This is a genomic window from Streptomyces sp. NBC_01352 (genome assembly GCF_036237295.1).
In the GTDB taxonomy this organism is placed as follows: Bacteria; Actinomycetota; Actinomycetes; order Streptomycetales; family Streptomycetaceae; genus Streptomyces; species Streptomyces plumbiresistens.
Genome location: NZ_CP108354.1, coordinates 1,023,980 through 1,137,576, shown reverse-complemented (window position 1 = coordinate 1,137,576; position 113,597 = coordinate 1,023,980). Strand labels below are relative to the sequence as shown.

The 113,597-nt window shown below is 70.8% G+C and carries 105 protein-coding genes and 1 pseudogene (2 of these 106 running past the window's edge); 64 read left to right on the top strand and 42 right to left on the bottom strand.

Annotation, left to right across the window (positions count from 1 at the left end; translation table 11 throughout):
• Positions 1-610: the 5' portion of a protein kinase gene (locus OG252_RS05545; RefSeq protein WP_329334181.1), read on the bottom strand. 3,023 nt of this gene lie to the left of the window's left edge; 610 of the gene's 3,633 nt are visible here — the first part of the coding sequence; it begins with the start codon at positions 608-610; the stop codon falls past the left edge of the window.
• A 244-nt stretch (positions 611-854) separates the two neighbouring features.
• Between OG252_RS05545 and OG252_RS05540 the strand changes: the two genes are divergently transcribed.
• Both OG252_RS05540 and OG252_RS05535 read left to right on the top strand, forming a co-directional pair.
• On the top strand, positions 855-1,481 hold the full coding sequence (locus tag OG252_RS05540) for a glyoxalase (RefSeq protein ID WP_329334179.1): 627 nt from the start codon (positions 855-857) through the stop codon (positions 1,479-1,481).
• A gap of 66 nt (positions 1,482-1,547) precedes the next feature.
• A complete protein-coding gene (locus OG252_RS05535; protein WP_266453146.1) occupies positions 1,548-2,003 on the top strand; it encodes a pyridoxamine 5'-phosphate oxidase family protein in 456 nt (151 codons plus the stop codon).
• Positions 2,004-2,059: 56 nt separating this feature from the next.
• Here the strand turns inward: OG252_RS05535 and ppk2 are convergent, their stop codons facing one another.
• On the bottom strand, positions 2,060-2,950 hold the full coding sequence (gene ppk2, locus OG252_RS05530) for a polyphosphate kinase 2 (RefSeq protein ID WP_329334177.1): 891 nt from the start codon (positions 2,948-2,950) through the stop codon (positions 2,060-2,062).
• A 201-nt stretch (positions 2,951-3,151) separates the two neighbouring features.
• Here ppk2 and OG252_RS05525 point away from each other — a divergent pair, with 201 nt between their 5' ends.
• Positions 3,152-3,682: a transcriptional regulator gene (locus OG252_RS05525; RefSeq protein WP_329345079.1), complete on the top strand. Its 531-nt coding sequence runs from the start codon at positions 3,152-3,154 to the stop codon at positions 3,680-3,682.
• 106 nt (positions 3,683-3,788) lie between these two features.
• Here OG252_RS05525 and OG252_RS05520 read toward each other — a convergent pair whose 3' ends face one another.
• Entirely contained in the window at positions 3,789-4,730 is a 942-nt protein-coding gene (locus OG252_RS05520) for a hypothetical protein (RefSeq protein WP_329334175.1), read from the bottom strand.
• A gap of 234 nt (positions 4,731-4,964) precedes the next feature.
• Here OG252_RS05520 and OG252_RS05515 point away from each other — a divergent pair, with 234 nt between their 5' ends.
• Both OG252_RS05515 and cpt read left to right on the top strand, forming a co-directional pair.
• Positions 4,965-5,552 carry a carboxymuconolactone decarboxylase family protein gene (locus tag OG252_RS05515; RefSeq protein ID WP_329334173.1) on the top strand — a complete coding sequence of 196 codons (588 nt, stop codon included), beginning with the start codon at positions 4,965-4,967 and terminating at the stop codon, positions 5,550-5,552.
• A gap of 64 nt (positions 5,553-5,616) precedes the next feature.
• Positions 5,617-6,150, top strand: a complete 534-nt coding sequence (gene cpt, locus OG252_RS05510) for a chloramphenicol phosphotransferase CPT (protein WP_329334172.1) — start codon at positions 5,617-5,619, stop codon at positions 6,148-6,150.
• Positions 6,151-6,228: 78 nt separating this feature from the next.
• On the opposite strand, the gene OG252_RS05505 is transcribed toward cpt, so the two are convergent.
• The 3 genes from OG252_RS05505 to OG252_RS05495 form a co-directional block, all read right to left on the bottom strand.
• Positions 6,229-6,987, bottom strand: a complete 759-nt coding sequence (locus OG252_RS05505) for an SDR family NAD(P)-dependent oxidoreductase (protein ID WP_329334170.1) — start codon at positions 6,985-6,987, stop codon at positions 6,229-6,231.
• A gap of 70 nt (positions 6,988-7,057) precedes the next feature.
• Positions 7,058-8,026, bottom strand: a complete 969-nt coding sequence (locus OG252_RS05500) for an alpha/beta hydrolase (protein WP_329334168.1) — start codon at positions 8,024-8,026, stop codon at positions 7,058-7,060.
• A gap of 106 nt (positions 8,027-8,132) precedes the next feature.
• Positions 8,133-8,450 (bottom strand): putative quinol monooxygenase, encoded by a 318-nt coding sequence (locus OG252_RS05495; protein WP_266451592.1) that lies wholly within the window; start codon positions 8,448-8,450, stop codon positions 8,133-8,135.
• Positions 8,451-8,594: 144 nt separating this feature from the next.
• Here OG252_RS05495 and OG252_RS05490 point away from each other — a divergent pair, with 144 nt between their 5' ends.
• Positions 8,595-9,500, top strand: a complete 906-nt coding sequence (locus OG252_RS05490; protein ID WP_329334166.1) for an AraC family transcriptional regulator — start codon at positions 8,595-8,597, stop codon at positions 9,498-9,500.
• Positions 9,501-9,602: 102 nt separating this feature from the next.
• Positions 9,603-9,944, top strand: a complete 342-nt coding sequence (locus OG252_RS05485; protein WP_329334164.1) for a VOC family protein — start codon at positions 9,603-9,605, stop codon at positions 9,942-9,944.
• Between the two features lie 8 nt (positions 9,945-9,952).
• Here the strand turns inward: OG252_RS05485 and OG252_RS05480 are convergent, their stop codons facing one another.
• The 7 genes from OG252_RS05480 to OG252_RS05450 form a co-directional block, all read right to left on the bottom strand.
• Complete coding sequence (locus OG252_RS05480; RefSeq protein WP_329334161.1) at positions 9,953-10,987, bottom strand: 2-hydroxyacid dehydrogenase; 1,035 nt, start codon at positions 10,985-10,987, stop codon at positions 9,953-9,955.
• Complete coding sequence (locus OG252_RS05475; RefSeq protein ID WP_266451595.1) at positions 10,984-11,616, bottom strand: histidine phosphatase family protein; 633 nt, start codon at positions 11,614-11,616, stop codon at positions 10,984-10,986. Before OG252_RS05475 ends, OG252_RS05480 begins: the two co-directional genes overlap by 4 nt.
• On the bottom strand, positions 11,613-13,100 hold the full coding sequence (locus tag OG252_RS05470; protein ID WP_329334158.1) for an FGGY-family carbohydrate kinase: 1,488 nt from the start codon (positions 13,098-13,100) through the stop codon (positions 11,613-11,615). Before OG252_RS05470 ends, OG252_RS05475 begins: the two co-directional genes overlap by 4 nt.
• On the bottom strand, positions 13,097-14,590 hold the full coding sequence (locus OG252_RS05465) for an FGGY-family carbohydrate kinase (RefSeq protein ID WP_329334156.1): 1,494 nt from the start codon (positions 14,588-14,590) through the stop codon (positions 13,097-13,099). Before OG252_RS05465 ends, OG252_RS05470 begins: the two co-directional genes overlap by 4 nt.
• Positions 14,591-14,595: 5 nt before the next feature.
• Positions 14,596-15,720, bottom strand: coding sequence for a sugar ABC transporter permease (locus OG252_RS05460; RefSeq protein ID WP_443068482.1), 1,125 nt, complete (start codon positions 15,718-15,720; stop codon positions 14,596-14,598).
• A gap of 122 nt (positions 15,721-15,842) precedes the next feature.
• Entirely contained in the window at positions 15,843-16,661 is an 819-nt protein-coding gene (locus OG252_RS05455; protein WP_329334151.1) for an ATP-binding cassette domain-containing protein, read from the bottom strand.
• Positions 16,662-16,705: 44 nt separating this feature from the next.
• Positions 16,706-17,773: an ABC transporter substrate-binding protein gene (locus tag OG252_RS05450; protein WP_266451600.1), complete on the bottom strand. Its 1,068-nt coding sequence runs from the start codon at positions 17,771-17,773 to the stop codon at positions 16,706-16,708.
• Positions 17,774-18,079: 306 nt separating this feature from the next.
• Between OG252_RS05450 and OG252_RS05445 the strand changes: the two genes are divergently transcribed.
• Together OG252_RS05445 and OG252_RS05440 are read left to right on the top strand one after the other, a co-directional pair.
• A complete protein-coding gene (locus OG252_RS05445; protein WP_266451601.1) occupies positions 18,080-18,886 on the top strand; it encodes a DeoR/GlpR family DNA-binding transcription regulator in 807 nt (268 codons plus the stop codon).
• Between the two features lie 210 nt (positions 18,887-19,096).
• Complete coding sequence (locus OG252_RS05440) at positions 19,097-20,845, top strand: VanW family protein (protein WP_443068385.1); 1,749 nt, start codon at positions 19,097-19,099, stop codon at positions 20,843-20,845.
• Positions 20,846-20,958: 113 nt separating this feature from the next.
• Here OG252_RS05440 and OG252_RS05435 read toward each other — a convergent pair whose 3' ends face one another.
• Positions 20,959-21,594: a YitT family protein gene (locus tag OG252_RS05435; protein ID WP_266451602.1), complete on the bottom strand. Its 636-nt coding sequence runs from the start codon at positions 21,592-21,594 to the stop codon at positions 20,959-20,961.
• Entirely contained in the window at positions 21,591-22,697 is a 1,107-nt protein-coding gene (locus OG252_RS05430) for a histidinol-phosphate transaminase (protein WP_329334147.1), read from the bottom strand. The genes OG252_RS05435 and OG252_RS05430 overlap by 4 nt, the downstream gene beginning before the upstream one ends.
• Before the next feature lie 98 nt (positions 22,698-22,795).
• Between OG252_RS05430 and OG252_RS05425 the strand changes: the two genes are divergently transcribed.
• Positions 22,796-23,257: an Lrp/AsnC family transcriptional regulator gene (locus OG252_RS05425; RefSeq protein ID WP_329334145.1), complete on the top strand. Its 462-nt coding sequence runs from the start codon at positions 22,796-22,798 to the stop codon at positions 23,255-23,257.
• A gap of 20 nt (positions 23,258-23,277) precedes the next feature.
• Here the strand turns inward: OG252_RS05425 and OG252_RS05420 are convergent, their stop codons facing one another.
• A complete protein-coding gene (locus OG252_RS05420; protein WP_329334143.1) occupies positions 23,278-23,676 on the bottom strand; it encodes a DUF302 domain-containing protein in 399 nt (132 codons plus the stop codon).
• A gap of 105 nt (positions 23,677-23,781) precedes the next feature.
• On the opposite strand from OG252_RS05420, the gene OG252_RS05415 reads away from it, so the two are divergent.
• A complete protein-coding gene (locus tag OG252_RS05415; protein WP_329334141.1) occupies positions 23,782-25,947 on the top strand; it encodes an MMPL family transporter in 2,166 nt (721 codons plus the stop codon).
• A gap of 56 nt (positions 25,948-26,003) precedes the next feature.
• Here OG252_RS05415 and OG252_RS05410 read toward each other — a convergent pair whose 3' ends face one another.
• The gene (locus tag OG252_RS05410) at positions 26,004-26,291 is read right to left on the bottom strand and encodes a metal-sensitive transcriptional regulator (protein WP_266453152.1); all 288 of its coding nucleotides are present in this window, start codon (positions 26,289-26,291) and stop codon (positions 26,004-26,006) included.
• 81 nt (positions 26,292-26,372) lie between these two features.
• Entirely contained in the window at positions 26,373-27,734 is a 1,362-nt protein-coding gene (locus tag OG252_RS05405) for a hypothetical protein (protein WP_329334139.1), read from the bottom strand.
• A 110-nt stretch (positions 27,735-27,844) separates the two neighbouring features.
• On the opposite strand from OG252_RS05405, the gene OG252_RS05400 reads away from it, so the two are divergent.
• The 3 genes from OG252_RS05400 (at position 27,845) to OG252_RS05390 (ending at position 29,495) form a co-directional block, all read left to right on the top strand.
• Positions 27,845-28,273, top strand: a complete 429-nt coding sequence (locus tag OG252_RS05400; protein ID WP_266451609.1) for a hypothetical protein — start codon at positions 27,845-27,847, stop codon at positions 28,271-28,273.
• Positions 28,274-28,344: 71 nt separating this feature from the next.
• Positions 28,345-28,518, top strand: coding sequence for a helix-turn-helix transcriptional regulator (locus OG252_RS05395; RefSeq protein ID WP_443068384.1), 174 nt, complete (start codon positions 28,345-28,347; stop codon positions 28,516-28,518).
• On the top strand, positions 28,515-29,495 hold the full coding sequence (locus OG252_RS05390; RefSeq protein ID WP_329334136.1) for an NAD(P)-dependent alcohol dehydrogenase: 981 nt from the start codon (positions 28,515-28,517) through the stop codon (positions 29,493-29,495). The genes OG252_RS05395 and OG252_RS05390 overlap by 4 nt, the downstream gene beginning before the upstream one ends.
• A 95-nt stretch (positions 29,496-29,590) precedes the next feature.
• On the opposite strand, the gene OG252_RS05385 is transcribed toward OG252_RS05390, so the two are convergent.
• Positions 29,591-30,013, bottom strand: coding sequence for an arsenate reductase ArsC (locus tag OG252_RS05385; protein WP_266451612.1), 423 nt, complete (start codon positions 30,011-30,013; stop codon positions 29,591-29,593).
• A gap of 126 nt (positions 30,014-30,139) precedes the next feature.
• Between OG252_RS05385 and OG252_RS05380 the strand changes: the two genes are divergently transcribed.
• Together OG252_RS05380 and OG252_RS05375 are read left to right on the top strand one after the other, a co-directional pair.
• Entirely contained in the window at positions 30,140-30,454 is a 315-nt protein-coding gene (locus OG252_RS05380; protein WP_266451613.1) for an ArsR/SmtB family transcription factor, read from the top strand.
• A gap of 40 nt (positions 30,455-30,494) precedes the next feature.
• Positions 30,495-31,286 carry an aquaporin gene (locus OG252_RS05375; protein ID WP_266451614.1) on the top strand — a complete coding sequence of 264 codons (792 nt, stop codon included), beginning with the start codon at positions 30,495-30,497 and terminating at the stop codon, positions 31,284-31,286.
• Positions 31,287-31,435: 149 nt separating this feature from the next.
• Here OG252_RS05375 and OG252_RS05370 read toward each other — a convergent pair whose 3' ends face one another.
• From OG252_RS05370 to OG252_RS05355, 4 genes are all read right to left on the bottom strand, one after another.
• On the bottom strand, positions 31,436-32,623 hold the full coding sequence (locus OG252_RS05370; RefSeq protein ID WP_329334132.1) for a DSD1 family PLP-dependent enzyme: 1,188 nt from the start codon (positions 32,621-32,623) through the stop codon (positions 31,436-31,438).
• Positions 32,620-33,624 carry an ornithine cyclodeaminase family protein gene (locus OG252_RS05365; RefSeq protein ID WP_329334130.1) on the bottom strand — a complete coding sequence of 335 codons (1,005 nt, stop codon included), beginning with the start codon at positions 33,622-33,624 and terminating at the stop codon, positions 32,620-32,622. The genes OG252_RS05370 and OG252_RS05365 overlap by 4 nt, the downstream gene beginning before the upstream one ends.
• A gap of 10 nt (positions 33,625-33,634) precedes the next feature.
• On the bottom strand, positions 33,635-34,324 hold the full coding sequence (locus OG252_RS05360) for a helix-turn-helix transcriptional regulator (protein ID WP_329334127.1): 690 nt from the start codon (positions 34,322-34,324) through the stop codon (positions 33,635-33,637).
• A 122-nt stretch (positions 34,325-34,446) separates the two neighbouring features.
• Entirely contained in the window at positions 34,447-38,109 is a 3,663-nt protein-coding gene (locus OG252_RS05355; protein ID WP_329334125.1) for a LamG-like jellyroll fold domain-containing protein, read from the bottom strand.
• A gap of 490 nt (positions 38,110-38,599) precedes the next feature.
• Here OG252_RS05355 and OG252_RS05350 point away from each other — a divergent pair, with 490 nt between their 5' ends.
• The 12 genes from OG252_RS05350 (at position 38,600) to OG252_RS05295 (ending at position 51,810) form a co-directional block, all read left to right on the top strand.
• Positions 38,600-39,646, top strand: coding sequence for a LacI family DNA-binding transcriptional regulator (locus OG252_RS05350; protein ID WP_266451619.1), 1,047 nt, complete (start codon positions 38,600-38,602; stop codon positions 39,644-39,646).
• A 138-nt stretch (positions 39,647-39,784) separates the two neighbouring features.
• The gene (locus OG252_RS05345; protein ID WP_329334122.1) at positions 39,785-41,032 is read left to right on the top strand and encodes a sugar ABC transporter substrate-binding protein; all 1,248 of its coding nucleotides are present in this window, start codon (positions 39,785-39,787) and stop codon (positions 41,030-41,032) included.
• Positions 41,033-41,052: 20 nt separating this feature from the next.
• On the top strand, positions 41,053-42,024 hold the full coding sequence (locus OG252_RS05340) for a carbohydrate ABC transporter permease (RefSeq protein WP_329334121.1): 972 nt from the start codon (positions 41,053-41,055) through the stop codon (positions 42,022-42,024).
• Positions 42,021-42,845: a carbohydrate ABC transporter permease gene (locus OG252_RS05335; protein WP_329334119.1), complete on the top strand. Its 825-nt coding sequence runs from the start codon at positions 42,021-42,023 to the stop codon at positions 42,843-42,845. The genes OG252_RS05340 and OG252_RS05335 overlap by 4 nt, the downstream gene beginning before the upstream one ends.
• A gap of 77 nt (positions 42,846-42,922) precedes the next feature.
• Complete coding sequence (locus OG252_RS05330) at positions 42,923-44,659, top strand: amylo-alpha-1,6-glucosidase (protein WP_329334117.1); 1,737 nt, start codon at positions 42,923-42,925, stop codon at positions 44,657-44,659.
• A 695-nt stretch (positions 44,660-45,354) separates the two neighbouring features.
• Complete coding sequence (locus tag OG252_RS05325; RefSeq protein WP_266453154.1) at positions 45,355-46,518, top strand: ATP-binding protein; 1,164 nt, start codon at positions 45,355-45,357, stop codon at positions 46,516-46,518.
• Positions 46,515-47,360 (top strand): roadblock/LC7 domain-containing protein, encoded by an 846-nt coding sequence (locus tag OG252_RS05320; RefSeq protein WP_266451624.1) that lies wholly within the window; start codon positions 46,515-46,517, stop codon positions 47,358-47,360. The genes OG252_RS05325 and OG252_RS05320 overlap by 4 nt, the downstream gene beginning before the upstream one ends.
• Positions 47,353-47,739, top strand: coding sequence for a DUF742 domain-containing protein (locus tag OG252_RS05315; RefSeq protein WP_266451625.1), 387 nt, complete (start codon positions 47,353-47,355; stop codon positions 47,737-47,739). Before OG252_RS05320 ends, OG252_RS05315 begins: the two co-directional genes overlap by 8 nt.
• Positions 47,740-47,742: 3 nt before the next feature.
• Positions 47,743-48,303, top strand: a complete 561-nt coding sequence (locus OG252_RS05310; RefSeq protein ID WP_266451626.1) for a GTP-binding protein — start codon at positions 47,743-47,745, stop codon at positions 48,301-48,303.
• Between the two features lie 10 nt (positions 48,304-48,313).
• Complete coding sequence (locus tag OG252_RS05305; RefSeq protein ID WP_266451627.1) at positions 48,314-49,693, top strand: cytochrome P450; 1,380 nt, start codon at positions 48,314-48,316, stop codon at positions 49,691-49,693.
• A gap of 93 nt (positions 49,694-49,786) precedes the next feature.
• A complete protein-coding gene (locus tag OG252_RS05300) occupies positions 49,787-51,034 on the top strand; it encodes a cytochrome P450 (protein ID WP_266451628.1) in 1,248 nt (415 codons plus the stop codon).
• Entirely contained in the window at positions 51,031-51,810 is a 780-nt protein-coding gene (locus OG252_RS05295; RefSeq protein ID WP_266451629.1) for an enoyl-CoA hydratase/isomerase family protein, read from the top strand. Before OG252_RS05300 ends, OG252_RS05295 begins: the two co-directional genes overlap by 4 nt.
• Positions 51,811-51,952: 142 nt before the next feature.
• Here OG252_RS05295 and OG252_RS05290 read toward each other — a convergent pair whose 3' ends face one another.
• Positions 51,953-53,095, bottom strand: a complete 1,143-nt coding sequence (locus OG252_RS05290; RefSeq protein ID WP_329334111.1) for an acetamidase/formamidase family protein — start codon at positions 53,093-53,095, stop codon at positions 51,953-51,955.
• Positions 53,096-53,238: 143 nt separating this feature from the next.
• Here OG252_RS05290 and OG252_RS05285 point away from each other — a divergent pair, with 143 nt between their 5' ends.
• The gene (locus OG252_RS05285) at positions 53,239-53,985 is read left to right on the top strand and encodes a sulfite exporter TauE/SafE family protein (RefSeq protein ID WP_266451631.1); all 747 of its coding nucleotides are present in this window, start codon (positions 53,239-53,241) and stop codon (positions 53,983-53,985) included.
• Positions 53,986-54,097: 112 nt separating this feature from the next.
• Here the strand turns inward: OG252_RS05285 and OG252_RS05280 are convergent, their stop codons facing one another.
• Together OG252_RS05280 and OG252_RS05275 are read right to left on the bottom strand one after the other, a co-directional pair.
• On the bottom strand, positions 54,098-56,299 hold the full coding sequence (locus OG252_RS05280) for a cytochrome P450/oxidoreductase (RefSeq protein ID WP_329334108.1): 2,202 nt from the start codon (positions 56,297-56,299) through the stop codon (positions 54,098-54,100).
• Between the two features lie 132 nt (positions 56,300-56,431).
• Positions 56,432-57,514: an NAD(P)-dependent alcohol dehydrogenase gene (locus tag OG252_RS05275; RefSeq protein WP_266451633.1), complete on the bottom strand. Its 1,083-nt coding sequence runs from the start codon at positions 57,512-57,514 to the stop codon at positions 56,432-56,434.
• 72 nt (positions 57,515-57,586) lie between these two features.
• Between OG252_RS05275 and OG252_RS05270 the strand changes: the two genes are divergently transcribed.
• The 9 genes from OG252_RS05270 to OG252_RS05230 all read left to right on the top strand — a co-directional run bounded on the left by OG252_RS05270 (position 57,587) and on the right by OG252_RS05230 (position 68,390).
• Positions 57,587-59,032 (top strand): aldehyde dehydrogenase family protein, encoded by a 1,446-nt coding sequence (locus OG252_RS05270; RefSeq protein WP_329334105.1) that lies wholly within the window; start codon positions 57,587-57,589, stop codon positions 59,030-59,032.
• Positions 59,033-59,043: 11 nt separating this feature from the next.
• Positions 59,044-60,246, top strand: a complete 1,203-nt coding sequence (locus OG252_RS05265) for a PucR family transcriptional regulator (RefSeq protein WP_266451635.1) — start codon at positions 59,044-59,046, stop codon at positions 60,244-60,246.
• A gap of 227 nt (positions 60,247-60,473) precedes the next feature.
• The gene (locus OG252_RS05260) at positions 60,474-61,496 is read left to right on the top strand and encodes an alcohol dehydrogenase catalytic domain-containing protein (protein ID WP_266453156.1); all 1,023 of its coding nucleotides are present in this window, start codon (positions 60,474-60,476) and stop codon (positions 61,494-61,496) included.
• Positions 61,493-62,872 (top strand): amidohydrolase family protein, encoded by a 1,380-nt coding sequence (locus OG252_RS05255; RefSeq protein ID WP_266451636.1) that lies wholly within the window; start codon positions 61,493-61,495, stop codon positions 62,870-62,872. Before OG252_RS05260 ends, OG252_RS05255 begins: the two co-directional genes overlap by 4 nt.
• Positions 62,873-62,885: 13 nt before the next feature.
• Positions 62,886-63,554: a flavin reductase family protein gene (locus tag OG252_RS05250; protein ID WP_329334102.1), complete on the top strand. Its 669-nt coding sequence runs from the start codon at positions 62,886-62,888 to the stop codon at positions 63,552-63,554.
• 64 nt (positions 63,555-63,618) lie between these two features.
• Positions 63,619-64,713, top strand: coding sequence for a BMP family ABC transporter substrate-binding protein (locus OG252_RS05245; RefSeq protein WP_329334100.1), 1,095 nt, complete (start codon positions 63,619-63,621; stop codon positions 64,711-64,713).
• A 34-nt stretch (positions 64,714-64,747) separates the two neighbouring features.
• Positions 64,748-66,304, top strand: a complete 1,557-nt coding sequence (locus tag OG252_RS05240; RefSeq protein WP_329334097.1) for an ABC transporter ATP-binding protein — start codon at positions 64,748-64,750, stop codon at positions 66,302-66,304.
• Positions 66,301-67,479 carry an ABC transporter permease gene (locus tag OG252_RS05235; RefSeq protein WP_266451640.1) on the top strand — a complete coding sequence of 393 codons (1,179 nt, stop codon included), beginning with the start codon at positions 66,301-66,303 and terminating at the stop codon, positions 67,477-67,479. Before OG252_RS05240 ends, OG252_RS05235 begins: the two co-directional genes overlap by 4 nt.
• Positions 67,476-68,390: an ABC transporter permease gene (locus OG252_RS05230; protein ID WP_266451641.1), complete on the top strand. Its 915-nt coding sequence runs from the start codon at positions 67,476-67,478 to the stop codon at positions 68,388-68,390. Before OG252_RS05235 ends, OG252_RS05230 begins: the two co-directional genes overlap by 4 nt.
• Before the next feature lie 557 nt (positions 68,391-68,947).
• Here OG252_RS05230 and OG252_RS05225 read toward each other — a convergent pair.
• Positions 68,948-69,982 carry an aldo/keto reductase gene (locus OG252_RS05225; RefSeq protein ID WP_329334094.1) on the bottom strand — a complete coding sequence of 345 codons (1,035 nt, stop codon included), beginning with the start codon at positions 69,980-69,982 and terminating at the stop codon, positions 68,948-68,950.
• A 189-nt stretch (positions 69,983-70,171) separates the two neighbouring features.
• Between OG252_RS05225 and OG252_RS05220 the strand changes: the two genes are divergently transcribed.
• From OG252_RS05220 to OG252_RS05180, 9 genes are all read left to right on the top strand, one after another.
• Entirely contained in the window at positions 70,172-70,624 is a 453-nt protein-coding gene (locus OG252_RS05220; protein ID WP_266451644.1) for a VOC family protein, read from the top strand.
• The gene (locus tag OG252_RS05215) at positions 70,609-71,004 is read left to right on the top strand and encodes a nuclear transport factor 2 family protein (protein ID WP_266451645.1); all 396 of its coding nucleotides are present in this window, start codon (positions 70,609-70,611) and stop codon (positions 71,002-71,004) included. The genes OG252_RS05220 and OG252_RS05215 overlap by 16 nt, the downstream gene beginning before the upstream one ends.
• 164 nt (positions 71,005-71,168) lie before the next feature.
• Positions 71,169-72,023, top strand: coding sequence for a fumarylacetoacetate hydrolase family protein (locus OG252_RS05210; protein WP_329334088.1), 855 nt, complete (start codon positions 71,169-71,171; stop codon positions 72,021-72,023).
• A 26-nt stretch (positions 72,024-72,049) separates the two neighbouring features.
• Entirely contained in the window at positions 72,050-73,213 is a 1,164-nt protein-coding gene (locus tag OG252_RS05205; RefSeq protein ID WP_329334087.1) for an amidohydrolase family protein, read from the top strand.
• A 28-nt stretch (positions 73,214-73,241) separates the two neighbouring features.
• On the top strand, positions 73,242-74,015 hold the full coding sequence (locus OG252_RS05200) for an HpcH/HpaI aldolase family protein (protein WP_266451648.1): 774 nt from the start codon (positions 73,242-73,244) through the stop codon (positions 74,013-74,015).
• Positions 74,012-74,368, top strand: coding sequence for a cupin domain-containing protein (locus OG252_RS05195; RefSeq protein ID WP_124442829.1), 357 nt, complete (start codon positions 74,012-74,014; stop codon positions 74,366-74,368). Before OG252_RS05200 ends, OG252_RS05195 begins: the two co-directional genes overlap by 4 nt.
• 16 nt (positions 74,369-74,384) lie before the next feature.
• Positions 74,385-74,933, top strand: a complete 549-nt coding sequence (locus OG252_RS05190; RefSeq protein WP_329334081.1) for a (2Fe-2S)-binding protein — start codon at positions 74,385-74,387, stop codon at positions 74,931-74,933.
• Positions 74,930-75,925 carry an FAD binding domain-containing protein gene (locus tag OG252_RS05185; protein ID WP_329334079.1) on the top strand — a complete coding sequence of 332 codons (996 nt, stop codon included), beginning with the start codon at positions 74,930-74,932 and terminating at the stop codon, positions 75,923-75,925. Before OG252_RS05190 ends, OG252_RS05185 begins: the two co-directional genes overlap by 4 nt.
• Positions 75,922-78,057 carry a xanthine dehydrogenase family protein molybdopterin-binding subunit gene (locus OG252_RS05180; RefSeq protein WP_329334077.1) on the top strand — a complete coding sequence of 712 codons (2,136 nt, stop codon included), beginning with the start codon at positions 75,922-75,924 and terminating at the stop codon, positions 78,055-78,057. Before OG252_RS05185 ends, OG252_RS05180 begins: the two co-directional genes overlap by 4 nt.
• Positions 78,058-78,210: 153 nt before the next feature.
• Here OG252_RS05180 and OG252_RS05175 read toward each other — a convergent pair whose 3' ends face one another.
• The 3 genes from OG252_RS05175 to fdxA form a co-directional block, all read right to left on the bottom strand.
• Positions 78,211-79,008 carry an IclR family transcriptional regulator gene (locus OG252_RS05175; protein WP_266451652.1) on the bottom strand — a complete coding sequence of 266 codons (798 nt, stop codon included), beginning with the start codon at positions 79,006-79,008 and terminating at the stop codon, positions 78,211-78,213.
• Between the two features lie 126 nt (positions 79,009-79,134).
• On the bottom strand, positions 79,135-80,148 hold the full coding sequence (locus OG252_RS05170; RefSeq protein ID WP_329334074.1) for an NAD(P)/FAD-dependent oxidoreductase: 1,014 nt from the start codon (positions 80,146-80,148) through the stop codon (positions 79,135-79,137).
• A complete protein-coding gene (gene fdxA / locus OG252_RS05165; protein ID WP_406497720.1) occupies positions 80,145-80,486 on the bottom strand; it encodes a ferredoxin in 342 nt (113 codons plus the stop codon). Before fdxA ends, OG252_RS05170 begins: the two co-directional genes overlap by 4 nt.
• 228 nt (positions 80,487-80,714) lie before the next feature.
• On the opposite strand from fdxA, the gene OG252_RS05160 reads away from it, so the two are divergent.
• The 6 genes from OG252_RS05160 to OG252_RS05135 all read left to right on the top strand — a co-directional run bounded on the left by OG252_RS05160 (position 80,715) and on the right by OG252_RS05135 (position 86,496).
• Positions 80,715-82,034: an aromatic ring-hydroxylating oxygenase subunit alpha gene (locus OG252_RS05160; protein ID WP_329334072.1), complete on the top strand. Its 1,320-nt coding sequence runs from the start codon at positions 80,715-80,717 to the stop codon at positions 82,032-82,034.
• Positions 82,031-82,555: an aromatic-ring-hydroxylating dioxygenase subunit beta gene (locus OG252_RS05155; protein WP_266451655.1), complete on the top strand. Its 525-nt coding sequence runs from the start codon at positions 82,031-82,033 to the stop codon at positions 82,553-82,555. The genes OG252_RS05160 and OG252_RS05155 overlap by 4 nt, the downstream gene beginning before the upstream one ends.
• A 21-nt stretch (positions 82,556-82,576) precedes the next feature.
• Entirely contained in the window at positions 82,577-83,788 is a 1,212-nt protein-coding gene (locus OG252_RS05150) for a Dabb family protein (protein WP_266451656.1), read from the top strand.
• Positions 83,789-83,802: 14 nt separating this feature from the next.
• A complete protein-coding gene (locus OG252_RS05145) occupies positions 83,803-84,966 on the top strand; it encodes a hypothetical protein (protein WP_329334069.1) in 1,164 nt (387 codons plus the stop codon).
• A gap of 127 nt (positions 84,967-85,093) precedes the next feature.
• Positions 85,094-85,864: a CoA transferase subunit A gene (locus OG252_RS05140; RefSeq protein WP_329334066.1), complete on the top strand. Its 771-nt coding sequence runs from the start codon at positions 85,094-85,096 to the stop codon at positions 85,862-85,864.
• Positions 85,864-86,496, top strand: a complete 633-nt coding sequence (locus OG252_RS05135) for a CoA transferase subunit B (protein WP_329334065.1) — start codon at positions 85,864-85,866, stop codon at positions 86,494-86,496. Before OG252_RS05140 ends, OG252_RS05135 begins: the two co-directional genes overlap by 1 nt.
• A gap of 394 nt (positions 86,497-86,890) precedes the next feature.
• Here OG252_RS05135 and OG252_RS05130 read toward each other — a convergent pair whose 3' ends face one another.
• The 3 genes from OG252_RS05130 to OG252_RS05120 form a co-directional block, all read right to left on the bottom strand.
• On the bottom strand, positions 86,891-87,964 hold the full coding sequence (locus tag OG252_RS05130; protein WP_329334063.1) for a TauD/TfdA family dioxygenase: 1,074 nt from the start codon (positions 87,962-87,964) through the stop codon (positions 86,891-86,893).
• A gap of 123 nt (positions 87,965-88,087) precedes the next feature.
• The gene (locus tag OG252_RS05125) at positions 88,088-88,228 is read right to left on the bottom strand and encodes a hypothetical protein (protein WP_157857388.1); all 141 of its coding nucleotides are present in this window, start codon (positions 88,226-88,228) and stop codon (positions 88,088-88,090) included.
• Positions 88,229-88,336: 108 nt separating this feature from the next.
• The gene (locus OG252_RS05120) at positions 88,337-88,954 is read right to left on the bottom strand and encodes a TetR/AcrR family transcriptional regulator (protein WP_266451661.1); all 618 of its coding nucleotides are present in this window, start codon (positions 88,952-88,954) and stop codon (positions 88,337-88,339) included.
• Positions 88,955-89,064: 110 nt separating this feature from the next.
• Here OG252_RS05120 and OG252_RS05115 point away from each other — a divergent pair, with 110 nt between their 5' ends.
• The 5 genes from OG252_RS05115 to OG252_RS05095 are packed head-to-tail and all read left to right on the top strand — an operon-like array spanning position 89,065 to position 95,772.
• Positions 89,065-90,267, top strand: coding sequence for an alpha/beta fold hydrolase (locus OG252_RS05115; protein WP_329334057.1), 1,203 nt, complete (start codon positions 89,065-89,067; stop codon positions 90,265-90,267).
• Entirely contained in the window at positions 90,264-91,685 is a 1,422-nt protein-coding gene (locus tag OG252_RS05110; protein WP_329334055.1) for an MFS transporter, read from the top strand. The genes OG252_RS05115 and OG252_RS05110 overlap by 4 nt, the downstream gene beginning before the upstream one ends.
• 6 nt (positions 91,686-91,691) lie before the next feature.
• The gene (locus OG252_RS05105; protein ID WP_329334053.1) at positions 91,692-92,867 is read left to right on the top strand and encodes a thiolase family protein; all 1,176 of its coding nucleotides are present in this window, start codon (positions 91,692-91,694) and stop codon (positions 92,865-92,867) included.
• Positions 92,864-94,858 (top strand): AMP-binding protein, encoded by a 1,995-nt coding sequence (locus tag OG252_RS05100; protein WP_329334051.1) that lies wholly within the window; start codon positions 92,864-92,866, stop codon positions 94,856-94,858. Before OG252_RS05105 ends, OG252_RS05100 begins: the two co-directional genes overlap by 4 nt.
• 35 nt (positions 94,859-94,893) lie before the next feature.
• Positions 94,894-95,772 carry an MBL fold metallo-hydrolase gene (locus OG252_RS05095; protein WP_329334049.1) on the top strand — a complete coding sequence of 293 codons (879 nt, stop codon included), beginning with the start codon at positions 94,894-94,896 and terminating at the stop codon, positions 95,770-95,772.
• Here the strand turns inward: OG252_RS05095 and OG252_RS05090 are convergent.
• From OG252_RS05090 to OG252_RS05050, 9 genes are read right to left on the bottom strand one after another with little or no spacing between them, the layout of a single operon-like run.
• The gene (locus tag OG252_RS05090) at positions 95,711-96,517 is read right to left on the bottom strand and encodes a thioesterase II family protein (protein ID WP_329334048.1); all 807 of its coding nucleotides are present in this window, start codon (positions 96,515-96,517) and stop codon (positions 95,711-95,713) included. The genes OG252_RS05095 and OG252_RS05090 overlap by 62 nt on opposite strands.
• A complete protein-coding gene (locus OG252_RS05085; protein WP_329334046.1) occupies positions 96,514-97,623 on the bottom strand; it encodes an alpha/beta fold hydrolase in 1,110 nt (369 codons plus the stop codon). Before OG252_RS05085 ends, OG252_RS05090 begins: the two co-directional genes overlap by 4 nt.
• A complete protein-coding gene (locus tag OG252_RS05080; protein WP_329334044.1) occupies positions 97,620-97,859 on the bottom strand; it encodes a hypothetical protein in 240 nt (79 codons plus the stop codon). The genes OG252_RS05085 and OG252_RS05080 overlap by 4 nt, the downstream gene beginning before the upstream one ends.
• Positions 97,856-98,095: a phosphopantetheine-binding protein gene (locus OG252_RS05075; protein WP_266451670.1), complete on the bottom strand. Its 240-nt coding sequence runs from the start codon at positions 98,093-98,095 to the stop codon at positions 97,856-97,858. The genes OG252_RS05080 and OG252_RS05075 overlap by 4 nt, the downstream gene beginning before the upstream one ends.
• The gene (locus OG252_RS05070) at positions 98,092-100,026 is read right to left on the bottom strand and encodes an HAD-IIIC family phosphatase (RefSeq protein ID WP_329334042.1); all 1,935 of its coding nucleotides are present in this window, start codon (positions 100,024-100,026) and stop codon (positions 98,092-98,094) included. Before OG252_RS05070 ends, OG252_RS05075 begins: the two co-directional genes overlap by 4 nt.
• Positions 100,023-101,045 (bottom strand): 3-oxoacyl-ACP synthase III family protein, encoded by a 1,023-nt coding sequence (locus tag OG252_RS05065; RefSeq protein ID WP_329334040.1) that lies wholly within the window; start codon positions 101,043-101,045, stop codon positions 100,023-100,025. Before OG252_RS05065 ends, OG252_RS05070 begins: the two co-directional genes overlap by 4 nt.
• The gene (locus OG252_RS05060) at positions 101,045-104,092 is read right to left on the bottom strand and encodes a type I polyketide synthase (RefSeq protein ID WP_329334039.1); all 3,048 of its coding nucleotides are present in this window, start codon (positions 104,090-104,092) and stop codon (positions 101,045-101,047) included. Before OG252_RS05060 ends, OG252_RS05065 begins: the two co-directional genes overlap by 1 nt.
• On the bottom strand, positions 104,089-104,424 hold the full coding sequence (locus OG252_RS05055) for an acyl carrier protein (RefSeq protein ID WP_266451674.1): 336 nt from the start codon (positions 104,422-104,424) through the stop codon (positions 104,089-104,091). The genes OG252_RS05060 and OG252_RS05055 overlap by 4 nt, the downstream gene beginning before the upstream one ends.
• 47 nt (positions 104,425-104,471) lie before the next feature.
• Positions 104,472-106,304: a fatty acyl-AMP ligase gene (locus OG252_RS05050; protein ID WP_329334036.1), complete on the bottom strand. Its 1,833-nt coding sequence runs from the start codon at positions 106,302-106,304 to the stop codon at positions 104,472-104,474.
• Positions 106,305-106,547: 243 nt separating this feature from the next.
• On the opposite strand from OG252_RS05050, the gene OG252_RS05045 reads away from it, so the two are divergent.
• The 6 genes and pseudogenes from OG252_RS05045 to OG252_RS05020 form a co-directional block, all read left to right on the top strand.
• Positions 106,548-107,324 (top strand): 4'-phosphopantetheinyl transferase family protein, encoded by a 777-nt coding sequence (locus OG252_RS05045; RefSeq protein WP_329334033.1) that lies wholly within the window; start codon positions 106,548-106,550, stop codon positions 107,322-107,324.
• Positions 107,325-107,896: 572 nt separating this feature from the next.
• Positions 107,897-109,504 (top strand): DHA2 family efflux MFS transporter permease subunit, encoded by a 1,608-nt coding sequence (locus OG252_RS05040; RefSeq protein ID WP_329334031.1) that lies wholly within the window; start codon positions 107,897-107,899, stop codon positions 109,502-109,504.
• A gap of 5 nt (positions 109,505-109,509) precedes the next feature.
• Entirely contained in the window at positions 109,510-110,196 is a 687-nt protein-coding gene (locus tag OG252_RS05035; protein WP_329334029.1) for a TetR/AcrR family transcriptional regulator, read from the top strand.
• Positions 110,193-111,407: an alpha/beta hydrolase family protein gene (locus tag OG252_RS05030; protein ID WP_266451679.1), complete on the top strand. Its 1,215-nt coding sequence runs from the start codon at positions 110,193-110,195 to the stop codon at positions 111,405-111,407. Before OG252_RS05035 ends, OG252_RS05030 begins: the two co-directional genes overlap by 4 nt.
• Positions 111,408-111,744: 337 nt before the next feature.
• On the top strand, positions 111,745-112,560 hold the full coding sequence (locus OG252_RS05025; RefSeq protein ID WP_329334026.1) for an AfsR/SARP family transcriptional regulator: 816 nt from the start codon (positions 111,745-111,747) through the stop codon (positions 112,558-112,560).
• A 487-nt stretch (positions 112,561-113,047) separates the two neighbouring features.
• Positions 113,048-113,597 (top strand): annotated as a pseudogene (locus OG252_RS05020) (amidinotransferase); it runs 585 nt beyond the window's last position.

Sequence of the window (113,597 nt, the reverse complement as noted above, 5' to 3'; positions counted from 1 at the left end):
CCGGCGAGGCGTAGGCCGGTGTCATGCCCCCGGCGGAGACCAGGATGCTCGCCGCGCCGGGCACCTCCGACGCCTGCGACAGGGTCGCTGCGCGCGCCCGGGCCAGGCCGAAGTCGGACACTTTGGCGGTCCAGTCGGGCTCGAGAAGGATGTTGCCGGGCTTCATGTCCTGGTGCACGACGCCGTGGGTGTGCGCGTGGTTGAGGCCCCAGGCGACCTGGATGGCGATGTCGAGGATGCGGGCCAGGGCCGGAGCGTGGCCGCCGCGGTAGAGCGACCGGTCGTCGATCCGGTCGCGGAGGCTGCCCCCCGCCACGTACTCGGCGAACACCCGCGGGACCCCGCCCAAGGTGCGCACGTAGTGACAGGCGCACACATGCGGGTGCAGGCCGAGCGACACCCAGACCTCGGCCTCTTCGACGAACCGCCGCCTGGCCGCCTCGGTGACGAACATCTCCGGACGGGGGCTCTTCACCGCCAGGTCGGTCCTCCAGCCTTGGTGCCGGACCCGGTACACCAGCCCCATCCCGCCCTGCGCGTGCACGTCGACGACCTCGTACAGGCCGGCGACGACCTCACCCACGGCCCACACAGAGCTCGCGTCGGACATCCAGGGCCTCCATCGGGTCGCAACGAACGAACTGTCAGACGAACGAAGTGCCAAGAGTCGCCACAAGATTCGAATTCGTCAACGATCCGCCGGTTACGGACATGTGAGGTTCGTTCATCGGTTTCGGCAAGGACGGTTCTCTCCGCGGCCGGCCTACGGCGTCACCGTCTGTGGCACAACGGGTGACAAGACCGGTCAGGAATCAAGAAGCGCCGGCCGCCGAGCCGTAGCTAGCGTTCTGGTCATGGCATCCATCGAATTCGTCACCCTCGACGCGGCCGACCCCACGGCCGCCAAGCACTTCTACACCACCGCCTTCGGCCTGGGCAGTCAGGTACGCCTTCGGGCCTCGGAGGCACCGACGACCGGCTTCCGCGGGTTCACGCTGTCGCTCGTGGTCTCCCAGCCGGCCGACGTCAACGCCCTCATCGACGCCGCCGTGGACGCCGGCGCCGCGACGCTCAAGCCCGCTGCCAAGTCGCTGTGGGGCTACGGGGGCGTCGTACAGGCCCCGGACGGGACGATCTGGCAGGTCGCGTCTTCGTCGAAGAAGGACACCGGCCCGGCCACCCGGCAGATCGACGAGATCGTGCTTCTGCTGGGAGTCGCGGACATGGCCGAGAGCAAGCGGTTCTACGTGGACCGCGGCCTCGCCGTGGCGAAGAGCTTCGGCAGCAAGTACGTCGAGTTCGCCACCGGGACGGGTCCCGTCAAGCTGGCGCTGTACAAGCGTCGCGGCCTGGCCAAGGTCGTCGGCGTCTCTCCCGACGGCACCGGATCGCACCGGATCATGATCGGCGGCGATGTCGGGGCTTTCACCGACCCTGACGGGTTCGCATGGGAGGCCGCGGCACTGACGCCGACGTCATGATGTGCCACCGTTGTTCCGCCCTGACTGGCCGCCGGAAAGGATCTCCACGAAGTGACTGAAGGAAGCATGACGGGCGCGCCGCCGCGGGGACTTGAGGAGAGGCTGCGGGACACTCGCGCGAGACTGGAGGGCGACGTCGATCTCTGGGTCGCGACGGCGGGCTCCCCGGGCGGCGTCCACCTCATCCCGCTCTCCTACCTCTGGGACGGGACCGCGTTCATCATCTCGACCCCGCGCGCCTCGGTCACCGGCCGCAACCTGCTGGCGGACGGCCGGGTGCGGCTCAGCCTCGGGCCCACGCGCGACGTCGTTGTCGTCGAGGGCACTGCCGAGCCGGTGGACATCGCCGACCTCGGCCCGAAGGCGGGCGACGCGTTCGCGACCAAGACCGGGTTCGACCCGCGCGAGCTCGACGAGCCCTACCAGTACTTCCTGATCCGGCCGCGGCGCATCCAGGCCTGGCGAGAGGCGAACGAGCTGCGGGGACGTGACCTCATGCGCGACGGCCACTGGCTCGGCTGACCGGCGCACGCAGGTCCACAGGCCGCCTTGGCGGCGGTCAGTGTCCCGGGGCCGGTCTAGTCCTCGCCCGCTTCCAGCAGGGTGGCTGCCGCGCCGACGATCCGTGGGTCGGGCTCGGCGACGACCTCCTCGTCCTTGTCCGCGTAGTCGAACCGGGCCAACACGCTGCGCATGGCCTCCACCCGGGCCCGCTTCTTGTCGTTGCTCTTCACCACGGTCCAGGGCGCCTGCTCGGTATCCGTCTCGCGGAACATGGCGACCTTGGCGGCGGTGTAGTCGTCCCAGAGGTCCAGTGATGCCAGGTCCATGGGGCTCAGCTTCCACTGCCGGACGGGGTCGACCTGGCGGATCGTGAAGCGGGTGCGCTGTTCGCTCTGGGAGACCGAGAACCAGAACTTGATCAGGTCCACGCCGTCGTCGACGAGCATCCGTTCGAAGGCGGGTGCCTGGCGCATGAAGCGCCGGTACTCGTCGTCCGTACAGAAGCCCATCACTCGTTCCACGCCGACCCGGTTGTACCAGGACCGGTCGAACAGCACGATCTCGCCGGCGGTCGGCAGATGTTCGACGTACCGCTGGAAGTACCACTGGCCGCGTTCACGTTCGGTCGGCTTCTCCAGGGCCACCACGCGGGCGCCGCGCGGATTGAGATGCTCGGTGAACCGCTTGATGGTTCCGCCCTTGCCGGCCGCGTCGCGTCCTTCGAAGACGATGACGAGGCGGCGGCCGGTCTCCTTGATCCAGCTCTGCAGCTTCAGCAGTTCGATCTGCTGGAGCCGCTTGTGCAGGTCGTACTCCCTGCGCTCCATGCGCTGGTCGTACGGATAGTTCTCCCGCCAGGTGTCGATGGGGGTGCCGTCCGGCCGGATCAGCACCGGGTCGTCGTGATCGGTGTAGTCGACTCGCAGCTCTGACGTCAGATCGGTCGTCTCGCCCTCGTGATGCATCCTCCGATGCAAGCAAGTGCGGCCGTACGCAGGGCGAACCCCGGGCAAAGTCCGTGTGCGGAGGCTGCCTCGGATCAAGGGCAGTCCGGTGATCTTGACCCGCCCAGAGGTACAGGTGCTGAGGTCCGTCACTCACGGGCCGGCTGAGGAGACGAAGCGCCGGAGAGGAATCTCGAATTCGGCAAGTACGGGGCTCGCGGCATCAAGGGCCACGAAGCCGTCGCTCGCCGGCTCGACGCACTCGCCAACTTCATCGCCACCCCGGTCACCACTCGGCGTGGCCTGCTCGCCCGGCTGCACTACCTCACGCGTTCCGACCACGCCCGCCGGGCGGCCCGCGAGGCGGGACTGACCGTCACCGACCGCACCCTCAAGGCATGGCTCGACGGCAGGCGCAGTCCCTCGCGGCGGAACCTGGAGAGGGTCGAGGCCGCTTATCGCACGGTGCGCCGGCAGAACGTGGTCCGCTACTTGCTGGCCCGTCTCAACCGCGAAGGCCGCGGCACCCGGGTGGAGTTCCATCCGCTCAACCAGTCCCAGGTCGACCGGCCCCGACAGCGCGCGGTGCAGTACCGAACGCTCCATGTCCGGCGCTGGGATCGCATCGTCGACGCGTGGGCCAATGACGACGCGGAGGCTCTGGACGACGCCTGGGTCACTGACCTGGTGGTGGACCTCGGTTCCGAGTGGGGCCAGTACGAGTACGTGACCAACGTGGGGTTCGCGGCCTGACGGTCCCGGGCCGCCGCATGCCGTCTCGTCAGCAGTTCGGGTCGGTTGTGTGCCGATGTCGGTGACAGCCGTGCATGGGGGCGGCGTCGGGCAGCCGCATCCCTGGTCATGACGGCCCTTGTCTGCCGGGTGCGGCCAGGCGATCCACTTCGTGGGCGGCCTCGCGAGCCGCCTGCTCAGCGCGTGCCAGGGCGTCGGCGGCAGCCTGGCGCCGTTCCTGAGCCTCCTGCTGGGCCTGGTCGGCCTGCCGGAGTTCTTCGCGTGCCTGCTCAAGGTGCTGTTCGGCAGCGGATACCTGCTGGCGGGCCTGGTCGTGCCGGTCGCGTGCCCGCTGCCACAAGGCGTCGGCGTCCGCTTGGGCCGCACGCTCGGCGCGGAGGCGCTGCTCGGCCGCCTTGGCTGCCTTTCTGGCTCGGGTGAGTTCCTCCTGCCGTCGGCGGCGCCGGTCGGCGAGTTCGTCCTTCGCTCGGGTTCGCGCCGGCGGCGGCGCTGTCGTACGCGAGGGCGGCCTGCGCGATGGCTTGGCTGTGGGCGTAGTGCCGGAGGGCAACGTCGACGGTGGGGTGAGGGCGGATGTCAGGTGGCCGGTGGCCCACTGGTCGGCCGCGTCCTGGTCGGCGAGCACGGCGAGCAGAGTGGATTCGACGTCCTGCTGTGCGCTGTCCGACAGCCCGTGCCCTGCGTCACGGGCCAGCTGGGCGGCCTGCCGGGACAGGGCGGCGACGACGCGGCGGCGCTGCGCGGAAAGCTCTTTGACGCCCTCGGCGTCCAGGGTCTGGTAGGCCTCCCGCAGAGCACGCCCCAACTCCAGAAAACGCCGGCTCTCCTCGGGCTGGGAGCGCAGCAGCAGGTTGGCTGCCCATGCAGCGAGGGTGGGACGACGGGCCGCATGGATCAGGCGAGCGTCCTCGGCATGTCCGGCTGTCCTGGCCGCGGAGGCCAGTTCCTCCCGGCGGCCCACGAAGCCGGGCGGCGGTGTGGCGTAGAGCTCGTCGAGAACGGCTTCCACGTCGTGACCCGCGTCGCTCCGGCCGCTCTTTCGCTGCATGATCCTCAGGTTCCACCGAGCCCGGCCACCGTGCACCTCGGCCCGCCGTCCCGCCCCGCGGAGTGGCCGGTTCGGCGTACGGAGCGGTGCACTACCGTCTGGGCGACTCGGCTGCGGGCCGGGGGCCGGGGGCCGAGCGCCGTGAGCGGGCGTCCTCGTACGGGGTTCCTGGCTGCGCACACATGGCTGGTCGTCGGCGTTTCCTCCGGCCTGCGCGTGGCGTAGCGTGGCCGCGTGCCAGAGCCGCCGCTGCCGCCCGCCGCGCCCCGCATTCCTCCGCAGCCCGCGGAGGAATGGGCTGAGTCCGTGCGGGAGACGCTGTCCGCCGACATCAGCTCACTCGGGCTCGGTGTGTCTTCGCTCGGCGAGGCACATGTCTTCGCCACGCTGGCCCGTCATCCGGAGTTGTTCGCCGCCTGGCTTCCGTTCAGCAGCCAACTGCTGCTCGCGGGCGAGCTTCCCTTCGCCGACCGTGAGCTGGTGATCCTCAGGGTGGCGCGCACCTGCGATTCGCCCTACGAGTGGGGCCAGCACGTGGGGATCGCAGCGAAGGCCGGGTTGTCACCGGACGACATGAATCGGGTGGCGGAGGGTCCCGACGCGCCGGGTTGGACGGAACGCCAGTCCCTGCTGCTGCGGGCGACGGACGAGCTGCGCTCGGCCGCACGGATCAGCGGGCCCACGTGGGAAGGGCTGACCAGGCACCTGACGGAGCGCCAGCTGATCGAGCTGCCGATGCTGGTGGGCCACTACCACCTGCTGGCCTTCACCCTGAACTCCCTGCAGGTGCCGCCGGAGCCCGGACTCCCTCCGATGCGCTGACGGCATCCTCCGTGTCGGCAGAAATTCGTTGTGTGTCTTGGGCAGGCGCCCCTACTGTGACGCGGTGACGACTCAGATGATCATCCTCAACGGTGGTTCCAGCTCGGGGAAGTCCGGCATCGTGCGGTGCCTGCAGGCCGTACTGCCGGATCCCTGGCTGGCGTTCGGGGTCGATTCGCTCGTCGACGCGATGCCCGCGAGGATGCAAACGTCGGACGAGGGAATCAACTTCTCCGCGGACGGCCGAGTGATCGTCGGACCGGGCTTCCGGGCGCTGGACGCGGCCTGGATCGAGGGCATCGTGGCCATGGCCCGTGCCGGCGCCGGGGTCATCGTCGATGACGTCTTCCTCGGCGGAGCGGCGTCCCAGCAGCGGTGGCAGAAGGCTCTCGGCGGACTGGATGTGCTGTGGGTCGGCGTCAGGTGTGAGAGTGCGGTGGCCGCGGGCCGCGAGATCGCACGAGGAGACCGGATCCGGGGTATGGCCGCGGCGCAGGCGGATGTGGTTCACCAAGGGGTGATCTACGACCTGGAGGTCGACACCACGCACACCGAGTCGATGGTCTGCGCGCGGACCGTCGCCGCCCACGTGAGCTGATCGACGGACCGTTGCGGACCCTGTCCGCGGCCACCCGCCGCGCGGTACCGGCACCGTGTACTCCCTGGAACGGATCACCTAGAGGTTGTAGCCGCCGGACACTTCGATGTTCTGGGCGGTGACCCAGCGGCTGTCCTCGGAGACGAGTGTGGCGATCATCGCGCCGATGTCGTCGGGTTCGCCGATCCGGCCGAGCGCGGTCCTCGCGGCGAGGGCGGGGACGACCTCGGGGAACCGGGCGAAGGCGTCGTCGGCGATCCGGGTGCGGGTCGATCCCGGTGAGACGGCGTTGACGCGGATGCGCCGGGTGCTGAACTCCTTGGCCATGTACCGGGTCAGCACGTTGAGGCCGCCCTTCATCGACGCGTAGGCCGAGTAGCCGGGTTCGAGGCCGGCCGTGGCGGCGGAGTTGCTGCTGGTGTTGACGATGGCTCCGCCGTCTGTCATCAGGGGCAGGAGCTTCTGCGTCAGGAAGTACGGTCCCTTGAGCAGGACCCGCATGAGTGAGTCGAACGTTTCCTCGGTGGTGTCCTCGATCAGCGACGTGTGTGCGAAACCGGCGTTGTTGACCAGGTAGTCGAAGGTGTCGCGTTGCCAGGTGTCACGCAGCACACCGGCCACTGTGTCGCGGAAGGCGGCGAAGGTGCCGCTCGCGCCGACGTCCAGGGGCAGTGCGACGGCGGTGCCGCCGTTCTCCTCGATGGCGGCGGCCGTCTCCAGTCCTCCTTGCGCGTTGTCGCCGTAGGTCAGGATGACCCCGGTTGTCCGCTTGGCGATCTCGATGGCGGCGCTGCGTCCGATGCCGGAGCTGGCGCCTGTGACGACGGCGATCTTCATGGTGTTCCTCCTGGGTGCAGTCGTGGTCGTGTGTCTGTGCGCGTGTGCGTGCGTGGGTGAGCCTGCGGCGCTATGCGGCGGAGTGCGGGGGCAGGACTCGGGCGAGCCAGTCGGTGCGGGTACGGCGGGCCGTGGCCGAGATGTGCGCCTGGGGGTAGAGCGCGTCGAAGCCGTGGAAGCCGCCCGCCCAGACGTGGAGTTCGGCCTGGCCGCCGGCTGACCAGATGCGGGTGGCGTAGTCGGCGTCCTCGTCGCGGAACACTTCGGCGGAGCCGGTGTCGATGTAGGTGGTCGGCAGGCCCGAGAGGTCGTCGGCCAGCGCGGGGGAGACGTACGGGGGTATCTCCTCGCCGGTGAGGTCGCCGAGGACACTGCGCCATCCGAACTCGTTCATCCCGCCGGTCCAGACGCCGGGCCCGTCCGCGTACTGGCGGCTGGAGGTGCTGGTGTTGCGGTGGTCGAGCATGGGGCAGATCAGCATCTGCGCGGCGATCGCCGGGGTGCCGAGGTCGCGGGCCAGCAGGGTGACACCGGCGGCGAGGCCGCCGCCCGCGCTGGCGCCCGCGACGACGATCCGGGCGGGATCGATGCCCAGTTCCGCGGCGTGTTCGGCGACCCAGAGCAGTCCCCGGTAGCAGTCGTCGACCAGGGTGGTGCCGGTGGCCTCCGGTGCGAGCCGGTAGTCCACCGAGACCACGACCGCGCCGAACCGGTCGAGCCACTCCAGCGGGATGTCGAGCTGCGAGAAGCGGTCGCCCATGACCATGCCGCCGCCGTGCATCCAGTACACGCAGGGTGCGGCGGTGGCTCGATCGGTGTTCGCGGGACTGAAGACCGACAGGGGGATCGGGACACCGTCCGTGGCGGGCACGGTGACCTCGCGCCGGTCGACCTGACGGTGGGCGAGCAGGGACTCGACGGGCGTCGAAGGGAGCCGGCGCAGCTGCGCGAGCTCCTCCGGGCCGAGCCGGGACATCAGGGGCATGCCGGCCAGCAGCTCACGCAGTTCGGGGTCCAGATCAGGGCGTGCGGTGGTCATGGTCGCTGCCTTTCGCGGGGTGGGTGCCGGACGGTCCGGCGAGGAGAGGGCCGCTCGGCAGGCACCGAGGCGGCAGGAGGGAAGGACCGGGGGACCGATCGGCGGATCAGAAGGCGGCCTTGCCGCACACCGGCACGTAGTCGGTGTACTCGGACTCCCTGGCCAGCAGTCCGCCGATCTGCGCCACGATGGCCTGGGCCGCCTCACCGGCGAAGATCCGGTGGTGGTCCTCCTCGCTGGTCCAGCCCTCGGTGACGTGGATGACGTCGGGGTCGGACGCGGAACGGGAGACCAGATAGACGACGCAGTGCTCGTCGGCGCCGGGGCTGCCCTCGTTCAGGCCGGTCAGCAGCAGGTCGACGAGCCGGTCGCCCATTCCGGGCCGGGCGGTCAGTGTGGCGTTGAAGCCAAAGGTGGCGATCATGGATGCCTGCTTCCGCGGTGATGGAGTGAAGTGATTCCATTCAACCGGCGTGACCTGCGCAAACGTTAGAACGATGCTCGCTCGTACGTGCACGATCCTCTCGTTCGCGGGAGCAGCGGTGCCCAGCGGTGCTGCAATGGCCGTATGGACCTCGAAGAGCTCCGCACCCTGCTGGCCCGGCACGCCCGGCCCGACTGGACCACCGCCGTCGACGGCGTCCTCATCTCGAAGGTCGACCGGTCGGATCCGCCGGCGCCCTCGATGTCCGGCACGGTGCTGGCGGTCATCGCCCAGGGCGCCAAACGACTCGCCCTGGGCGACCGCGTGTACGAGTACGGCGCCGGCCAGTACCTCGTCGCATCCGTCGACCTGCCCGTCACCGGACACTTCACCCAGGCCGACCCCGAGCGGCCGGCGCTGGGCTTCGGCCTGATGCTGGAGCCGTCCGCCGTCGCCGAGTTGCTGCTGCAGGCCGGGCCCGGAGACACCCCACGCGCCGGGGCAGGCGCGCCGTCGGGCATCGCCGTGAGCGACGCTCCCGCCACGCTGCTCGACGCGGTGGTCCGGCTGCTGCGTCTGCTCGACGAACCTCGCGACCGGGCCGTACTGGCCCCGCTGGTCAAACGCGAGATCCTGTGGCGCCTCATCACCGGCGAGCAAGGCGCGACGATTCGCCAGCTCGGCCTGGCCGACAGCAGCCTCAGCCACGTCTCCCGGGCCGTGCGCTGGATCCGCGAGCACTACGCCCAGCCCTTCCGGGTCGAGGACGTGGCACGGCTGTCCGGCATGAGCGTCTCCGCCTTCTACCGCAACTTCCAGGCGGTGACGGCGATGAGCCCCATCCAGTTCCAGAAGCAGATCCGGCTCCAGGAGGCACGGCTGCTGCTCGCCACCCACCCGGGCGACGTCACCGGAGTCGGCCAACGTGTCGGCTATGACAACCCGTCACAGTTCAGCCGGGAATACCGCCGCCAGTTCGGCGCGCCCCCCAGTCAGGATGCCGCCCGTCTGCGTCACAGCGTGCGCCCCCCGGCGGGTGTCCTGACCTGAGCAGCCTGAACGGCGGTGAAGAGTGGTCCCGTGGGCCACCGGGAGACGGGGACACGGGATCAGGCCATGCCTGCGCGGAGGCGCCCGGCCTACCATGGCGGCATGGCCGTCGACCTCTTCGCAGGCATCCCCGTCAATGACTACGCAGCGGCCCTCGCCTGGTACGAACAGCTGCTGGGTTGCCCGCCGACGTTCGTCGCGAGCGACACGGAGGCCGTATGGGAACTCGCGGAACATCGGTCGGTGGCCATCGAACAGCGGCCCGAGCACGCCGGCCACGCCCTGCACACCATCTTCGTCGACGACCTCGACACCCTCGTGGCCGGGATCACCGATCGGGGACTGGAGCCCACGAAGCGGGAGACCTACGCCAACGGCGTGCGCAAGGTGACGTACCACGATCCGGAAGGGAACGAGATCGGGTTCGGCGGCGCCCCACTCTGAGCCGGGTCTCAGAGAAGTCGGGCAAGAACCTCCGGATTCGCGCAGTGCGCGAGTGGCCGGCCCTCCAGGAATCGGGCTACTTCGGAGGCCACGATGGAGGCGGCGTTGTAGGCGGTCTGTTTGCTGGCGCCGGCCAGATGGGGCGTCATGACGATGTTGGGCGTCGTCAGCAGGCGTGAGTTGGCGGGGATCGGTTCACGGGGGAAGACGTCGAAGGCCGCGCCGAAGAGCTTTCCGGCGTCCAGGGCGTCGCACACGGCGTCGTAGTCGACGAGGGACCCGCGGGCACAGTTGACCAGCACGCCGCCCTCGGGCATCAGGTCGATCAGCTGCCTGGAGATCAGGCGCTCGGTTTCCGGAGTCGCGCGGGCATGGACGGTGACGAACGTGGAGCGCCGCATGAGGTCCGCCAGGTCGGTGACCTCGGCCGGTGCCACGTCGTCCGCACGGACATAGGGGTCGGCGACGAGCACATGGGCTCCGAAGCCGCGCAGGATCCGGGCGACTCGGGAGCCGATGGCGCCGTATCCGACGATGCCGACGGTGCTGCCCTCGAGCTCCGGCCCGACCTTGTCGAACATGTAGTAGTCGCCTCGCCAGGTGCCTGCGGCGAGGTCCGCGTGGGTGGCGGGCACGCGTCGGGCCGCGGCCGTCATGAGGGCGACCGTGTGCTCGGCGGTGGCGGTGGCGTTGCGCCCGGGGGCGAAGCAGACCGCGACGCCGTGCCGGGTGGCTGCTTCGAGGTTGGCGTTGACGGGGCCGCCGCGGCTGACGCAGAACAGACGCAGATCGGGGCTGGCCTTCAGGATCCGTTCGGTGAGCGGGGCCATCTGGGTGACGCAGATGTCCACTCCGTCGAGGGCCTCGATGAGCTGCTCCTCGGTGCCGGACGCCTCCCGTACCTCGGCCACCTCCCCGAAGGGCTCGACCGGCCAGGGCAGGGTGAGTTCGCGGAAGGTCGCGGTGGGTGCGGCGGGCCGGAGCCTGTCGATGAGCAGGGAGTTGAGGACGAAGTGGTCACCGGCGGCGAGGATGGTGGTCACGTGAGTGCTCCTGGGGTCACGGGGCGGTTCAGACTCAGCAGCGACGGCACGCCGTCGTTGAACACGACTTCGTTGAGTGCGCAGTTGGCCAGGAACGGGAAGGTCCGGCGGTACGCGCGCAGCGGCAGGCCGAGCAGGCGGCACAGCGCGAGCCGGATCGCGGTGGAGTGGCCCACGACCAGGACGCGGCCGTCGCGGTGATCGGCCTGGAGGTCCTGGAGGTCGGTGAGGAACGCCAGATAGCGGTCGGCGGCGTCGACGGGGTTCTCCCCCTTGGGGAAGTGGTTCGTCACCGGGTCGGTCGTGAAGGCCGCGAGATGGTCGGAAAACCGCTGTTGCATCTCCGCACGCGTCAGGCCCTCGGCGATGCCGAAGTCGAGTTCGCGCAGCCGTTCGTCCACGCTCACCGGCAGCCCGGTGCGCAACGCGCTCTCGCGCGCGGTCTCTTGGGAGCGCGTCAGCGTGGAGGCCCAGATGGCGGTGAGGTCCGCCTGCTCGGCCCAGTCCGCGAGCGCGCGTGACTGTGCGTGGCCGCGCTCGGTGAGCACGATGTCGGTGCTGCCGGCATACCGGTTCTCGGCGTGCCACACGGTCTCCCCGTGCCGGACGAAGATGACATGGAGGCTCAAAGCGCCGTCCTCTCTCGGGCGTGGGTCGCGACGACGCCGGGGAGCCAGCCGCGTTGGACAAGCAGATCGAGTAGCCGGAGGTAGCCCTCTTCGTGACGGTGCTTCTCCGAACGGCGCGGTTCGAGGGTCCGGTCGGGTCGCACCATCGCGGCGGCGACGCTGTCCAGCGGGGCACGGCTCGATGCGGCCAGCACCGCCATGCCGAGCGCCGGTTGCGCGTTGCGCGGGAGGGTCACCGGGCGTCGCAGCACATCGGCGCGCAACTGGTTCCACAGGGGGTTGCGGGTGGCCCCGCCGGTGAGGACGATCGCTCCGTCGGTCGGGGCGCCGAGCAGGTCCACGTAGTCGAAGCAGAGCCGTTCGACGTACGCGGCGCCCTGCAGCAGTGCGGCGAAGGACTCGGCGCGGGTGGCCGGTTCGCGGCTGCCGAACGCGCGGGCGTCCGGGGTGACGAAGGGGAACCGTTCGCCCGGGGAGACCAGCGGGTAGCGCAGCAGGTCGGTGGGCAGCAGTGCCGCGGCCTCGCGGGTGAGCCGGTCCAGGTCGGCGTCCGCGAATTCGCGTGCGACCAGGCCGGCTCCGACACTGGAGGCTCCGCCGGGCAGCCAGTGACCCGAGGGCGATCGGTGGGAGTAGACGACCCCGTGCGGATCACGGACGAGGTCTTTGGTGACGCCTTTGAGTACGAGGGTGGTGCCCATGACCGAGTTCCAGCTTCCTACGGCGGTCGCGCCGGAGCCCAGTTGTGCCGCGCAGCCGTCGGTCATCCCGGCGACGACGGCGGTGCCTTCGGCCAGCCCGGTCTCGGCGGCGGCCGCGGCGCAGACCTGACCGATGACCGTGCCGGGCAGTACCAGGTCGGGCAGCATCGCGCGGGGAATCTCCAACGCGGCGAGAACCGCCTCGGGCCAGGTCACCTGTGCGGCGTCGGCGCCGGTCTTGAGCGCGTTGCTGGTGTCGGTCGGTACCTCGTGCCCGACGAGCTTGCCGTTGATGACGTCGTTCTGATGCGCCAGCCGCCAGCCGTCCTCAGCGGCGTGGGGATAGTGGTCGAGCAGCCATCGGAGCTTGGGCAGAGCCCAGGATCGCTGCATCCGCTGGTAGCCGGCCTTGGCCCACTGCTGCTCCCCGGCGGCGTTGACCTGGTCCGTCTCCGCCGTGGCGCGCCCGTCGTCGTACATCAACGCCGGTGTCACACTCAGGCCCCGGCGGTCGAGCATGGTGATGGTGCCGGAGGTCGCGTCCACGGCCACCCCCTGGACACGGCGCAGGTCGGCACCGGCGGTGCGGGCCCGGCCGATAGCCGTGCGGACCGCGCGCCACCACTGCTCGGGGTGCTGTTCATGGCGATCGCCCTCCCGGTGGCTGGTGAGTGGGCACGAGCCCTCGCCCAGCAGACTGCCGTCGGACGCGGCGACGACCACACGGACGCCCTGAGTCCCCAGGTCGATGCCCAGCCACGCATCGCCTCCACCGGCGGTCATGCGCCGACTCCGCTCGTCGAGGACGCGTCGCCTGTCCACAGCGGCCGGTTCAGCTCCCGCAGCCGCAGGAAGCCGGCGTACCGGTCGCTGAAGTCGTCGAAGGCCTGCGGATCGGGCTGGTAGGTGGCGGCGACCTGCACGTGCCGGGCGGCGGCGGTCGGGAAGTCCGGCTCACGGCCGGTGGCGACCAGACCGGTCAGCCAGGCGCCGCGGGCCCCGACCTCCGCGGAGGCGGGAATGGTCACGGGAAGGCCGGTCACATCGGCGATCATCCGCATCCAGAAGTCGCTTCTGGTGCCGCCGCCGCAGAGCGCCAGCCTGTCCGGGGAACCCGGGGCCGCGGCCAGACAGTCGCGGATGGTCATGGTGACCCCCTCCACCAGCGCACGGGCCACCTCCTCGCGGCCGGCTTCCAGGGACAGGCCGGACAGGGAACCGCGGGCGGTGGTGTCGAAGAACGGGGCCCGCTCCCCGGCAGGCGAGAGGTAGGGGATGAACCGCACCCCGGCTGTATGGCGTCGGCCCCGCGCCGCCAGCTCCATCAGGTCGGTGACCGAGGTCAGTCCGAGCAGCCCCGCCCCCCAGTCCAGGACGTCGCCGCCGCTCATGGTGGGGAAGGCACGAAGGTAGCGACCCGGGACTCCGAGCGTCACGGTGATGCCCACCGGCTCGTCGGTGACCACCGTGTCCGTGATGACCTCCGTGGCCAGGGTGGTGCCGAGGATGCAGCACGCCTGGCCGGCGGTCACCGCGCTGGCGCCGATGGCGGTGGCGCAGATGTCGTACGGCGCCATCACCACCGGGATGCCTGCCGGCAGGCCGGTCTCTTCGGCCGCGGAGGTGCTGATCGTGGTGACGCGGTGGTCGTCGTCGCGAAGCTCGGGCAGGAGTCGCCGTGCCCACTGAAGGCCGTAGAGCTCGAACAGCCGGTCGGACCAGTCGCGCCGCCTGATGTCCATGAACGGCGCCGAGGCGTCCGACTCGTCGACGGCGGGCTCCCCCGTCAGCTTCAGGTGAAGCCAGCCGCCGCAGGTCAGCAGGTGGCTCGATCGGGCCACCCGGTCGGGGTCGTTCTCGTGCAGCCAGGCCAGCACGGCGTTGGGCATCCCGGTGGACACCCGGGATCCGCAGATCCGGAACGCCTCCTGCGCCACCCCGTCACGCTCCCACGCCGTGATCTGCTCCGTGGCTCGTCCGTCGTTCCACAGTACGGCGGGTCCGGTGGGGCGCCCCTGGCCGTCGACCAGCCAGGCTCCGTCGCCCTGTGCGGTGACGGCGACCAGGTCGGGTACGTCGGGGAGCGCGGCGACGACTTCCCGGACGGCGGCGGCGACCGCGGCCCAGACCTCGGACATGTCCTGCTCGGCCCACCCCGGACGGGGCCGCATCACCTGGGTCGGCCGACGGCTCACCGCCAGCTCCTTCCCGTCGTCGGCGTATCCGACCACCTTGATGGTGGTGGTACCCGCGTCGATGGCGATCGCAGTCACTCGCTTCACCCCCGACCGTGTGCCTGGCGCGAACGCCCGGCGACGGAGTCCAGGCCGACGGCGATGAGCAGGACCACGCCGGTGATGATGAACCGGTAGGAGGAGTCGAGGTTCAGCAGAGTGAGACCGCTGGAGATCGACTGGATGACCAGGACTCCCAGCAGGGCGGCGATGGCCGAGCCGCGGCCGCCGAACAGGCTGGTCCCACCGATCACCGCCGCGGCGATGGCGTTGAGGTTGACGTCTCCGGAACCGCTGCTCTGGTTCGCCGCGGCCAGTCGCGAAGCGGCCAGGATGCCGCCGACCGCGGCCAGCGCGGAACACATGACGAACGCCGAGGTGTAGACGCGGCGCACGTTGATGCCGGCCCTGCGGGACGCCTCGGCATTGCCGCCGACCGCGTAGAGCGACCGTCCGAACTTGGTGCGGGTCAGGACGTAGTTCATCACCAGCACCAGCGCGACGAAGAAGACGAACATCCAGGCGACACCGCGCGTGCGGTTCAGGTAGAAGACCACGAGCAGCAGCCCGGCCAGCAGCGGAAGGGACTGCATGACAAGCCACTGCGGCGACGAGGACGACAGCCCGGCGTTGCGACGCGTCCGGGCACGCACCCACCCGGAGGCCAGGAACCCGCCCGCGGCCGCCACCGCCAGCGCGTAGGCCAGCCAGGCGGGGACGAACCACAGTTGCGCGAACTTCACCAGGGTGGAGTCGTAGGGCAGGTTGATCGCGTTCTGGCCTCGCAGCAGCCAAAGCTGGACGCCGAGGAAGGCCAGCAGCCCGCCCAGGGTGACCACGAAGCTGGGCACGCCCACGCGGTTGAGTACCTGGCCGTAGAGCCATCCGATCAGGCAGCCGCCGGCCACGGCCGCGAGGACCGCCAGCCACATCGGCTGCTCGTTCTTGACCATGACGACGGCCGTGATCGCGGCCGACACGCCGCTCACCGATCCCACGGAGAGGTCGATCTGGCCGACCAGCAGGACGCACACGATGCCCAGCGCGAGGACGCCCACCGGGACCATGTCGAAGGACAGGTTCACCAGGTTGGTGCTGGACAGGAAGGTCGGATTGAGCAGCTGGAAGATCGTCCAGATCACCACGATGCCGCCGACGACAGGCAGCATGCCCAGGTCTCCGCCCCGGACGCGGCGGATCGTGGCCCTGATGCTGTCGGCGATGCCCTGCGGCGTCACGAGACGCTCGTCCTGCCGGTCGGTGGCCGTTGCCACCGAGGTGTCGATGATGGTCACAGCTCTCCCTTCTCTTCCTTCGGGGAAGTCGCCCGGCCCGCGGCTCGCCGCGAGACCACGTTGTCGCTCGCGCCGGTGATCGCGGCGACGATCTCTTCGGAGGAGACGTCCTTGGCGTCGTACACACCGTTGTTGCGGCCCAGTCTCAGCACCGCGACGCGGTCGGCGACCGCCCGGACGTCCTCCATGTTGTGGCTGATCATCACCACGCCGAGTCCGTTGTGCTTGAGCCGCTCGACCAGGTTGAGGACCTCGGCCGTCTGCGCGACGCCCAGGGCGGCCGTCGGCTCGTCGAGCAGGACGATCTTCGGATTGCTCAGCAGGGACCGTGCGATCGCGACCGTCTGCCGCTGGCCGCCCGAGAGGGCGGCCACCGGGACGCTGAGCGTGGGGATCTTCGCCGACAGCTGTCGCAGCAACTCCCAGGAGCGCTTCTCCATCGCGACGTCGTCCAGCATCCAGGGCCGGAGTTCCTGGCCCAGGAACAGGTTCGCCTTGACGTCGAGGTTCTCGCACAGGGCGAGGTCCTGGAAAACGGTGGCTATGCCCATCGAGTGGGCAAGGGCCGGTGAGCCGAGAGACACCTTCTTGCCGTGAAAGTAGATCTCTCCCGCGTCCGGGGTGTACACCCCGGACAGGATCTTCACCAGGGTGGACTTGCCGGCGCCGTTGTCCCCGACGATGGCGACCACCTCACCGGCCGCGACGTCGAGCTCTATGTCGGTCAGCGCGGCGACCGCGCCGAAGTTCTTGCAGATTCCGCTCAGCGACAACACGGTGTCCGTGCCCGCACCGGTGACCGCGGTGCCTGTCATCGTGACCCTCTTTCCTCAGGGACTTCCTCAGGGACTTCGGACCGCTACTGGATGCCCAGTCGCCGGCAGTCGGCGGCGTACTGCGCGGTGCACACGTCCTTGGCCTTGAGCACTCCTTCGGGACCGAAGGTGACCTCCTTGAGGTTCTTCTGTGTCACGACGGTCGGCTTGAACAGCTGCGACGGGGTGCTGAAGAGCGTGGTGCCTGCCTTGGGCTTCTCTCCCTGCAGCAACTTGTAGGCAACGTCCGCGGCCGCCTCGGCGACGATCTTGATCGGCTTCGAGATGGTGTTGTACTGATCGCCCGCGATGATGCGCTGGATCGCTGCCAGTTCCGCGTCGTTGCCGGTGACCGGCGGGACTTTCACATCCGCGGCCTTGAACGCTGCGATCGCTCCGCCGCCGGTGCCGTCGTTGGCCGCCACCACCCCGGCGATCCTGCCGCGGTACTGGGAGATCTGACCGCTCGCCCACTGCTGGGCCTTCTCCGGAGCCCACCCCGGCGTGTCGTACTCGGCGAGCAGCTTGAACCCGCTGCCGTCGAGTCCGTTGTGGATGCCCTTCTTGATCAGTCCGGCGGCAGCGTCGGTGGGAGACCCGTTGATCTGGAGCACACCGCCCGTGGCCTTGGTCTCCTTCAGGTGATCGACCAGCGACTGGGCGATGGCCTCACCGATGGCCTCGTTGTCGAAGGACACGTAGAAGTCCGCGGGCTTGTCGGGGATGGGGCGGTCGTAGGCGACCACCTTGACGCCCTGGGACTGCGCCGTCTGCACGATCGTGGCCGCCGCGGCCGAGTCCACCGGGTCGAGCACGATGACCTTGGCGCCCTGGGTCATCGCGGAGTTCGCCTGCTGCTGCTGAAGCGAGGCGTCGGCGTTGGCGTTCTGGTAGAGCACCTCGCAGTCCGGGCAGAGCCTGGCCATACGCTCCTTGAACAGCGGAGCGTCGTACTGCTCGTAGCGGGTGGAGGCCAGGTCCGGCATGAGGAACGCGACCTTGCCCGACCCTCCGTCCGCCTTGGCGGAACCAGCACTCGGTTCCTGGGCGCAGGCGGTGAGAGCGCCCAGGGCGAGGATGCCGGTGAGAGCACCACTGGCCAGTTTCCTCATGTTCCACTCCTTGATCCGGACCGTGTAGCCGCCGGTCGGCCGCTATGACGTAACGCACAAGAAACTCGCGGCCCTTGGGAGTGTCAACAGATCCTGAGAACTGAACACCGAAGTCTGATCGTTTGATCATTCATGCTGTTCGTTCTACTGGCAGGGGTGAACATCGGTGTGTCATGCTCCTTCGGCGGGCGCGTCACAAACCGAGCTGTAACACGCTCGTTGCAGGGAAGGGCCTGCAGCGGGCGGGATGAGAACCCGGTACGGCCCGTATGTGTTCTGTTAACAGAAAGGGAACAGGGGGACTCCATGGGGGAAGGCAGGGATCCAGCCACCGATGAGGGCGGGCGAGGGCCGCGCGAGAGGCGGGAGCAGATCAAGAGCCGCGTCGTCGACGAAGGCTTCGTCCGCATCGAGCGGCTCGCCGACGAGCTCGGCGTGACACCGATGACCATCCGTCGCGATCTCGACTACCTGCAGGGCAAGGGGTGGCTGAGAAAGGTCCGCGGCGGCGCGACCGCACAACCGTCGACGGCGTTCCACGGCGACATCAGGCACCGCAACCAGGCCATGGCGGCGGCGAAGAGCGCGCTCGCCCGTGCCGCACTTCCCCTCGTCAAGCCCGGGCAGTCCCTCATCGTCGACGACAGCACCACTGCCCTCGCGCTCGCCGGACTGCTCTCGCAGCGCGCGCCGCTCACGGTCATCACCAACTTCGTGCCCGTGATCCAGGTTCTGGCCGGGAGCCCGGGGATCGACCTCATCTCCCTTGGCGGCGCCTACTACCCGGCCTACGACGCGTTCCTCGGCATCCGGACCATCGACGCGGTCAACAGCCTGCGTGCCGACACGCTGTTCGCCTCGACGACGGCCATCACCCGTGGCCACTGCTACCACCAGTCCCAGGAGACCGTGGGAGTGAAACGAGCGCTGATGGAGGCCTGCGACCGCAAGATCCTTCTGGTCGACCACACCAAGTTCCAACGCCGCGGCCTCTACCAGCTGGCATCCGTCACCGCGTTCGACCTCGTCATCGTCGACGCCGGCATCTCGGCGCCGGAGCTCGACGCGCTGCAGGCCAGCGGCGTGGAAGTGCTCGTTGCCGACGCGGAGTGAAGCCGGTTCGCGGCCGACGGTGGGACTGTGGGAAGCGCCACAACCGACAAATCCGGCCGATTGCTACTGGTACAACTAAGAGTCTTAGTTAACTGGGGGATGCGCGCCGACCGGCCGAGTAGCACTGGTCCGGTGGGGAAATGCCGGTGCCATGGACATCCCGACAGCACCACCGGTTACAGCACCACCGGTTACAGACGAGGAGAACCAGTGCTCCGCTCATCCCTTCTCGGCCCACCCGCCGACACCGCCGACGCCACGCCGGGCGGCCGTCGCCGAATAGGCCGCGTCGCTCTGGTGGCGGCCGGCGCGGCGGGTCTCGCCTTCGGCGGGCTGTACGTGGTGGGCCTGCTGGTCTCCAGCGGCGAGGTTCCCGGGGGCACCCGGGTGAGCGGTGTGGACATCGGCGGGATGAGCCGCTCGCAGGCGCTGGAGAAGCTGCAGAGCACCCTCGGCGGAGCCTGGTCGGAGCCGGTGAAGGTGCGCATCGGCGACCGCACCTCCGCCATCGACGTGGCGGGCTTTTCTCTGGACGGCGAAGAGACCGTCGCCCGCGCCGCGCGCACGGGCAGCGACCCGTTCACCGTGATCGGCCGCCTGTTCACCAGCGATGATCGTGAAGTGGAGCCGGTCGTCCGCGTGGACGAGGCGAAGGCGCGTGCCGCGCTGGCCAAGACCGCGAAGGCGCACGACCGGAAGGTCCGCGAGGGCGGCGTCACGTTCCACGCGGGCGAGCCGGTGTCCGCGAAGCCGGTGTCCGGGCAGTCCCTGGACGTGGACGGCGCGCTGAAGGCTCTGGCGGCCTCCTCCGTCCCCGGCCAGGGGACGGCAGCGGTCACTCTGCCGATCCGTACCACCGAGCCACGGGTCGGTGCGGCGGAGGTGAACCGGGCGATCAAGGAGTTCGCCGGGCCCGCGATGTCGGCCCCGGTCACCCTCACCGCGGGCGGGCGGAAGATCGAGATCAGTCCGGCGACGCTCGGTGCACACCTGGCGATGAAACCGGACAAGGCGAACCGGCTCACCCCGGCACTGGACGGCAAGGGGCTTTTGGCGGATCCGGCGCTGGCCGGTCCGCTCGCGCAGGCCACCGACGAGGCGGTCGACGCCAAGCTGAGCCTGGACGGCGGGCGCGTGGTGGTGGCCTCGAACGGCAAGGTCGGGCAGGAGATCACGGCCAAGGCGGTCGAAACGACCGTACTGCCGCTCCTGACACGGACGGGAGCGGCCCGCACCGGGGCGGTGGCCACCGAGAAGGTGGAGCCGAAGCTGACCGGCGACGACGTCGGCCGGCTGGGGATCAAGGAGAAGCTGTCCACCTTCACGGTCAACTTCGAGCCCGAGCCGTACCGCGTCACCAACATCGGCCGTGCCGCGGAGCTGATCGACGGGTCGGTCGTGCGCCCCGGCGAGGACTGGAGCCTGAACCGCACCGTGGGCGAGCGGACCAAGGCCAACGGGTTCGTCGAGGGCATCATCATCAACAACGACCAGTTCGAGAAGGCAGCCGGTGGGGGCGTGTCCACGGTCGCCACCACGGTCTTCAACGCCATGTTCTTCGCCGGGGTGAAACCGCTGGAGTACCGGGCGCACTCGTTCTACATAGAGCGCTACCCGGAGGGCCGGGAGGCGACGGTGGCCTGGGGCAGCATCGACCTGAGGTTCAGGAACGACTCGGGCAACGCCCTCTACATCCAGGCGAGCGCCACCGACACCTCCGTCACGGTCACCTTCCTCGGCACCAAGAAGTACGACGCGGTGGAGGCCGTCAAGGGCCCGCGTACCAACGTGAAGCAGCCGGGAACCCGCGAGGGTGCCGAGGAGAAGTGCGTGCCGCAGACCCCCCTCGAAGGCTTCGACGTGGCAGTCGACCGGGTCTTCAAGGACGGCGGCGAGGAAGTCAGGCGCGAGACCTTCAAGACCCGTTATGTGCCGCGAGACAGCGTCACCTGCGACTGAGTGCCGGTCGGTCCGCGAGGGAGCGGACGGCGACGGGTTCCCCGCCCGAGGCCCTGTCACGCAACGCCACCGAACGCCGGCGCAGCCGACCGGCCCGTGAACCCGCCCGCCGCTCAGAGCGCCGCGGGATAGCGGCCGGGCCGGTGGTTCACGACGAGGACCAGACTGAGGACGACGACGCCTGCCGCGGACAGTACGACGGTGTGAAACGGTGCTGTCAGGGCTGACAGTGCGACGACCGTGGCGTCGAGCGCGAGGAGTACGTATCCGGCTCGCCATCCCAGGCTGTCCTGGCACATGAGGGCGACGACGTTGAAACCACCGAGGCTGGAATGGTGGCGCAGCACGATGAGGAGGCCGATCCCCGCGGCGAGATTGCCCATGAGCACGGCATACAGCGGATTGACCTGTGCCGCTTCGATGTACATGGGATGGAGCAGGGAGAACGCCGAGAGCAACGACACCGCCAGCACCGAACTCGCGACGAAGCGCCATCCCCTTCGTGTCCAGGCCAGGACGGCGAAGGGCAGGTTCACGAGGGCGAAGACGGCGGCGAACGGCCAGTGCGCGGTCTGTGCGAGCCACAGAACGAGGCCGGCGGTACCGCCGGTGACCGCACCTGTGGTGTTGATCAGGAAGAGCCCGAACGAGGTGACCAGGGTGCCGACGGCGATGCCGAGGACGTCCTCGGCAGGGCTGTGCGGTATCACGCGGTCGGTGGACGGGGCTTCGACGGTCCCGGTGTTCACAGTGCTGCTCCGCGACGCACGTCGGAAAGGACCCGCAGGACGCGGTCGTTGGTGGCGCGGTCGGCGAGGGTGACGCGGATTCCTTCGTCGGCGAAGGGCCGTACCAGGATCTCCGCGTCGTCGAACGCGGTGAGCAGTCTGCTCAGCGGGCGGCCGTTGGCGCGCAGCCAGAAGAAGTTCGCCTGGCTGTCGGGAACGGACCATCCCTGGTCCCGAACCGCATCGACGACTCGTCTCCGTTCCCGGACCAGGGCCGTGACGCGTGTGTGCAACTCCCCGGCTGCGGCGAGCGAGGCGATCGCGGCCTCCTGGGCCGGAGCGCTGACCCCGAAGGGAAGCGCTGCCCGCCTCAGGCCGTCCGCGACATGGGCGGGCCCCACGGCGTATCCGACGCGCAGACCGGCGAGTCCGTACGCCTTGGAGAAGGTGCGCAGGACACAGACGTTGGATCGTTCGTCGAGCAGGCTCAGGGCGGCGGCGTGTCCCGGTGAGTCGACGTACTCGGCGTATGCCTCGTCGACCACCACGAGCACGGTCGGCGGGACCCGGTCGAGGAATGCCACCAGGTCGGCCTGGGTCATGCCCACACCGGTCGGGTTGTTGGGCACGCACAGGAGCACCATCCGCGTTCGATCGGTGATCGCGGCCGCCATGGCGTCGAGGTCGTGCTCCTCGTCCGCGGTGAGGGGAACGGGGACGGGCCGGGCGCCGGCAAGCCGGACGAGGATCGGGTAGGCCTCGAACGAGCGCCAGGCGAAGACGACTTCGTCGCCCTCGTCGCAGAACGAGGTCATGAGCTGCTGCAGTGCTCCGACACTTCCCGGGCTGACGGCGATGTGGCCGGGATCCGTCTGAAGGAACGCGCCGATTTCCTCGCGCAGGCGGGTGCTCGTCATGTCCGGGTAGCGGTTGACCGTCCGAGCGGCGTTCTGTACGACCTGCTGCACGGACGGCAGGGGTGCGAAGTGGCTTTCGTTGGACGCGAGAGCCGCGGTGAGGTCGGATGACGCGCGGCGGCCGGGGGCGTAGGGCGGTATGGCGGAGAGCGCGGTGCGCAGGGCGGGAGATCGCCGGACGGACCGCGTCGAACTGGACTCGGGCATGCAGACAGCCTGCAAAGGAAGCGCCGAATGTGCAACACCTCTCTTTTCGGCTGAGCAGGATGGAACCAGAGTCACGGAATCAGTGACAGAATGTTCAGGTGGACAGCCTTGATGCAAAGATCCTCCTCGCCATCGACGACGAGCCGGACGCCACCGCCCTGGCGCTCGCGGCACGGCTGGGCATCGCGCGCAACACCCTCAGCTCCCGCTTGCAGCGCATGCAGCAAGTCGGAGCGCTCCGAGAGTTCACCCGCCGTGTCGACCCGGCGTTTCTCGGCCGTGGGCTGGTCGCCTTCGTGTCGATCGCGCTGAGTCAGACCAGCTCTCCGCGCGCGATGGAGACCCTGCGCGGCATTCCGGAGGTGGTCGAGATGCACTCGACCACGGGAGAGGCGGACCTGCTGGTGAAGGTGGTCGCCCGGGACACAGCAGACCTGCATCGGATCACCGGACGGATCGTCGCCGCGCCGGGTGTGACACGGACCAGTACGGCCATCTCGCTGTGCGAGGAGATGCCGCTGCGGATCCGCGCGCTCATCCAAGAGGCCGCCCAGGACTGAGGGGTGCGGGGGCCCGTGTCTCACGCAGGTTGCCGCGTGAGCGCGCTCAGGGCTTCGTCGAGTCGGCGTGTCGCCTCTTCGGCCACGGGGCGCAGGGCTTCGAGTCCCGTGAGGGCGGTCATCGTGCCGGGATCGAGGGCCTGTACGACGGTGTGGTCCCCCTCGGCGCGTACGACGACGTTGCAGGGCAGGAGCAGCCCTATCGTGCGGTCGATCTCCAGGGCCCGGTGGGCGAGGGGCGGGTTGCAGGCGCCCAGGATCAGGTAGTCCTCCATGCCATGCCCGAGCTTGGCCTTGAGCGTGGCGGTGACGTCTATCTCGGTGAGGATGCCGAATCCCTGCTCGGCCAGGGCCTCGCGCACCGCCGTGACGGTGGTGGCGAAGTCGCTCTTTACGTGCACGGTGCGGTCGTAGCGCATTGCGTGGATCCCTTCGAGTGGTGGCGTGAGCCCGGCTAAATACCCCCTGGGGTATTCTCTGCCTCACAGGATACCCCACGGGGTATTTCGGCCCAAGGAGGAAGCATGTCCACAACCACCACCGGCGCGCCCGGCAGGAATGCCGAAGACCCCTCTCCGCCGGGTTCGGCCGGCCCGCTGGGGCGGCTCGGCGCCTGGACCGCCGGGCACTTCAAGCAGGTGCTCATCGGCTGGCTGGTCGTCGTCGCCGTGCTGGGGGCCTTCGCTCCGCAGGTGACCTCGGCGCTCTCCGGTGCGGGCTGGCAGAGCAACGGCTCGGAGTCGGTGAAGGTGCGTGAGCTGGCCGAGAAGCACTTCGGCGGCACCGGTTCCTCCGCGATACAGGTCGTCGTGTCCTCGCACAGTCACCAGGTCGGCGAGCCGGCGGTGCAGCGCGTCATCGCCGAGGTGACCAAGGAGCTGACGGCCGACGACCGGATCAGCGAGGTCGTCGGGCCGCAGCCCGGTGCGAGCATCAGTCGCGACGGCAGGACCGCCGTCGTCCTGGGCGGTGCCGCGGTCGACCCCGACGACATGGTGCGCGCCGCGGAGGACCTCAAGGAGCCGCTGCGCGAGCTGTCCACCGACGACGTGACCGTGCGGGCCACCGGATCGTCGGTGATGTGGAGCGACTTCAACACCGCCAACCTCGAGGCGATGATCCAGGCCGAGATCCTGTCCTGGCCGGTGACCCTGGCGGTCCTCGTCGTGGCGTTCGGCTCGCTGGTCGCCGCGGGACTGCCGCTGCTGCTCACGATGGCGGGCCTGGCCGCCTCGGTCGGCTCCCTCGTCCTCATCAGCCATGTCACGCCGATCTCCATCTGGGCCATGGACTTCGCCCTGATGTTCGCGCTCGCCCTGGGTATCGACTACGCGCTGTTCCTGGTGATCCGGTTCCGCGCCGCCCTGGCGCACAGCGGTGACCGGCGGCGTGCCGTGGAGGAGACCATGGACACCGCGGGGAAGGCGGTCCTGCTGTCGGGGCTGACCGTGCTCGTCAGTCTGTCCGCGGTGATGCTGGTGCCCGCGCCCGCCGTACGGACCATGGCGGTCGGCATCATGCTCTCCGTCGTCTTCGTCCTCGCCGCCACCCTGACGCTGCTGCCCGCGGTCCTCGCCAAGCTCGGTTCGAACGTCAACAAGTGGGCCCTGCCCCGTACGCGGACAGACCGGACCGAGTCACCGCGCTTCGGTGCCTGGGGCGAGCGTCTGTGGCGGCAGCCGCTGCGCTTCGGTGCCCTCGCACTGGCTGTTCTCATCGCCCTGGCCGTGCCGGTGTTCGGGCTGAAGACGGCGATGCCGTCCATCAAGGTCGTGCCTGAGGACGACAGTTCGCGCCAGGGGTACGCCCTCGTCCAGGAGAGCTTCGGCAAGGGTGCGCCGGGCATGCTGCAGATCGCCGTACCGGACGCCCGGTCCGCCGACATGGCCGAGGTGCTCAGGTCGGCGGACGGCATCGCGGGTGTGCTGCCGGCCCAGCAGGCGGCCGACGGATCGGGCTGGAGCCTCGTCCAGGCCGTGCCGTCCGTCGACCCGTCCGATCCCTCGCTGACGAAGACCGTGCACACGCTGCGCGCGGAGCTCCCCGACGACGCGCTGGTCGGCGGCGCGGCCGTGGAGAACCTCGACCTCAAGCAGGCCCTGGACGCCAAGGCACCGCTCGTCATCGGGGTCATCCTGGTGCTCGGCTTCCTCCTCCTGCTGGTCGCCCTGCAGGCCCCGCTGGTCGCCGCCATCGGCGTGCTGACCAACCTCCTCGCCACCGCTGCCGCCTTCGGCGTCGCCAGGCTGATCTTCCAGGACGGGCACCTCTCGGACCTGCTCGGTTTCGAACCGCAGGGCTTCCTCGACGGATGGGGGCCGGTCTTCTTCTTCGCGATGATCTTCGCCATCGCCATGGACTACACCGTCTTCCTGCTCTCCTCCGCCAAGGAGAACTACGAGCGGACGGGCGACCCCAGGCAGGCGGTCGTCGGCGCCCTCGCGCAGTCCGGCCGGGTCGTCTTCGCCGCGGCCGCGGTCATGGTCGCCGTGTTCTTCACCTTCGCGCTGGCCGACCCGCTGCCGCCCAAGGAGATGGGTATCGTCCTCGGCATTGCCGTCCTGCTCGACGCCTTCCTCATCCGGCTCGTACTGCTCCCGGTCCTGCTCCGCCTGACCGGCCGGGCCGCCTGGTGGTCACCGGCCTGGCTGCGCCGGGTGCTGCCGAAGATCCGCTTCTCGCACGGCTGAGCTGACGCTGATCACACGCGTCCATGCCCATCGACGCAGCGGTCCGCACAGCCGCCTCAGGCCAGCGAAAGGAACAGTTTCTCCAGGCGGGCGCGCATCTGCTCGCGGCTCTCATCGGTCCTGCCGTCGCCGTCGGTGTCCGTCAAGCACTGCTGCAGACCAGTGGCGATGATGGCGAACCCCGCCCGGTCGAGAGCGCGGGAGGCCGCGGACAACTGCATCACCACGTCCTCGCAGTCCCGGCCTTCCTCGATCATCCGGATCACTCCGGCGATCTGGCCCTGCGCCCTGCGCAGCCGGTTCAGCACGGACTTCAGCTCCGCACCCGCGAGTTCCAGATCCACCATCACTCCTCACTCATACCCCTAGGGGTAATGTACTCCCGCGGTCGGGGGAACGAGGAGCAGGTCCGATGATGTGGGGACTCACAAACCGGCCTCGGCGAGGATTCGATACATCCGGGCGGGCCGCAGCGCGGGGTTCGCTCCGGCATCGTCGGCGACCTCGGGGGCCGGATCCGCCAGCAGTCGCTCCAGCAGCGCATCCGTGACGTTGGGGTGACGGGCGACCCCGCGGCGCAGGAAGGAGTCCTCAGCGGTGGCGAGTTGCTGAAGGGCTGTCACGGGCAGCTCGGGGTCCTGCAGCGCGACGTAGCGCACGTTCGGGCTCGGTTCGTCGACGAGCGTGCGCAGCGTGTGGCGGGGAAAGTTGGGGTGCTCGACGAGCAGCGGTCGGATGTGGAAGACGTCGCCGTGGGCGCGTACCAGCTGTTCCAGGACGTCCGGCGGTGCGTCCGGCCGGCGGGCGGCGATGCGGCGGACCATGAGGTCCGGATCGTTGTCCAGCCGACGCCATGCCTCCTCGGGCAGGTCGCGGCAGGAGGCCAGTACGCGCCGGAAAATGGTCTGTTGGCAGTCCAGATAGGTCATCCGCTCATCGAGGGGCGCTCCGCGCAGCCAGTCCGGTTCGGTGAAGTTCCAGCTCAGCGCCACCTCAGCCTCGATGCTTCCGTCCGCGCGTTCGGCCTCTACGAGCGCGTACAGCCGGTTCCGGGTTTCGGTGTCGACGTGGCGGCTCTGCGCCACCGCGACGCGCACGGCAGGGTCGTCGATGTCCAGGAGCCGGGCAACCATGTCGGCGGACAGGTACGGGTTTGTGGCGACAGCCTGATGGACGTCTTCGTCCTCGGTTCGCATGAGCTGTGTGAACTGGTCCGACGTGAGCGGGACATAGCGCGCCACGTTGACGCGCGTGGCCGGGTCGGCAAGGCAGCGGTCCCTCCATTCCGGCGGGACACCTGGTTCCTTGTCCACGGTGGCGGCCGCACGGACCAGTGGGTCCGGGTCGGCGAGCAGGGCCGCTTGCACCTCTGCCGGCCGGTCGTACCAGTCTCGCGCGACCGCGGCGCGCAGCTTCGGACTCGGTGCGCCGACAAGTGCGGTCCGAGGCCGGCCGTGGGCCTCCTCAAGGGCTTCGATGCCGATCGTCACCTGGCGGTCCACCGTGTAGCGGACAAAGTCCGCGAACGCGTCCCGGACCGCGGGATCGGGATGCTCGGCGATCCTCCGGCGCATCGCCGGGGAGAGCCGGTCACCGTGAAGGCTCACCGCGGTGTCGTCGTCGCCGTGCGTCAACAGTGCCTCGACAACGGCGTCCGCCAGCCGTCCGCGACGCATGGAGATTCCGTGCCGGCCGGCCTTGTGTGCGGCCAGGCGCACCAGGACATCCACGGGAGCTGCTGGGTTCCGGCCCAGCCCGGACAGTCGCGGATGATCGAGGCTCGTCATGCGGCCAACTTAGTGACCGCTCCAGACCCCCGTGGCGTCAGGCGCTGATTCCAGGGTCGGCCATGTAAAGAAATCTTGACTCCATGTCTGCTGTGCTTTACATTCACGGCATGCCATTCGAAGAGAAGAGCGCGTGGATCATGGCGGTCCTCGCGATCGGCACATATACGGCGTACGGCGCCGTCATTCTTGGGCGGGCGGGCGACACCGCTTTCGCCGATGTGGCGTACGTGTCCGCGATGCTGTGGGCCGTCGGCGCCTCGATCGCCGCGTCGATCGTGCTGCACATCCTCGTCGCGACGTTCTCGCCGAAGGACGCCCGCAAGAAGGACCAGCGCGACAAGGAGATCATTCGGTTCGGCGAATACGTCGGCCAGTCGTTCCTTGTCGTGGGCGGAGTGTCGGCCCTCGCCATGTCGATGGCCGAGCTGGACCACTTCTGGATCTCCAACGCGATCTACCTGGCGTTCGTCCTGTCCGCGATCCTCGGGTCCGCCGCCAGGATCGTCGCGTACCGCCGAGGCTTCCAGCCGTGGTGAAGCCCAAGCCGAAAGCCAAGCCCACCAGAGTCACGAATTCGATCCGGTCCCTCCGATTCACCCGCGGAGAAATGACCCAGGCTCAACTGGCGGACCGGATCGGCGTATCCCGCCAGACCGTCATCGCCATCGAACAGGGCCGTTATTCGCCCTCCCTGGAGATGGCATTCCAGATCGCCAAGGTGTTCCAAGTCCCACTGGACGACGTGTTCCAGTACTCGGACCACGAAGAGGAGACACCGTGAAGGCAGTTGTTCAGGACATGTACGGCCCGACGGAAGTCCTGGACCTCAGGGACATCGCCACTCCGGAACCCGGGCCCGACGACGTGCTCGTGCAGGTGCGCGCGGCAGGGGTGAACCCGGCCGACTGGCACTGCATGACGGGCATGCCCTATCTGATGCGCCTGATGGGATTCGGGCTTCGCGCCCCCGCATCCCGCACCCGTGGCCTGGATGTCGCGGGGCGGGTCGAGGCGGTCGGCACCAACGTGACGCGCTTTCGCCCGGGCGACGAGGTGTACGGCACCTGCGAGGGCTCCTTCGCCGAGTACGCGCGTGGTCGGCAGGACAGGCTGGCACCCAAGCCGGCCAACCTCACCTTCGAGCAGGCGGCAGCCGTTCCCACCGCCGCCTTCGCCGCCCTCCAGGGCCTGCGCGACAGAGGGCAGGTGCAGGCAGGACACAAGGTCCTGGTCATCGGCGCGGCGGGAGGCATAGGAACGTACGCCGTGCAACTGGCCAAGGCCTTCGGGGCGGACGTCACGGGCCTGTGCAGCACGACGAAGACGGAACTGGTCCGGTCGATCGGTGCGGACCACGTCATCGACTACACCCGCGAGAACTTCGCGGACCTCGCGGACGGGGCCCGCCGCTACGACCTCATCCTCGACACCGCGGGCAACCGCCCCTTGTCACTCCTGCGGCGCGCCCTCACCCCTGGCGGAACCCTCGTCCTGGTGGGCGGCGAAGGGGATGGGCGGTGGCTGCAAGGCGTGGACCGCACGCTCCAGGCGATGCTCCTGTCCCCGTTCACCAAACAGAAACTGCGCGGCCTGATGTCCACGGAACGCAACGCGGACCTCGAGCTCCTGACGCAACTCATCGAGGCCGGCAAAGTCACGCCGGTCATCGAGAGGACGTACGCGCTGGGCGAGGTTCCGGAAGCCATCCGGCATCTGGAGCAGGGCCGCGCACGGGGCAAGATCGTCATCGCCATGTGAGGTCAGACAACGTGGTCAGGCCTCGCCGACGAGGATCGCGTCGCCGAAGAGCCGGTGACGGATGACCTCGCGTATGCCGGAGCCGGCCACGCCGCTCAGGCCTCCTGCTTGGCGTCGATCTCGGCGATCAGGGCCTCGATGCGGGTCTTGATCTCGTCGCGGATGGGGCGGACGGACTCGACGCCCTTGCCGGCCGGGTCTTCGAGAGCCCAGTCGAGGTACGTCTTGCCGGGGAAAATGGGGCAGGCGTCGCCGCAGCCCATGGTGATGACGTAGTCGGAGGCCTGGACGGCCTCGGTGGTGAGGACCTTCGGCTTGGCGTCGGCGATGTCGACACCGACCTCGCTCATGGCCTCGACCGCGGCCGGGTTGACCTGGTCGCCGGGAATGGAGCCGGCGGAACGAACCTCGATCCGGTCGCCCGCGAGGTGGTTGAGGAAGCCGGCGGCCATCTGCGAGCGCCCGGCATTGTGGACGCAGACGAACAGCACGGAGGCGAGCGGGCTGGCGGAGGACATGGGTTCTTCCTTCGTGAACGGATCAAGAGAGGTCTGCGTAAGGGGTGCGGGAGGCTGAGGCTCCACGGGTTCCAACGATTCATCCCGGGCTGGTATCAGCTCCGAGTGATGTGACAGTATCAGCCCATGATGACGTCGGTCGACACTGATCTGATGCGGGTTCTCGCAGACCCCATGCGGCTGCGGATCGTCACCCTGCTGGCCCGGGAGACGCTCTGCAGCACGCACCTGATCGAGGAAACGGGGGCCAAGCAGACCAACGTCTCCAACCATCTGAAGGTGCTGCGCGAGGCGGGGATCGTGGAGACGGAGCCGTGTGGCCGGTTCACCTACTACCGGCTGAAGCCCGATGTCATCGCCTCGTTGGCCGGTCAGTTCGCCGACCTCGCGGAGACCGCGCGCGCCACCGCCGAGAACAACATCAAGCGGTCCTGTCCCTGACCTGGCGCCCGTCGCCTTCCGTCCCCACCGAGGAGTCCTGTTGACCGCCACCGAGGCCACCGAACACGACAGAGCCGGGGAGTCCGCCGTAGCCTCCGCCACGCCGGGGCACGAGCCCCGGCCCGCGCCGGGCGCCACCCCGCCCCGTACGCCGCTGACCGCCCGGGCCGCGGCGGAACTCCTCGGCACCGCACTCCTCGTCGCGATCGTGATCGGCTCCGGCATCCAGGCCACCGAACTGACGAAGGACGTCGGCGTCCAGCTGCTGGCCAACTCGATCGCCACCGTCTTCGGCCTCGGCATCCTGATCCTGCTGCTCGGCCCGGTCTCCGGCGCGCACTTCAACCCGGCCGTCACGTTGGCCGAGTGGTGGACCGCGCGGCGCGGCGGCGACGGCGTCACCGCCCGTGAGGTCGCCGTCTACGTCCCGGCCCAGGTCGTCGGCGCCATCGCGGGTGCCGTGCTGGCGGACGCGATGTTCGGCAAGCCGCTGGTGGAGTGGTCCACCCACGACCGCTCGGCGGGCCATCTGCTGCTCGGCGAGGTCGTCGCCACGGCCGGGCTGATCCTGCTGATCTTCGGCCTGGCCCGCACCGACCGCCTCCGCTTCGCCCCCGTCGCGGTCGCCTCCTACATCGGCGCCGCGTACTGGTTCACCTCGTCCACGTCCTTCGCCAACCCGGCGGTGACGGTCGGCCGCGCGTTCAGCGACACGTTCGCAGGCATCGCACCGGGTTCGGTCCTGGGGTTCATCGGCGCCCAACTCGTGGGCGCGGTGGTCGGTCTGGCCCTGGTCGCGGTCGTCTTCATGCCCGGTCGCTCCGCCGAATGACCCGTCGGACGGGCGTGGTGCGATGCGGCGGTCGGACCACTCGATTGCCTCGTCCACGCAGTCATCCAACCAGCCCTCCGGCCGGCGCGCGGAACGCGGCCAGGGGCCAGTGGTGTCGGCACACGTAAGTACCTGGAGCACCTGGCTGGTCACCAGCCGGTGACGCGCTCCCAGAAGGTCTGAATCGCCGGTGCGGTGTTCGTGGTGCGGGCGCCGTCGATGACGTGGTAGCCGCGGTGCTGGGCGGCGGTGGCGCAGGCGTGGTTGGGGAGGATGCGCAGGCGGGTGCCGATGGGCAGGTCGGGCAGGTGGGCGCCGTCGCGGGCGGTGAGGGTGCCGTGTTCCTGGCTCGCGGCCGTCATGACCAGGCCCGGGACAAGGTTGCCGTCCAGGTCGGCGACCAGGCCGTAGCCCTGGTCCTGCGCCTGGACGGCGGTGCCGCGGTCGCGGGACATGGCCATCCAGCCGCCGTCGGTGATGACCCACCCGTGCTCGGGGCGGTGGCCGATGACGGTGACGACGACCGACAGGGCGAGGTCCTCGATGCGGCAGACGCCGAGGCCGGCCATCACCAGGTCGAAGAACACGTAGTTTCCCGCGCGCAGTTCGGTGACTCCGGTGAGGTCCTCGGCCGCGTGGGCGGTGGGGGTGGAGCCGACGCTGACGGTGGCCACCGGCAGGCCGGCCGCGCGCAGCCGCTCGGCCGCGGCGACGGCGGTGTCGCGTTCGTTCTGCGCCGCCAGGCGCTGTTCTTCGGCGGTGTAGGCGAAGTAGGACTCGCCCGCGTGGGTCAGTACGCCGTCCAGACAGCTCGCGTCGTTGAGGATCCGCCCGATCTCGGTGAGCTCGGGGGCGTCGGGCCTGAGGCCGCCCCGGTGGCCGTCGCAGTCGATCTCGATCTGGGCGGGGACGGGAAGGCCGGCCCGGCGGGAGGCTTCGGCGACGAACGCCGCCTGCTCGGTGCTGTCCAGCAGGACGCGCAGGGTGACACCGCGGCGCAGCAGTGCGAGGACGCGCGGGAGTTTGTGGGGGTCGATGCCGACGGCGTAGGTGATGTCCGTGTAGCCGCCGTCGGCGAACGCCTCGGCCTCGGCGAGGGTGGAGACGGTGACCGGGCAGGGTGTGTCGTCGTGCAGGAGACGGGCGACGTCGAGGCTCTTGGCCGTCTTCACGTGGGGGCGCAGGGCGACCCCGAGCCGGTCGGCCCTGGCTGCCAGACGCTCGACGTTGCGCCGGGTCTTGCGGACGTCGACTACGGCGAACGGGGTGTCGGGATCGGCCAGCGTCCGGGCGGAATCGGCGTTGGTGGCGTTGGTGGCGTTGGCGGGGATGGTCACAGGGAGAGGTCCATTTTCTTCAGGAGGGCCAGGCCCAGATACAGGTCCTGCACTCCGATCCCAGAGCTGTCGAAGACCGTGATGTCGCTGTCGTCGGTGCGTCCCGCGGCGCGGCCGGTGAGGACCTCGCCGAGCGGGGTGAGGTTCGTCTGCGCGGGGGCGTGCTGGCTTTCGCCCATGCGGCGGGCCTGCTCGGGCAGGTCGCAGAAGACGCGGGCGCGGCCGAACAGTTCGGGCGGGAGTTCCCGCTTGCCCGGGGCGTCGGCGCCCATGCAGGAGAGGTGCGTACCGGGGCGGACCCACGCGGCCTCGAACAGTGGCGGGGTGTCGGTCGTGGCGGTGGTGGCGGTGACGATCACATCGGCCCGGGCGCAGGCTTCCTCGGCGCCGACGCTCCGGGCGTCGTGTCCTCGTGCGGCCAGTGCCGCGGTCATCCGCTCGGCACGCTCGGCGGTGCGTCCCACCACCAGGACCTCGGCGATGGGGCGGACGCGGCTGACGGCCCGTACCTCGTGGGCCGCCTGGTGTCCGGTGCCGAAGACGGCCAGGGTGGCGGACTCGGCACGGGCCAGCAGGTCGACGGCGAGGGCGTCGGCCGCGGCGGTCCGGTAGGCGTTCGCGGTGCCGACCTCCAGGACGGCCGCGATCCTGCCGATCGTCTGGTCGAAGAGCAGCAGGGTGGAGTGGTGGCGCGGCAGCCCGTGCTCCGCGTTGTCCGGCCAGTAGGTACAGATCTTCACTCCGGCGTGCGTCGGGGACGCGGACGGCTTGAGGGTGAACCGGTTGCGCGGGTCGGACCCGTGCACGGCGAGGCTGGGAAAGACCGTGCCGTCCACCGTCGCGGCGAAGGCGGCGCGGGCCGCTTCGAGGGCCAGCTCGTCGTCCACGAGCGTGGCGGTCCGCTCCTCGGTGATGTGCAGCAGGCGGCGCGCGGCCGGCGGCCGGCCCGAGTCGGAGGAGGGAGACGGCACGGGGCCGGCGGTCGGTCCGGCGGCGGTCACGAGCGGCCCTTCACTTGCTGTAGTTGTAGACGGTCGCCCGGGACACGCCGAGCAGGTCCGCGATGGTCTGCGCGGCATCGCGCGAGTCGAAGTAGCCGTCCTGGTGCAGCTGCCGAACGAGTGCCTTCTTGTCCTCCCTGCTCAGCGACCGGGGGGTCGCGGCGCGCTCCGCGGCCAGTTCCTCGACCGCCTGGCGCAGCTCGCGCGCGTTGCGGTCCCGCAGGGTTTCCAGGGGCTGCTCGCGGTGCTCGGTGTCCGTGGCCACGAGGTTCGACAAGGCCAGCGTCACCGGTGACAGCACCGACACGTCCAGATTCAGGCAGAGGGCCGCGATGTACTCGCCGGCGGTGTTCTTGATCCCGATGGACGTGCTCTTGGCCGGGCGGCCGTCGGGGAACTGGTTGGGGTAGTTCTGGATGACGCTGGGGTAGCCGGGGTCCTCGATACGGGCCAGGCCCAGCTCCGTGACGGAGTCCCCGACCTGGCGGCCGGAGAGGTTGTTCTCGATCGCCCGGATCGCGTGCTGCGGGTCCCGCAGGTCATGCACCACCACCTCGCACAGGCCCGGGAACATGCGGCCCAGGGCGACAGCGATCTTTTCGGTCTCACGGATGAGGTGCTCGTCCGCCTCGACCGAGGCTCCGTCCACGACGCGTTCCACGAGGCCCCTTCCGGACACAGGGTTAGACTGAATTTCCATCTTTGGACAATAAGACTACACGCCACCGGCGGCGAGGTGGGCGCGCTGTCGGCAGGGCGCGGGACGCGGTGTCCCGCTGCCCGGCCTGCGCGCGCCTCACCTCGCCGCCGGTGGCGTTTACCTCATCGCGTCTCTCGTGCGTACGGCGCGACGGTGATCCGGTCGATCAGCGGTGCGTAGCGGGAGCGGAGCGGTACCCCGGGGAAGGTGTCCGAGGCGTAGGTGGTGCCGTCGAAGTTCGGCAGTTCCTCGGAGCGGAAGGCGATCGTGTTCTGTCCCTTCTTCAGGAGGACGGGGACGGTCAGCTCCCAGAAGTTGTTCTCGTGGAAGCTGTGCGGGAAGCCGACGCGCCGCGTCTCGCCGCCGTTGACGCTGATGTCGGCGTGGCGGGCGAGCGGGTCCGGGTTGTAGTGGGTGGCCTCCGCCTGCTCGGGGTTGGAGTAGCGGATACGCAGCGCGTACAGGCCCTTCCGGTCGGCGGCGACACTGAACGTCGCGGTGTTGCCGTTGCCGGGCTCGCCGCCGATACCGGTGATGGCCGTGCCGTCGGTGGCCAGGGAGAGCGGGGCGAGCGTGGCCGAGCCCGCGAGCTCGGCGTCGCCCGCCTCGTACGTACGCGCGTCGAGGGCCCCCTCGGTGGGGGTGACAGTGAGGCGGTCGACAAGGGTGGTGGACGAACCTCCCGTCACCGTCACCTTGTTGACGCCGCCCGAGAGGGAGACCGCCACGCTGCTCGTGCCCTTGGCCAGGCGCAGGACGTCGTGCTCGTTCACGGAGAGCCGGGCGCCCGAGCCGGCGAGGGTGTCGACCTTGAGAGTGGCCTCGCGGTCGGCGGGGGAGTAGACCCAGAACGTCGCCGTCTGGGCCTTCTTGAGCTGCACCGCACCCGAGCCGGTGGCCGGGGTTCCGGCCCGCTTCGGCAGCTCGTAGACGGGCTGCGCCCCGCCGCCCGGCCAGGCCAGCTCGCCCTCGTACACCTGGGTGCCGGCCGAGGCCTCCGGGAGGGAGAGGGTGAGGCGGTCGACGATGGCGTCGCCCTTCGTGGCGCGCCTGCCGTCGGCGCTCTTCGCGGCGAGCGTGAGGGTGTGCTTGCCCTTGGTGAGTTCGACCTTGGTGTCGGTGTGGTCCCAGACCACCCACTTGTAGCCCAGCGGCAGATACAGCTCCTGCTCGCTGTCCGCCTGGCCGTCCACGCGCAGGAAGACGTTGGTGGGTCCCTGCTCCTTCACCTTGTCGAAGGTGTTGAGGGAGTTGGCGAAGACGCTGAGGTCGTACGTGCCGTCCTGTGGCACGTCCACCGTGAAGTCGAGCGTGACGTCCGAGCCGGTACGCAGACCGCCCACGTCGTAGCCGCCGGAGGTGTAGAACTTCGACACGTCGCGGGGCGAGCCCTCCGGGCCGTTCCTGGAGTAGCCGGACCCGGTGTGCGCGGCGTCCTCCGCCTCGTACGAAGCCTGCCAGTGCACAGGCGGGGACTGCGCGGCCTTCGCCTTGCCGACCGGGCTGAGGACGATCTCGTACGCCGAGGACTCCTCCAGTTTCGGCAGTGCGCCGTCGCCGAAGTCGACGACGACCGTGCCGTCGTCGGCGACCTTCAGGTTCTGCTCGCTGAGGAGCTTCGGGCCGGGCGAATCGCCGAGCTGCCCGCTCCAGCCGATCTCCCGCACCCAGGCGTGCACCCGGTCGCCGAAGAGCTTCTTCGGGACGTCGTCGAAGGTGATGTGCCCCTTGCCGGTGGAGCCGCCGAAGATCAGCCGGGCCTGCTTCTTCTTCTCGTCGAGCGTGCCGACGCCCTGCATGGTGTAGTTCTCGCCGGGGAACGGCGGGGTCACCTTCACCGTGTGCCCGCTCATCGAGGCGTACGAGTTCAGCAGCCACCACTGGCCGTTGCCGCGGTTCGACTGCACCGCGGAGTCGGAGAGGTTGCCGTCGATGTTCCAGTACGCGATGTCGGCGTCGACCTTGGACTCCTCGATCGCGGACACCCATTGGATCATCTGGCCGGGGACCGAGGTGTGGTAGTTGAAGGCGTACTCGTTGATGTTGACGGGGAGCTGGGTGCCCTCGCGGTCGGTCCCCTTGAACAGGTCCTTCTCCCACGCCCGGTACTTGGCGACGCTCTCGCGCACCGCCTCCGGGTGGCTCAGCTCGTGCCAGGTGATGACCTCCGGGAGGGTGCCGGCGGCCAGGGCATGGGTGAGGAAGCCCTTCACCTGGTCGTAGAGGACGCTGGTGTTGGGGCCGGCGATGCGGGCGTCGGGCATCTTGCCCTTGATGAGCTTGTAGAAGTCGTCCCAGGCGGCGAAGTAGTCGTCGGGGTCGTTGAGCCAGCTGACCTTGTCGTAGCTCCACTCGCCGGTGCCGAACATGTTGCCCTCGGGCTCGTTGAACGGCACGAAGACGATGTTGTCCTGGTACTCCTTCGGCAGCTTCAGGACCTGGTCGACCTGTCCCGCGATCTTCTCCCTGTAGAGCTTGAGCTTCTCCTCGGGGGTGTCGCCCGGCCACTGGTACGGGAAGCCGCGGTGGATGTCGGTCATGTAGATGTACACGTCACCGCCGGTGGAGTCGGCCAGCGGCTCGACCACCTCCAGCGCGTCGGCACCGGGGTGCTGCGGGCCGTCCTGCGCCTTGGTGGAGACCGTGCGCAGGCCCATGCCCTCGATGAGGTTGTTGGTGGGGACGTCCGGCCCGTACACGCCGTAGAGGGTGCCGGAGGCGCCACCGTGGAAAGCACCGGTGTCCGAGCCCAGGTCGACGGTGAGCTGCCCCTCGCGGACCACGGTGACGGTCGCCTTCACCGCGCGCCCGGCCGCGGTCCCGGCCACCGTGAACGTGCCGGGGCGGGCGTACTCGTCGGGCGGTACGGCGTCCCAGGTGATCGGCGTGTCACGGTCGTAGCCGTCGGAGAAGGAGGAGCGGACGGCGACGGGGAGGGACGGGGCGGTTCCGGTCGTCGTACGGGCCTCGAAGGACGTGTTCGAGAGCTCCTGGAGGGTGGGGATGCTCCCGACCAGGCCGGCCACCTGCTCGGAGTTGAGCGCCGCATGCCACACGGTGAAGTCGTCGACCGCACCCTTGAGCAGTGGATCCGGCCAGAAGGATTTGCCGATGTAACCGGCTGCCGTGGCCGAACTCTCCAGCACGTCCCTGGCCTTGATGCTGGTCTCGGTGGAGGAGACCGCCACGCCGTCGAGGTAGGTGGTGATCCGGCCGGCGGAGGTGTCCAGGGTGACGGTGACGGTGCGCCACTGGTCGGCGGGGAGCGGTGCATAACCGCGGACCTGTGCCTCCGCTCCGCCTCCGCCGGTGGTCACGGAGGTCTGCAGCAGCCCGTTGCCGTTGTACGGGGTGGCGAAGAGGTACTTGGTGGTGTTGGTGCCCAGATCGAAGATCCGCTGCCAGGACGACGTGTCGCCGCCCCACTTCACGCGGGCGGAGACGGTCAAGTCCGTCGCGTCGCCGAGCACTTCGCGGGGAAGGCGGACGTACGCGCCGTTCGAGGTGGGCGCCCCGCCGGGCAGGGCGAGTGCCTTGCCTCCGTCCGTGCCCGCGACGGACTGCGCGGTGGAGCCGTTCACCAGGCTCGCCGTCAGGCCGTTGCCCGAACTGTCGGCGATCCGGCCCGAGGCGAGGTCGTCCTGGTCGAAGGTGTAGTGGGCGGTGGGCAGGGGTGTGTCGGCCGCCCGCGCGGGGACGGCCGGTGCGGCCAGCAGGCCCGCGCCGAGAGTCATCGCCACGGCGGCCGCGGCTCGGCGCCGGGTGGATCTGTCAGCGGATGGCATGGATTGCGTCCTAATCCTTGAGTGAGCGGTTCCGTTGGGCCACCTCGGTCGGCTGCTCGTCGTCGCAAAAGGCTCCGTGGGTTCCGTGCGGCTCGGAGGATGGAGACAGGGAGCGAGTCGAACCGGTTCGACTCGGGCGCGTCGCAGAGGCAAGGACTCTTGTCGAGGTGGCAGAGATGGGCGGCTCCGCGCCTCGGCGGCCGCAGATCGGACCCACGGCTGCCGGAAGGACCGCTTCATCGAACCGGTTCGGCGAAGCTAGCACCGGGAAACCCGGCCAGCAATCCCTCCGACACCGGCTCCTCCAGTCGTTTCCGCCAGGTTGCGGATGTGTGGCCCGAGGTGTTGACAGCCGTCCGGGATGTTCCTACCTTCACTTCACGCGAACCGGTTCGACAACCGGTCGCCGCCCTGCTCTCGTTCCTCCAGTCCCACCCGACCGGCGAGCGTCTCTCTCGGGGAATCGAACCGGTTCGATCTAGGAGTTGCCGTGAACATCGGTGAGATCGCCCGGCGGGCCGGTGTCTCGCGCAGCACCGTCTCCTACGCGCTGAGCGGCAAGCGCCCGGTCTCGGACGACACGCGCCGGAAGATCCAGCAGGTCGTCGACGAACTGGGCTACCGGCCCAGCGCCAGCGCGCGTGCCCTCGCCAACGGACGGACCAGCACCATCGGCCTGGTCTTCCCGCCGGCCGGGAACCACTACACCGGGATGCAGCTGGACTTCATCGGCAGCGTGGTGGAGGCCGCCGCGACCCACGACTACGACGTGCTGCTGTCCCCCAGCGGAGTCGACAGCGACCGTTCCTTCCAGCGCCTGCTGGGGGAGCGGCGGGTGGACGGGGCGATTCTGATGGAGATCAGGCTGGAGGACGACCGGGCGGAGCACCTGGCCTCGCTGGACTTCCCCTCCGTCGCCATCGGCCGTACCGCGCGTCCCGAGGGCAGTTGGTGGGTGGGCCTCGACCATACGGCGCTGGTGCAGCGGTGCGTCCATCACCTCGCGGACCTGGGCCACCGCCGGGTCGCCTTCGTCAACCGTCCCGAGCAACTGCTGCGGGCGGGATACGAGTCCGCGCACCGGGGCCTGGACGGTTTCACGAAGGCCGCGGCCGAGCGCGGGCTGACGGTCCGGACGTACTGCTGCGGCGACGACGCCGCCTCGGGCCAGACCTGTGTGGAGCGGATCCTGCACGACGACCCGGCCACCACGGCCCTGGTCACATTGAACGAGGCCGCGCTGGGCGGGCTCTACCGAGGGCTGGCCGAGGCCGGCCGCCATGTACCGCGCGACTTCTCCGTCACCGGGGTCGTGGCCGGCCGCTGGGCGGAGACGGTGACCCCGCAGCTCACCGCGGCGGACGTACCGGCGGCGGAAATGGGCCGTCTCGCCGTCGACCTGCTGGTGGATCGGCTCGACCATCCCGAGGCGCCGCCCCGGCACCACCTCCTCGTGCCGCCCATCTCCCTGCGGGCCAGCACCGGGCCCGCGGGAACCACGCCCCTCGCGGACGCCGGGTCCGACACGACGCCCTGACCACACCCCTCTTCACCGTCTTCGCCCCACCGGACGCTCGAACCGTTCATCAACCACTCAGCACTGCCGTTCGGCGTGCCCGCCCCACCCGGAACCCCCGCCCTCGGCACCCGCATGCCAAAAACAAAGGACACCGCGATGAACAGCTTCTCCCAAAGGCGCCGTCTGACCGCCGCAGCCCTGACCGCCCTGGCCGTCGCCGCCGGCGCCACCGCCTGCGGTTCCGGCTCGGGGGGCACCGGGACACAGGCGGCGGACAACGGCACGTACACCGTCTGGGACCCCTACCCGCAGTTCGCGAAGGGCTCGGCGTGGGTGAAGCTGCTCGACGCCTGCGGCACCGAGGCCGGCGTGAAGATCAAGCGGACCGGGTTCGACACCAGTGACCTGGCCAACAAGACACTTCTGGCGGCGCAGCAGGGCAACTCGCCGGACGTCCTCATCGTCGACAACCCCGTGGTGTCGACCCTGGCCGAGGCGGGCGTGCTCACCACGACCGACGACAACAAGCTCGACACGTCGAAGGTCGACCCCAACCTGCTCGCCGCCGGCCAGTCGGGCGGCAAGACCTACGGCACCCCGATCGGCGCCAACACCCTCGCCCTCTACTACAACAAGGCGGTGCTGAAGCAGGCCGGGGTGGACATCTCCTCCGTCAAGGACTGGGAGACGCTGACCGCGGCCCTGGCGAAGGTCAAGCAGGCGGGCAAGAAGGGCATCACCTTCTCCGCGATCGGCACGGAGGAGGGCAGCTTCCAGTTCCTGCCGTGGCTCTGGGGCTCCGGCGCCAAGCTGACCGAACTCGACTCGCCCGCGGCCGTCTCCGCGCTGTCCCTGTGGAAGGACTGGCTGGACAAGGGCTACGCCCCCAACTCCGTGCTCAACAACACCCAGACGACCAGCTGGCAGGAGTTCGCGACCGGTGACTACGCGTTCAGCGAGAACGGCACCTGGCAGCTCGCGAACGCCGAGAAGGCAGGCTTCGACTACGGGGTCATACCCGTCCCCGGCGCCGACGGAGGCAGCGCCGCGGCCCCGACGGGAGGCGAGTTCGTCACCGTCCCGGTCCAGGACTCGACCGGCCGCTACGCCACCACGCAGAAGATCGCGACCTGCCTGACCAGCACCCAGAACCTGTACGACACCGACACCACCCTCTCCTACGTCGCCCCCACCACCGAGGTCCAGGACAAGCAGGTGGCGGCCAACCCCGGGCTGCAGCCCTGGGTGGACGCGGTCAAGGCGGCCAAGGGCCGCACCAGCGACGACCTGGGCACCAAGTACCCCAAGATCTCCGAGCAGATGTGGAAGGCCGTCCAGTCCGCCCTCAGCGGCTCGAAGTCGCCGAAGGACGCGATGACCGCCGCCCAGTCCGCCGCCAAGTAGCAGCTCTCAGGGGCCCGTTGATGAGTCACACGACACAAGTGCCGCACCGCCGGCCCGTGCCCGGCCACAGCGGTGCGGCCCCCACCGCACCGTCCAGGACACGGCGCCGCCCCAGCTCCCAGCAGTGGGCCGCCTGGGCCTTCCTCGCTCCGGTGACCCTCTACCTCGTCCTCTTCTACGCCTATCCCCTCTACCGCAACCTCGACCTGAGCCTGCGCAACTACACCGTCCGCTCCTTCGTCCAGGGCGACGCACCGTTCACGGGCCTCGCGAACTACCGGACCGTCTTCGACGACCCGACCTTCGCCCCCGCCCTGCTCCACACCGTGGTGTTCACCGCCGTCTGCCTGGCCTTCCAGTACGCCATCGGCCTGGCGCTCGCGGTCTTCTTCAACCAGCACTTCCGGCTCTCGGCCATCCTGCGCGCCCTGTTCCTGGTGCCCTGGCTGCTGCCGCTGATCGTGTCGGCCTCCACCTGGTCGTGGATGCTCAACAGCGAATCGGGCGTCGTCAACGCCGCCCTGCACGCGGTCGGCGTCGGCCCGGTGAACTGGCTGACCTCGCCGTCCTGGTCGCTGACCTCGGTGATCATCGCGAACATCTGGATCGGCGTCCCGTTCAACCTGGTCGTGCTCTACAGCGGCCTGCAGTCCATTCCCGCCGGCCTGTACGAGGCCGCCGCGCTCGACGGGGCCGGTCCCTGGCGGCGGTTCTGGAGCATCACCTTCCCGCTCCTGCGACCGGTGTCCGCGATCACCCTGCTCCTGGGGCTGGTCTACACGCTCAAGGTCTTCGACATCATCTGGATCATGACCAAGGGCGGCCCGGCGGACTCGTCCACCACCTTCGCCACCTGGTCCTACCAGCTCGGCTTCGGGAACCTGCTGCCCGCCTTCGGCCCGGGAGCGGCCGTCGGCAACCTGCTGGTGATCGCCGCCCTGGTCTTCGGCCTGGTGTACGTCCGAGTCCAGCGCAGGCAGGAGTCGTCATGAGCCGAAACGGCAAGCGTACGTGGGGAAAGACGGCCATCGGCCTCCTGCTGACCGGCATCATGCTCTTCCCGGTCTACTGGATGCTCAACGTGTCCTTCACCCCCGCCCAGGACATGCGCAAGACCCCACCGGACCTGTTCCCCACCGACGCCACCCTGGAGGGCTACCGGGCCGTCCTGGACCAGCAGTTGCCCTACCTCGGCACCAGCCTCGTCATCGGCCTGGGCACCGTCGCCCTGACCGTGGCGCTGGCCGCCCCCGCCGGTTACGCGCTGGCCAAGCTGCGCCCGCGCGGCGGCGGCATCCTCGGCTTCGTCCTCCTGGCCGCCCAGATGATCCCCGGCATCATCATGGCGATGGGCTTCTACGCCATCTACCTCAGCCTCGGTCTGCTCCAGTCCGTCCCCGGCCTGATCGTCGCCGACTCCACCCTGGCCGTCCCCTTCGCCGTACTCATCTTCACCGCGTTCATGTCCGGCATCCCCGGCGAACTGCTCCAGGCGGCCAGGACGGACGGCGCCGGACCCCTGCGCACCTTCTGGTCGATCGTCCTGCCGATGAGCCGCAACGCCGTCGTCACGGTGTCGCTGTTCGCGTTCCTGTGGTCCTGGTCCGACTTCGTCTTCGCCAGCACCCTGGTCAGCGGCGGCGCCCACGAACCGATCACCCTCGGCATCTACCACTACATCGGCAACAACAACCAGGAGTGGAACGCCATCATGGCCACCGCCGTCGTGGCCTCGCTGCCGGCCGCGGTCATCCTCGTCCTCGCCCAGCGCTACGTCGCCGCCGGCGTGACCGCCGGTGCGGTCAAGGACTGACCGTCCCCCTCGCCACGGCCTCACCGTCCGTCCGCCGGACGGTCCGCCACCCCTGCCCGAGAAACGAGTGACGCTTCATGACCGCCGACCGATCCGGCCCGGCCTTCTCCGTCCACGACATCCCCTTCAGCACCCACGGATCCTGGTTCGACATCTCTCCCGTGGTGGCCGAGAAGACGCATGCCGAGGACCTCCACCTCGTCTCGCACCAGAACGGCATGCACGCCGTCCTGCGCCTGATGCCGCTCGACAGCGCGACGGGCGAGCGCGCCGAGACCCACGTGGAGGCGACACCGGGGCTGCTGAGCTGGATCGGCGCGGCAGGCCGCGCCGACCTCGCCTACGAGTCGCCGGACACCGTACGCCTGCGCGGTACGGGGCTGCCGCTGCGTGTCGCGGCGGCGGCCTCGACGCTGACCCCGTTCAGCGGCACCTACTTCTTCCACGACGCGGCCGCCGGCGCGCACGTCTTCACCTCGTACGAGACCGGACGCCGCTACCGCGTCACCGTGCTCTCCGGCACGGTGACCGACACGTTCGGCAGCCAGGCCCTGGGCAGCGCCGACCGCGGCCTCACGGTCGCCGCCGACGCGGACGGTCCCTGGGAGATCGCGATCGAGGAACTCGACACGGCCCGCCCGCCGTACGTGTCGGCGGCGGCCTTCGGCAAGATCGCCGAGGCCGCGCGGAACTCCTTCGCGGACTTCGTCGACACGGTGGCCCCCTGGCGCTCGTCCGCCACACCGGCCGCCGAACTCGCCGCCTACGTCCTGTGGTCCGCGACCGTACGCCCGGCAGGGCTGGTCACCCGGCCCGCCGTACTGATGTCCAAGCACTGGATGGACAAGGTCTGGAGCTGGGACCACTGCTTCAACGCCCTTGCCCTGGCCCCCGGCTGCCCCGAACTGGCCTGGGACCAGTACCACCTGCCCTTCGACCACCAGGACGAGAGCGGGGCGCTGCCCGACTCGGTCACCCACTCCGAGGTCCTCCACAACTTCGTCAAACCGCCCATCCACGGCTGGGCGTTCGGGCACCTGCGCCGTCGGCTGAGCACGCCCCTCGGGCAGACCGAACTGGCCGAGACCTACGACCGGCTGGAACGCTGGACCGACTTCTGGCTCACCACCCGGCGCGCCCCCGGCGCCGCACTGCCCCACTACCAGCACGGCAACGACAGCGGCTGGGACAACGCCACCACCTTCGACCCCGAACGCGTGGTCGTCACCGCCGACCTGGCCGCCTTCCTCGTCCTCCAGCTGTACCAACTCGCGGAGCTCGCGAGCGAGTTGGGGTGGCCTAAGAAGGCTCGCCGGTGGACGCGAACGGCTGCGGCAACCCAGGCGGCGATGCTCGACCAGCTCTGGACCGGCGACCGGTTCGTCACCCGGGGTGTCGGCAGCGGGGACACCTGGAGCAGTGCCGGCCTGCTCGACCTGATGCCCATCGTGCTGGGCGAGCATCTGCCGGACGGCGTCAGCGGCGTGCTGGCCGACCGGCTCGAGGCTCACCTGACCGCGTACGGACTGGCCACCGAGCTGCCCACCTCGCCGCACTACCGCTCCGACGGCTACTGGCGCGGCCCGATCTGGGCCCCCGCCACGGTCCTCGTCGAGGACGGCCTGCGCCGGGCCGGCCACCACCGGCTGGCGGACGATGTCAGTGCCCGCTTCCGCGCACTGTGCGAAACGAACGGGTTCGCGGAGAACTTCGACGCACTGACCGGCACGGGTCTGCGGGACCGCGCCTACACCTGGACCGCCGGCAGCTACCTCCTCCTCGCCGAGGCACACGCAACCCGAACCAGCCACTGACCGGCCGCCTCCATACGGCATGCGCTGACGTCGGTCCGACCACGGCACCCGTAACGGAGGACGTCACCAAGGCCCTCATCGACGCCCTCGGCGCCTGAACGCCAACCCCTCCGGTCGCCGCCCACCCACTGGCGCCTCGCGCAGGCGCGCACCGAAACGTCCCGGCCTGTCTCTGACGTCGCGCTGGCAGACCGGGACAGGCCGCCGGACGGGACCGGCGGCCGCCCCGTGCCGGGTCCACGAGCTACTCCTGCTCGGGGCCCGGCACCGTGTGCAGAAGGGCCTGGGCGATGGCGTACTCGTCACGGGGTCAGGCAACGGGAGAACGCGGTCTCTGATGAACGTTCGCTGTTGCCTTTGTGAAGAGTGATGGGTGACCCGTGGCCATGCTGCGAGGGGCTCGAAGGTCGACCGTGACGGTGACTGAGGTCCGGCCCAACGACCTTCCATAACAGTTGCGTTGGGAGCACGTAACGTCACAGGGGGCGCCTCTTCGGGCTCGCTCTGCGGTGGTAGCATTCCCGCGTCTGCGACCTTGATCCACTCGGCTTCGGTGCTGATTCGAGGTCGGCCTGCTCTTCGTGCAACAGCGGTCATGCAGTTCCTCGTGGATGTGCCAGCGATCCTCGCGAGGTGTATCCGTCGATGTCTGCATGCCACGCGCCGGGAAGGTTTCCATGAATCGAGACGCGCTCATGTGGTGCTTGGTTGCGGTAGCGGCGATAGCCGTCGTCGCAGTCTCGGTACTCGTCGTCCGCAACAGAGCCCTGGGGGTGAGGAAGAGGCAGACCGAGGCCGCGCTGACGCAGAGGCTGGAGGCGGTCGAACGCCAACTGGCGCTTTCGCGAGCCGAGTTGAAGAAGTTCACCGACGAGCAGGACGCTGCCATCGAGGCAGCCGAGCAGGCGGCGGAGGAGAGCACCAAGGCCGTCCTCAAGGGCGCCGCCCGCTTCCTGCAGAGCCTCGCGGCCGAGCAGACGACACTCCTCGACAACATCCAGCGGAAGTACGGAGGGCACCCCGTCCTCGCCGATCTGCTGGACGTGAACCACGCCAACGCGCAGATGGCGCGCAAGGCCCAGGGCATCGCGGTCATGTGCGGTGCGCCTCTGGGCCGCCGCAAGCAGGCCGCCAGCGTCTACGACGTCGTACGCAGCGCCATGGGACAGATCCGCAACTTCAACCGGGTCGAGATCATGCAGCAGAGCGGCATCGCGCTGAAGCCGTCCGCGGTCGCGCCGGTTGCCCTCGCCGTCGCTGAGATCCTCGACAACGCCGCCAGCTTCTCCCAGCACGACGCGCCGATCGAAGTGACGTTCCAGCGGATCCAGAAGAACGTGTGCATCGTGATCGACGACGCCGGCGTCGGCATGAGTGACGAGGACCGCCAGAAGGCGTCCGCGCTGCTGTCCGGCGACGACGTCACGCGCCTGTCGCAGCTCGGGACGCAGCCGAAGTTCGGCTTCCCCGTCGTCGGTCTGATCGCCCGCCAGTACGGATTCAAGGTGGACGTCACCGGTTTCTCCCGGTACGGCGGTGTCCGGGCCGTCGTCCTGCTGCCCGAGGAGCTGTGGACCATGGAGGAGACCCCGCCACCGGCCCCGGAGGCGCCCGTCAGCAACATCCGACGCGTCGAGAGCGGGGAGCAGACCGCGGCGCGCACGGTGCACGGCCTGCCGAAGCGAGGAGGCCGCAAGCCCCCGGTCGCAAGCGTCGCCGGCACGGGCGGCACGAGCGGGACCGGGATACCCAAGGAGGGTCCTCGCCGCTCCGGCGGCGGCCTGGGCGCTCTCCAGCGCGGCACGCTCGAAGGCCGCGGCCTTGACGCTTCTGAGCCCGAAGGGTCCGAAGAGGCATGACCACAGACATGTCGTGGATGGTCAGGGACATCGTGGACAACGTGCCTCGGGCCCTGCACGCCGTTGTGCTGTCTGCGGACGGTCTACCCCGCGGCGCCACGGACGGACTGACCGAGAAGGACGTGCGGACCATCTCCGCCGCCATGGCCGGGATGCAGTCGCTCAGCCGGGCCACCGCTCACTTCGCCGGGCCGGCGCCGGAGCGGCGGTGGAACCAGACGGTCATCGAGTTCTCGCACGGCTGGATCTTTCTGATCGGAGCGGGGCAGGGCGCTTACCTCGCCGCCGCCGCGGAGCCCGATGTCGACCTGCAGCAGATCTCCTTCCGCATGCACCGGCTCGTCGCCCGCCTGGGAGACAGCCTCACGTCACCGCCGAGGGTGAGAGGCGCGGACGAGGCGGGTGAGGACGGCGGGGCGGTCCGGCGCGAGGGTGTGAGCGGTTCGGGATTCGTGCTGGCCGAGCTGGACAAGGCGGTCGCGGATGTCCCAGGCGCTCTTCACGCGGTGTTGCTCGGCTCCGACGGGCTCCCGCGCGGAGCAACCTCCGGGATGAGCAAGGACCTCGCGGACACGATCGCGGCGGCCATGACGGGTATCCACTCCTACAGTCGTGTCACGTCGCAGTTCGCGGGCGGTCTGGAGGACGCCGAGTGGCGGCAGACGGTCATCGAGTTCCAGCACGGCTGGATCTTCCTGATCGCGGCCGGTGACGGTGCCTTCCTGGCTGCGGCCGCCGAACACGACTGTGATATCGAGGAGTTCACCACGCGGCTGCACGACGTGGTGCCTACGTTGAGCGCGGGCGGGGCGCCTCGGGGAGAGAGGGGCGGCGATGCATGACGATCCGGACCAGCAGGAGCTGGAGCTGACCTCCGCCTTAGTCCCTCTCTTCGTGATCTCGATGGGGCGTGCGCTTCCCGCGGACCACGAGTACGAGCACACCACGCTGGTGACCGCGCAACCGGGTGCGTCGGCCGCGGCGCGCACGCTTCCCCCGGAAGCGCGCGAGGTCATGGACCTGGTCACCGATGGTTTCCTGTCCGTGGCCGAGGTGTCGGGCCACACACACCTGCCGTTGGGCATCGTGCGCATTCTGTTGGCGCAGATGGAGGAGGACGGCCTCATCCTCGTGCGGAAGCCCATACCGCACGCCGAACGTCCCGACCGCGAACTGCTCAGCGCCGTGCTCGATGGCTTGCACACCCGATTCGGAGCCTAATTCGTGTACCTGGATCCAGACGTCTCCCATGCAGTGAAGATCCTCATAGTGGGTCACTTCGGAGTCGGGAAGACCACCTGCATCGGAAGCATCTCCGAAATCGAACCGCTGCAGACCGAAGAAGAGATCACCGAGGCCAGCGAGGGCTTCGACGACCTGACGGGGACGCCGGACAAGACGAAGACCACCGTGGCGATGGACTTCGGCCGGCTGACCCTCAGCGACACGCTGGTCCTGTACCTCTTCGGAACGCCGGGACAGGAACGTTTCAAGGAAGTGTGGGAGGGGTTGTCCCGGGGTGCGCTGGGTGCCCTGGTCCTCGTCGACCCCGAGCGTCTGCACGAGAGTTTCCCTGTCCTGGACCGGGTCGAGAGCTTCGGCCTGACGTATGCCATCGGTGTCAACCGCTTCGACGGCACCACCGACTACCCGCTCGACGAAGTGCGCGAGGCGCTGAACCTCTCCGACGAGACACCCATCGTGAATTGCGACGTCCGCAGTCAGCAGTCTTCGGCAAAGGCGCTCGTCACCCTGGTGAAGCACCTTATGTCCATACTCGGCTAGGAGCCATGGCATGCAGCAGTTCAACACATCCGGCATACCGGCCGGTTGCCCCGCACACCAGAACGTCCAGCTGTTCGGGCCCGAGTTCGGCGCCGACCCCGAGGGTCACTACGCTCACCTGCGCTCCACCGGTCCCAGTGCCCCCGTCGACATCGCACCGGGCGTCCAGGTCGAGCTGGTCACCAGCTACGACGCGGCCCTGTACATCCTGCAGAACCCCGCCTGGTTCGTCCGGGACTCACGCCGCTGGAAGGCGCTGAACGAAGGACGCGTCCCCGAGGACAGCCCGGCCCTGCCCATGATGGGCTACCGCCCCAACGCACTGTTCAGCGACGGCGCGGCACACGCCCGGCTGCGGCAGGCGGTCACCGACAGCCTGGCCACCGTCGACGAACTCCAACTCGTCAGGCAGACCCAGCAGTCGGCCGACTACCTGATCAGCCAGTTCAGCGCCGAGCCCCGCGGCCAGGCGGAGCTGATGGCCGACTACGCCCAACCGCTCCCGCTGTTGGTGTTCAGCGACCTGTTCGGCTGCCCGCCCGAGATCGGCGACCGCGTCATCGTCGGCATCAGCGGCATCTTCGAAGGCACCGCCGGGGCGGACCAGGTGCTGGGCGGGGCACTTGCCGAACTGATCGCTCTCAAACGGCGCCAGCCCGGTGAGGACCTGACCACGCGCCTGATGCAGCACTCCGCGGAGCTGACCGACGAGGAGGTGCTGCACCAACTCGTGACGCTGCTCTCCGGCGGCACGGCACCCCTGTCGGCCACCATCGGCACCAGCAGTGCGCTGTATCTCAGCGAGGACTGGCAGGTCGGCCTGCCGGTCGAGGACGCCGTCTCCCAGACCCTGTGGAAGTACGCACCGATCGCCAACTACGCGGCGCATTACCCGACTCAGGATGTCGAACTGGGCGGCAGGACGCTCGCGGCCGACGAGCCGGTCCTGATCTCCTTCGCGGCGGCCAACAACGATCCCAAGCTGACCAAGCACCGTGAACAGCTCAGTGCCAAGGCGCACTTGGCCTTCGGTGCCGGCCCCCACGGGTGCCCGGCCAAGGACCCGGCGTTCATGATCGCGGTCACCGCGGTCGAGACTCTGCTCAACCGGCTTCCCGACGTCGAGATGCGCGTCGCCTTCAAGGAACTCGCCTGGGTACCGGCGCCGTGGAGCCGGTCCCTGGTGACCATTCCGGTCCGCTTCACCCCGCGTACCGTGACGTCGGCCGCCGCCGCGCCCGCGAAGCCCGTGGACGTCCGGACAGGACAGCTGTCCGCCCCCGCCGCGCAGCCTTCCGCGGCGTCCGCATCCCGGAAGGCGGCGCATGCCGCGCCGCAGCCCAAGGGCGGGCTGTTCAGCCGTTTCCTCGCATGGACAAGGGGCGAGTGATGTAGGTAACCCTACGAGAACACTGTGTTATTGGATGGTTCAAGCACCCCACGGGTACGTATGGCGGCTGATGCTCAGAAAGGAGCCGTCATCGTGGGAAGTGCCACGACTCCGTCATCCGACCGCCGGGCCACCGTCGCCCTTTTCTCCCGTCTGCGGACGGCCGAAGGGCAAGCCAATCCCTTTCCGATCTACACGGAACTCCGGTCGAGGGGCGGAGTCAGCCCAGCGCCCTGGGGCGGCTCCCTCGTGACCAGCTTCAGCATGTGCGACCAGATACTCCGCAGCAGCGACTGGCTGGAGCCGGACCAGAGCTGGCGGGAGCGCCAGGGCCCGCGCACGCGCTGGAGCGCCCCCTCCTCACGCGAGATAGGCAGCACCATGCCTGCCCTCAACCCCCCGCAGCACACCAGGGTGCGCCGGGCGGCCGGCACCTTCGACCGCGGCACCATCGAGCGGATCGGCCGGACGGTGAGCCGGGTGACCGACGGCCTGCTGGACTCCCTGGCCGACCACCTGCACGCCGGGGAGGCCGACTTCGCCGCCCTGGTGAGCGAGGAGCTGCCGGTCGCCACCATCGGCGACTGGCTCGGCCTGCCGAGCGCCGACTGGCCGCGCCTGCGCGAACTCACCCACGACCAGGTCTTCACCCAGGAACTGCTGCCCTCGGCCAGCCAGTTGGCCACGTCCGACGTGGCCATGGCCGAACTCCGCGACTACTTCGTCGACTTAGTACACGACCGGCGTACCCACCTCGGCGAGGACCCCGTGTCCCGATGGATAGAGGCCTGGGACGCCATCGAACCGGACCAGGACAAGGCGGACCAAGAGGTCTACTTCTTGGCCCTGTTCGTCCTCCTCGCAGCCCTGGAGACCACCTCCACCCTGCTGTCGACCATGACGCTCCTGCTCGTCGAGGACCCGGAGCGGTGGGACCTGGTCGCCACCAGTCCGGACCTGGTGCCCGCCTTCGTGGAGGAGACGCTGCGCTACGACTCTCCCACGCACGTCATCAGCCGGGTCGCCGCCAAGGACTGCACCCTGGGGGGCTTTGAGGTCCGCAGGGACGAAATGGTCCACCTCATGGTGGGGGCGGCCCACCGGGACCCGGCCAGACACAGCGATCCCGAGCGATTCGACCTCCACCGCAAACCCGCCCACCTCGCCTTCAGCGGTGGCATCCACTACTGCCTCGGCGCGCCGCTGGCTCGCTTGGAGGCCCAGACCCTGCTCCGTCAACTGGTCACACGCCTGCCCCGCCTCACCCTCGTGCGCCGCCCGCCGAGGGCGCCCCGGGTGGCCTTCCGTCGCCTGCTGAAGCTGGACGTCGCCCTCGCATGAACGAAACCTCCACCGTCACTGCCCCCACCGCAAAGGCCGTACTCGCCGAGCAGGACGGCCCCGTCCTCCATGTCCGCCTCAACCCCTTCGAACAGGACGACACGCTGAGCGTGGCCGTTCTCGACGACCTCATCGCCCTGTTCGACGGTCTCCACGAACGGCCCGACGTCCGCATCGTGTTGCTGTCGTCCATGGGCGAGGACTTCTGTCTGGGGGCCGACCGCCACGAATACGTGGATGCCCTCGCCCTGGATCCGACGGGTGCCACCCTGCGGCGCATCGCGGACAAGGCCCACCGCCTGTGCCAGGCCCTGGAGAGCACGCACGCCGTCACCATCGCCCGGCTCCACGGCAAGGTCATCGGCGCGGGCCTCGCGCTCGCCGCCTACTGCGACCTGCGCGCCGGCGCGGACACCTGTCAGTTCCGTATGCCGGAGGTCGGGGTAGGACTCCCGCCCGCCTGGGGAGGAGCCATGGGTCGCCTCATCTCCGAAGCCGGCGTCGCCAGGATCCGCGAACTCATGCTCACCTGCAACGTGTTCGACGCGGCCACCGCCCACCGGCTCGGTATCCTCCACAAGGTCGCGCCCCTCGACCAGTTGGACCATGCCGTCGACGCATGGACGAGACCGCTCGTCCGACGCTCGCCCGAGGCCCTCGTCCTGACCAAACGCATGCTCGCCGGCTACGCACGAGCCGACCGCACGGCCGACGTCGCCCTGCTCGACGCCCACCTCCTGACGGCACATCTCAACCAGCGCGCAGCCGTGACCTGACAGCCCCGCAGCGAAGCGCTCCCAGCGGGTTGTCGCCGTCAGCGCGGACGGCGTCATCCGCAGGGCGATCAGAGGGTCGAAGTGCCGCCCGGGTCCTTCTCGGGGTCCTGAGCGGCGGCGCGCACAAGCGTGCATCCACCGGTCAGGCCGGTCGGCGGACCTCGTGGAAGTCGGACTTGCGGATCTTCGCGTGGACGCCCTTCACGTCGTCGACGACCTGGGAGACCGCGAAGTCGCCTGCCGCGCTGAGGTATGCCATCGCCAGGTGGCGCTCGATGCCGTAGTCGGTCGTGAGCAGGTCCAGCGCGCAGCGCACACAGTCGCGCATCGCCTCGTTGAGGTCCTTGTCCAGGCCTATCGGCACCAGGTAGTCGTCCGTCTCGGCGAACGGGGCGACGCGGCCGTGGCCGGGCCGCAGAGCGGCACCGCCGGGCACCACTTCGAGCTTCACGGTGGCGCGCAGCGACGCCTCGAACGCGGTGAGGGCGACCTCGCCGTCGCCCTGGGCGAAGTGGGGGTCCCCGAAGTAGACCAGCGCGTCGTCGACCTGCACCGGGAGGTACAGCGTGGCGCCCTCGCCGAGCAGGGAGATGTCGATGTTGCCGCCGTGGCGCCCCGGCGGCACCGAGTGCGGCCGCTCGTCGCCGGGCACCGCCACACCCATCACGCCGAGGAACGGCCGCAGCGGGAAGCGCAGTGAGCCGCGGGAGGGGTCCGTCGGATCCACCGCCATCCGGCCCCACGCGCCGTGGTGATCGGCGTGTGCCGTGGCGAAGGTGAACGCGGGACCGGCCAGCGAGGGCATCTCGCCGGGGAGGGCGCCGAAGCCGTGGCGTGCGGAGACCATGCCGTACGGAACGCGCGGGGTGAGGCCGAGGACGGTGATGGCGAGCAGATCGCCGGGCCGGGCGCCGGCCACGGCTATCGGCCCGGTGACGAGGTGCGGCCCGTCGTCGTCGAAGTCGTGCGGCATACCGGAGTCCGCCACCTGCTGGGCGTCGTCGAGCACATGGCCGCCGCCGACGCCGTATCGGCCGAAGAACTCACCGGGGTTGCGGCCCTGGTCCTCGAGGACTCCCTCGTGGCTGAGCGTGTCGACCGTGACGACGGAGCCCGGTCGCACGACCGCGCACGGTGCGTCCGCCTCGCACGGAAGGCGCCCCCACAGGGTGTTCTCGGGCGTCGCCGGGACGTAGGTCGGCGACGCGATCGCTCCGTGGCCTGGCTGGAGGACCGGGAAGCCGGTCGCGGCGACATCGAGAAGGGGCGAGTCGATCGCAGTCATGGCCGACCTTTCATGAAGGGGAGGGGTGGGCCCGACGCTAGGAACGTCCCGTTGCCCCGGTGTTTCCGGTCGAGGTCCGCGCCGTAACGCTGTCTCGTATGACAACATGGCATCTCGCATAAGTTGCTGTGGAGGAGACCCGGATGGACGTCGGCGACGTTGTTCTCATCGGCGGTGCCGGCCTTGTCGGCGGATTCGTCAACTCCATCGCAGGCGGCGGGTCGCTGCTTCTCTTCCCCGCCCTGGTCGCCGGCGGGCTGGGTACGGTGGCCGCCAACGTCACCAACTCCGTGGCGCTCTGGCCTGGCTACCTGGGCAATGTCGCGGCACTGCGGGGGTCTTCCCGCCCGTCTTCCGTGACGTCACTGGCGGTCGTGTCCGCAGTGGGTGCCGCCGCCGGATGCGCGCTGCTGCTGCTCACGCCGTCACGGGTCTTCTCGGTCGCGGTGCCGTTCCTCGTCCTCGGGGCCAGTGCTCTCCTCGCCTTCCAGCCCAAGTTGCGGGCGCTGCTCGGCGCCGCAGACGAGGACCACCGCGTCCAGCTGTACGCCGGGACGTTCGCCGGCGCGGTCTACGGCGGTTACTTCGGAGGTGGGCTGGGAGTCATCCTGATGGCCCTGCTCGGCCTCACACTGTCCGCTCCGCTGGCCGAGGTGAGCGTCCTCAAGGGGACGTTGCAGCTGGTCGTGGCCACCGTGTCGCTCGTCGTGTTCGCGTTGTTCGGCCCTGTGCACTGGATGATCGCGCTCGTGGTCGCGCCGGCGTCCCTCGCCGGGGGAGTACTCGGCGGCCGGCTGTCGACGAGGCTGAGCGAGCCGGTGCTGCGCGCCGCCGTGGTCGGCTTCGGCGTGCTGGCGGGCGTCTGGCTGGGTGTGCGCGCCTTCGGCTGACCGTTCCTGGAGACGGATCGTCAGGCCGTGCCGGTTCGGCCACCGCGCGGGTCGGTAGCCGGCTGGTGGGCGGCGCTCGGTCCCTGAACGCCGCCCACCGGCCGATCACGGCTCAGAGGTCGAGGACCAGCCGGTCGCCCTGACACCGGCCGACGCAGACCATCATGGTGCGCCCGGCGAGGCGTTCCTCGTCGGTGAGTACGGAGTCCCGGTGCTCCGGCGTCCCGGCGAGCACACGGGTCTCGCAGGCGCCGCAGTATCCCTTCTCGCAGTCGTAGGACAGGCCGGGTACGGCGTCGCGCAGGACCTCGATGAGGCGGCGGTCGGCCGGCACGGTCAGGGTGACTCCCGTGCGCGCGAGCTGGACCTCGAAGTCCCGGTTCTCGGCGGCGTCGTACGCCGTCTCAAGGCCGTCGCCGGCGGTGAAGCGCTCCAGATGCAGCCGGTCGGTGAGGTCCAGGCGGGCGCACTCGCGCTCGACGGCCGCCAGCATCGGCGCCGGCCCGCACGCGTAGACGGCGGTGTCCGCGTCCAGGTCGCCCAGCAGCCGGGGAAGATCCGGCATCCCGGCCTCGTCCTGCGGGAGCAGGGTGAGCGCGTCGCCGGCGACGGCGGCGAGTTCGTCGGTGAACGCCATCGTGGAGCGGGTGCGTCCGCCGTACACGACGGCGAAGGGCGTGCCGCGTCCGGCGGCCTCGCGGACCATGGCGAGGATCGGGGTGACACCGATGCCGCCGGCGAGGAACAGGTAGGACGCCGCCGGTACGAGCGGGAAGTGGTTGCGCGGCCCGCGTACCGCGAACACGGCTCCCGGGCGGGCCAGTTCGTGGAGTTCGGTCGACCCGCCCCGGCCCCGGGGCTCGCGCAGGACGCCGATGCGCCAGGTCGTGGCGTCGGCGGGGTCACCGCACAGCGAGTACTGACGCAGCCTGCCCGAGGGCAGCCGCAGCTCGACGTGCGCGCCGGGGCGCCACGCGGGTAGTTCGCCGCCGTCCGGCAGGGCGAGGTCGACGGCGACGACGTCCTCGGCCGTGGCGTGCACCGCGGTGGCCCGCAGCGGGGTGGGCGTGGTCAGCGCGCGGATCGAGCCTGCCCCTGCCGTCGCCCGGGGACCGGGCGTGAACAGCGCCGGTACCGCGTCCCAGCCGGACTGGTTGCCGCGCGTCGGATAGGCGACGAGCCCGTCCTCGATCACCCGGTAGTCGGGCAGTCGGGTCAGGACCTGGGTCATCATCGCGCGGAACATGGCCCGGGCGAGGTGGGCGCCGGCGCACCGGTGCGAGCCGATGCCGAAGCTGAGATGCCGGCTGGCGTCGCGGTCCAGCCGTACCTGCTCGGGGTCGGGGAACACCGCGGGGTCGTGGTTCGCGGCGACCCACGGGATCAGCACGCGGTCACCCGCGCGCATCGGGCAGCCGCCGACCTCGACGTCCTGGGTGACCGTGCGCGCCATCGACTGCGAGGGGGCGAACGCGCGGAGGAACTCCTCGGTCGCGGTGTCCAGCAGATCGGGGGAGTCGATCAGCCGCCGGCGCTGCTCGGGGTGGCGAGCGAGGTGGACGAGCGTCGATCCGGTCAGGGAGGTGGTGGTGTCGACGCCACCGGCGATGAGCAGGCCGATCACCGACACCAGCTCGTCCTCGCCGAACTCGCTGCCGTCGTCGCGCCGGCCGGCGACCAGCGCGCTGACCGCGTCGGCCCGCGGCGCGGAGCGGCGTTCGGCGATCAGCTCGCGGATGCGCTGATCCATGTAGGCCAGCCCGGCGGCTCCGCGCACGGCGCGCTCGCTGCCGGCTGCCGCGGCGAAGATGTCGTGGATCGGCCCGGCCAGCTTCTCCCAGTCCTCCTCGGGGAAACCGAGCCAGTCCAGGGTCACCGCGGCCGGCAGCGGGTTGGTGAGGTCACGGACGAAGTCGCAGGAGCCGAGCTCGACGAAGTCGTCCACGATGCGGGCGGCGTGGCGCTCGATCATGGGCACCAGCCGCTCGATCGCCTCCGGGGTGAGCAGTGGGTTGATCAGGTGCCGGTACTCGGTCGACCGCGGCGGGTCGAGCTCGATCGGATACTGGTCGAGCCCCGGTCCCTTGGGGATGACGATGCCGACGCCCTGGCCGCCGTGGTCGCTGCGGGCCGAGGAGAACGTCTCGTCGTCGCGGGCGATGCGGGCCACGTCGGCATACCGCGTCGTGTAGGTGAAGCCGCCGTAGGCGGCGGAACGGCCTACCGGGCAGCTCTCGCGCATGCGCGCGTAGTAGGCGACCGGATCGGCGTTGGCCTCGTCGGAGTGGTGGTCGAAGTCGATGTCGGCGGACATGGTGGGCACGCTCCACGTGCTCGGCCTTCTGCGCGGTGTTGTCCGGCCGCGCCACCGGATGTCTGGTGCCTCATCGGCGTCGCCACCCTAAGGTGCTGCCGCGGTGCGCGACAACGCCGGGTGGGCGACGTCTCAGAAGGTCAGCACAGCTTTGCCGACCGAGCCTGACCGGACCGCCGCGACGGCCTCGTTGATCTGCTCGAACGGGAAGTAGGTGATCATCTTCTCGACCGGGAACCGGCCCTTGGCGTTGAGGTCGAGCAGCTGGGGCAGGAACACCTGCGGCAGGCTGGACCCGCCGATGATGCCGGTGACACTGCGCCCGTTGAGGATGCTGCGCCAGTCGAAGCTCATCGACTCGCTCGGGCCGACGCCGATGACCCCGGCGCGGCCGAGCGGTCCCAGAGACTCCACCGCGGTGCGCAGGACGTCCTCGCGCCCGGTCGTGTCGATCACGAAGTCGAACCCCTCGGGGACGAGGGCGGCCAGTTGCTCGGCGGCCGGCCCGGCCGAGGAGTCGACGGTGTGTGTGGCGCCGTAGCCGCGGGCCGCCTCCAGCTTGGCCGGGTTGACGTCGACGGCGGCGACGATCGCGCAGCCGCTCAGCGAGGCCGCGATGATGGCGGCCACGCCGACAGCCCCGGCCCCGAAGACCGCGATCGACGAGCCGGGGCGCGGCTGCAGCACATTGAGCACGCCGCCGGCGCCGGTCTGGAAGCCGCAGCCGAAGGGTCCGGCCCGCAGCAGGTCCAGTGAGGGGTCGATCTTCACGACCGCCCGCTCCGGCGCGACGACGTGGCTGGCGAACGACGACTGGCCCAGGAAGTGGGCGTTGACCTCGCGGCCCTCATGGGTCACCGCGGTGGAGCCGTCGGGCCGGCGGCCGGAGAAGTTCACCGCGTCGAAGCTCCGGCAGTAGGCGGGCGAGCCGGTGCGGCACAGCGCGCACGTGCCGCACGACGCGAAGGACATGGTGACGTTGTCGCCCGGGCGTACAGAGGTGACATGCGCGCCGACCTTCTCGACGACGCCCGACCCCTCGTGCCCGAGCAGCGCGGGCGTGGGGAAGAAGGTGGCGAACTCGAGGTCGGTGCCGCAGATGCCGACGCCGGCGACGCGGACGAGCACCTCGTCGGGACGGGGCTCCTCCAAGTCCACCTCGGTCAGGACGAACGGCTGTCCGGCTTGCTCCAGCAGAGCGGCGGTGGCGCGCACCAGGCCTCCTCAGTGACTCACATAGCGAGATCGCATATTGACATGCGTGACAAGGTCGGTCAAGGTTCACGTATGGCTGCTGTTGACTTCCCTTCCTCCCAGCAATTCATCGACGGCGAGTGGGTCGCGGCCCGCGACGGCGGCACTCTGGACGTCGTCGATCCGGCCACCCAGCAGGTGATCACCAAGGTGGCCCTGTCGGGCGGAGCCGATGTCGACGACGCGGTCGCCGCGGCACGCCGCGCCTCCCCTGGCTGGGCGGCGACCAACCCCACCGAGCGCGGGACACTGATCCGGCGCTGGGCCGACCTGATCCTCGCCGACGTCGAGGCGCTGGCGGCCGTAGAGGCGAGGGACGTGGGCAAGCCGCTGTCCGGGGGCCGGACGAACATCTACATCGCCCACGGCATCATCGACTACTTCGCGGGCGCGGCCGACAAGCTCACCGGCGTCACGCTGCCGACCCGCAGTCCCGACTACCTGGGCTACACGGTTCCCGAGCCGTACGGCGTGTGCGCCGTCGTCATCCCGTGGAACGTGCCGACCGTGCTCATGGCCGCGAACGTCGCGCCGGCGCTCGCCGCGGGCAACACGGTCGTCCTCAAGCCGTCCGAGGTCGCGCCGCTGGCCCCGTTCGCGCTCGTCGAACTCGCCCGCCGCGCCGGCTTCCCGCCCGGGGTGATCAACGTCGTCGCGGGCGGCCCCGAGGCGGGTGCCGCACTGACCGCGCACCCGGACATCGACCACATCAGCTTCGTCGGCTCCACCGCCACCGGGCGGGCGATCATGACGGCCGCCGCGCAGAACCTCGTCCCGGTGAAGCTCGAACTCGGCGGCAAGTCGCCGAACGTGCTCTTCGCCGACGCCGACCTCGACACCGCGATCGACGCGGTCGTCGCCTCGATCACCGAGAACGCCGGGCAGAACTGCTACGCCGGTTCCCGGCTGCTCGTCCAGGACTCGGTGCACGACGAGGTCGTGGAGCGGGTCGCCGCCGCCATGGCCGCCGTCAAGACCGGGCCCTGGGACGCCGACCTGGACATGGGACCGCTGGTCAGCGCCGCGCAGTTCGCCCGCGTCAGCGGCTTCCTCGAGGACGCGCCCCGCGAGGGCGCGCGGCTGGTCACCGGTGGCGCGCCCACCGGCGACGGGTGGTACGTCCAGCCGACCGTGTACGACCGTGTGGACGCGGGCATGCGCGTCGCCCGCGAGGAGGTCTTCGGCCCGGTCCTCGCCGTGCAGTCGTTCCGCGACACGGCCGAGGCGACCGAGCTGATGAACGCGACGGACTTCGGCCTGCTGGCCTGTATCTGGACCAACGACGTCTCCCGGGCCCTGCGGCTGGCGAAGGACGTCCGCTCCGGGCAGGTGGCGGTCAACCAGTTCCACGACGCCGGAGTGATCGGCTTCCCCTTCAACATGCAGAAGGACAGCGGCTTCAGCCGGGGCGGCGGCTACGCGGCGCTGCGCGAGTACACCCAGGAGAAGGGCGTGGCCATCCGGCTGCTGGACCGCTGAGACGGGACACCATGGGAACCATCGCCGAGGCACGGTCCGGACCGGCCCGGGACGGATGGGGGCCGGACGCCGAACCTGCCGGGCTGGAGCGGGAACTGACCGAGGCCGTCCTCGCCGGCGCCGCGCGCTCGGACGTGCTCCGCGCGCTGTCGCGGGCGACCGGCCGGCAGGTGCGCCTGCTCTCCGCCGAGGGCGCGCCGCTGGCGACCACCGACGGCGGCACGGGCGTGTCGGCCACGGTGGCGGACAGTGTGCTCGCCGGTGTGGCCGGACCGGTGGTCGACACGCTCGACGGACTGCGCGCCACGGCGCTGCCCGTGCGTGCGGGGGCGACCGTGGGCGGCGTGCTGCTGACCGTGGGTCCCGGTGACCCCCGGGCGCAGGCGCTGGCCGGTGCCGCCGTCACCGCCCTTCTCATCGACGCCCTGCGCGGAGGGGACGGCTCTGCCGAGGTCTCGCCTCAGCACACAGCGGCCGACGTCGTCGCCGCGCTGCGGTCCGGGACGGTGAGCCCCTCGGTGTGGGCGGCGGCCGCGGGACTGGGGATCGATCTGCAACGACCGCCGGCCGGTGCCGTACTCCACTACAGCGGCTCCCGACTGCGCGCCTGGTCCACCGCCCTCGCCTGGCTGGAGCACCCTGTGCAGCAGGAGGCGCGCACGGCGTGGACGGTGGTGCCGGGCGAGGCTGAGCTCACCCGGCTGCAGAGCCGGCTGCGCCTCATGACCGGCGACGAGTCCGCCGGTGACCACGTCGTCGCGGCGAGCGGCTCCCGCCCCGACTCGCCGATCGGTCTGGCCCGGTCCTTCACCGAGGCCGAACGGCTGCTCGGGCTGGCCAGGAGCCGGCACGCCCCGCTGCTCACCTTCGGTGGCTGCGGGGTGGTCCAGGTACTGTTGCCGCTCCCGCGCGCGGAGCTGGAGGCGTACGCCGAGGCGCACCTCGGGCCGATCCGGGAGCGTCCGGAGCTGATGGCGACGCTGCGTGCCTGGCTGGCCGAGCGGGGCAGCCGGCAGAGCGTCTCCGAACAACTCCATCTCCACCGCAACTCGGTGGGCTACCGGGTCCGCCAGATCAAGACCCTCCTCGGCACGGACCCCCTCCTTCCGGCCGCCTCGGCGCAGTTGCACCTGGCGCTCGCGGCGCTCGACCTGCTCGCCGCCGACGACCAGCGGCTGCGCGGCGACGACGAGCCGGTTCCGGCCGGACGCTGAACCGCCCTTTGCTGTGGCCGCGGTGGCGCGGCTCAGGTGCCGGCACGCGCTCATTCCGACCCGCGGCCTGCGCTGTGAGCTTTACGAACAGGCGCAACGCCGACGAAACCCAGTTTTTCCATACAAGCGTTGACAGCACTGGTCGGCATGGGCAGAGTGGCCTCACAATACGTTCCACCGCCTCGCAATGCGAGACGGCTGAGGTGAGGAGGGCCGCGGTGCGAGCGATGGTGCAGACCGACTTCGGGGGAACCGAGGTCGTGTCCCTGCAGGAGGTCCCGGAGCCGGTGTGCGGTGCCCGCGACGTCGTCGTCGAGGTCGCGTACTGCGGGCTGAACCGCCTGGACCTGCTGCAGCGCAAGGGGCCGGGTCTGATCCCCGGCTTCCGTCTTCCGCACGTGCCGGGCATGGACTTCGCCGGAACGGTGGTGGCGACCGGATCCTCGGTCAGCTCCATCGTCCCCGGTGACCGCGTCATCGCCGATCCCACCCAGGGCTGCGGCAGCTGCCCGCGCTGCTCGGTGGGCGATCGTGCGTACTGCGCCAACCCGCGCATCCTCGGCGGCAACGCCCCCGGCGCGCTCGCCGAATACGTCCTGGCGTCGGCCGAATCGATCGTCCGGGTCCCGAAGTCCCTGCCGCTCGACGAGGCCGTCACCCTGCCCACCGCCTTCGCGACGGCCTGGCACGCGGTCCACACGGTCGGGGCACTGGACGCCGGTGAGACCTTCGTGGTGCACGCGGCCGCGAGTCCCGTCAGCCTGGCGGCCATCGCGCTGGCCAAGCAGGCAGGTGCCTCGGTCGTCGCCTTCGCGGGCAGCGACGCGAAGCTGGCCGCCGCCCGCGCGGCCGGCGCGGACCTGGCCCTGCGCAACGACGAACCGGACCCGGCGAAAGCGGTGACGGCCTTCACCGACGGCGCCGGCGCGGCCCTGGTCCTGGACCACGTCGGCACCGACACCTGGCGCACCTCACTGGACTGCCTCGGCATCCGCGGGCGTCTGGTGCTGCTGGGCAACACCAGCGGCGACCAGGTGTCGTTCTCGCTCCAGGAGGTCTTCCACCGCGGCCTGAAACTGCTGGGCGCCGGCGGCTACACCTCGGCCGACTTCGTCGCCGCCACATCAGCCTGCTTCGCCGACCGCCTGCACCTGCCCACGGCCGCCCGGTTCCCGCTCGAGGACCTCACCGAGGCCTGGGACGTACTCGGCGCCCGCGACACCATCGGAAAGGTCGTGATCACGCCATGAACGATCTGCTGATCGTGGGCGGCGACATCGTCACCATGGACCCCGCGCGACGGGTCCTCACCGGCGCGACGGTCGCCGTGTCCGGAGACAGCATCGCCGCGCTCGGCACGACCGAGGACCTGCGCGCCCGCTTCCCGGACGCACAGGAGATCGACGCGTCGGGTTGTGTCGTCATCCCGGGTCTCGTCGACGCCCACCAGCACACGACCGTCGACCCCCTCGTGCGCAGCACCATCCCGGATCACATCAGCTCGCAGGAGTCGATCTTCGACTGGATCGTCCCGCTGCACGGCCACGCCGACGGTGACGACGACGAACTGGCCGCGACGATCACCGCCGTCGAGTGTCTGTCCCGGGGCATCACCACGGTGCTGGAGCCGGGCACGGTGGCCCACCCGGAACGGGTCGCCGCAGGGCTGGCCGCCGCGGGTATCCGCGCCCGGGTCGGCGGCTGGGGCTGGGACGCCGAGGGCGTGCCGTTCGGCGCCCCCGCCGACGAGGTACTCGCCCGTCAGGAGGAGATCGTCCGGGCCCTTCCGGCCACCGGGCCGGTCACCGGCTGGGTGACGCTCGTCGGTCACGACCTCGCCAGCGACGAGCTCTTCGCCGGAGCGGCGAGCCTGGCCGAGCGGCTCGATGTCGGACTGACCTGGCACGTCTCGCCGGGACCCGCCGACGTCGAGGCCTACGCCAAGCGCTGCGGGCGCCGACCGGTGGTCCACTTCGGCGAGCTGGGCGTACTCGGCCCGCGCCTGCTCCTGGGGCACGCCGTCTGGCTCGACGACACCGAGGTCGACGCGATCCTGGAGACCCGTACCGCGGTCGCCGCCTGCCCAGGGGCCTACCTGCGCCTCGCCCAGGGCTACACCCGCGCCTCGCGCCACGCCGAACTGGTGCGCCGGGGCGGCCGGGTGGCCCTGGGCTGCGACGCCCACAACGCCGGCGACGCTCCGGACGTCCTCCTGGCCGCCTACCTGTTCGCCGGCCTGGAACGCGACCGTGACCTGCCCGACCCGATCCGCGCCGAGCAGGCGTTCGCGCTCGCCACGGTCGACGGCGCCGAGGCGGTCGGTCTCGGCGAGCGGACCGGCTCCCTCGAGGTCGGCAAGGCCGCCGACCTCGTCGTACTCGACACCCGCGACCCCGCCTGGATGCCCCGCGGCGACCTGGCCCGCCAGCTCGTGTGGGGCCATGTGTCCCGCACCGTCCGTGACGTGCTGGTCGACGGCCGTGTGGTCGTCCGCGACCGGCAGCCGACCGGCATCGACCTCGCCGCCGTCGCCGAGGCCGCCGCCGAGCGGTCCGGCGCCCTGCTGCGGCGTGCCGGCCTCACGCCCCGCCCGACCTGGCCGACACGGCCGGCGGGCACCCCGTAAAGGAGACCACCCGTTGAACGTCATCGACATGTCCGGACGCTCCCCGGCCCAGAAACAGGGCCTGCTCTCGCAGCTGGTGGTACCCCGGCCGATCGCGATGATCACCACGCTCGACCCGGACGGAGGGATCAACGTCGCGCCGTACAGCTACTACATGCCGGTCAGCGGCGAGCCTCCGCTGATCGCGGTCACCATCGGCGCCCAGCGGGAGGCGACTTCGGAGCCGAAGGACACCTGGCTCAACATCGAGCGCACGGGTGAGTTCGTCGTCAACGTCACCACCGCCGAGATCGCCGAGCACATCGAGGCGGTGGCCCGCGAGTACCCCCGCGGCGTCAGCGAGATGGACGTCGCCGACTGGCGGGCGGTGCCCTCACAGGTCGTCGACACGCCGTCGCTGGCCGACAGCCCCGCGCACCTGGAGTGCAGGGTGCACGAGGTGATCGACCGCGGCGACCACACCTCCTGCTTCTCGGGCGTGCACATCGTGCTCGCCGAGGTCGTCTGCATCACCACCGACGACTCGGTCATGTCCGCCCCGGGCCGCATCGACCCCACCCGGGTCCGAGCGGTCGGGCGGATGGGTTTCCCGTGGTTCGTCACCGCCGGTGAGGAGTCCATCTTCCACCAGGAGCGGATCGCCTACGCCGAGCTCGGCCGGGCCGACTCGTCCGCCAACTGACCCCACCCCCCTCTTTCTCGCCACCGCCTCTCCATGGCGGTACCACCCAGCGAATGGAACGCACATGACCGCAAGAAGCTCGCTTCGTCGTAGTCGGGCCCCCATCGGCCTCGCCCTCGCCCTCACCGGAGCCCTCGCGCTCTCCGGCTGCGCCAGCAACGAGGCGACGGCAGCCAAGACCACCCCCGCGGCGAGCGGCACCGGCGGCTCGGGCCTCAACGAGCCCGACGTCAACGGTGACGGCAAGGTCGTCATCGGCGTCCTCAGCCCCGGCGACATCAATGACCACGGTTACTACGAGAGCTTCGTCGACTCGGCGGACGCCTTCGCCAAGGAAAAGAGCTGGACGGTCATCAAGCGCGGCAGCGTGCCCGCGAGCGACGCGCTCAGCGCCGCACGCGCGCTGTGCCAGCAGAAGGTCGACATGGTCGCGCTCGCCGCGAGTGAGCTCAAGGCCGCCATCCCGGCCTCCGAGGAGCCGGTCTGCGCCAAGACCGCCTGGTACGTGCCGTCGTCGGCGAACATCGACCAGACCCCGCGGATCATGCTGTCCTCCGACAACCCCAACCAGTCGATGCTCGCCGCCGGCTACGCCGCGGGCCTGAAGATGAAGGCGGCCGGCTACACCAAGGCCGGGTTCGTCACCGGCGTCAAGGCCGACTTCAGTGTCCTGGGAGCCAAGGCCTTCCTGGCCGGGATCCGGGAGGTGGTCCCCAAGGCCACCCTGGTGAGCACCTACACCGGTGACTTCAACGACTCGGCGAAGGCCAAGGAGGCCATCCAGGCCCAGATCAGCCAGGGTGCCAAGGTCATCTACCCCTACCTCGGGGGCGCGACCGACGCCGCGGCGAAGGTGGCGAACGCCAACGGCGTGCTGACCCTCACCCCGGGCACCGACCGGTGCGACTCGACCAGCCCGAAGTTCGACATCTCGGTGATCTTCAGCCCGGGTGACTACTTCCGCGCCGCCCTGGAGGACTTCGCCAAGGACGACCTGAAGATGGGCACGCCGCGCGTGTGGCAGCTGGGCGTCGACCCCTACCCGACCGTGAAGATCTGCAAGGGCCAGGGCGACGAGGACCAGCAGCTGGCGGGCTTCATGAAGAAGATCGGCAGCAAGGAGATCGACCCGGAGTCCGAGGTCAATCGCCTCGGCTGACCGTGCCGACACCGACCCAGGAGATTCACACGCGATGACACCGACGACCTCAGCGGCCCGGATCCTCGAGCTGCGTGGCATCACCAAGTCCTACGGATCCGTCACGGCCTGCGACGCCGTGGACCTCACCGTCGACGCCGGCGAGATCCATGGTCTCCTGGGCGAGAACGGGGCGGGCAAGTCCAGTCTCATGAAGGTCCTGCTCGGGCTGATCCGGCGCGACGCCGGCACCGTGCTGGTGCGCGGCGAACAGGTCGCGCTGGACAGCCCGCAGGAAGCGGCCGAGCTGGGCATCGGCATGGTGCACCAGCACTTCAGCCTCATCAGCGGCCTCACCGTGTGGGAGAACGTCGCGCTCGGTGACACGGGCGCGGTGAACAAGCAGGCCATCTGCGCCGACATCGCCGAGGTCGCCGCACGGTACGGGCTGCCGGTCGACCCCGAGGCGCGCGTCGACGCGCTCTCGGCGGGCGAGCGGCAGCGCGTCGAAGTGGTCAAGTGTCTGCGGCGCAACCCGCAGATCCTGATCCTGGACGAACCCACCTCGGTGCTGACCCAGGCCGAGTCGCAGGAACTGTTCGCCGTGCTCGGCCGGGTGGTGCAGGAGGAGGGCCGCGCGGTCATCCTCATCAGCCACAAGCTCGCCGAGATCGTGCAGGCCACCGACCGGGTGACGGTCCTGCGCAAGGGCCGCGTCGCGTTCCGGGCGGTCACCGCCGAGACCACCGCGCCGGAACTGGCCCGCCAGATGGTGGGCCGGGAGGTGTCACTGCACGACGAGGGAGCCGCCCTCGGCCTGCTGCCGGTCAACACGACCCGCACGGGCCGGGGCGGGGCCCAGGACCGGCCCGCGCCCGTCCTGAGCCTGGCCGGGATCACCGTCGAAAAGGGCGGCGTGAAGGTTCTTCAGGGACTCGACCTGACCGTGGGCGCGGGCGAGATCTGCGCCCTGTACGGCGTCGAGGGCAGCGGCCAGGCGGTGCTCGGCGAGGTCCTGGCCGGGCTGCTCGCGCCGACCGCCGGCACCGTCGAGGTCGCCGGGAGCCGGGTCGACGTGAGCCGGCCCGGCGCGCTCGGGAAGGCGGGCCTCGGCATCGTGCCGGAGGACCGCCACCAAAGCGGCGTCGTCCTCGACATGAGCGTCACCGAAAACCTGACGATGAAGTCGCTCGACAGGCTCAGCGGCCGCTTCCTGCTGCGCCGCCGCGCGATGCACGCCGAGGCTCGTCGCCTCGCCGACGAGTTCAACATCATCACCCCCTCACTCGACGCACCGGTGCGCAGCCTGTCCGGAGGCAACCAGCAGCGCGTCGTGCTCGCCCGGGAACTGTCCGGTCACACCAGCGTCCTGGTGGCCGCGCAGCCCACCCACGGGCTGGACGTCGGCGCCATCGAGGACATGTACGCCCGGCTGCGCCAGGCGGCCGCGGACGGCGTCGGAGTGCTGCTCATCTCCACCGAACTCGAGGAAGTCATGGCCCTTGCAACCTGGATCGCGGTGATCTCGTCCGGGCGGATCACCGGAGCCCTCCCCGTCTCGGAGGCGACCCCCGAGCGACTGGGCATGCTGGTCGGCGGTGAGGCCGCATGAGCGCCGCCTCGCTGACCAACGGGGACGAACTCGCCCGGCGTTTCCTCGCCGGGCTTCGGCCCGGGCGCAGTGGCTGGCTGACGGCGGGTCTGACCGCCGTACTGGTCGCCGTCGCCGCGGCCGCGTCCGCGCTGCTGCTCGTGCTGACCGGTGGTTCGCCGACTGCCTCGGCGGACGCGATATGGACCGGGAGCCTGGCCGACGCCACGGGATGGACGACGACGCTGCTCAACGCGGCGCCCCTGCTGCTGGTCGCGGTCGGTGCGTGCATCTGCGCGTCGGCCGGCACCTTCAACATCGGCCAGGAGGGGCAGGTCCTCATCGGCGGCCTGGTCGGAGCTTGGGTCGGGCTGCGGCTGGCCCTGCCGGGCCCGATGCTGGTCGTCGTGGTGCTGATCGCCGCGGCCGTCGGCGGTGGCGTCTGGGCCGCGCTCAGCGCGGTGATGCTCCGCCTGCGCGGCGTCAACGTCCCGGTGAGCACCTTGCTGATGACGTTCCTCGCCATCCAGCTCGTCACGTACGCGGTCAGCTCGCCGTGGCTGCAGGAGAGCGCGCAGGGCTCCTCCGGCATCGCCGACGCGGCGTCCAACCAGCTGCCGGCCAACGCCCAGCTCGGCGGCTTCGGGCAGTACCCGTCGGTGCAGTGGAACATCGGCCTGTTCGTGGCCCTCGTCGCCGCGGTCGGCGTCGCTGTGGTCCTCACCCGCAGCCGGTGGGGTTTCCGGGTGCGCATGCTCGGACTGAATCCGCTGACGGCCAAGCACACCGGTGTGCGGGTGGCCGCGCTCGGCGGCTTCACCCTGGCGCTGTCCGGCGCCTTCGCCGGGCTGGCGGGCGGGCTGCTGCTGGTCAGCCCGGTCGGCACCAACCGGCTGCAGGCCGGGCTCTCGGACAACTTCGGCTGGGACGGCCTGCTCGTCGCGCTCGTCGCACGCAACCGGCCCCTCGTCGCGATCCCGGTGTCACTGGTGTTCGCCGTGCTGCGTGCGGGCGGTGACTTCCTGTCGGCCACGGGCGTGCCGTACTACCTCGTCGATGTCGTCAAGGCGCTGCTGGTCCTCGCGTTCGTCGCGCCGCCCGTCCTCATCGATCTCTTCAACAGGCGTCGCGGTGCCAGCCCGCAGGCGGCGCCCGACCTGTCCGTCGTCCCGACCAAGGTGAAGGCAGCCGCGTGAGCGTTCTGGACAGCACCACCACCATTCTCGCCAGCGGTGTCCGGCTGACCGTGCCCCTGGCGTTCGCCGCCTGCGGTGAGTACGTGGCCGAGCGCGCCGGCACGATGAACATCTCCGTCGAGGCGATGATGCTCGGCGCCGCGTTCACCTCGATCGCCACCGCGAGCGCGACCGGCAGCGCCGGCGTCGGTCTCGTCGCCGGCGTCGTCACGGGCCTCGTGATCGGCTTCGTGCACGGCAACTTCTCCCACCGGGCGCAGATCAACACCTTCGTCGTCGGCCTGGTGCTGAACGCGCTGGTGCTCGGGCTGACGAGCTACCTGATCACGACGAACGAGTTCGTCTCGCACCAGGTCGGGATGCTGTCGATCCCGCTGCTGCAGGACATCCCGCTCATCGGCAAGCCACTGTTCTCCGAACGCTGGCCCGCCTTCCTGCTGCTCGGGCTGATACCGCTCACCTGGTGGCTGGTCGAGCGCAGCCGCTGGGGCCTGGAACTGCGTGCGGTGGGGGAGAACCCCCAGGCCGCCGACGTCACCGGCATCAAGGTGAACGTGCGGCGCCGGCAGGCCCTGCTGTGGTGCGGCGCACTGGCCGGACTCGGTGGCGCCTACCTCGCGGTCGGCGAGGTCGGATCGTTCAACCAGAACATGACCGCCGGGCGCGGATACATCGTCATCGCCGCGGTGATCTTCGGAGCGTGGCGGCTCGGCCGGACCATGCTCGGCTGCCTGGTCTTCGGCCTCTCCGACGCGATGCGCCTGGCGCTCCCGGCACTCGGCGTCACCCTCAACGCCCAGCTGCTCGTAGCGGCCCCGTACCTGCTCGCGCTCCTGGCCATGCTCCTCTTCACCACCCAACACCGGGAACCCGGCGCGCTCGGACGGCCTTTCGAGCGCGGATCGACGTGACGGCCGCAACCAGGCGACGACGGATGCCGACCCCGCGAAGGCACGGGGCCGGCTTCCGCCGTGGGTACGCGGCATCACCGTCACCGGCGGCGCAGTGCCGGCGGGGTGTGGCTGACGTCGGCCGGGTTGAGCGTGCTGCCCGGCGGTGGGTCGATGTGATGGTCGGGATCCGGCGAGGACGGATGTCGGCTGCGCGAATGCGCGGGGCCGGCATTCGCCGTGGGTGTGTGGCATCACCGTCACCGGCGGCGCAGTGCCGGCGGGGTGTGGCTGACGTCGGCCGGGTTGAGCGTGCTGCCCGGCGGTGGGTCGATGTGATGGCCGGGATCCGGCGAGGACGGATGTCGGCTGCGCGAAGGCACGGGGCCGGCACCCGCCGTGGGCACGCGGCATCATCGTCACTGGCGGCGCAGTGCCGGCGGGGTGTGGCTGACGTCGGCCGGGTTGAGCGTGCTGCCCGGCGGTGGGTCGATGTGATGGTCGGGATCCGGCGAGGACGGATGTCGGTTGCGCGAACGCGCGGGGCCGGCATCCGCCGTGGGTGTGTGGCATCGCTGTCAGCGGCGGCGCAGGGCCGCGGTCTCCAGCGCCGGCGGTATGTAGCCGACGTCGGCCGGGTTGAGGACGCTGCCCGGTGCGACGAGTGCGTCGATCCGGTCCAGCGCCTCGGCCGACAGCGGCCGGTCCACCGCGGTGAGCTGCGACAGGAGCTGGTTGTGGGTGCGCGCGCCCATCACGGCCGTGCTGACGCCGGGGTGGGCGAGTACGAACCGCAGCGCCAGCTCGACCAGCGTGCAGCCCTCCTCGGCGGCCAGGCGCACGAGTTCCTCGACGACGGCGAGCTTGCGCGTGCGCATCTGCTCGTCGGCGAAGTCGAAGTGGTCGCTGTTCCGCAGCGCGCGCGAGTCCGCCGCCGGTTCGGCGTCGGCGCGGTACTTGCCGGTCAGCCAGCCGCCGTTGAGCGGGCTCCAGACCATGACGCCCATGCGGTGGCGCTCAGCGGTGGGCAGGGCCGCGGCCTCCGCGTGCCGGGCCAGGATCGAGTACGACAACTGCTCCACGGTGAACCGCTCGCGGCCACCGCGTCGCGCCGCCCACTGCGCCTCGACGATCTCCTCGGCCGGGAAGCTCGACGAGCCGATCGCCCGTACCTTGCCCGCCCGCACCAGGTCGCTGAGCGCGCCGAGGGTCTCCTCGACGTCGGTGTGGGGATCAGGACGGTGGACGAGATACACGTCCAGGTGATCCGTCCCCAGCCGGCGCAGGCTGTCCTCCACGGCACGTGTGATCCACAGCCGGGAGGTGCCGCCCCGGTTGCGGTCGAGCAGGCCGGCGGGCATCCGGCTCGCGACCTTCGACACCAGGACGACGTCGTCGCGCCGTCCCTTCAGCGCCCGCCCGATGATCTCCTCCGACTCGCCGAAGGCGTACACGTCGGCGGTGTCGACGACGTTGACACCGGCGTCCAGCGCCGTCGCCACCATGCGGTGGCACTCCGCCTCGTCGGTGTTGCCCCAGGCGCCGAACATCATCGACCCGAGACAGAGCTGACTCACCTCTATGCCCGTCCCACCCAGAATGCGGTAGTGCATGCCTGCCCTCGTCTTCCCAGCCGACGCCCTGTCGCTGTCCTCCCGCAGGCTCGCACAGCGGCAGGCCGCAAACCGATGTCGCGCGGGGCCAGCATCCCTGGCCTGCGTGTTGTGTCCGCAGCACATCGACCCGCGGGTGCGTGCGCACCTAGGCTCAAAGAAACCCGAACCACTCACCATGGAGGTACCGTGGCCACCGGCCTCACCTCGGCACGCTGGACTCACATCGCGCTGCCGACCGGCGATCTCGACAAGTCGATCGCGTTCTACACCGCACTGACTCCGCTGGTCGTGGTCGAGCGATTCAAGGACGCGGACGGCGAGAGCGTCTGGCTCTCCAACGACCAGCAGGCCGAGACACCGTTCGTGCTCGTCCTGGTGTCGTTCAACAAGGACAAGGGCAACCAGCTGGGCCTGCTGCACCCGTTCGCGCACCTCGGCATCGAGGTGCCGACGCGGGAGGACGTCGACGCGCTCGCGGACCGGGCCCGCGAGCTCGGCTGCCTGCACTGGGAGCCCCGCCAGATGCCCGAGCCCGTCGGCTACATCTGCGCCCTGAAGGACCCCGACGGCAACGTCGTCGAGATCTCCCACGACCAGCGCGTCTTCGACTCGGTCCGCAAGAAGTGGGGTTCGTCCTGAAGGACACCCGCGCCGCCGTCGAGGCGTACCTCGCGGCGCTGAACGCGCACGACGCCGACGCCGTGGCCGCCTGCGTGGCCGAGGACTTCGTCAACGAGCACACGTCGTCGATGGGCCAGAGCCGCAAGGGCCGCGCCGAGTACCGCGCCGCGCTGACCGGGTTCCTCGAGAACTTCGGCGACCTGCACTACGCGCCCGAGAGCTTCCTCGTCGACGGCGAGTCGGCCGCGGTGCCGTACGTCATGACGTTCCGGATGCGCTCGGCGGGCGACCGCCCCGTACGCGTGCGCGGGGTCTTCGTGTTCACCGTCGCCGACGGTCTCGTCACGCGCCGCACGGACTACTGGGACAGCGGCGAGGTGCAGCGGCAGCTCGCCTGACGCCCCCGGCCGCAGCCCGGAACCAGCTTCCTGACGCCCCGTCCGCCTCTCGTGCGGACGGGGTGCCGGTGTTCCCGCCACCTGACCTGCGTATCGCTCTGCATGACGCCATCTCGCATTGCTTGACAGGATGCCGTCTCGCATTGAAAGATGCCGTCATGCAAGTGGTGACGACACAGTCCGGCCTGGGCCGGATCGAGGACGGGGCTGTCGCCCTGTTGGACACGGCTTTTCCGCACGTCGGCGCGGTCCTCGAACAGGACGGCTCGCTGCGGGGCCTGGCGTCCTGCGCGGTGCGCCGGCGGATCCCGCTCGACCAGGCCACGCTCATGGCGCCACTGGGCCGCCCCCGCGCGGTGTGGGGCGTCGGGCTCAACTACCTGTCGAAGGCGGCCCGGGCCGGCCGGGGACTGCCCGAGCAGCCCATCCTGTACCTGGCCGCGTCGTCCGCCGTCCTGGCCCCTGGCGCCCAGGTGGTGATCCCGCGCGCCGCGACCGAACCCGACTACGAGGGAGAGATCGCGGTCGTCGTCGGACGCCGGCTGTACCAGGCGTCCGAGTCGGAGGTCTGGCCCGCGATCGCCGGCATCACGGCGGCCAACGACATGACGGCGCGTGATGTCATGCGCGCCACCGCCACGCCCGCCCTCGCCAAGAGCTACCCGGGATTCACGCCGCTCGGTCCGTCGCTCCGCACTCCCGACGACCTCGCCGACCGCGACGCGATCCGCATACGGAGCTGGGTCAACGGCGAACTCATGCAGGACGACACGAGCGCCGGGATGATCTTCCCGGTCGCCGACCTGCTCAGCCGGCTGTCGTGGTTCGCCGCCCTCGAACCCGGCGACGTCGTCCTCACCGGAACCCCGGCCGGCACCGGCCAGGACCGCGGATGCTTCCTCGCCGACGGCGACGAGGTACGGGTCGAGGTGGACGGCGTACTGCCCCTTGTCACCCCCATCGTGCGTCCCGCGGACGCCGCACCGCACGACCACCGGCTGACCCAACCCGTCAGCTGACCGCCCCTCACACTGGAGCACAACCGATGCCCAACTCCTCCCCGTCGTCCTACGATCTCGTCCTGGCCGGCGGCACCGTCATCGACCCGGCGTCGGGCACCAACGCCCGGCTCGACGTGGCGGTCACCGGTGACCGCATCGCCGCGATCGGGGAAGGGCTGGCGGCGGGCGCGGCCCGCACGATCGACGTCACCGGCTCCACCGTGCTGCCGGGCCTCGTCGAGGGCCACACCCACATCTTCCAGTACGTCTCCGCCGTCGGCGCCCCCGCCGAGGAGGCCCACCTGCGGCGCGGCGTCGTCGCCGCGGCGGACGCCGGCACGGCCGGCGCCTCGACGTTCGCGGCCTTCCGCAAGCTGGTGGTCGAGGCGAACCCGCTGCGTATCGTCAACTTCCTCAACGTCTCGGTGCTCGGCCTGATCGACTTCAGGTTCGGTGAGCTGCTCAACCCCGACACCCTGGTCCCGGAGGACGCGCTCGCGACCGCCGAGGCCCACCCCGACATCGTGCGCGGCTTCAAGATCCGGCTGTCCGAGGACGTCGTCGGCGAGAACTGGGAGGCGCTGCTGAAGAAATCCGTGGCGCTGGCCGAACAGGCGTCCCTCCCGCTGATGGTGCACATCGGCGAGACCGAGGAGCCGGTGCCCGTCGTCCTGGACTACCTGCGCCCCGGCGACATCGTGGCGCACTGCTACACCGGCAAGCCGAACGGCATCCTCGACGGCGACCAGGTGCACCCCGCCGTCATGGCGGCCCGGGAGCGCGGCGTGCTGTTCGACTCCGCGCACGGCAAGAGCAACCTCAGCTTCGACGTGGCGCGCCGGGCGATAGCCGACGGATTCCTGCCCGACATCCTCAGCTCCGACACCAGCGCCCGCAACTGGCGCGGCCCGGTGTTCGACCTGCTCACCAGCATCTCCAAGCTGGTCGCGCTCGGCGCGCCGCTGGAGGAGTGCATCCGGCGGGCCACCGTCGCCCCCGCACAGCTGCTCGGGCTCGACACCGAGGGCTACGGCCGCCTGGTGGTCGGCGGACGGGCCGACGTCACGGTCGTCGACTGGACCGACGAGGTCACCCTGCCCGACGCCGCGGGCAACACCATCCTCGCGCCGCGCCTGGAGCCGACCGTCGTGCTGCACGCGGGCGCCGAGGTCGAGATCACGCCGTGGCGCGGTCTGCCGTCGGCGTGAGACGCCCGCCCGTCCCGGGGAGGATGCGATGACCATCGGTGACGTCCACCTCCTGCGGCGCCAACTGCGTGCGGCCCTGACGGCGGCAGAACCCGCCGTCGGTACGTTCGTCAAGCTGGCGTCGCCCGACGTGGTGGAACTGGCCGAGGCGGCCGGGTTCGCGTTCGTGGTCGTCGACCTCGAACACTCCACCCTCACCGAGCAGAACGCCGTCGACCTGGTGCGGCACGCCCACGCCTGCGGCCTGCCGGCCCTGGTCCGCGTGCCCGAGGTGGACGCCGCCGCCGTCAACCGGCTCCTGGAAGCCGGGGCGGCGGGGATCCAGCTGTCCATGCTCACCCGCGTCGCCCAGGCCGAGGAACTCTTGGCGACGACCCGTTTCGCACCCGCCGGCCGCCGCTCGGTCAGCCTGGCCAACCGGGCCGCCCGCTTCGGTGCGGTCCCGTTGGCCGCCTTCCTGGGCGCCGAGCAGGACGACCCACCGGTACTGGTCGGCCAGATCGAGACGGCGGTGACCGATCCTCTGCCGGATCTGGTCGCCGCTCTCGATGTGTGCTTCGTCGGCAGCACCGACCTCGCCGTCGACCTGGGCCTGTCGGCCGACCCCGCGGTGCTGCGCGCCGCGGTGGACGGCGTGCGCGAGGCCGCCCGTTCGGCGGCGGTGGCGTTCGGCGGCTGGGTGCCGTCCCGGGGCGCCGCGGCGGACCTGGGCCTGAGTGACGCCGACTACCTGGTCGTCGGCTCGGACCTGCAGATGTTGGCGACCGCCCTGCGGACGGCCGCCGGAGAGGAGAACCAGTGACCACACGCAACGCGGCCCTGTTCAGCACCGTCCTCAACTGGGACGAACTGCCGGTGACCCAGGTGCGGCCGGGCGTCCGCCGTCGCGTCTACGCGACGGACGAGATGATGATCTGCCACCACGAACTCGACGTCGGCATGACCCTCAACCCGCACCGGCACGAGGACTTCGACCAGCTGGTCCATATCGCCGAGGGGCGTGCGAACTACTACGTGGACGGTGTCGCGCACGACATGCGTGCAGGGTCGTTCCTGCTGGTCCCTCGGGGCAGCGAGCACTACGTGGAGCCGACCGAGGCACCCTGCGTGAACATCGACTTCTTCGTCCCGCCACGGGCCGACCTGCTTCCCTGACCGAAGAAGGCTGATCATGGCCCCATCGACGACCAGCGCCGTCACCTTGGACATCAACGGCGAGAGGTACGCACTGTGCGTCGACCACCGCACCACCGTGCTCGATGTCCTGCGTGAGCGCCTCGATCTGACCGGCACGAAGAAGGGCTGCGACCAGGGGCAGTGCGGTGCCTGCACCGTTCTGCTCGACGGTCGCCGGGCCGTGGCCTGCCTCCAGCTCGCGGTGGCGGCCGAGGGTCGCGAGATCACCACCGTCGAAGGTCTCGCGGACGGCGACCGACTGCACCCGGTGCAACAGGCGTTCCTCGATCTCGACGGCTACCAGTGCGGCTACTGCACACCCGGGCAGATCTGCTCGGCCGTCGCGGTGATCGAGGAACACGCGGCGGGCTGGCCCAGCGCCGTCACCGGTGACGTCCGCCTCGAAGCCGGGCCGCCGCCGTTGACCGCGGAGGAGATCCGCGAGCGGATGAGCGGCAACCTGTGCCGCTGCGGCGCGTACGTGGCCATCGTCCAGGCGGTCGCACGCGCGGCCGGGACCGAGAGCACGAGGCCGGCGGCATGAAGGAGTTCGGATACCAGCGCGCGCACGACGTCTTTGGCGCCCTCGCCCTGCTCGACGCCGACCCGGACGCCCGCTTCCTCGGGGGCGGCACCAACCTCGTCGACCTGATGAAGACCGGCGTCGAGCGGCCCGCCCGGCTCGTCGACGTACGCGCGCTGCCCCTTGACCGAGTCGAGTCGACGGACAACGGCGGCCTGCGTATCGGCGCGACCGTGACCAACAGCGATCTTGCCGCGCACCCCGAAGTCCGAAGCCGCTACCCGGCGTTGACCCAGGCGGTGTTGGCCGGCGCCTCGGGGCAGCTGCGCAACATGGCCACGGTCGGCGGGAACCTGCTCCAGCGCACCCGCTGCGGCTACTTCGCCGACGTGAGCAAGCCCTGCAACAAGCGCGTCCCCGGCAGCGGTTGCCCCGCCGTCGAGGGCGAGCACCACAACCACGCCATCCTGGGCGCCTCCGAGCACTGCGTGGCCACCCACCCCTCCGACATGGGCGTCGCGCTGACGGCCTTCGACGCCGTCGTCTCGTACGAAACGGCCGACGGGCCGGGCGAGTTGTCGCTTGCCGAGTTCTACCGGCCGGTGGGTGACACCCCGCACCGGGAGACCGCGCTGCCGCCGGGAGCGCTGATCACCGGCGTCACCCTGCCGCCCGCCCCCGTCGCCGCCAACTCCCGTTACCGCAAGGTGCGCGAGCGTGCCTCGTACGCCTTCGCGATCGGCTCGATCGCCGCCGCGCTCGACATCGAGGACGGTGTCGTACGCGAGGTGCGCCTGGCCTTCGGAGCGGTCGCGTCCCGGCCGTGGCGGGCCCGGACGGCCGAACGCGTGCTGACCGGGGCACCGGCGAACGCCGAGACCTTCGCGGCCGCCGCGGCCGCCGAACTGGCCGCCGCGAAACCGCTGCCACACAACGGATACAAGGTGACCCTCATGCGCAACCTCGTGGTGGCCGTCCTGACCGAACTCGCCGAGGAGGCCGCCGCCCGATGACCGGAGCAGCATCCAGGGCCGCGCCGGTGCGGGGCGCTGTCGGCGCCCCGCACACCCGTGTGGACGGCCGGGACAAGGTCACCGGAGCCGCACGCTACGCAGCGGAGATCCCCTTCGCCGAACTCGCCCACGGCTGGCTGGTGTTGTCCACCATCGCCCGTGGTCGCGTCCGCTCGCTGGACACCGCCCCGGTCCTCCGGATGCCGGGGGTGCTCACCGTCCTGCACCACGGCAACGCCCCGCGCGTCGACAACGACTACATGACCCTGCTGGGCGTGCCACCGGACCCGACCGTGGCGCTCTTCCAGCGCGACCGGGTGCCGTACCTGGGCTGGCCGGTGGCCGTGGTCGTCGCCGAGACCTCCGAGCAGGCCAGGGAGGCCGCCGAGGCGCTGATCGTGCACTACGAGCGTCAACCGCACGACGTCGAGTTCTCCGGATCGCGTCCGGACACCTACCCCCTGGACACCTACGAGCCGGCGGTGGTGGAGAAGGGCGACCTCGCAGCTCAACTCGCCGCGTCCGCCGTCCTCGTGGACGCGGAGTACACCACGCCGGAGGAGCACCCCCACCCGATGGAGCCGCACGCGGCTACGGCCCGCTGGGACGGCGGTCGGCTCGAAGTCGTCGACTCCAACCAGGGCACCGCCAATGTCGCGAGCGAACTAGCCAAGCTGTTCTCGCTCGACGCGTCCGCGGTGCGGGTGCGCTCCGAACATGTCGGCGGCGGTTTCGGGTCCAAGGAACACGTCCGGGCGCACCAGGTGGCCGCCGCGATGGCCGCGGCCGTCCTGCGGCGGCCGGTCCGCGTCGTTCTGACACGACGTCAGATGTTCTCGCTCGTCGGTTACCGCAGCCCCACCCTCCAGCGCGTCAGGCTCGGCGCCGACGCCGACGGGCGGCTGCGCGTCCTCGAACACCGTTCCCTGAACCTCACCTCGAGCATGCACGACTGGGTCGAGCCGTGCACTCAGGGGGCGCGGGTGATGTACGACGCCGACGCCCACCACACCTCGCACCGGGTCGTACGGCTGGACGTGCCGACCCCGACCTGGATGCGCGCCCCGGGCGAGGCACCGGGCTCGTTCGCGCTGGAGTCGGCGCTCGACGAACTCGCCGAGAAGTGCGGCCTGGACCCGATCGAACTGCGCGTACGCAACGAGCCCCGGGTGGGTCCGGTGTCCGGGCTGCCCTTCAGCCCCCGCAGACTGCTCGCCTGCCTCCGGGAGGGCGAGCGCAGGTTCGGCTGGGCGGACCGGGATCCGCGCCCCTGCCTGCGCCGGGACGGGCGCTGGCTGCTGGGCACCGGCATGGCGGCGGCCTCCTTCCCGGCCATGGCCGTGCCCGCGACGGCGGCAGTGACGGCCGAGGCGGACGGCGGCTTCACCGTGCGGGTCAACGCGGCCGACATCGGGACCGGGGCGCGGACCGCGCTCACCCTGATCGCGGCCGACGCGCTGAGGGCGTCCCCCGGCCGGGTCCACGTGCGCCTGGGCGACAGCGACTTCGGCCAGGCGGGGCCCGCCGGAGCGTCCATGGGCACCCGCTCCTGGGGATGGGCGGTCACGGTCGCGGCGGGGGAACTGCGGGAGCGGCTGGCCTCGGGTGCTGTCGTCCCGCCGGAGGGGATCACGGTGCGGTCGGACACCGCCGAGGCAGTCCGGGCCATCGCACGCACGGAACGGCACGCTTTCGGGGCGCAGTTCGCCGAGGTCGCGGTCGACGTCGGCACCGGCGAGGTGCGCGTGCGGCGCATGCTCGGCGTCTTCGCCGCGGGCCGGATCGTCAACCCGCTCACGGCGCGCAATCAGCTCGTCGGCGGGATGACCTGGGCCATCTCCATGGCCCTGCACGAGGAGGCGGTCCGGGACCGGGCCACGGGCGGCCTGGTCGGCGCCGATCTGGCGGGCTACCACTTCGCGGCCCACGCCGACGTCCCGCTCATCGAGGTGGACTGGGTGGACGACCCCGACCCGGACGACCCGGTCGGAATCAAGGGCATCGGCGAGATCGGGATCGTGGGCGCGGTGGCGGCGATCGCCAACGCGGTGTGGCACGCGACCGGCGTACGTCACCGTCAGCTGCCCATCCGGCCCGACCGCGTGCTCCTCGCCGGAGCCACGGATGCCTGACCTCACCGAGGGCTGAGGACGGCCGGGCCATGCTCCAGCGGTTCGGGGCCGGCCGTGTGAGCCGTCGAAGACCTCCGTTGATGGACGCCTCCCACGACAGAAAGCCGGCCCCCCGCCTCCGCGGTGGGCCGGCTTTCTGCGTCGGCGCGTGGGTCAGCCCCCGTTGGGTGTGCCGTCCGAGGTGCCCAGCCGCTGCGACAGCGCGCGGGTGGTCTCCAGCAGGGCCTGGGCCATCGGCGACTTGACGTCGTCGGGGACGGTCGCCGTCGTGCCGACGACCGCGAGCGTCCCGCTGATCGTGTCGCCCTCGAAGATCGGCGCCGCGATGGTGCGGACCCCGTTGACGGCGGGGGAGTTGACCGACAGCCCGTGCTGCCGGATGGCGGCGAGCTCCTCGGTGAGCTCGGCCGACTTGAGGACCGAACGCGGCAGCGTCGGTACCTGGTCCGGGGGCAGGAACGTGAGGAAGATCCGTCCCTGCGCCGAGGACGTCAGGTCGAGACGCGAGCCGACCCGGACGCTGATGCGCACCATGTGGGCGGTGTTGTCCACCGAGCGCACCACGGTCGGCGACTCGCCGTCCCACACCGACAGCACGATCGTCTCGTCGATGCGCCGGACCAGCTCCTCCATGTACGGCTCGGCGGCGGCGACGATCGGCAGGCCGGCCCGCGCGGCCGCGGCGAGCGTGAGCACCTGGGGGCCGAGGGAGTAGAGCGAGGTGCGCTCGTCGTAGCGCAGCAGGTTCGCCGCCCGCAGCGCCTTCGTGTAGCGGTGCGCGGTCGCCTTGCTCGCCCCGAGACGCGCGGTGATCTCATTGAGACTCATGTGCGGCTTGCCGACCGTGAACGAGCCGAGGATCAGCGCCGCACGCTGCACCGTCTGGATGGTCGGCGCGGTCGTCTCGGGACCGCCTTGCTCGCCGGTGCCGGGCTGGGCCTTGGTGGCCATGGATTCCTGCTCCTGTCCCGTCGTACTTAGTAAGGTGGTAAGACGTTGAATGGAACGTCGTATTGGATAGCGTAACGGTGAGGGCTGTGCAAATGTGAGCCAGATCGCCAACTCGGTGCGACGACCTCACGCATCGGAGGAGTGCCCCGGAGTGAGCGAGCGTGCCGGGTCGAGCAGGGAGGCGATGTGGTTGACGGCGAGGGCCGCCTCGCCGAAGCCGATCGAGATGAGGCTGACCTTGCCGTCGTGGTCGGAGATGTCGCCGGCCGCGAAGACGCGCTGCCGGTTCGTACGCATGGTGCGGTCGACGAGGATGCGTCGGCGGCGCAGCTCCAGTCCCCACTGCTCGATCGGGCCGAGATCGGCGATGAAGCCGAGTGCGGCGACGACCGACTGGGCGGGCAGGCTGATCCGGTCGCCGTCCGGGCCCGCGACCACGACCTCCGACACCGACGCGTCGACAGCCCCGTCGCCGGAGATCTTCTCGACCTCGTAGGGCGTCAGGACCCGCACGGACGATGCGTGCACCTGCTCGACGGTGCGCTCGTGGGCCCGGAACCGCGTACGCCGGTGCACGAGCGTCACCGACGAGGCGATCGGCTCCAGCGACAGCGCCCAGTCCAGCGCCGAGTCCCCGCCGCCGACCACCACGACGTCCTGTCCGGCGAGTTCGTCCAGCCGCGGCACGAAGTACCGCAGCCCCCGGCCCAGGTACTCGGAGCCCACCGGGAGCTCTCGGGGGACGAAATTGCCGATCCCGCCGCAGACGAGCACCGCCCCCGCGGTGATCCGCGCGCCGGCGTCGGTGGTGGCGACGATGCCCTCACCCGCGTCGTCGAGGCGGGTGACCCCGTGCCCGAGCAGGTAGGTCGGGTTCCATCGCCCCGCCTGCTCGGCCAGCCGGTCCACCAGGTCCTGGCCGCGGACGGCGGGGAAGCCGGCCACGTCGTAGACGAGCTTCTCGGGGTACAGCGCGGCGATCTGGCCGCCCACCTCGGGCAGCGCGTCGGCGACGGCGACGCTCAGGCCGCGGAAGCCGGCGTAGTACGCGCCGTACAGCCCGGTCGGGCCGGCGCCGATGACGAGCAGGTCGACGGTGACCTCGGGGCCGGCGCCCGTGGCGGCCGGGAGGCCGCTCACGCTCCCACCTCGGGGTGGTCGTGGCCGACCCGGCCGACCTTGCGTGCGCCGCCGGGCGACCCGAGGGGTTCCGCTTCGACGATGGGGAGCGTGAAGAACTCGGCGTTGATGCGCTCAGCCTGCTGGGCCTCGGCCGGCAGGTCCTCGTGGTGGAAGATCGAGATCTGCGGGCAGACGGGTTCGCACCGCCCGCACTCGACGCATTCGTCGGGCTGGATGTAGAGCATCCGGTCGCCCTCGTAGATGCAGTCGGCCGGGCACTCCTCCATGCATGACTTGTCCATGATGTCGAGACATGCCTGAGTGATGACGTACGGCACGGGCTTCTTGCCCTTCACACGGTCGCACAGTATGCGAGATGGCGTCTTCTAATGCGGAACGTGGAATGCATGATGACGGCGTCGGTCCGGGGTGTCAACCATCAGGCGATTGCTTGACATCGCCGCGTGTGCTAGGAGAAGCTGATGCGACATACGAGATGGCGTCTCACAGCGCGCCACTCGGGTCGGGACTTGTGAGAGGCATACGCCGTAATGGGAAGCAACCCCCGGACCGTCCCAGCGCCGATGATCGTCGAGGACTGGGACCAGCTCACCTTCCGGGTCAACCGCGAGGCCTACCGCAGCGCGGAGATCTTCACCCGGGAACGCGGCTGGGTATGGACACACACCTGGCTCTACCTCGGCCATGAGACCGAGATCCCCAACCCCAACGACTTCAAGGTCCGCACCCTCGGCGGCCGGCCGCTGATCTTCTGCCGGGACACCGCCGGCGAAGTACACGCGTTCCTGAACTCCTGCCCGCACCGCGGCACCGTGCTGTGCCGCGAGAGCGAGGGCTCGACCAGGCTCTTCCAGTGCTTCTACCACGCCTGGACATTCCGCAACAACGGTGACCTCGCCGCCATCCCCGACGCCGACGCGTACGAGTCGACCGACGAGTTCAAGGCGTCCATGGGGCTGCGCGGTGTCCCGCGCCTGGAGATCCACGAGGGGTACGTCTTCGTCGCCTTCGACCCCGACGTCCCACCGCTGCTCGAACACCTCGGCGACGCGGCCGACTACATGACGATGATCGAACAGCAGCACGTCGGCGGCATGACCACACTGCCCGGCACGCAGCAGTACAGCGTGCGGGGCAACTGGAAACTCGCCGTCGAGAACGCGATGGACGGCTACCACTTCGCGCCGACCCACAACACGTTCGTGGGCTACCTGCGCGAGAGCGGCTTCGCCGTCACCGACGACAACCAGTACGCGTACAACCTCGGCAACGGCCACGGGTTGCTGGTCCTGACCGGGCACGGCGGCCGGATCAGCATGCTCTGGGAACCGCGCTTCGGCGAGGACGAGCGCGAGCGCACCGAGCAGCACCGGGCCGAGATGACGGAGCGGCTGGGGGAGAAGCGGGCGCACTACGTGGCCGACGAGAGCCACATCCTGTTCGTGTTCCCGAACCTGCTGCTGTTCGACATCGAGGGCCTGTCGATCCGGCAGCTGGAGCCGGTGGCGCCCGACCAGACCGACGTGCGTGCCTGGCAGCTGGTCCCCCGTAACGAGGACCCGGCCGCGCGCGCCCTGCGCATGAAGACGGTCGTCAGCTTCGTCGGCCCGGGCGGGCTCGCCACGCCGGACGACATCGAGGCGTACGAGGCGGTCCAGCGCGGCATCCAGGCCACGGCGGGCACCGCCGTGCCCGAGCTGGACTACAGCGACATGTCGCGCGGCATGGCCGACGAGGTCAAGGGCGCGCAGGGCAGATCGACCGACGAAGGTGCGATGCGGGGCTTCTGGCGGCACTGGATCGAGGCCGTCGGCCTCGACGACGGCCTCGCCGTCCACGGCGACCGCCCGGCGTCCTTCCTCGAAGGCAGGGACGTGCGATGACCGCGATCACCAACACCCACTCCGTGCAGTGCCAGGGACGCACCATCACCCGGCCAGAGGTGGAGGACTTCCTCTACGCCGAGGCGGACATCCTCGATCACTGGGACTACGACGGCTGGCTGGCCCTCTTCGAGCCCGGCGCCCGCTACGAGATCCCGACCACCGACTACCGCCCCGGCTGGTCGCCGCACGAGACCGGGTCCTTCGTCGACGACGACTGGGACCTGATCCTCGCCCGCGTCAAGCGTCTGAAGTCCCGCAAGGCCCACGCCGAGAACCCGCACTCGCGCACGCACCGGCTGGTCTCCAACGTGCGGCTGTCCGAGCACACGGAGGACTCCTTCCGGGTGGCGGCGTCCTTCGTGGTGCACCGCGCCCGCGACGGCCACTTCGACGCCTACGTCGGCTGGTACGAGCATGTGCTGGTGCCGACCGCGGACGGACTGCGGTTCCGCCTGCGGCGCTCGGTCCTGGGCCATGAGTCGCTGGCGGCAGGCGCCCGGCTCAGCTTCATCCTCTAGCCGGCGACGGACGGTGACCCGATGATCCGACACACCCTCTCCTTCCGCTTCGCCGACGGAATCGACCAGGCCACACGCGAGTCCGTGCTGGCCGAGCTGCGCACCTTCCCGGACCGGTACCCGGCCATGCGCGGCTTCGTCCTCGGCGAGAACATCAGCACCCGCGACCGGACCTTCACCCACACCATGGCCGTCGACTTCGACAGCCGCGACGACCTGCTCGCCTATCTCGGCAGCGAGTCCCACGAGAGCTTCGTGCACACCCGCTGGCGACCGGTCATCGACCGGCAGGCCATCACCTCGTTCGAGTACGCCGAGCGTCCCTCGCTCGCTGCAGGAAGGACATCCCCAGTGAGCACCCGCCCGCAGGCCCCGTACGGCATGGAGTACGCCCGGATCGAGGTTCCGGACATGCAGGCCACGATCGACTTCCTCGAGTACCACGTCGGGCTGCAGCTGGAGCAGCGTACGGACGAGTACGCCTACCTGCGCGCCGACATCGAGCACCACGCGATCGAGCTGATCCACGCGCCCGAGCGCACCGACGGGTGGACGACCGCGGTCGGCTACAGCGTGGCGAGCGAGGAGGTCCTCGAACAGCTGCACAAGAGCGTCCTCGACGCCGGCCTGGAGGTCCTTCAGCTCCAGGAGCGGCAGCAGGCGCTGTGCGAGAACGGCTTCGCGGTGAAGGACCCCAACGGCCTCATCATCGAGCTGTTCACCGAGTTCCAGGAGTACGCCGAGCCGCCGCACATCGAGATCCGGCCGCTCGACCTGGTGCACCCCTTCATCGCCACCGCGAAGTACCAGGAGACGCAGGACTTCTACCAGAACGTCCTGAAGTTCGTGCCCTCGGACTACGTCGTCGGCTCGACCACGTTCTTCCGCGGCGAGAACCGCTACCACCACAGCCTCGCGGTGCAGAACAACAAGGAGCACTACGTCGCGCACCTGTGCTTCGCGATGAAGAGCCTCGACCACGTCATGCGGATGCGCGCCCGCGCGCTGTACAAGGGCGCGCCGATCGCCTCCGACATCGTCAACCACTCGGCGTCGACGTCGATCGCGTTCTACCTGCACGACACGCGCTTCGGCCCGCGGTTCGAACTGTGCGACCGGCACCGGGTGTTCACGCCGGAGGAGCACGAGACGCACCGGGCCCGCAGGATGCCGGCCGACCCGCGCAACATCGACGTGTGGCGTCCGGCGTCCGACGACTGGGGACGTTTTTGAGCCGGCAGCTGCCCTTGAGACAGCAGTTGCTCGACGTCCTGCACCTGCTCGACGCGACCCCCGCTCCACGCGGCAGGGAGCGGACGGCGGCCCACCGGCTGCGCGCCTGGTGCGCGCAGCGGTGGCCGCACGTCGAGTGGCAGGTGGCGGAGCACGGCCCCGCGGGTGGCAGCCTGATCGCCACGCACGGGGCCGGGCCGCTGCTGTACTCCCACCTCGACACGTCGCTGGACGACGGCGGGGCGGACAACCAGCTCGTCACCGGCAGTGCGGCACCCGTCGCCCCGCTCGGCGTGGACGGCGACGTGGTGGCCGGCTTCGGTCTCGGGGTCGCCCGCGGGCCCGCGGCGGCCGCGCTCGTCGCGTTCGCCGAGGCGGGCGCCGGGCGGCTGCTGCTCGCCGGCTCCGGGACGCACCGCCGCACCGGCGGGATCACCGGCCTGGAGGCCTACGCCGACGCGTACCCGCTGCCGCACTCGGCGATCGTCGCCAAGTGCGGCCCCCCCACCCTGCTGTGCCACGAGCCGGGCGCGCTCTACCTGACCGTCCGGGTGACCGGCCGCTCCGGCGCCGCGATGGCGGCGGAGTCGGCCACGCCGCCCGGGGGAGTTGTCACCTTCGCCGGCGTCGTCCTGGACGAGCTGGCCCGCTGGCGCACGGCCTACCTGGCCGCCGACCCGCGGGAGGGGCAGACCGGCCGGGCGTGCGGCATCGGCGCGATCAGCGGGGGATGGCCGGACAAGCCGGACCTGCTGCCGGCCCAGCTGCGGATCGATCTGTACGTCGTCACCGGTGACCCGGTGGAGCCGAAGGTACTTGCGGACGAGCTGGCCGACCGGCTGCGGGCACGGTGTGCGCAGTCAGAGCTGCGGGACTGCGCGGTCGAGGTGGAGGCCGAGCCGGTCGCGGCAGCCGCGGCGACGCCGGCCGACGCCCCGGTGGTGAAGGCCGCCCAGGCCGCCTGGCTCGACGAGTTCGGTACGCGGCCACCGCCGATCACCGGCTGGACGGGCTCGACCGACGGCGTCGTACTGCGCGCCCGCGGCCTCGACACCGTACGCCTCGGCCCGCAGGCGAAGCCGGCCGCCGACGATCCGCGGCGCGACGCCCTGTCGTTGGCGCAGCTGACCGCCTACGCGCGCATCTACCGCAGGCTGTTGACCGAACTGCCGGCGTAGCGCCGCGGGTCCCGGCGTTGCCCGGACCTTTCGTTTCACTCAGCGAACAACCACGCAGCGAACAACCAATCAGCGAACAACCAATCAGCGCAGGGCGCGTTCCCCCTGCAGAAAAGTGGGCGGGCGGATGGACAAGGTGGCCGTCTCCGCGGCCGAGGCGGTGGCGGACGTCCTGGACGGGGCGTCCCTCGCCGTCGGCGGCTTCGGGCTCAGCGGAATTCCGGGGATCCTGATCCAGGCCCTGTACGACACCGGAGTCACAGGACTCGACGTCGTCTCCAACAACTGCGGGGCGGGGGATTCCGGCCTCGCCGTGCTGCTCACCGCGGGCCGGATATCCCGGGTCACCGGCAGCTACATCGGCGGTAACAAGGAGTTCGCCCGCCAGTACCTGGGCGGCGAGATCGAGCTGGAGCTGATCCCGCAGGGCACCCTCGCCGAGCGGCTGCGCGCCGGGGGCTGCGGCATCCCGGCCTTCTACACCCCGGCCGGGGTCGGCACCCAGGTCGCCGACGGCGGGCTGCCCTGGCGCTACGACGGTCAGGGCGGCGTCGCCGTCGCCTCACCGGCCAAGGAGGTCCGCGCGTTCGGCGACGTCGAACACGTCCTGGAACACGGCATCACCACCGACTTCGCCCTGGTGCGGGCGGTGAAGGGCGACCGGCACGGCAACCTCGTGTTCAACAAGTCCGCCCGCAACTTCAACCCCCTCGCTGCCATGGCGGGCCGCATCGCGATCGCCGAGGTGGAGGAGCTGGTCGAACCGGGGGCGATCGACCCCGACCAGGTCCACCTGCCGGGGATCTTCGTCCAGCGCGTGGTGGCCCTGAGCACCGAGCAGGCCGCCGACAAGAAGATCGAGAACCTCACGGTGACATCCAGGGAGGTGCGGGTCTGATGGCCTGGACACGGGACGAGATGGCCGCCCGCGCGGCCCGCGAACTGCGCGACGGCGAGTACGTCAACCTCGGCATCGGGCTGCCGACCCTGATCCCCAACCACCTCCCCGAGGGCGTCCACGTCGTGCTGGAGTCGGAGAACGGCATCCTCGGCACCGGCCGTTTCCCCTACGAGGACGAGGTCGACCCGGACCTGATCAACGCGGGCAAGGAGACCGTCACCGTCCTGCCCGGTGCGGCCTTCTTCGACTCCGCGCTGTCGTTCGGCATGATCCGCGGCGGGCACATCGACGCGGCCGTGCTCGGCGCCATGCAGGTCTCCGAGCGGGGCGACCTCGCCAACTGGGCGATCCCCGGCAAGATGGTGACCGGTATCGGCGGTGCCATGGACCTGGTGCACGGTGCCCGCCGGGTGATCGTCACCATGACCCACACCGCCAAGGACGGCACCCCGAAGATCGTGCCGGAGTGCGACCTGCCGCTCACCGGGAAGGGCTGCGTGGGGCGGATCATCACCGACCTCGGCGTCCTCGACGTCACCGACGACGGCCTGGTCCTCGTCGAGACCGCCCCCGGCGTCATCGTCGACGAGATCACCGCGAAGACGGCGGCGAAGGTGCTCATTCCCTGACGACCTCGCCGCCCACAAGGGGGCCCTTCGCCCACGGCACCGGCGACGAGTACCAAGACGTGGCCCGCCCGCACGACCATGCTGTCGGCCGGTCGACACTCGCCATCCTGCGCGACCGTCGACCGGCTTTTGCGTGTCCGGCCCGGCGACCGGGATCGTGGCCGGACAGGCGGTCGCCGTCGCCGAGGCATCGGTCGCGGCCTCCGGCGGCGCCGAACTCGCCCACGACGGCCGGTGCCCCTTCGCCGCTCAACCACGCCAGCTCCTCGGTGCCGGCGGGACACTGCTGCCCGCCTGCGCTCGCGGGCGTCTTCGCCATGACAGACGACCGCCGCAGCCAGGGGTCACCCTGGCTGCGGCGGTCGGGAGTTGTCTTCACCGCGAGGGAACGGCGTCACACTCCCCAGTCGTCGTTGACGGTGACGGCGTCGGTGATGCGGAAGCGGCCGCCGGGCACCAGGGGCGTGGTGGGCTCACCCATCACGACGACGTGCTTGCCGAACTGAGGGGCCAGCGGTCGGCCGACGTCGCGCTTGAGCCACAGACGCAGCAGGTGCCGGCGGCGCTCCGGTTCCGGGTGGTCGTCGTAGCTGGTGCGCGAGTGCAGTGCGGCGTAGTTGAGCAGCCACTGCACGTCCCCCGGCTGGAAGTCCATGTCGATCGGCAGGCCGGGCTCCTGCGAGATCTCGTCGAAGAGGGTGATGGCCGCGGCCTGATCGGGCGTCAGCTGGGGAACCCCGGGGTACTCCTGGGCACTGAAGATCATCGAGTTGCCCGCGTAGGTGCTGAAGATGCCGTCGACGTGGCTGATGATCGGCGAGGTGTACGTGAGTTCCGGGGAGTCGGGGTCCTGGCGCCGCCAGTCCCAGTGGTAGGTGTCGAAGAGCCGCGCGGCGAGGTCCGGCCGGCGGCGCAGCATCTCGTTGTAGATCGTGGTGCCGCTGACCAGGCTGGAGGCTCCGCCCTCCTTGGCACCGCGCAGGCACATGAGGGCGACGACGTCGGAGCTGTCGGAGTGGAACGGCAGTCGGTCGCGTACGCGGGAGGGCAGCGCACCCTCGTCGGACAGCGTCATGTTCGACGTGGCGATCACGTGGTCGAGCAGGTCACCCCTCTGGTTCTGCCCGATCGGCTGGCCCAGGTGCAGGCCCATGATGAAGAAGATGGCCGCGGCCATGGGGTCGCCGTACTCCTCGGTGCGCAGACCACGCACCAGGATGAAGCCCCGGCCGGCGTCCATCTGGTCGGCGCACTTGTCGTTGAGGGCGCGACAGGCGTCGAGCGGGTAGTCGGCGGCGGTGACGGTGCGCAGGTCGGGGTCGTCGGCGACGAAGCGCCGTCCCAGCTCTTCCAGCTCGGTGCGCTCGGCGTCGCTGAGTACGTGGATCCAGTCGCTGGACTTCGACAGCTCGTCGCCGCGCCAGGCGGACGGTCCGGAGATCGGCTGGAGGCCGACAGTGGTGGTCACGATGCACTCCTCGAAAAAGTGTGGTGGAAAGGCCCGTCGGCGAACACACGACGGATGACGAACGTCGACGGACGACGAACGTTTCGGTCTGGCGGGGGCTCGTCGCGCGGCGACGAACGGCACTCAGAACGGGGTCTGAGGCTCGCCGACAGCCGTGCCGGGGCGCAGCCCCTCCCGGGGCGGGAAGTAGCTGAGCGGCTCGTCGTACGTCCGGCGGCCGGCGCACGACACGAGCAGGACGCCGATCAGAGCGACTGGCCTCATGCTGATCCCGTCCTTTCGAGAAGTGCCTCCACCATAGGAGACGTCCGAGTCTCGGTCAATGGGCGAGATGCCGTCTCGTGATGCAGTACGACTGTGTGCAGCCGTCGCTCAGCGGCCGGCGGCCAGTGCCGCGAGGACGGCGCGGGTGAGGCGGGCGACGTAGGCGTCGTCGGTGGGCCCGCCGACCGCGAGCATCCTGAAGTACAGCGGGGCGCCGAACAGGTCGACGGCCAGGCCCATGTCGATGTCGGGCGGCAGCTCGCCGCGGTCGATCGCCTGGTGCAGCAGCGTCGCCACCGCGGCGCGCCGGGGAGCGAGGACCGCCTCGTGGAGCGCCTCGCTGAGCGAGGGGTTGCGGGCCGACTCGGCCACCAGGTCGGGGATGATCCGGCCGACGAGCGGATGGCTGAGGTCGGCCATGGTGTCCCGGACGAACCGTTCGACATCGTCGTGCAGGGAGCCGGAGTCGGCTGTCGCGGGGAGGTGTTCGGCGGCGGCCTCGGAGACCAGCTCCACCACCATCGCCTCCTTGGAGGGCCAGCGGCGGTAGAGGGCCGCCTTGCCGACGCGGGCCCGGCGGGTCACGGCCTCCATCGACATCCGGGCGAACCCGGTCTCGGCCAGCTCCTCGAACACCGCCCGTCTGATCGTCTCGGTCACGGACTCCCGCAGGACCGCGGAGCCCGTGGCTCTGCGCTCGACGTCGTCGCGGCTGGTCGATTCCACTGCGCGAGATTAGCACCGGACGGAACGGTTGCGTTCCGTCCGGGCCGGGTGTACGTTCCGCGCAGAACGGAACGGACCTGTTCCGTTCCGCCTTGGGAATGGGGGTCCCGGTGACGTTCCTCTTCGACGACGCGGCGTTCGCCTTCCAGGCTCTGCGCACGGCCGGGCACGCCGCCTACGCGGGCGCCGATCTCGGCGAGGTGCTGGCCGTCTGCCGCAACATCCCCGACGGGGACGAGGCGGCCTGGTGCCGGGAGTGGACCGCCGTCGGCGAACGCCTCCACCAGGTGGGTGCCGAGGCGCTCGCGGCCGGCCACCGAGTCAGCGCCCGCGAGGCCCTCCTGCGGGCCTCGAACTACTACCGGACCGCGGACTTCTTCCGTGTGGAGGACCGGGACTCCGACCCCGAGTCGGCCCGCCTGGCCCGGTACTCGCGGCAGGCTTTCGCCCAGGCGGCGAACCTGTTCGACACACCGGTCGTGCCCCTGCGGATCCCCTACGAGGACACGAGCCTCCCGGGATACCTGTTCCTCGCGGACGACACGGGCCGTCGCCGGCCCACCGTGATCCACCACGGCGGCTACGACTCCACCCTGGAGGAGCTGTACTTCATGGTGGCCGGCGGGGCGCTGCGCCGCGGCTACCACGTCCTCGCCTTCGAAGGACCAGGCCAGCAGTCCGTCCGTCGGGAGCAGGGCCTGGTCTTCCGGCCGGACTGGGAACACGTGGTCACCCCCGTGGTGGACCACGCCCTGAGCCGTCGGGAGCTGGACCCTGAGAAGCTCGTGCTGTTCGGCACCAGCTTCGGCGGACTGCTGGCCGCTCGGGCCGCCGCCTTCGAAGGCCGCTTCGCGGCGTGCGTGCTGCACAACGGCGTGTACGACTTCCACCAAGTGCCGCTCCGCGGCCTGCCGCCCCAGCTGGCCGAGTGGGTGACGGACGGCCGGGACGACATGGCCGGGCCCGCGCTGGCCGTCCGCATGGCCGAGAGCATCCAGGCGCGCTGGTTCGTCCGGCACGGTATGTGGGCCTTCGGCGCCAAGACACCCGCCGAGGCGCTGCGCGCCTGCGCGCCGTACCACCTCGACACCGCGGTCGAGCGGGTCACGTGTCCCACACTCGTCCTCGACGCGGAGAACGACGAGGCCTTCCGCGGCGAGCCCCAGCGCGTGCACGACGCCCTGCGCTGCGAGAAGGAACTGATGGTCTTCACCGCCGCCGAAGGGGCCGGCGAACACTGCCAGGAGGGCGCGGCGCTCCGCTTCCACCAGCGGGTCTTCGACTGGCTCGACGAACGTCTGGCCCGCGCATGACCGTCGGAACGGACACCAGGTCGGCCATGGCGGACGGCACCCGCCGCCGGGCCCGCGCCGTCCTGGCCATGCTGGCGCTCTTCATCGTCGTCAACGCCGCCGACAAGGCGGTACTCGGCCTGACCGCGGGCCCCATCAAGGACGACCTCGGGCTCTCCGCCACCGAGTTCGGCCTCATCGCCAGCAGCTTCTACCTCCTGTTCAGCCTCTCGGCCGTGTCGGTCGGCTTCCTCGGCGACCGCATCCGCCCCCGGCCCCTGCTCGCCGTGCTCGCCCTGGTCTGGGCGGTGGCGCAACTGCCGATCCTCCTCCCCGCCACCGGGTTCGGAGCGCTCGTCGCCACCCGGGTGGTGCTCGGTGCGGGCGAGGGGCCGGGCTTCCCGCTGGCCAACTACACGGCGTTCACCTGGTATCCGGAGAAGCGGCGTGCCCTGCCCTCGGCCGTCGTGGTCGCGGGCGGCGCGGGCGGCACCGTCCTGGCCGCCCCGCTGGTCGTCCTGGTCAGCAACACCCTCGGCTGGCGGGCCGCGTTCGGCCTGCTCGGGGCGGCCGGGCTGGTGTGGATGCTGGTCTGGCTGCGGATCGGCGGCGGCGGTCCGTACGCCGCACACCTGGGCCCCGAACCGGCAGGTGACGAAGCGTCGGCACAGCACGTCCCGGCGGTCACCGCCGACGGAGAACGCCCCGCCGTCCCCTTCCGGCGCATCGTCACCACGGGCACCTGGCTAGGGGCGACCTTCGCCACCTTCGCCGTCATGTGGACGCTCTCCTTGGGCTTCGCCTGGCTGCCGCTCTTCCTGGAGGACCAGGCGGGCTTCAGCGACGCGCAGATCAGCGGGATCGTCGGGCTGCCCGCCCTGTCCATGGCCGTCCTCGTCCTCACCGCGGGAGTCGTCGCGCACCGGCTGCTGCGGAAAGGGGTGTCCGCCCGGGTCGCGCAGGGACTGGTCGGCGCGCTGCTGCCACTCGTAGCCGGCGTGTGTCTGCTGCTCGTGACCCGGGCGGATCCCGCCGCTCTGCTGCCGCTGCTGATCGTGGCGTTCTCCGCGGGCAACGGACAGACCCCGCTGACCAACGCGGCGATCGCGGACATCTGCCCGGCCGGCCGGCGCAGCGCCGCCCTGGGACTGTCGTACGCCCTCGCCGCCCTGTCCAGCCTGCTCGCCCCCTATGTCACGGGGCGGATCATCGACGCGGCGCCCACCGAGGCCGTCGGCTACGGCCGGGCCTTCGACCTGGCCGCCTGCCTGCTGATCGCCGGTGCCGTGCTCTCTGCGCTCCTGATCCGGCCCGACCGGGACGCCCTCACCGTGCTCTCCGCACACCCGGCGACGTCCAGCGCGTCCGCCACGCCCCGCGCGTCCCGTGGTGCATCCAGCGCGTCCGGCCCGGACGCGGAGCCCTCAGCGAAGGAGTGACCCCCGATGCCCGTAGACATCGCCGTCGTCCACGGGGCGCGTACCCCGATCGGCCGGTACAAGGGCGCGCTGAGTTCGGCTCCCGCGCACCGGCTGGGCGCCCTCGTGATCCGTGAGGCGGTCGTCCGCGGCGGGCTGGACCTCGGCGCCGTGAACGAGGTCGTCCTCGGCTGCGTGGGCCAGGTGGGCCCCGACGCGTTCAACGCCCGGCGCGCGGCCCTGGCCGCCGGACTGCCGGTGACGACCACCGCGTACAACGTCAACCGGCTGTGCGGGTCCGGCCTGCAGGCCGTCTGGTCGGCCGCGCAGAGCCTCGCCCTCGGCGAGACCGATGTCGTCGTGGCGGGCGGCAACGAGTCGATGACCCGTCAGCCGCTGCTCGACTACAGCGAGCGAGCCCCCGACGAACTACCGGGCAAGCCGACCATCGACGGCACCGTCTCCCTGGTCACCGACCCCTTCGGGCGCTACCCGATGGGCATGACCGGCGAGGTGGTGGCGGACCGGTACACCGTCTCGCGGCAGCGCCAGGACCGGTGGGCCGCCGAGAGCCAGCGCCGGGCCGCCGTCGCCGTGGACGAGGGACGCTTCGAGGAGCAGATCGTGCCCGTGGCGACCCCGGGCGGTGTCGTCGAGCGGGACGAGCATCCCCGGCCCGGCACCACGCTGGAGAAGCTGGCCGGGCTGGCTCCCGTGTTCTCGCAGAACGGCACCATCACCGCGGGGAACTCCGCCGGCATCAACGACGGTGCCGCCGCCGTGCTGCTCATGCGCTCGGCCGATCTCAGCTCCGGCTTCGCACCGCTGTGCCGGCTGCGCGACGCGGTCGTCACCGCGCTGGAGCCGGAGATCATGGGCGTCGCACCGGCCGACGCGATCCACCGCCTGCTGCGTCGCAACGGCCTCACGCTCGACGAGATCGACGTCATCGAACTCAACGAGGCGTTCGCGGCCCAGGTCCTGGCCGTCATGGACGGACTCAAGCTCGATCCGGACCGCGTCAATCCGAACGGCGGGGCGATCGCCCTGGGCCATCCCATCGGCGCCACGGGCACCGTCCTGTTGCTCAAGGCGGCCCACGAACTGCGCCGGACCGGCGGCCGGCTGGCCGTGATCGCCCTGTGCATCGGCGGCGGCCAGGGCATCGCCGCACTGATCGAGAACCCGGGCGGGACCCGATGAACGCGTACGTCTGGGACCCCACGCCGGAGTTCACCGAACACGGCAACATCGCGGCCTTCTGCCGCAGGCACGGCATCGACGGTGGCTACCGCGCACTGCAGGCCAGGTCCGCCGCCGACCCCCCGTGGTTCTGGGAGCGCGCCCTGCCGGACATCGGCATCGTCTGGCACACGCCGCCGACGCGCGTGTGCGACGACACCGGGGGCATCGCCTTCACCCGCTGGTTCCCGGGCGGACGCACCAACCTCGTGGACTCCTGTCTCCACCGTCATCGGCGGCAAGGGCGCGGGCAGGCTCCCGCACTGCGTTGGGAACGGGAGGACGGCAGCAGGGGAGTCCTCACCTACGACGAGGTCGCCGCCCGCAGCGCCCGGGTGGCGGGCGGACTGCGCGCCCTCGGGGTCGTGGAGGGCGACCGGGTGGCCGGGTACCTGCCGCCCGGTCCCGAGGCCTTCGTGCTCCTGTTCGCCTGCGCGCACATCGGCGCCGTGCTGGTGCCGCTGTTCTCCGGCTTCGGCGCCGAGGCGATCGCCGTACGGCTCGTCGACGCCGGGGCGAGAGTCCTGGTCACCGCGGCGGCCGTCACCCGGCACGGACGTAGGCACGACATGCAGACGGTGGCCCGTACGGCCCTGGAGAAGGCCACGTGCGTCCGTCGACTCGTCGTCGTTCCCGAGGAGCCCGGCACGCCACGGGACGCCTCGGAGTCATGGCCCTCCCGGGCAGGCGACGTGTCGCAGGACGAGCCGACCGCCCCGCCGGGTCCCACGACGACGACCTGGCACCGGCTCGCCGACGCCGAGCCCGCCGAGACCGTCTCCCTCCCCGCCGACGCCCCCTTCCTCCTGCTGCACACCTCGGGCACCACCGGCCGCCCCAAGGGCGCGATCCACACCCACGGCGGCTTCCCGGCCCAGGTCGGCAGCGAGACCCGGTACAACCTCGACCTGCGGCCGGACGACGTGGCCTGCTGGGTCACCGACCCCGGCTGGATCATGTTCCCGCTCGTCGCCGTGGGCGCCACCCTCGCCGGCGCGAGCGTCCTGGCGTACGAGGGCGCCATCGACCACCCGGACGTCACCCGCCTGTGGCGGCTGCTCGACGACCATCGGGTCACCGTCTTCGGCAGCTCGCCCAGCCTGTCCCGCATGCTGATGGGCCGCGACCCGCAACACCCGGCCGCACCGTCCCGGCTGCGCCTCCTCGCTTCCACCGGCGAACCGTGGACCGAGGCGGCATGGCGTTGGTATTTCGCCGACTTCGGCGGCAAACGCTGCCCGGTGATCAACATCTGCGGCGGCACCGAGGTCGGCGGATCCCTGCTCGCCTCCGCGCCCACCCTGCCTCAGTCGCCGTGCGGCTTCTCGGGCCCCTGCCTGGGCGTCGACGCGGCGATCGAGGACGACCAGGGCGCCGAGCCGCCCGAGGGACAGGTCGGCGAGCTGGTCGTACGGCGTTCCTGGCCGGGCATGACCCGGGGGCTGTGGCGGGCGCGTGAACGCTTCGCCCACACCTACTTCGGCCGCAGGCCGGGCCGCTGGTCCCACGGCGACCTCGTCTCGCGGACCGGCGAGGAGTGGTTCGTCCACGGCCGCCTCGACGACGTCATCAAGGTGGCCGGCAAACGCCTCGGACCCGCCGAGGCCGAGGACGCCGTCGTCGGTGACCCCGCCGTCGCCGAGGCGGCCGCCGTCGGCATACCGCACCCCGTCAAGGGCGAGGCACTGTGGTGCTTCGCTGTCCCGGCCGCCGGACGCACCCTCGGCGCACCGGAGGCCGAGCGGATCCGCGCACGGGTGGCCGACGCGCTCGGCGCCGCCTTTCGGCCCGGCCGGGTGGTCGCCGTACCGGAGCTGCCCAGGACCCGCAACGGCAAGGTGATGCGGCGGCTCATCCGCAGCCTCGTCACCGGCGAGGCACCCGGCGACCTGTCCACGCTCGTCAACCCGGCGTGCCTCGACGCGATCCGTACCGCCCTGCAGGACCAGTGACAGCGGGCAACCCGCCCACGGACCAAGGGAGTTCCATGCCGACGATCGACATCCTCCTGCCCGGCTTCGCCATCGACACCGACCAGGGCTATCCCGCCTTCTGCGGGGTGTTCCTGGTACGCGGCCCGGACGCCGCCGGACGGGACCGGAACATCCTGGTCGACGCTGCCCACGTCGGCCGCCGCCCCTTCCTGTGGAACGCGCTCGCCGTACACGGCCTCGACGCCGAGGACATCGACACCGTCGTCCTCACCCACGCCCACTGGGACCACGTCCAGAACATCGACCTGTTCCCGCAGGCCACCCTGATCCTCCACCCCGACGAGCGCCGGTACGCGCACACGCCGCACGCCAACGACTGGGCCACCCCCGCCTGGACGGGGCTGCTCCTCGAACAACTCCCCGTCCGCGAGGTCACGGACGGGGAGGAGATCATCCCGGGAGTGGACGTCATCGCACTTCCCGGCCACTCGCCCGGCAGCATCGGCGTGATCGTGCAGACCGAGCGGGGACGGGCCACCATCACCGGCGACGCCCTGCACTTCGCGTACGTCGCCCGCACCAAACGCAACCCCCTGGTCTTCTGGGACGCCGACCAGGCCGCCCGCAGCATCGAGCGGGTCCTGACCGTGTCCGACGTCATCTACCCGGGCCACGACCGGCCGTTCCGGCTCGCCTCGGACGGCGACATCGACTACCTGGAGCCCTTCGCGCTCACCCTGACCGGACTGCGGCCCCACACCCGGGGGCTCCATTTCGCCGACGCCTCGTCACGGCCGCTGTGGGTCATGCCGGGAGTCCAGGAGCAGCGCACGCGCTACGAGAAGAACGCCGACGAGATCCAACGCCGCATCAGCCGGGTCCCGAAGGTGGTGCGCCCGGATCCGCGAGAAGCCGGGCCAGCGAAGGACTGAGCCGGTCGAAGAACGGGTCGGGCTCCTGGCGGGGGAAGAAGTGACCGCCGGGGACGGTCGTCATGCGGAAGCTGTGCGCGTACCGCCCCCAGGCCCGCATCGCGTCCGGGGCCACGAGCGGGTCGTCGGCGCCCGCGAAGGCCTCGACACGGAGCGGCAGCCGGGCCCCCCCGTCGTCCGGGTCCGGCAGCCCGGCGCGCCGGTGGGTCGCGCAGATGCGCAGGTCGTCGCGGAGGATGGGCAGCAACACCCGCAGCCAGTCGTCCCGTCCGAGGAACTGCGGACTCAGACCGCCGAAGTCCACCAGCAGACGGGCCAGTTCACGGTCGTCGTACCGGTCGGCCGACGGCAGTGTCGACGACACGTGCGGCGCCGCGTACGCCCCGAGGAACAAGGCCTCGGGAGGGCGGCCCCCCTCCCGCAGCCGGGCCGCCGTCAGCGCGAAGGCCACCATCGCGCCCATGCTGTGGCCGTAGGCGGCCCAGGGCTCCTCGTCGAGCCGGGGCCCGAGCTCGCGCCCGAGAGCCTCGACGGCCTCGCCCGCGTCCTGGAAGCGGGGCTCGCGGTAGCGTGCCTCGCGGCCTGGCAACTGCACCGGCAGCACGTCGACATCCGAGGGCAGGCGGGCGGGCCACGTGTTGTAGAACGAGGCGCCGCCGCCCGCGTGATGGAAGCAGAACAGCCTGAGCCGGGCGTCCTCGCGGGGCGCCCGGCCGAGGCAGGACACCGCGGCCGTGGTGGTCATGCAGGGGCTCCGGCCGACGTGCCGGCGAGGCGGCGGCGGGCGCGCAGGACCCGTACCCGGGCCGAGGCGGCCCGGCGTACGCCGTTCGCCGTGCCGGCCATGCGCAGCGCCTGCGACAGCAGCCACAGCCGGGTCTCGGCCGCCTGCTCGGGCCGGGTGCCGAGGGCGTCGTTCTCCACCAGGCGCAGGTGCGGAACGGTCCGCTCCAGCAACCGGCCGTCGGACGGCGGCGCGACCTCGTCGTCGCGGCTCGCGGCGTACGCGACCGAGGTACGCAGCCGGGCGAGCTCCGCCTCGTCCATGCCCCAGTCGGCGAGAGCGGCCGGGAGCCGGTCCACCGGCGTCCGCATCACATGCGACAGGGTCTGCGTCATCAGGCGGGGCAGCGGCGTGTGGTTGGCGGCGCGGAGGAAGAGGTCGCGCACCGGGGCCCCGGCGAGGGCCAGTCCCCGGATGCGGTCGTCCTCCAGCGCGTGCCGCAGGGCGAGATGCCCGCCGAAGCTCAGGCCCACGACGCAGGTGCGGGAGGCGTCGGCGGCGCGGCCGAGCAGGTCGACGAGATGGATGAGCATGCGCGTGCTGTCCGTTCCGTAGGTGAGGGTGTTCTCGCCGACGCCGGGCAGTTCCGTGACCACGACGGCCGCGCCGAGCCGGTCGGCTCCGGCGAGCACCGGGGCCCACTGCTCCTTCGTACTGGTGACGCCGCCCAGGACGAGGATGAGCGGGAGCCTGCTGCGCTGGGACAGCCCGGCGGCCCAGCAGGCGAAGCCCGCCCCGTCGAAGGGCAGATCGAGCCGGGAGATGCCGCGGACTCGTTTGCGCCAGCGGTCGAAGGCCTCCACACCGCCGGTCTGTGCCGCCTGCCGGGCGGGCCCGTCGACGTACGGGAAGCGGGCCATCGTGTAGTAGCGGACCGCGTCCAGATCGCGGCCGCGGGCCTCGGCCGCCTTGGCGAGCGACGACCACTCGCGGGTCCAGCCGCCGGGGTCCTCGCCCTCGGCGTCCTCAGTGACGTTCCGCAGCACCCGGTGGACGACATCGCCGGGGACGCCCTGGGCGTACGCGTGGGGGAGGGCGAACCTCCGCAACTCGGTCATGGGGATCATCGGGCCGTTCCCTTCTCTTCGAAGACGCGGGCCTCTTCCGGGACGACGGACGCGCCGTTGGGCTTTGGCCCGTCCCCACCGCCGGTGACGAGGCGGGCGAGGCCGGCCCGCATCCGCCTGCCGAGGCCGGGGGAGAGGACGATGTCCAGCCGGGTGTCGAGGAACAGGGCGTGGAAGTGCAGGCAGGCCTCGGGTTCGGCGGATACGGACGCGGGATCGGCCTGGGACGTGGTCACCGGCCCATCACCACCTCGTACATCTGGCGGAACGTCCGGGTCTCCAGCAGGTCGACCACCGGGATGGGCCGGCCGACGAGGTTCTCCACGACGGTCACCAGCCGCAGGAGGAGCACCGAGTCCCAGTCGGGGAAGTCGTCCAGGGGCCGGTCGAGGTCCTCGGCCCGGACGGGCAGGCCGAGTTCCTCCTCCAGGAGGGTGCGGAACTCTTCGGCGTCGGAGAGGGCGGTGGTCATGTGGGGTCTCCGTCGAACGGCCCGAACGCGGCCTGCAGCCGCAGATGGGCGGGGGCGGGGGTGATGTCGCCGAGGTCGTGCCGGAAGGCGACGGCGTCGGGATGGTCCGGGTCGGTGCCGGTGACGGCGAAGCCGTTCTCGGCGTAGAACGAGGCGAAGGCGGAGTTGCGGGGCGAGGGCACGAAGCGGCCCGTCACGGCGTTCGCGCCGATGTCCCGGGCGAACTCCAGCACCGCCGCCACGCAGGCGCTCTCGATGCCCCGGGAGAACACCCGGCAGCTGAGGACGAAGTTGTCGATGCGGAGCACTTCTTTGTCGCGCCGCAGGAACAGGGCGCCGACCAGGCCGTGGTCGCCGAACCGGTCGCGCGCCCGCACCGCCAGCACGTACTCTCCGGGACGCTCCATCCGTTCCGCCACCTGGGGGATCTGAAGGCGTTCGGTGGCCAGGTGGAACTGGTTGGTGCGCAGCGTCAGCTGGGAGACCCGGGCGAGCTCCGACTCCTTGGGCGGGTGCACGACGACCTCGAGTCCGAGTCCTTCGAGGTAGTCCTGGTAGGAGCCGAAGTCCTCGCGGAACTCCTGCCGCAGGGCCTCGGTGCGGTAGCGGCCGGCCCGCTCCAGGTCGGCCTCGGTGAGCTCGAACAGGTCGAACCAGCCGTCGGCGAGCAGCGCCGAGGGGTGCAGGGCGGGCTCCTCGTCCACCCTCACCACGGCGACCTCGGGCAACTGCTCGGCGACCAGCCCGCACTCGAAGAGGCTGTCGTCGACGAAGACGAAGCTGTCCAGGCCGAGCCCGAGCCGGTCGGCGATGTCGCGGAGATTGTCGTGCTTGGCCTTCCAGTTGGCGTTGACGCGGACGAAGTCGTCCTCGCGCAGCACCATGGCCGGATGGGTGCGCAGCGTCTCGCGCACCGTGTCCGTGTCGTTCTTGCTGCTGACCGCCAGCAGCACGCCCTGCGCGCCGAGTTGCCCGATCACCCGCTGGAACTCCTGGAAGGCCTCGCCTCTGAGACCGGCGCCGAGTTCGACGCCGCCGGCTCCGTCCTCGCCGAGGACCCCGCCCCACAGCGTCCCGTCCAGATCCAGCACCAGGCACTTGCGGGTGCGGCCCAGGCGGGCGCGGACGACGTGGGCGGCTTCCCGGGCGTAGGCGGCCAGCAGCGCGTCGGACAGCCGGGCCCGGGCGTACTGCGCGGTGCGGGGATCCCACGCGGGAACCCCCTCCGCCAGCAGCGGATCGAGGTCCACGGTGACCACTCCCGGGTGCTGCTCGGCAAGGGACAGCAGCCCGCGGTTGAGGTCCCGCCACACGGCGCCGAGCCGGGCGCGGGAACGCAGGTCGACCAGCTGGTGCGTGTGACGCCGGTGCAGCGGCACGGTGTTGAGGACGAGCAGGCCCCGCCCGGCCTGCTGGTGGGTGCGCACGGCACCGGCGACGAGCGAGAGCCGGGCCCGTGCCGCGGCCTCGACGTCCTCGACCCGCCAGGGCACGGTGACGTCGTCGAACACCATGTGCGCGTCGAGCAGGCAGAGCGTGAGCCGGGGCTGGTCGTCGCCGGCCGCCGCGGGCCGCATCAGATCCTGCAGATACGAGCCGTACGGTGCGACCTTCGCCTCCAACAGCAGTCCGTGGCGGGCCAGTTCCGCGGTCAGGGGGGCCACCACCGGCGCCACCGTGGAGTGGCCGGTGAGCGCGACGGTGACCACCGGCACGTCCGCGTGGCGGCACACCTCCTCGGGATCGAGCCGGGCCAGCAGCTGGCCGGCGGCCGGCAGGTCGGCCGCGGGCATGCGCGCCAGCAGGGCCGGTACCCGCGCGTACTCGGCGGCGAGCGTGCCCGCCCGGCGCAGGGCGCGCAGGGCGCCGAGAGCCTGCGCGTCGTGCCAGGCGCCGGACGCACCGAGGGTGTGGCTCTCGGTCTCGGTCATGACCGCTCCAGCGCGATACCGGACTTGATCCACTTGCTGGACTCGATGGCGACCGCGATCGCGCGCCCGGGACCGTCCCACTGCCGCAGCAGCTCGGCGAGCTGGAGGAACGGCAGGGCGTTGCCGTTGTTGCCGACGGTGCGCACCACGTTGACGCGGCGGGCGTCCGGGGCGGGCATGCCCGCGGAAATACGGTCGCTCATCCGGCCTGAGAGCTGCGGGGGCAGCAGGAAGTCCACCGCGTCGGCGCCCCAGCCGAGGTCGTCCAAGAGCTCCCAGAACATCTGCCCGGCCATGACCGGCACCGCCTCCTCGATCGCCTTGTAGTCCTCGAAGACCGCCGTGCGGTCGCTGTGCCGGTCGCCGAGTCCGAACCAGTCGATGACCTGGCCGGGTGCCCGGCCCAGGCCCACCAGCCGGTTGAGCACCTGCCGGATCTCGATGCCCTCGCCCATGGCCTCGGTGCTGAGGACGGCCGCCCCGGCCCCGTCGCCGAACAGCACGTAGTTGACGAGTTCGGCGGAGGTACGGCTGCCCGGGTCGAAGTCCGTCTCCAGATGCTTGGCGCACACGTCGCCGCCGATCACCAGCACGGTGGCGCAGCGCCCGGCCAGCAGCAGGGTGCGGGCCACGTCCAGGGCCTGAACGGCACCGGCGCAGCCGGACTGGAGCTGGTAGGTGGGCACGTTGTCGATGCCGAGCCGGTCCGCGACCAGGTTCACCGTGGCGGGCATCAGATGGTCCGGGGTGGCGGTGCCCATGACGATGCCGTCAACGTCGCCAGGCTCCAGGCCGGCCTCCGCCAGCGCCCGGTCGGCGGCGGTCGTCGCGATGTCGGCCAGGCTGTGCCGGACCTGGCCGGTCGCCAGGTCGACGGCGAAGTACCGGCTGGTGTTGCCGATGAACATCTCGGCCCAGGTCTCGTCGACGCCGACGAGCTTGGCCAGGGTCGCGTTGTCCACCGGGTCCCCGGGCAGGCAGGTGCCGACCGAGGCCAGGTACGCGGTGGGAGGCGCCATCAGCGTGTTCCTTCCGGAGTCGCGGGTACGGGGGTGGCGGAGCTGTCGTCGAGTTGGCCGCGCAGGTAGCCGACGAGGTCGGCCACGGTGCGCAGGCTGGCGAGCAGGTCCTCGATCGGGAGCGGTCCGAGCCGCGGCAGCGCGTCCTCGATCCGGGTCTTCAGCTCCATGACCCGGATCGAGTCGAAGCCCAGGTCTTCGTGGAGCCGGTCGTGGTCGTGCACCTGTGCCGGGTCGTGCCCGCCGACCCGGCACACCAGACGCCGGGTCAGGGCGGCGAGGGAGTCGGGCAGCTCCCCCGCCGGTGCCGGCGGGGACGACTCCGCGAGGTCCGCGCCACTCGGTGCCGCCGTGGTGTCAGCGCCAGGGGGGACGGACGACGCGGACGGTTCCACGAGCCTCGGGGCGGTGCCCGAACGCCAGGAGCGGAACGACTCGTCGAACAGGTACGGCGGCAGCCGACGGGGCACCCGGTCCGCATCGGCGTACAGCAGGTCCCAGTCCGGGGTGAGACCGGCGCACCACAGCTCCCCGAACAACTCCTGGGGACGGTGTCCCGGGGCGTGCTCGCCCGGGTGCGCGCTGTGCAGGCTCACGGCATGGTCCCCGTCCGCCCGCAGCCGCGACAGCAGCGGGGTGAGCACCGCGCGCGGACCGATCTCCACCACATGGGTGACACCCGCGTCGAGGAGCGCGCCCGCGGCCTCGGCGAACCGGACCGGGTCGGTGATCTGCCGCGCCCAGTAGTCGGCGTCCATGGTCTCCTCCCCGCTCAGCTCACGGCCGTGGACCGTCGAGAACACCGGAAGGGCCGGCCGCCGGTCGGACGCGTCCGCGCACTCCCGGCGGAACTCCTCGACCACGGGCCGCATCAGCGGCGAGTGGAAGGCATGGGAGACGGTGAGCCGCCGCACGAGCGCCTTGCGTCCGGCCAACTCGGCTTCCACTGCGGCCAGTTCGCCCAGGTCGCCGGAGATCACCGTGCTGCGCGGGCCGTTGACCGCGGCCACGCCGAGGCGTTCCCGCCCCGCCAGCAGCGGTTCCACCTCGGCCGCGGCCAGGCCCACCGCGAGCATCCCGCCGTCCTCGGGGAGCTTCTCCATCAGCGCCCCGCGCCGGGCGATCAGCCGCGCCGCGTCCGCCACGTCCAGCGCCCCGGCCGCGCACGCGGCGGCGAACTCGCCGATGCTGTGCCCGATCACGTACGACGGCCTGATCCCGGCCTCGGTCAGGGTGGCGGCCATCGCGTACCCGACGGCGAACAGCGCGGGCTGGGCCAGCCGCGCGCGCTGGATCTCCGCGTCGCCGTCGAGTATCAGGTCGCGCACGGACACTCCGGTGTGCGGGGCGATCAGCCGGTCGATCTCGTCGAGGTGGCGCGCGTAGGCCGGGCACGACCGGTACCAGGACGCGGTCATACGAGGGTGCTGGGCGCCCTGGCCCGTGAAGGCGAACGCCACCGACGGCGCCCCACGCCGCCCGCCGTCCTCCCGCGCGGTCTCCTCGGCGTGCTCCGCGGCCTTGCGCAGCCCGGCGACCAGCGTGGGCAGATCGCCCGCGGCCACGGCCGCCCGGTGCGGCAGCCGGGACTTGACGCGGTTGCTGGTCCAGCACGCTTGCGCCAGCTGGTTCCCGGGACGGCGGGCCAGGGCATCGGCCTGCGCCAGCAGATTCGCCCGCAGCCGCTGCGGGGTGCGGGCCGAGACCGTGAACACGCCCGGCGCCGCGGACCTGCCGCGGTGGACCGCGCGGGGCGCGGAGGCCAGCACCGCGTGCGCGTTGCTGCCGCCCATGCCGAAACTGCTCACCGCGGCGTGCACGGTGCCGGACGGCAGCTTGAGCGGCGACCTCAGCAGGGACAGCCGCCGCCCGGCCAGGTCCAGCCTCGGGTTCTCGTCGTCCGCGAACCGGCTCGGCGGTACCGTGCGGTGGTGCAGCGCGAGGACGGCCTTGATGAGCCCGGCGATCCCGGCCGCGCCCTCCGCGTGCCCGAAGTTGCTCTTGACCGAGCCCAGCGCGACGCTGCCGCCGCTGCGGCCACTGGTCAGCTCACCGAGCGCCTGGGCCTCGATGAAGTCGCCGAGCAGGGTGCCGGTGCCGTGCGCCTCCACGAAGCGGACGTCGTCGGCGGTGACGCCGGCCCGCCGCCACACGGACTCGATCAGCTGCTGCTGCGCCCAGCGGTTGGGCGCCGTGATGCCGTTGCTGCGCCCGTCCTGGTTGGTCCCGGTCTCCTTCAGCACGGCGTACACCGGCTGACGGTCCGCCAGGGCGTCGCTCAGCCTGCGCAGCACCAGCACCGCCACGCCCTCGGCCCGGCCGATCCCGTCGGCCGAGGCGCTGAACGGTTTGCAGCGGCCGTCCGGTGCCGACAGGCCTGCCTGGTTGTAGAAGATGTTGATGACCGGCGTCATGATCAGGTTCGTGCCGGCGGCGAGGGCGTGGTCGCACTCTTTGGCGCGCAGCGCGTTCACCGCGAGGTGGACGGCGACGAGCGAGGAGGAGCAGGCCGTGTCCACCGCGAGGCTGGGGCCCTTGAGGTCGAGGTGGTACGAGACGCGGTTGGCGCCCATGAAGTAGCCGTTGCCCAAGCCGTGGCGGGCGGTGATCCGGTCGTAGTCGGCGAGTTGCAGGAACGCCCACTCGTTGGCCATCACGCCGACGAACACGCCGGTGTCGGTGCCGGCCAGGTCCTGCGGGGCGAGCGCGGCGTCCTCGACGGCCCGCCACGCGCACTGCAGCAGCAGCCGTTGCTGCGGGTCCATGGCGGCGGCCTCCCGCGGCGCGATCCCGAAGAAGCCGGGGTCGAAGGCGTCGGGGTCGGCGATGAAGCCGCCGCGCACCGTGTTGCTGCGGCCCGGCGGCCGGGCCTCCTGGGCGCTGTGCGGTGAAACGGCGTGGTAGCGGTCCGCGTCCCAGCGCTGTTCGGGCACGCGGCCCGTGCCGTCGCGTCCGTCCATGAGGAGCGACCAGTACTCCTGGGCGTCGCGGGCGCCGGGGAAGCGGCAGTCGAGGCCGACGACCGCGATGGGTTCACGCTCGGTCATGAGGGGGCCTCGTCGTGCTTCGCCTTGTCGGCCAGGCGTTCGGCGAGGTGACCGGTGATCGCGTGGACGGTCGGGAAGTCGTACGCGATGGTGGGCGCGACCGGGAGCCGGTAGCGCTCCTCGATCTCGCCGCAGATGCTGATGGCCGCGACCGAGTCGATGCCGTAGTCGGCGAGCGGGGTGTCGGGGTCGACCTCGTCGGGCGCCCGGTGCAGGTGGAAGGCCACCCGTTCGGTCAGCCACAGGTCGAGGTCGGGAACGTTCCCGTGCGGCACGGAACGCTCCACAGGCCGGCGGGCCGGGGCGGTGTGCGTGGTGGGGGCGATGCTCATGGCCTGCTTCTCTCTCGGGACTCGGACTCGGACTCGGACGGCGGTTGTCAGTGGCGGGGGACGACGGCGGCGGTGGGCCGGGGCGCCGCGTCCGTGGCGGGCAGCAGGGCGGCGACCGCGGGTTCCAGGCGCTGGTGGAGCACGGGCAGGCCGCCGTCGAGGAAGAGCTGCCGCATGAGCGTGCGCTGCGTCTTGCCGCTGGTGGTCTTGCGGATCACCCCGGGCCGGACGAGCACCACGTTCACCGCGGGCAGCTGGAACTGGCGGCTGAGCAGTGCCTGCACGGAGGCGGCAAGGGGAGCGAGGGTCTCCTCGTCACCGGTCGCCTGGGGCCTGAGCTCCTGCACCACGACGACGTGGGTGCGGTCGGACGCCTCGTCGGTGACGCCGAACACCGCGCCGCCGCCGCGCCGGAACGCGTCTCCCGACTCCTGGACGGCCTGCTCGATGTCCTGCGGGTAGAGGTTGCGGCCGTGCTGGATGAGCATCTCCTTGATCCGCCCGGTGACATAGAGCTCTTCGTCGAGCAGGGCCCCGAGGTCGCCGGTGCGGAAGTATCCGGCCCGGCCGTCCGCCGTCGCCGCCTGGAAGGTGCGGGCGGTGAGTTCGCGCCGGTTCCAGTAGCCGACGGCCACCGACGGTCCGCGCAGCCAGATCTCGCCGACCTGCCCGTCGGGCAGTACCCGCAGGGTCATCGGGTCCACGATCAGGACCTCGGTGTCCTTCGGGCGGCCGCAGCCGACCAGGGTGCGGCTCGGGTGGTCGGCGCGGGCGGGCCGCAGCTCGTCCTGCTCCAGGGCCCGGGCGTCGACGCTGAGTTCCACGGGCGGCGCGTCGGGGTCGTTGCCGGACACCAGCAGGGTGTTCTCGGCCAGGCCGTAGCAGGGCAGCAGGGCCTCGGGGCGCAGTCCGTTGCCGGCGAAGCGCCGGACGAAGACGCGCAGGGTGTCGGCGCGCACCGGCTCGGCCCCGTTGAGAGCCACCCGCAGGCTGGACAGGTCCAGGTCGGCCGACTGCTCCTCGGAGACCCGCCGGACGCACAGCTCGTAGCCGAAGTTGGGCGAGGCGGTGCCCTCCACCCGGTAGTCGTGGATCATGCGCAGCCAGCGGGCCGGCTGTTTGACGAACGAGATCGGTGACATCTGCACACTGGTGCCGCCCACCCACAAGGGGTGCAGCGTCATGCCGATGAGCCCCATGTCGTGGTAGAGCGGCAGCCAGCTGCCCGCCACGACACCCTGCGGCGTCTTCATGGCGGAGCGGATGGCCTCCTGGTTGGCGGCGAGGTTGGCGTGCGTGATCATCACGCCCTTGGGTTCGCTGGTGGAGCCGGAGCTGTACTGGAGGAAGGCCACGTCGGTGCCGCCCACCCGGGGCGGGGTCCACAGGCCGGCGTCGGCCCCGTCGGCCTCGCCGTCCTCGTCCGCGCCGGTCGCCAGGCACATCACGTCCTGCTCCCCGGAGGCGGCCAGCCAGGCGCCGATCGCCTGCCGGTATGCGGGCAGGGTCAGTACGGCGCCCACCTTGGCGTCCTGCAGGATGCTGCTGACCCGGGCCAGTCGTTCGCCGGGTTCGTCGGGCAGCGGGGCCGGAATGGCCGTACGGCCGGCGTAGAAGCAGCCCAGGAAGGCGGTGACGAAGTCCAGCGTCGGTGGGTAGAGCAGCAGGACCGGGCGGGAAGGGTCGCCGCCCTTGGTCGCGTGGCGCAGCCGGGCGGCCACGACGCGGGCCCGCCGGTCCAGTTCCGCGTAACTGAGCTCCTCGGGCCGCATCCCCAGGCCGTCCTCGTGCAGGTACACGAAGGCGGCACGGTCGGGATGCCGGTCCACGCCGGCTCGTACGGCGTCCGTCAACGTTCGGGGGTCAGGCTGGTGCGGCACAGGCTGTCCTTTCCGCGGTCGGTGACCGGTGCGGCATGGAACCTTTCGGGAGGCACCGAGTGCCACCCGGTGACCTCAGCCTTGGGGTGCCGTGAAAAGGAGACGTAAAGCGAAAATTGGTGCGCACGTCACGGGTTCGGGGTTCTTCGGACGGCCGTCGCCCCAGCGGATACAACGGTGGGTACACGGAGCGGCACATTCGGTGCTGGCACGCAGTGCCTGACGGCGACGTGAAGGAGGCCGATGGTGGATCCGGACGTCCGAGCCGACGGGGAGTCGGTCCCCGGGGGCTCCCTGCCTGTGGGGCGGGTGCCCGCGGCGGGCCGGCACGCGGTCCGTGAGGCCGTACTGCGGCACGGTTACGCGGTCTGCCACGGCCGCCTGGACGAGTGGGGAGAAGGGGGAGGGGAGACGGTTTCGGTCGCGCGTGAAGTGCTCGGCCCGGACTGGCCGCGCTACCGCACCGCACGCGAACCCCTCGTACGAGCACGGCTGTTGGGCTCCCGGCTGCTGTTGCGGCACGTGGTGGCGGCCGTGGCCGGCACCGAGCCCGGCCGGGTCGTGGTGGGCCGTGACGGCAACGGGCGGCCGGTCCTGCACCGGCCCGCCGGGCTGGACGTGGGCATCAGTCACACGGCCGGAATGCTGGTGGTCGGCGTCGCCCGCGGTCGCCGGATCGGCGTGGACGTGGAGGCGTCGGACCGCCCTCTGCTGGCACCCGGACTCGCCGAGAAGTTCTGTCATCCGGAGGAACTGGCGGAACTGAGCGGACTGCCGCCGGCCGAGCGGAACCTGAGACTGGTCCGCCTGTGGACGCTGAAGGAGGCCTACACAAAGGCACTCGGCGTCGGTCTGGCACACGACTTCTCCAGCCTGCGGCTGCGGCCCGAGCCGCGGGGCGAGGGCTGGCGACTGGACCGAACAACAGGCGGCTGGCACTTGCGCTGCGAACAGGTCGGCCGCTTCCTCGTCGCCGGCGCACTGGGCCCGGAGCGCGGGTGGGCCGACGGGGCGCCGTGACCGTGGGACGGTTCCTCGGCAACGCGCCGGACGCAAGGGCGGCGGCAGGTCGTCAGGGTCTTTCGGCTGCGGAGTTGTGTGCGCGGGCGCGCTGGGTCCGGAGGGGGCGCGCTGTGACCGTGGGACGGCTCTTCGGCACGCGCCGGACGCAACGGTGGTCGCTGGCCGGCAGGGTTCCTCGGTCGCGGAGTTGTGTGCGTGGGCGCGCTGGGTCCGGAGGGGGTGGGCCGACTGCGCGCCGTGACCGTGGGACCCGGCTCTTCGACAACGCGTCGGCGCCGCAAGGGCGGTGGTCGGCCGTCAAAGGGCTCGGGCCGCAGAGACATTGGGCGCCGGGGCGCCGACAGCTACCAATGGGACAGGTTTCAACGGCCGTTGCTCGGCAGTGAGCCGTGAGTCAGAGGGGCCGTAGCGACCAGTGAAGTGCGCCCCACCGGGGAGCGGGCAATCGAGTCAACGATGTTTCGATACACCGTTGACTCGATTGCCCGCCGGGTCTAGCGTCGGCAGGACACGGCACGCGAACAGCACTCGGCTCACGCACCCCCTCTTCCTTCCGAGGAGCGGAATCCGTGACATCCCAGCCCCGTTTCAAGCCCGCCGCGCAGACCCCGCAGCCCGCCCACCCGCACCGGTGGCGCGTCCTCGCGGTCCTGCTGGTGAGCCTCCTCCTCGTCGTCCTGGACACGTCGATCCTGAACGTGGCCCTGAAGACGCTCGCCGAGCCGGCACCCGTCGGCCTCGGGGCCACGCAGAGCCAGCTGCAGTGGTCGATCGACTCCTACACCCTCGTCTTCGCCGCCCTGCTCTTCACCACCGGCGTGCTCGCCGACCGCTGCGGACGCAAACGCACGCTGCTGGCCGGGCTCGTCGTCTTCGGCGGCTGTTCCGTGTGGTCGGCCTACGCCCACAGCGCCGACGAACTGGTCATCGCCCGGGCCGGGTTGGGCGTCGGCGGCGCCCTGGTGCTGCCCGCCACCCTCGCGATCATCATGGCCGTCTTCCCGCCCGCCGAACGCGCCAAGGCCATCGGTGTCTGGGCGGGCGCCGCCGGACTCGCCGTCGCGCTGGGCCCCATCGCCGGCGGTGCGCTGCTCGAGCGGTTCTGGTGGGGCTCGGTGTTCCTGATCAACCTGCCCATCGTGGTGATCGGCGCCGTCGCCGCACTGTTCGTCGTACCCGAGTCCCGCGATCCCGAGCGCACCGGCTTCGACCCGCTCGGCGTCGCCCTCTCCGTCGCCGGTCTGGCCATCCTGGTGTACGGCGTGATCCGGGGCGGCGAGTCGGACGACTGGGCGGACGCCACGGTCTGGGGGCCGGTGCTCGGCGGCCTCGCGGTCCTGGCCCTGTTCACCCTCTGGGAGCGCCGCAGCGCCCGCCCCGCGCTGGACCTCGCTCTCTTCCGCGACCGTCGCTTCTCCGCCGCCGTGACCGTGATCGGCCTGGTCTTCTTCGCCCTGCTCGGCGCCACCTTCTTCCTGGTCTTCTACCTGCAGAGCGTGCGGGGATGGAGCCCGCTGGAGGCCGGCTGCCTGCTGCTGCCCCTGGCCGTGGCCCAGCTGGCGTTCTCACCACCGGCCACGCTCGCCGCCAAGCGCGTGGGGCTGCGGCCGGTGTGCGCCGCCGGCATGCTGCTCACCTCGCTCGCCTTCCTCGCCGTGGCCACCATCGACGAACACACCGAGGTCTGGGTCATCGAGTCCGTCCTGTTCGTCATGGGCGTCGGCATCGCCTGTGTGATGCCCCCCGCGACCTCCGCCGCGATGTCCGCCGTGGCGCAGGACAGCGCGGGCACCGGAGCGGCGGTCAACACGACCTTCCGGCAGGTGGGCGGCGCCCTCGGGGTCGCGGTCCTCGGATCGGTGCTCTCCGTCGCCTACCGTTCGCGGGTCGAGGACCACCTGACGCCGCTGCCCGCCCCGGTCCGTGACACGGCGCAGGAATCCGTCGCCGCCACCCTCTCCGCCGCGGAGAAGCTGGGCGCGCCCGGCTCCGAGCTCGCGGCCCACGCCGTCGACGCGTTCGTCTCGGCCATGCACGTCACGTCCCTCGTCGCCGCCGGCGTCACGTTCCTCGGCGCTCTCGTCTGCCTGCTGCTCCTGCCTTCCCGTACGGCCGCCGGTACGCCCGGCGCCGAGGAGGCGACCGCGCTCAAACAGGTCCACACCACGGAGGTCTGAACCGTATGCCGCCACACGTCGACCGTCCGGCGGCCGCCCCGGGACACACTCCCCGGGGCGGCCGCCGGCGCGACCCCGCCGCCGACCGGGCGATCCTGGAGAGCACACTCGGCCTGCTCAGCGAGGGATGCAGTTTCGGCGACCTGTCCATGGACCTGGTCGCCCAGCGCGCGGGCGTCGCCCGGGCCACCATCTACCGCCGCTGGCGCAACAAGGAGGACCTGGTGCTGGCCGCGCTGAGCACCCTCGACCTCCCCGTGCCGCCGCTGGACGGACTCGGCCTGCGGGACCAGCTGGTGGCCCTCGTGGACCAACTGCGCCACCGCGGCCAGGACACCAACCTGCACCGGCTGATCGGCAGCCTGCTCGGTGAGGCGGTGCGCCGCCCCCAGCTGGTGGAGCGGTTCGAGGACACCGTCGTCGCCGCACGGCGCGAGGCCATGCTGAGGGCGCTGCGGGACGGCGTCGCGAGCGGTGAGCTGCGTGCCGACCTCGACCTGGACGACGCGGTCGAACTGCTCGTCGGGCCGATGGCCGCCCGGCTGATTCTCCGTCAACGCCCCGTGGAATCCGCGGCGTTCGCCGAGTCGATCGTCGACACGTTCCTGAACGGCACCCGCACGACCCGCGCCGGGACAGGCTCCGGCACGGCACCGGAGCACCTCCCACCACCACAGGAGCCGCTGCCATGAAATTCCTCTTCGACGACCCCGCCTTCGACTACCAGGCACTGCGCACCGCCGGTTACGCCGACTACGGCGGAGCGCAGCTCGGCGAGGTCGTCGCGGTCGCCGCACACATCCCCGACGGCGACACCGGGGCCTGGCGGCACGCGTGGACCACTCTCGCCGAACGCGTCCACCGGCTGGGCGCCGCCGCCCGCGCGGAGGGCCGCTCCGTCGACGCCCGCGCCGCCCTGCTGCGGGCGCACAACTACTACCGGACCGCCGAGTTCTTCCAGCGCGAACAACCACGGGACGCGGAGGCGCTGCGGCTGATGCGGCTGTCCCGGGAGACGTTCGCCGACGCGGCCGAACTCATGGACCGCCCCCCGGAGTTCGTCCGCATACCCTACGAGGACACCTCACTGCCCGCCTACTTCTACCGGGCGGACGACTCGGGCGAACCCAGGCCGACCATCATTCACCACGGAGGCCTCGACTCCACCGTCGAGGAGGGCTACTTCTTCGTGGCGGCGGCGGCCCTCGCCCGGGGGTACCACTGTCTGTGCTTCGAGGGACCCGGGCAGGGCTCGGTCCTGCGCGAGCAGGGGCTGGTCTTCCGTCCCGACTGGGAAAACGTGGTCACGCCGGTCGTGGACCACGCGCTGTCCCTGCCCGGAGTGGATCCCGACCGTCTGACGCTCGTCGGCACCAGCCTCGGCGGTCTGCTCGCGGTGCGGGCCGCGGCCTTCGAGCACCGTCTGGCCGGCTGCGTCGCGCATGACGCGGTCTGGCAGCTGGGCGACGTCGTGGGATTGCCGCCGTTCGTCCTGGAGTGGGTCGAGCAGGGATGCGACGACTTCGCCGACCCGGTGATCTGGGGGATCGCCGCCCAGCAGACCTTCACCCGCTGGCTGCTGCGGCAGACGCTGTGGACCTTCGGCGCGGACACTCCGTCCCAACTGCTGCGCCGGCTGCCCGCGTTCGGCCTGTCGGAGGTGATCGGCCAGGTGCGCTGCCCGGTGTTCGTCCTCGACGCGGAGGAGGACCTGTTCTTCGCCGGTCTGGAGCACGCGAAGAAGGTGTACACGGGGCTCAACTCGCCCAAGACGCTGTATGTGTTCACGACGGATGAGGGAGGTGGGGCGCACTGCCACTCGGGTGCGATGCGGCTGTTCCACGACCGGCTCTTCTCCTGGCTGCTGGAGACACTCGGGGCGGACCGGCAGACGGCGGCCTGACCGGCGGCCCGCCCTCCCGGCGGTGCCGCCGCGGCATGCTGCCGGCCCAGGCGGCCCAGGCGGCCCAGCCGCTCACCCGTGGGCCGGGCTCCTGGCCGAATGCCATTCCGCGGTCCGGTTCACGGTGGCAGGTTTATCTCCGGCGGCTCGGTTCCGGGCCGCCGGATTTTCATTCCCCTTAATGGCTGTGTAACGGAACGGACTGGCATCATGCAACGACCTCGCATAAGCTGCACGGCATAGCAGTAAACTGCTGTTCGTATGGCGCCCCAGACCTGGGGTCGGACGGGGGAACCGGAATTTAGTTGAATGCGTTTCGCGCATTCGGGGGGTTGTCGTGTCCCTGTCCTGTTTACAGGCTGACCACGCGCTTCGCTATGAGCTGCTGGGGCGGCTGCGGGTGTCCCGCGGCGGCGTCGACCTGACGCCCGAGCAGCCCAAGCTCGCAAAACTGCTCGCCCTGTTGCTGATCAGGGCGGGGGAGACCGTACCGGGGGACAAGCTGGTTGCGGAACTCTGGGAACAGGGTCCGCCGCGCTGCGCCTTCGCGAGTCTGCGCGTGTACGTCTCACAGCTGCGCAAAGTCCTCATTAATCCTCGAGGAACGTCTCCGATCGCCACGACATCACCGGGATACATTCTGGATGTGAGCGGCGACACGACAGACTTTCAAGTTTTCGAGACGCTCTACATCCGTGGCCGAGAACGGTACTGCGCGGCCGATTTCATGCATGCCTCCGAACTTCTCCGCAGAGCGTTGTCCCTATGGCGGGGCCCCGTTCTGGAGGGAATTCAAGGGTCGTTGGAAATTGAATCTTTCGTGGCTGTGCAGGAGGAAAAACGGCTGAATTGCACCGAGCTCAGCATCGACTCCGCACTGGCCCTGGGCCGCCATCACGAGGTGATCGAGGACCTGAAGGGCCTCCTCGTCCAGCATCCGCTGCGGGAGCCGTTCTACCGCCAGTTGATGGTCGCCCTGTACCGGGCGGGCCGTCAGGGGGACGCGCTGGGGACGTACCGCAATGCTCGCCGGGTGATCAAAGAGGAGCTCGGAGTCGAGCCGGGCCCCACCCTGCGCCTCGCCCACGAGGCCATACTCAGAGCGGACCCGGCCCGCCTGGAGGCGGCCGGCGTCATTCCCGCCATGCACTGACCGCGGGGTGGCGCACTCACGGTCGCTTTATACGGCATTTGCAGTGGCTCAACTGTTCGTGGCTAAGCTGCCGTTGCCCCCGCACCAGGCGGGGAGAGCCGGGTGCCGCGCGCGGCCGTGTACCGGCGGGCACCGGCCACGGTGCCGTGACCGTGGCCCTGGTGCGGGTCCGGGCAGACAGCCGAACCCGTGCCGCCCCGCCCGCCACTGTGCGTTCTCGCCCCTTGCTCACCTCACTCGTGCCGTGTGCCACGCGCCGTAAAGAGGAGGCCTCATGACCGGTGTCTGAACAGCCCTCCGCTCGCTGTGCCTGATGGATCCTCCGCCGTGCCTGATCGGATCCTCCGCCGTGTCGGCGGAGGACCGGACGGACGCCCGGTCCAGGTGGCCCGTCCACCGGCCCTGTGCTCCGGCAGCCTGGTGTCATCCGTCCCGTTCGGGGCATTCGGGAACTGGCTGGATCTGTTGCGATCGAGAGCGATCAGGCATGGAGGCACTGCAGAGGCCCGGCATTCTGACGGCGGCGCCAGAGAACGAAACTCGTACGCGCGCGGCGACTCTCGTTTCGCCGGTCAATTCACACAACGAGTGGGACCCGCTGGAGGAGATCATCGTCGGGCGCCTCGACGGAGCGACGATCCCCTCCGGTCATCCCGCCGTGGGCGGCGCGGGTGCAGGGACGGGTCGCCGGGTTCAGATACCCGCGCCTGCTGATCGAGCGGGCGCAGTATGAGCTCGATCAGTTCATCGCCCTCCTGCAGTCCCTCGGTGTCACGGTCAGGCGCCCGGACGCGGTCGACCACAGGAGACGCTTCGGCACCCCCGACTGGTCGTCGCGCGGGTTCTGCAACACCTGTCCGCGTGACAGCATGCTCGTGATCGGCGACGAGATCATCGAGACGCCGATGGCATGGCCGTGCCGGTATTTCGAGACCCACTCCTACCGCACGGTCCTCAAGGACTACTTCCGGCGCGGTGCGCGCTGGACGGCCGCGCCGAAGCCGCAGCTGACCGACGAACTGTTCGAGGCGGACTTC

Excerpts from the sequence above, each read along its gene's own strand:
- OG252_RS05540 (WP_329334179.1), top strand. The coding sequence starts at position 855 with ATGGCATCCATCGAATTCGTCACCCTCGACGCGGCCGACCCCACGGCC.
- OG252_RS05535 (WP_266453146.1), top strand. The coding sequence starts at position 1,548 with ATGACGGGCGCGCCGCCGCGGGGACTTGAGGAGAGGCTGCGGGACACT.
- ppk2 (WP_329334177.1), bottom strand. The coding sequence starts at position 2,950 with ATGCATCACGAGGGCGAGACGACCGATCTGACGTCAGAGCTGCGAGTC.
- OG252_RS05520 (WP_329334175.1), bottom strand. The coding sequence starts at position 4,730 with ATGCAGCGAAAGAGCGGCCGGAGCGACGCGGGTCACGACGTGGAAGCC.
- OG252_RS05505 (WP_329334170.1), bottom strand. The coding sequence starts at position 6,987 with ATGAAGATCGCCGTCGTCACAGGCGCCAGCTCCGGCATCGGACGCAGC.
- OG252_RS05500 (WP_329334168.1), bottom strand. The coding sequence starts at position 8,026 with ATGACCACCGCACGCCCTGATCTGGACCCCGAACTGCGTGAGCTGCTG.
- OG252_RS05495 (WP_266451592.1), bottom strand. The coding sequence starts at position 8,450 with ATGATCGCCACCTTTGGCTTCAACGCCACACTGACCGCCCGGCCCGGA.
- OG252_RS05490 (WP_329334166.1), top strand. The coding sequence starts at position 8,595 with ATGGACCTCGAAGAGCTCCGCACCCTGCTGGCCCGGCACGCCCGGCCC.
- OG252_RS05485 (WP_329334164.1), top strand. The coding sequence starts at position 9,603 with ATGGCCGTCGACCTCTTCGCAGGCATCCCCGTCAATGACTACGCAGCG.
- OG252_RS05470 (WP_329334158.1), bottom strand. The coding sequence starts at position 13,100 with ATGACCGCCGGTGGAGGCGATGCGTGGCTGGGCATCGACCTGGGGACT.
- OG252_RS05460 (WP_443068482.1), bottom strand. The coding sequence starts at position 15,720 with ATGCTGCCTGTCGTCGGCGGCATCGTGGTGATCTGGACGATCTTCCAG.
- OG252_RS05455 (WP_329334151.1), bottom strand. The coding sequence starts at position 16,661 with ATGACAGGCACCGCGGTCACCGGTGCGGGCACGGACACCGTGTTGTCG.
- OG252_RS05450 (WP_266451600.1), bottom strand. The coding sequence starts at position 17,773 with ATGAGGAAACTGGCCAGTGGTGCTCTCACCGGCATCCTCGCCCTGGGC.
- OG252_RS05445 (WP_266451601.1), top strand. The coding sequence starts at position 18,080 with ATGGGGGAAGGCAGGGATCCAGCCACCGATGAGGGCGGGCGAGGGCCG.
- OG252_RS05430 (WP_329334147.1), bottom strand. The coding sequence starts at position 22,697 with ATGCCCGAGTCCAGTTCGACGCGGTCCGTCCGGCGATCTCCCGCCCTG.
- OG252_RS05420 (WP_329334143.1), bottom strand. The coding sequence starts at position 23,676 with ATGCGCTACGACCGCACCGTGCACGTAAAGAGCGACTTCGCCACCACC.
- OG252_RS05415 (WP_329334141.1), top strand. The coding sequence starts at position 23,782 with ATGTCCACAACCACCACCGGCGCGCCCGGCAGGAATGCCGAAGACCCC.
- OG252_RS05405 (WP_329334139.1), bottom strand. The coding sequence starts at position 27,734 with ATGACGAGCCTCGATCATCCGCGACTGTCCGGGCTGGGCCGGAACCCA.
- OG252_RS05400 (WP_266451609.1), top strand. The coding sequence starts at position 27,845 with ATGCCATTCGAAGAGAAGAGCGCGTGGATCATGGCGGTCCTCGCGATC.
- OG252_RS05395 (WP_443068384.1), top strand. The coding sequence starts at position 28,345 with ATGACCCAGGCTCAACTGGCGGACCGGATCGGCGTATCCCGCCAGACC.
- OG252_RS05385 (WP_266451612.1), bottom strand. The coding sequence starts at position 30,013 with ATGTCCTCCGCCAGCCCGCTCGCCTCCGTGCTGTTCGTCTGCGTCCAC.
- OG252_RS05380 (WP_266451613.1), top strand. The coding sequence starts at position 30,140 with ATGATGACGTCGGTCGACACTGATCTGATGCGGGTTCTCGCAGACCCC.
- OG252_RS05360 (WP_329334127.1), bottom strand. The coding sequence starts at position 34,324 with ATGGAAATTCAGTCTAACCCTGTGTCCGGAAGGGGCCTCGTGGAACGC.
- OG252_RS05355 (WP_329334125.1), bottom strand. The coding sequence starts at position 38,109 with ATGCCATCCGCTGACAGATCCACCCGGCGCCGAGCCGCGGCCGCCGTG.
- OG252_RS05345 (WP_329334122.1), top strand. The coding sequence starts at position 39,785 with ATGAACAGCTTCTCCCAAAGGCGCCGTCTGACCGCCGCAGCCCTGACC.
- OG252_RS05340 (WP_329334121.1), top strand. The coding sequence starts at position 41,053 with ATGAGTCACACGACACAAGTGCCGCACCGCCGGCCCGTGCCCGGCCAC.
- OG252_RS05335 (WP_329334119.1), top strand. The coding sequence starts at position 42,021 with ATGAGCCGAAACGGCAAGCGTACGTGGGGAAAGACGGCCATCGGCCTC.
- OG252_RS05330 (WP_329334117.1), top strand. The coding sequence starts at position 42,923 with ATGACCGCCGACCGATCCGGCCCGGCCTTCTCCGTCCACGACATCCCC.
- OG252_RS05325 (WP_266453154.1), top strand. The coding sequence starts at position 45,355 with ATGTGGTGCTTGGTTGCGGTAGCGGCGATAGCCGTCGTCGCAGTCTCG.
- OG252_RS05320 (WP_266451624.1), top strand. The coding sequence starts at position 46,515 with ATGACCACAGACATGTCGTGGATGGTCAGGGACATCGTGGACAACGTG.
- OG252_RS05315 (WP_266451625.1), top strand. The coding sequence starts at position 47,353 with ATGCATGACGATCCGGACCAGCAGGAGCTGGAGCTGACCTCCGCCTTA.
- OG252_RS05305 (WP_266451627.1), top strand. The coding sequence starts at position 48,314 with ATGCAGCAGTTCAACACATCCGGCATACCGGCCGGTTGCCCCGCACAC.
- OG252_RS05295 (WP_266451629.1), top strand. The coding sequence starts at position 51,031 with ATGAACGAAACCTCCACCGTCACTGCCCCCACCGCAAAGGCCGTACTC.
- OG252_RS05290 (WP_329334111.1), bottom strand. The coding sequence starts at position 53,095 with ATGACTGCGATCGACTCGCCCCTTCTCGATGTCGCCGCGACCGGCTTC.
- OG252_RS05285 (WP_266451631.1), top strand. The coding sequence starts at position 53,239 with ATGGACGTCGGCGACGTTGTTCTCATCGGCGGTGCCGGCCTTGTCGGC.
- OG252_RS05280 (WP_329334108.1), bottom strand. The coding sequence starts at position 56,299 with ATGTCCGCCGACATCGACTTCGACCACCACTCCGACGAGGCCAACGCC.
- OG252_RS05270 (WP_329334105.1), top strand. The coding sequence starts at position 57,587 with ATGGCTGCTGTTGACTTCCCTTCCTCCCAGCAATTCATCGACGGCGAG.
- OG252_RS05265 (WP_266451635.1), top strand. The coding sequence starts at position 59,044 with ATGGGAACCATCGCCGAGGCACGGTCCGGACCGGCCCGGGACGGATGG.
- OG252_RS05260 (WP_266453156.1), top strand. The coding sequence starts at position 60,474 with ATGGTGCAGACCGACTTCGGGGGAACCGAGGTCGTGTCCCTGCAGGAG.
- OG252_RS05255 (WP_266451636.1), top strand. The coding sequence starts at position 61,493 with ATGAACGATCTGCTGATCGTGGGCGGCGACATCGTCACCATGGACCCC.
- OG252_RS05245 (WP_329334100.1), top strand. The coding sequence starts at position 63,619 with ATGACCGCAAGAAGCTCGCTTCGTCGTAGTCGGGCCCCCATCGGCCTC.
- OG252_RS05240 (WP_329334097.1), top strand. The coding sequence starts at position 64,748 with ATGACACCGACGACCTCAGCGGCCCGGATCCTCGAGCTGCGTGGCATC.
- OG252_RS05235 (WP_266451640.1), top strand. The coding sequence starts at position 66,301 with ATGAGCGCCGCCTCGCTGACCAACGGGGACGAACTCGCCCGGCGTTTC.
- OG252_RS05225 (WP_329334094.1), bottom strand. The coding sequence starts at position 69,982 with ATGCACTACCGCATTCTGGGTGGGACGGGCATAGAGGTGAGTCAGCTC.
- OG252_RS05205 (WP_329334087.1), top strand. The coding sequence starts at position 72,050 with ATGCCCAACTCCTCCCCGTCGTCCTACGATCTCGTCCTGGCCGGCGGC.
- OG252_RS05200 (WP_266451648.1), top strand. The coding sequence starts at position 73,242 with ATGACCATCGGTGACGTCCACCTCCTGCGGCGCCAACTGCGTGCGGCC.
- OG252_RS05190 (WP_329334081.1), top strand. The coding sequence starts at position 74,385 with ATGGCCCCATCGACGACCAGCGCCGTCACCTTGGACATCAACGGCGAG.
- OG252_RS05185 (WP_329334079.1), top strand. The coding sequence starts at position 74,930 with ATGAAGGAGTTCGGATACCAGCGCGCGCACGACGTCTTTGGCGCCCTC.
- OG252_RS05180 (WP_329334077.1), top strand. The coding sequence starts at position 75,922 with ATGACCGGAGCAGCATCCAGGGCCGCGCCGGTGCGGGGCGCTGTCGGC.
- OG252_RS05175 (WP_266451652.1), bottom strand. The coding sequence starts at position 79,008 with ATGGCCACCAAGGCCCAGCCCGGCACCGGCGAGCAAGGCGGTCCCGAG.
- OG252_RS05160 (WP_329334072.1), top strand. The coding sequence starts at position 80,715 with ATGATCGTCGAGGACTGGGACCAGCTCACCTTCCGGGTCAACCGCGAG.
- OG252_RS05155 (WP_266451655.1), top strand. The coding sequence starts at position 82,031 with ATGACCGCGATCACCAACACCCACTCCGTGCAGTGCCAGGGACGCACC.
- OG252_RS05150 (WP_266451656.1), top strand. The coding sequence starts at position 82,577 with ATGATCCGACACACCCTCTCCTTCCGCTTCGCCGACGGAATCGACCAG.
- OG252_RS05140 (WP_329334066.1), top strand. The coding sequence starts at position 85,094 with ATGGACAAGGTGGCCGTCTCCGCGGCCGAGGCGGTGGCGGACGTCCTG.
- OG252_RS05135 (WP_329334065.1), top strand. The coding sequence starts at position 85,864 with ATGGCCTGGACACGGGACGAGATGGCCGCCCGCGCGGCCCGCGAACTG.
- OG252_RS05125 (WP_157857388.1), bottom strand. The coding sequence starts at position 88,228 with ATGAGGCCAGTCGCTCTGATCGGCGTCCTGCTCGTGTCGTGCGCCGGC.
- OG252_RS05110 (WP_329334055.1), top strand. The coding sequence starts at position 90,264 with ATGACCGTCGGAACGGACACCAGGTCGGCCATGGCGGACGGCACCCGC.
- OG252_RS05105 (WP_329334053.1), top strand. The coding sequence starts at position 91,692 with ATGCCCGTAGACATCGCCGTCGTCCACGGGGCGCGTACCCCGATCGGC.
- OG252_RS05100 (WP_329334051.1), top strand. The coding sequence starts at position 92,864 with ATGAACGCGTACGTCTGGGACCCCACGCCGGAGTTCACCGAACACGGC.
- OG252_RS05095 (WP_329334049.1), top strand. The coding sequence starts at position 94,894 with ATGCCGACGATCGACATCCTCCTGCCCGGCTTCGCCATCGACACCGAC.
- OG252_RS05090 (WP_329334048.1), bottom strand. The coding sequence starts at position 96,517 with ATGACCACCACGGCCGCGGTGTCCTGCCTCGGCCGGGCGCCCCGCGAG.
- OG252_RS05085 (WP_329334046.1), bottom strand. The coding sequence starts at position 97,623 with ATGATCCCCATGACCGAGTTGCGGAGGTTCGCCCTCCCCCACGCGTAC.
- OG252_RS05075 (WP_266451670.1), bottom strand. The coding sequence starts at position 98,095 with ATGACCACCGCCCTCTCCGACGCCGAAGAGTTCCGCACCCTCCTGGAG.
- OG252_RS05070 (WP_329334042.1), bottom strand. The coding sequence starts at position 100,026 with ATGACCGAGACCGAGAGCCACACCCTCGGTGCGTCCGGCGCCTGGCAC.
- OG252_RS05065 (WP_329334040.1), bottom strand. The coding sequence starts at position 101,045 with ATGGCGCCTCCCACCGCGTACCTGGCCTCGGTCGGCACCTGCCTGCCC.
- OG252_RS05060 (WP_329334039.1), bottom strand. The coding sequence starts at position 104,092 with ATGACCGAGCGTGAACCCATCGCGGTCGTCGGCCTCGACTGCCGCTTC.
- OG252_RS05055 (WP_266451674.1), bottom strand. The coding sequence starts at position 104,424 with ATGAGCATCGCCCCCACCACGCACACCGCCCCGGCCCGCCGGCCTGTG.
- OG252_RS05045 (WP_329334033.1), top strand. The coding sequence starts at position 106,548 with ATGGTGGATCCGGACGTCCGAGCCGACGGGGAGTCGGTCCCCGGGGGC.
- OG252_RS05035 (WP_329334029.1), top strand. The coding sequence starts at position 109,510 with ATGCCGCCACACGTCGACCGTCCGGCGGCCGCCCCGGGACACACTCCC.
- OG252_RS05030 (WP_266451679.1), top strand. The coding sequence starts at position 110,193 with ATGAAATTCCTCTTCGACGACCCCGCCTTCGACTACCAGGCACTGCGC.